We start from the raw sequence: 113,105 nt of genomic DNA, 5'->3' as shown, positions 1-113,105 counted from the left end.
GGGCCGCCCGTTCCGGTACTGCCGGGACAACGACGGCGCCTGCCAGCGGGCCTCCCGCAATAGCCGGATGCGTCACCGCAACGCCCCGGGCCTGCCCGGGCAGGTGGCCCGCACCTGGGAGGCGGTGGACCGGCTCGACCAGATCGTCGAGACGTTGACCGAGTCCCTGCACGCCGAGTTGTCCCCGTCCGGCGTGCAGCGCCAGGTGGCGCAGGTCCGCGCGGAGACCGCCGGCGAGGTGGCGGCGGCGCAGGCGGAGCGGGACGAGGCGGTGCGGGCCGCTGAGGACGCCGCCGCCCGTGCCGAACGGGACCGCCGGGCGGCCGAGTCCGCCGCCGCCGACCGGGAGACCGCCCGCATCGAGGCCACCGAGTCCGCCGCCCGGGCCACCGCCGCCGACCAGCGGGCCACCGCCGCCGAGACGGCGCGCGACGAGGCACGGCGCGCGGCGGTGGCCGCCGAGGCGCTGCGGGCGCAGGCCGAGGCGGACCGGGACGCCGCCCGCGCGCAGGCGGTCACCCTGCGGGCCGACCTGGACAGCGCTCACCGCCGGGTCACCGACCTCACCGCCGAGCGGGACACCGCCCGCGCCGACGCCGAGCGCGCCGCCCGCGCCCTCGGCGAGGCCAGCGCCGAGGCCGAGCGGCTGCGGACCGAGGCCGACCGGGCGCGGCTCGCCGCCGACCAGGCCCAGACCCACCTCGTCCAGGCCCGCGCCGACGCCGACCAGGCCCGGGCCGAGGCGGCACAGGCCCGCGCGAGCGCCGACCGGGACCGGGCCCAGGTGGCGGCGGCCCAGGCGGAGGTGGCGGCGGTGCAGGCCGAGATCGAGCGGACCCGCACCCAGGCCGCTGCCGACCGGGACCGGGCCCAGGCGGTGGCCCGGCAGTCCGCCGGGGACCTGGCCGCTGCGCTCGCCGACGTCAGCACGCTGCGCGCCGACCTGGCCGCCGCCCGCGCCGCCGCGAGCACCGCCGAGCGGGGGCTCGACGACGTGACGGTACGGCTGCGCGCCACCGAGGCCGACCGGGACGACGCCCGGCAGCGGGTGGCCCAGTTGGCCGCCCAGGTGGCGGACCTGGCCACCGCCCTGACCCGCCGCGCCACTCCCTGACCCCCCGCCCCGCCCCCGACCTCCCACCCCCTGTCTCCCCCTGACATCCTGCGCTCGCCGAACGACCTCGACGCCCGCACACCCTTGTTGATCAAGATGTTTCGGCGGAATCTGGCCACCATTCGCGCGCAAACTTCTTGATCAACGCACCGGTCCCGGGTCCGGGACCCGCGGGGGCCAGCGCGGGGTCGGTGGGGGCGGGGCTTCTGGGGGCGGGGCCTGTCGAGCTGAACCGTTCGTGCTGTCGCGGGCGTCGGTGGGGTGTCGAGGGCTGGGAAGGGGGCGGCGGGGTGGGTGGGGACTCGCCGATGATGGGCGCATGGGGAAGACCTACGAACGCATCGACGGTCGGCTGCGGGACTTCATCGAGGCACAGCCGATGTTCTTCACCGCGACCGCGCCGCTGGCCGGCGACGGCACGGTCAACCTGTCGCCGAAGGGCCTGCGGGGGTGCCTGGCGGTGCTCGACGAGCAGACGGTGGCCTACCTCGACTTCGCCGGCAGCAACGCCGAGACCATCGCCCACCTGCGGGAGAACGGCCGGATCACGCTGATGTGGTGCGCCTTCTCCGGTCCGCCGTCGATCGTGCGGGTGCACGGGCGGGGTGAGCCGGTGTTCCGCGACGATCCGCGTTTCCCGGAGTTGCTGGCCCGCTTCCCGGACATCGACAGCGCCGACCACGGACTGCGGGCGATCATCGTGGTGCACGCCCGGCTGATCCGCGACACCTGCGGCTACGCGGTGCCGCTGATGACCTACGACGCCGACCGGGACCTGCACGGCCGCCGGTTCGCCCGGGAGGACGACGCGTCGCTGGACGCCTACTTCGCCGGTAAGGACGACGTCGCCACCAGCATCGACGGTCTGCCCGGCCTGCCGCTTCCCCTGCCGCCGACGCCCCGGGCCGGTTGATCACGACGCGCCGCCGCCAGCCGGTCGCCCAGGCTGATCACGGCGCGACCGCCCGCCCAGGTACCCGCGAAGGCTAGGTTGATCACGGCGCGCCGCCGCCCACCCGGCCCGCCCGGGTGCGCGCGACGGCTACGATTCCCGCTGGCGGCGACGGTCCGCCGAGACGACCCGGCGGGCGGACCCGACCGGGTACGCGCTGCGGCCCGCTACCCTTGACCCCGTACCCGCCGTGCTGCGGGACGCCGAGACGCGGCCACGGGGAATGGCGCGGCGCCGGCGGACCGTTACACCGATAGGACCAGCACCACCACAGAGGGGAAGTCGATCATGGGCGAGCGCATGCTGCGCGGTAGCCGACTGGGCGCGGTCAGCTACGAATCCGATCGCAACACGGAGCTCGCGCCGCGGCAGACCCGCGAGTACCTGTGCGCCAAGGGTCACCAGTTCGAGGTGCCGTTCGCCGTCGACGCCGAGGTGCCCACCACCTGGGAGTGCAAGTTCGACGGCAGCGTGGCCCGGCTGGTCGACGGCAGCGAGCCGGAGCAGAAGAAGGCCAAGCCGCCGCGTACGCACTGGGACATGCTGCTGGAGCGGCGCTCCATCGCCGAGCTGGAGGACATCCTCGCCGAGCGGCTCCAGGAGGTCCGGACCCGCCGCGGTCGCGCCTGAACAGTCACACCGGCGCCCCGGGAGATCATCTCCCGGGGCGCCGTCGTGCGTGCGATGTGTCGCGCTCAGCGCGGCTCGACGATCTCACCTTCGATGGCGCGGCCGTCGTCGACCACCGGCGTCACCGGCTGCTGCTGCGGCGCGGTGTGCGGCGGCGTCTGCGGCGCGGGGGCGGGCTGCTCGCCGGCCGGCTGCTGCGGCGCACCCCGGTACACGTGCACCCGGCGCGGCCCGAACAGGTCACCGGCGGTCATCGACGACACCCGCCGCTCGGCGGAACGCTGGATGCCGCCACGGGCCAGCCGACGCACCGGCGGCACCAGCAGCACCAACCCCACCACGCCGCTGACCAGCCCCGGGGTGGCCAACAGCAGCGCGCCGAGCAGCCCGATCAGCCCGTCGGTGACCTGACCGCCGGGCGGCCGTCCGGACTGCGCCGCGTCCCGGAAGCCCCGCCAGGCCCGGATCCCCTCGCGACGTAGCAGGACCAGTCCCAGCAGCGAGGCCGCGAACACCAGCAGCGTCGCCGCGCCGAAGCCGATCGCCCGGCCCACCACCACGAACACGGCCAGTTCCACTGCCAGGGACAGCAGCAGGGCCAACGGTACGAACTTCACTGTCCGGCGCATCTCACCCCATCCGCCTCACGGCGCTCGTCATCGGACGGCGCGCCCGGCGGGGCGCAGCCGTCCCGTCCGTCAAGCATGACACGCTCCGGCTCATGGCCAGCGGGCCCGCCCCACCGTCGCCGCCTGCCAACCCTGCCGCACCGCGCTACGCCGGTCGCGTACCGCCCAGCCGGTGATGCGCCACAGCGCCTCGGCCACGATCAGCGGACTCATCTTGCTGTCGCCGCGTTCCCGCTCGGCGAACGTGATCGGCACCTCGACGATGCGTGCCCCGGCACGGTGCGCCAACCGGGACAACTCCACCTGGAACGAGTACCCCTGCGAACACACCGACTCCAGGTCCAGGGCGTCGAGCACACCCGCCCGGTACACCCGGTAGCCGCCGGTGGCGTCGGCCACCGGCATGCCCAGCGCCAGCCGCGCGTACAGGTTGCCGCACCGCGACAGCAGCAGCCGCCGCAGCGGCCAGTTCAGCACCCGGGCGCCCCGGGTCCACCGCGACCCGATCACCACGTCGGCGTGGCGGGCGGCGGCCAGCAGCGCCGGCAGGTCCTCCGGGGCGTGCGAGCCGTCGGCGTCCATCTCCACCACCGCGTCGTAGCCGCGCTGGCGCGCCCACGCGAAACCGGCCAGGTACGCCGCGCCGAGGCCCTGCTTGCCCTCCCGATGCAGCACGTGCACGTGCGCGTCGCCGCGGGCCAGACCGTCGGCGATGCGGCCGGTGCCGTCGGGGCTGTTGTCGTCGGCGACGAGGATCTCCACCTGCGGTGCGGCGCCACGGACCCGCCGCACGATCGCGCCGACGTTGTCAGCCTCGTTGTAGGTCGGGATCACCACCAGCACCCGACCCACGCCGGGCACCCCGGTCGCCGCCGGGCGGATGTCGGTCCTGCGCATCACCGCTGCCCCTCTCCGGGCAGCCGCCGGTCATCCGGCTCGGCCGCCCCACCGTCGCCGCACCAGGGCCGCCCCGACCAACGCGGCCACGGCCAGCCCGGCCAGCACCACCTCGGGCAGCACCCCGACCCGGGTGGCGAGGGTGCGCCCCTCGGTCAGCCGCAGCTCACGCACCACGACCGCCTGGGTGTTGAACCCGGTGGCGTCGCTTACCCGCCCGTCCGGGGAGACGAACCCGGACACTCCGACCGTGGAGGCCATCAACGCGGGCCGACCGTGCTCGATCGCCCGCAACCGGACCATCGCCAACTGCTGGCGGGCCTCGGCCTCGTCGAAGGTGGCGTTGTTGGTCTGCACGACCAGCAGTTGCGCCCCACCGATCACGGTGTCGCGGACCAGCCCGTCGTAGGCCACCTCGAAGCAGATCACGTCGCCGAGCACCGCCGCCGGGGTCCGCACCACCCCCGGTTCGGTGCCGGCCACGAAGTCGGCGCGGACCCGGTCGACCTGGTCGCTGACCATCCGGGCGATACGGCGCAGCGGCACGTACTCGGCGAACGGCACCGGATGCCGCTTGATGTAGAGCTGCTCCAGGTCGGGGCCGCTGCCCGGACGCCACAGCAGCCCCGCGTTGCGCACCTGCCCCTGCTCGGGGCCGGTCAGCACCGCACCGACCAGGATCGGTACGCCGATCGCGTCGGCGGCCTCGGAGATGCGGATGTTGGCCGACTGGTTGCGCAGCGGGTCGATGTCGCTGGAGTTCTCCGGCCACACCACCAGGTCCGGTCGGGCCCGGGTGCCGGCGGCCACCTCACCGGCGAGGGCGATGGTGGCGTTCACGTGGTTGTTCAGCACCGCCTGCCGTTGGGCGTTGAAGTCCAACCCGAGACGCGGCACGTTGCCCTGCACGATCGCCACCGTCACCGTGTCACCGGTGGCCACGGTGCTCACCGGCACCAGCAGCCCCCCACCGCACAGCAGCACCAACGCCGCCGCGCATCCGGCGGCCGGACGCCACCGACCGGTGCCGGTGGCGTCACGCCGGGCCCGCACCGTCCACCACACGCCGGCCACCAGCAGCCCACCGGCCGTGGCGACGGCGAACGTCACCAGCGGGGCACCGCCGACGGCGGCCAACCCCAGCAGCGGGGAGCCGTCCTGGCCGAACGCCAGCCGCCCCCACGGGAACCCCCCGAACGGGGTCCGGTCCCGCAGCGCCTCCTGCCCCACCCACAACACACCGGTCAGCGCCGGCCACACCCCCGGGTACCGGTCGGCCAGCGGCGACACCCACGCGGTGCCCAGGCCCAGCAGCGCCAGGTAGCCGGCCTGCAGCAGCGACAGCAGCACCCACGGCAGGTAGCCGGTGTGCAGGTTCGTCCAGGACAACAGCGGCGCGAACAGCGCCAACCCGGTGAGGAAACCCAGACCCGCGCCGGCCCGCAGTCGCCGCCGGTGCGTGGCGGCGGCCAGCAGCGCCACCCCGACCGGCGCCAGCGGCCACCACCCGTACGGCGGGAACGCCACCAGCAGCGCCAACCCGGCGGCCACCGCCATCACCACCGCCACCGGCAGAGGCAGCGGCCGGGGTGCGCCGTCGGGCCGGCGGACGTCGGCGGGCGCGTCGGCGCGGTCCGTGGTCGTCACGGGGGCGTCAGGCGGGGTCACGCGCCGAAGGCTACCCGCCCGGCAGCCCCCGACGCCGACGCGGTCACCGGCCTCGGGCGATCCTCCCGCCCGGCCACTGACCGCGTCGCGTGTCCGTTTCACGTCGGGTGCCTCAGCGGCGGCGGGCCACCAGCACCGCGTCGTGGATGACCACGTCCCGGCCGTCGTGCACCGCCGAACGGGGGCGGCTCTGCGTCACCAGCACCTCGAAGCGCTGCGGGTCCAGGTCCGCGGCGACCTGCTCGGCGGTGAACATCATCTCCGGGTAGCGGGCGCGGTGACCGCCGACGTGCGTGTCACCCGGATCGTGTCCGACGATCAGCAGCCGCCCGCCCGGGGCCACCGCCTCGGCCAGCCGCGCGAACATCTCCCGCCGCGCTTCCGGCGGAAGCTGCATGAACTGCGCCGACACCAGGTCGTACGCGCCCGGCGGCGGCGACCAGCGTTGCAGGTCCGCGTGCGTGAACTCGATGCGTGCGGCGATCTGCTCACCGGCGGCCCGGGCGTGCCCGGCGGCCCGCTCCAGGGCGGTGGCGGAGATGTCCACACCGGTGACCTGCCAGCCCTGCTCGGCCAGCCACACCGCGTCGGCGCCCTCGCCGCTGCCCACGTCCAACGCCCGGCCCGGCGTGGTGCCCGCCACCTCGGCGACGAGCTGCGGGTTGGGTCGGCCGCTCCACATCGACGTCCGGGACCGGTACCGCTCCTCCCAGGCCGCCTCGGTGAACATCTCCTCCCGCTGCCGGCGACGCGCGTCCACCGCGCGCCGGGTGTCCTCCTCGACCAGGTCGGCGTTGATCGCCGCCCCGGCCGTCAGGCCCGCCCCGGCGGCCCGGATCACCTGCGCGGACACGTCGGTGACGTTGCCGGCCACCCACACCCCCGGGACGACGGTGGCGCCGGTCGCGTCGGCCGCGATGCGGCGGCCGATCACGTGCCCGGACATCTCCACGTCCTCCGGGACCAGCCCGAGTGACTCCAGCAGCGCCGACCGCGCGGTCATCCCCGTCGCCACCACCAGCGCGTCCAGCGCCACGACCTCCCCGGAGGCCAGCCGTACGCCGGTGAGCCGGTCCTCGGCCACCGTCACGCCCGTCACCTCACCCGGCACCACACCGACGTCGCGGGCGGCCAACCGCTCGGCCTGCTCGGCGTCCGGCGCCGGCCCCTGGTGCGCCAGCAGCAGCACGTGCGGGCTCCACTGCCGCCACAGCAGCGCCTGGTGCACCGCCAGCGGCCCGGTCGCCAGCACGCCGATGCGCCGGTCCCGCACCTCCCACCCGTGGCAGTACGGGCAGTGCAGCACGTCCCGACCCCACCGCTGCGCCAACCCCGGCACCGGCGGCAACTCGTCGACCAGGCCGGTGGTGACCAGCAGCCGCCGCGCCCGGACCCGCCGGTCGCCGTCGACGGTTACCACGAAGTCGTCCCCGTCGCGGGTCACCGCCTCGACCCGCCCGTCCACGACGTGCCCGCCGTGCCCGGTGACCTCGGCACGGCCGGTCGCCGTCAACTCCGCCGGCGGCGTACCCTCCCGCCCCAGATAGTTGTGCACCCGCTCGGCGGGGGCGTTGCGGAGCGCTCCGGCGTCCACCACCAGCACCGAGCGGCGCGCCCGCGCCAGGGCCAGCGCCCCGGCCAGCCCGGCCGCGCCGCCACCGACCACCACCACGTCGTATCCGTCGTCCATGCGTACCCCCTCGTGACCTTCTCCGGCACCCACGCTGCACGCCACCCGCCGAAACGACAAGTATTGTTGCTGTTATGGCAAACGACGAGGCGACGGTGCTCGCGGAGGTCGGCCCCCGGCTCCGGGCCCTGCGCAAACGGCGCGGCACCACCCTGAGCGAACTCGCCGACACCACCGGCATCTCCGTCAGCACCCTGTCCCGACTCGAATCCGGCCACCGCCGCCCCACCCTGGAACTGCTCCTGCCGCTGGCCCGCGCCCACCAGGTGCCCCTGGACGAACTCGTCGGCGCACCCGCCGTCGGCGACCCCCGTGTCCGCCCCCAGCCGATCGTCCGCCACGGCATGACGTTCCTGCCGCTGACCCGCCGCCCCGGCGGCGTCCAGGCGTTCAAGCAGATCCTGCCGCCCCACACCCCCACCGACCCGCAACCGGCGTCCCACGAGGGCTACGAATGGCTGTACGTGCTCTCCGGCCGCATCCGGCTGCGCCTGGGCGAGCACGACCTGATCCTGCACCCCGGAGAGGTCGCCGAGTTCGACACCCGGGTGCCGCACTCCGTCGCCAACCCCGACCCGACCCCCGCCGAAGTCCTCAACCTCTACGGCCCACAGGGCGAACGGCTGCACGTGCGGGCCCGACCCGCCGCCGACTGAGCACACGAAATCGGGGCGCGGCATACGCCGCGCCCCGATGCTCCCAGGCCCTTCCCAGCCGGTGCGGCGGGAATGAGGCGCCCCGACCTTCGGACCGACCGGACGGTGACTGGCTGTCCCCGTCGGGCCGTTGTCTACTGGCCGTGCACCCCACCCTGCCCGTACACCGGTAACCGCGGCCGGTTCGCGCCGCCCCGCCGACCCCCGCCCGCTGGACCTGGCCGCCGCGACAACCGTCGCTCGGCCAGCGGACGAAGGGACGAAGCGAACAACAGCCGCTTCCCGTGGTAGGACTCAAAGACGGTACGTGGCTCACCCCCGGCCTTGTCAACCCACCCCCGACGAGTCGCCCCACCGGCACGGCGTGTCGCGCTCACCGTCACCGTCCGAAACCGACCCGACACCGGTCACGCCGAGGTCAACGGCCCCACCAGGGCCCGCGCCGCCGCCGGATGCTCCGCTGCCAACAACCCCGCCGCCGCCAACACGTAGTCGGAGTCCACCACCGCCCGCGCCGCCCTCGGCACCGCCCACCCACCCGCGTGATCACCCAACACCGCCTGCCACACCGGCGTCACCTCACCGTCGCGGGCATGCCGCAACACCCCACCCGAACCCACCAGCAACCGCACGTCCCGCAGATCCCGACCGGCCCGCTCACCGGTCCCCACACCCCGGGCGTGCCGCCGCACCGCCACCGTCGCCGCCAACGCCGCCAACCGGCCGTCCCACACCCGCCCCGCCGCGTCCACCGGCAGGAAACCCGGATCGGCCGCCCGCACCGCCGCCGCAGCCACCAACGCGTCCCGCTCACCGTCGGCCACCAGCCGCTCCTCCACGGCGGCCCGCACCACCCCCGGCGCGCTCCACCGCATCCCCAGATCCCCCTCCACCGTCCGCGCCCGCCACAACGCCCCGGCCACCTCCCGACCCGGGCCGTCGGCCCGCTCGTCCGGAGTCAACACCGAGTACACGTCCGTGGTGGCGCCCCCCACGTCCACCACCACCAGATCACCACCGGCCGCCTCCGCCAACACCTCCACCCCGGTCAGCACCGCATCCGGCGTCGCCGCCCGCACCAGCCGCGCGAACCGCGACCCCCGCGACAACCGCTTACCGCCGATCACGTGCCGCAGGAACACCTGCCGGATCGCCGACCGCGCCGACACCGGCGACAACACCCCGATCCGCGGCAACACGTTGTCGGCCACCGTCACCGGCACCCCCGCACCGGCCAACACCGCCGCCAACTCCTCACGCACGTCGACGTTGCCCGCCAACACCACCGGCACCCGCCACCGTGCCCGCGCCAACCGCGTCGCGTTGTGGGTCAGCGTCTCGGCGTCCCCACCGTCGGTGCCACCCACCAGCAACACCACGTCCGGCCGCGCCGCCCGCAACCCGGCCAGCTCCGCCCGCCCCAGCCGCCCGGCGGCCACATGCACCACGTCGGCCCCCGCCGACAACCCCACCCGCCGACCCGCCTGCGCGGTCACCAACGGCTCGTACCCCACCACCGCCAACCGCAGCCCACCACCCGCCGAAGAACACACGAACCACGGCACGTCCCGCGCACCCAGCCCGGCCGCCGCCACCGCCGCGTCCAGGCCGTGCAACACGTCCGTACCCACCGTCGTCGGCACCGACGCCGCCGCGACCAGCCCGCCGCCGGCCAGGTCGACCACCGCCACCTTCGTGAACGTCGACCCGACGTCGGCGCAGACCGCGACACTCATACCGACGCGGGCACGACCACCGTGCCGGTCGCCGACACCGCCACCACCGGCACCTCCAACACCTCCGCCGCCGACTCACCCCGATCCGGCCGCCCCCGACACACCACCCGCGCCTCGAAGTCCAGCGTGCGGCTGCGGGTACCCACCCGCGTCACCGTCGCCACCACCTCCAGCACGTCACCGGCCTTCATCGGCGCCCGGAACTGCACATCCGAGTACGACGCGAACAACCCCTCGTCGCCGTCCGTGCGGATACACACCTCCGTGGCCACGTCACCGAACAACCCCAACGCGTACGCCCCGTCGACCAGGTTCCCCGCGTAATGCGCGTGCGCGTACGGCACATACCGCCGATGCGTCACCGTCAACCCCACCCGAGGATCCGTCATGCCGCCCCCACCTTCCGACCCGTCACCAACGCGTGCACCAGAAACGACGCCACCTCACCCGGCGTGGTGCCCCGACCGAAGATCCGATCCACCCCCAACTCGGCGGCCTGCGACTCGTCGAACCGCGGCCCACCCACGATCAGCAACGGCCGCCGCCCCACCGGCATCGCCTCCCGGAACGCCGCCGACATCTCCCGCGTGTTGTGCAGATGCGCGTCCCGCTGCGTCACCACCTGCGACACCAACACCGCATCCGCCCGCGCCGCCCGCGCCGCCTCCACCAACTCCGGCACACTCACCTGCGCACCCAGGTTCGTCACCGACAACTCCCGGTAATACTCCAGGCCCTTCTCCCCCGCGATCCCCTTCACGTTCAGGATCGCGTCGATGCCCACCGTGTGCGCGTCCGTACCGATACACGCCCCCACCACCGACAACTTCCGCCGCAACCGCCGCTTCACCACCGCGTTGACCTCCTTGGCCGACAACAGCGGAAAATCCCGCTCCACCACCTGCACCGCCGACAGGTCCACCAGATGGTTCACCCGCCCATACACCACGAAGAACGTGAACCCGTCACCCATCTGCTTCGCGTGCACCAACAACGCCGGATCCATCCCCATCCGGTTCGCCAACTGGACCGCCGCACCCTCGGCCCGCTTGTCATGCGGCACCGGCAACGTGAACGACACCTGCACCATGCCGTCACCCGTGGTGTCCCCGTACGGCCGCACCACCGGACCCTGCGCCCCGCTCACGCCACCGCCTCCAGGATCTCCGTCGCCGGGTTGTAGTAGTCGGCCTCGTGCGCCGCCACCCCGTCCAACCCCTTACCCCGATCCGCCGGCCGCTTCATGATCCCGAACGTGCCCTCGGCGATCGCCGCCAACAACGACCGCTCACCGATGCGCTCCAACAACTCCACCGCCTCACCCAGCACGTGGTGCGCCCGCTGCTGGATGAACCCACCCGGCGCCGGCACGAAGTCCTCATGCAACCCACCGGCGGCACCCAACACGTACCGCACGTTCTGCAGAGCGATGTCCCGGTCCGACAACCACGGCGTCACCACCGCCTCCGTCATCATCCCCACCAGCAGGATCCCCTGCCCCGTCATGGCACCCACCAGATTGAAGAACCCGTCCAGCAGATTGCCCCGGAACACGTCACCGGTCATGTGCTTCGTCGGCGGCATCCACTTCAACGGCGCATCCGGGAACAACTCCCGCGCCAACAACGCGTGCGCCAACTCCAACCGGAACGACTCCGGCACCTCCGGATTGATCTCGAACGCGTGCCCCAACCCCAACTGCCAGTCCGCCAACCCCGCCTCGTGCGCGAAATACTCGTTCAACAACTGCGACACCGTCACCGTGTGCGCCTCGTCCACCGCATCCGCCGTGGTCAGGTAGTTGTCCTCACCGGTGTTGATGATGATCCCCGCCCGCGCGTGCACCTGCCGCGAGAACCGCTGGTCCACGAACGTCCGGATCGGATTGATGTCCCGGAACAGAATCCCGTACATCGAATCGTTGAGCATCATGTCCAGACGCTCCAGACCCGCAAGCGTCGCCATCTCCGGCATGCACAACCCCGACGCGTAATTCGTCAACCGCACATACCGGCCCAACTCCCGCGACGACTCGTCCAACGCCGCCCGCATCAACCGGAAGTTCTCCTGCGTCGCGTACGTCCCCGCGAACCCCTCCCGAGTCGCCCCCTCCGGCACGTAGTCCAACAACGACTGACCCGTCGACCGGATCACCGCGATCACATCCGCACCCGCCCGCGCCGCCGCCTGCGCCTGCGGAATGTCCTCGTAGATGTCACCCGTCGCCACGATCAGATACACCCACGGCCGCCGCACCGGATCCCCGAACCGCCGCACCAACCGATCCCGCTCCGCCCGCCGCCGATCAATACGCCGCACCCCCGCCGCCACCGCCCGCCGCGCCGACCGCCGCGCCACCGACGCCGACCTCCCCGACGGCACCACGAACCGCACCGCACCCGCCGCCGCCTGCTGCGCCAACAACGTCACATCCGAGACCTGCTCCCGCGCCAACGCCTCGAACACCGGCACCGCCACCCCGTGCCCCAACCCCACATCCGCCACCACCGCGTCCACCAACCGGTTCACCCACGGAATACCGTCCGGATCGGCACCCGCCACCCCGGCCAACCGCAACACCGCACGCTCCACCGACACCGTGGTGTGCCCCCGCGCCAACTCCACCACCGGCTGCCCGACCCGCCGCGCCAACTCCCGCGCCCGCGCCACCACCACCGGATCCAGATCCAGCTTCCCGCCCGAAAAACCACTCACCTGCGTCACGACGCCCCTTCCTCGTAAATCACCTCACCGCGCAACACCGTCGCCCGGCACACCGGCAACGGCGTCGGATCCTGCACCCCCCGCACCTGCGGATCCTCGGCCTCCAACACCGGCAACCCCCGCTGCACACCCGCCGGCGACGACCACACCGCGAACGTCGCCGGCGCCCCCAACGCCAACACCCCCTCACTGTCCCGATGCACCGCCCGCCAACCACCCCGCGTATGCGCCGCGAACGCCGCCCGCACACTCATCCGCTGCACCGGGTTGTGATGCGCCACCGCCGCCCGCACCGACCCCCACGGATCCAACGGCGTCACCGGCGAATCCGACCCGAACGCCAACGCCACCCCCACCCCGTGCATCGCCCCCATCGGATTCGACGCCAACGACCGCGCCAACCCCAACCGCGCCTCGTACATCCGACCCGCACCACCCCACAACCGGTCGAACGCCGGCTGCATCGACGCCACCACCCCGAACTCCACGAACCGTGCGATCAACCGCCGATCCACGATCTCCGCGTGCTCGATCCGATGCCGCGCCGCACGCACCCGCTCCGTCCCCAACTTCTCCGCCGCCCCCGCGAACCCCGCCAACACCGTCGAGATCGCCGCATCCCCGATCGCGTGGAACCCGCCCTGCATCCCGTGCGCCGCACAGTCCAACAAATGATCACGAACCTGCTCCGCCGTCAGATACCCGTGACCACACCCCTGCCCGTCCACGTACGCCGCCGACACGTGCGCCGTCCGCGACCCCAACGCCCCGTCCGCGAACAGATCCCCACCCGCGCCCACCGCACCCAACTCCCGCGCCCGCGCCGCACCACCCAACTCACCCCAGTACCCGTACACCTCCGGCACCCCCGCACCCGACAGCGACAACAGGCCCGTGAAATCCTCCTCGTCCGAGATCTCCGGCCCACCGCACTCGTGCACCGCCGCGATCCCCAACGACGCCGCATGCCGCAACGCCACCCGCTGCGCCGCCACCCGCTGCGCCCGCGACACCGACGCCCGCGCCACCGCCCGCACCACGTGATGCGCGTCCCGCCGCAACCACCCCGACGCGTCGAACCCCGGCGCCGCCACCGCCTCCGGACACGCCGCCAACAACGCCGACGACACCAGCGCCGAATGGATCGACGCCTGCGACAGGTACACCCGCCGCCCACCGGCCGCCCGATCCACCTCCGCCGCCCCCGGCGGCACCGGCACCGACCACGTCGACTCGTCCCACCCGTGCCCCAACACCACCGCGTCCGCCGGCAACTCCGCCACGAACGCCGCCACCGCCGCCAGCAACTCCTCCGCCGAGCGCACCCCGGACAGATCCAGCCCCGACAACGCCAACCCGGTGTCACTCACATGCACATGCGCGTCCACGAACGCCGGCGTCACCAACGCCCCGCCCAGATCCACCACCCGGTCCGCGGCCGGCGCGTCCGCCCCGGCCCCCAACCAGACGATCCGCCCGTCCCGCACCAACAGGGCCGTCGCGGACGGATCCGCCGGGCAGTGCAACACGCCGGCCCGATACAACGTCGAGGGGTTCTTCGTCATGGCCTCAGTCTGCCGCCAGCCGGGCCTCGAAGAGCCCACGCACCCCCGGCACGTCACGCAGCAGCCCCAACGCCAACTCCGCGTGCCCCGGCACGTACCCGTTACCCACCAGCATCGTCACGTCCGCCGCCAGACCCTCCGCGCCCAACGCCGCCGCCGCGAAACTCGTCGCCATCGAGAAGAACACCACCGTGCCGCCGTCCGCGGTCGCCAACACCGCACCGTGCTCACACCCCGGCACGTCCACGCAGACCACCGTCACGTCCGCCGGCACCCCCAACGCCGACGTCACCGCCACCGACAACCCCACCGGATCCCGCGCGTCGGCCACCACGACCTCGTCGGCCAGGCCCGCCGCGACCAACGCGTCGCGCTCCGCGGCCACCGGCACCACCCCGACCGTACGACCCGCGCCCGCCCGCCGCGCCGCCGCCAACGACAACGAACCGCTCTTGCCCGCACCACCGACCACCGCCACGGCGACCGGCCCGAAGCCCGACGGCCGCTCCGCCACGTACCGCCGCACCACCCGCTCGGTCAACGCCGGCGCCCCACACACGTCCAACACCGCCAACGACAACTGCGGATCAAGGTCCTGCGGCAGCACCGCCGCGATCGACCGGGCGAACAGGATCGCCCACCCCTCGCACGGCACCTGCTCGCTGAGCCCGTCCCACCGCGCCAACCCGTCGGTGATCACCAGCGGCGTCAGCGTCAACGACACCAGCGTCGCCACCCGCTCGCCGGCCTTGAACCCCAACGGCGACCGCCGACCCGCCTCCGCCACCGTGCCGATCAACATCCCGCCCGACCCGGTCACCGGGTTCTGCATCTTGCCCCGCGTCGCGATGATGTCCAGCACCTCGGCGCGTACCGCGTCCCCGTCACCACCGTGCTTGTCCCGCAGCTGGCGGAAACTCGCCGCGTCCAGGTTCAGCCGCTCGACCGAGATCCGCACCTCGTTCGGGCCGATCTCCGACCGCGCGTCCAACCGCCAGGCCGCCTGCGGCAGCACCCCCGCCGGTTCCACGACCCGGTGCAGACCTACTGGTGACGTCACGCCAACCTCCCTGTCCGACCGCCCGAAGCCCCGACATCAACTCGCATGACGGGAAAACTTCCGGCAGAATAATTCCTATACCGAATATTTTCCAGTAACCTTCGGTTCGCTGACGAACCCGGATCGACCGACACCCAGGCCGGACGACCACCGACACACCCGCAGGAGGGGCCGTGACCCAGACCCAACCGCCGGTGCACACCACCCCGGCAACACCCGAGCCGGCCCCCACCACCGCACTGACCGGCCAACCGTACGAATACCGCCGCCACCGCCTCGTCGAACCCGACTGGACCCGCTTCCCCGGCTGGCGTCACGTCACCCGCGACCAGTGGGAAAGCGCCCAGTGGCAGCGCGTCAACTGCATCAAGAACATCAAGCAACTCCGCACCCTGCTCGGCGACACCGTCGACGAGCACTTCTACGCCGACCTCGAAGCCGACCAACGCGCCCTGGCCACCATGTCCATGCTCGTACCACCCCAAATGATCAACACCATGGTGCCGGACGCCCCACCCACCACCGAGACGCTGCTGGCCGACCCGATCCGGCGATACATGATCCCCGTCGCCTCGGACCGCCGCACCGACTGGCCCTCCCACCCGTACGCCACCCGCGACTCACTGCACGAACACGACATGTGGGTCGCCGAGGGCCTCACCCACCGCTATCCCACCAAGGTCCTCGCCGAACTGCTCTCCACCTGCCCCCAGTACTGCGGGCACTGCACCCGGATGGACCTGGTCGGCAACTCCACCCCCGCCGTCGACAAGCTCAAACTCACCCTCAAGCCCGTCGACCGGTACGACGCCCACATCACCTACCTCAAGGCCCACCCGGGCGTACGCGACGTGGTGGTCTCGGGCGGCGACGTGGCCAACGTCCCGTGGCGCAACCTCGAGTCGTACCTGATGCGCCTGCTGGAGATCGAGACCATCCGCGACATCCGGCTCGCCACCAAGGCGCTCATGGGCCTGCCCCAGCACTGGTTGCAGCCCGACGTCGTCGAGGGGCTGGAGCGGGTCGCCCGCACCGCCGCCCGACGGGGCGTCAACCTGGCCATCCACACCCACGTCAACCACGCCCAGTCGCTCACCCCGCTGGTCGCCAAGGCCACCCAGACCGCCCTCGACGTCGGCGTACGCGACGTGCGCAACCAGGGCGTGCTGATGCGCGGCGTCAACGCCAGCACCACCGACCTGCTCGACCTCTGCTTCGCCCTCCAGGGCGAGGCGGGCATCCTGCCGTACTACTTCTACATGTGCGACATGATCCCCAACGCCGAGCACTGGCGGGTCCCGGTCTGGCACGCCCAGCAGCTCCAGCACGACATCATGGGCTACCTGCCCGGCTACGCCACTCCCCGGATCGTCTGCGACGTGCCCTTCGTCGGCAAGCGCTGGGTGCACATGGTCACCGAGTACGACCGCGAACGCGGCATCTCCTACTGGACGAAGAACTACCGCACCTCCATCGAGTCCGCCGACCTGGAGGCCCTCAACAAGCGGTACGCGTACTACGACCCGATCGACACCCTGCCGGAGGCCGGCCGGCAGTGGTGGCAGACCCACCGCGACGACTGACCGGACCCGGCGTCGCCCGGTCGGTACCTCCTCCACCGACTGACGCCACGCCGCGAAGCGGGCCACCGGAGCATTCCGGTGGCCCGCTTCTGCGTGCGGTCACTTGGTGAAGGCGTCCTTGGCGTTGCGGCCGGCGTCCTTCACGTTCTCACCGGCCTTACGGGCGCGGGCCTCGGACTGCTCGGTGGCGCCCTCGGCACGCATGCGCTCGTTGTCGGTCATGTCGCCGACGCGCTCCTTAGCGGCGCCGCTCAGTTCCTCGACCTTGTTCTTCGCCTTGTCGGTGAAGCTCATGTCGCCTCCCTGCCTGCCTCGGCGGTCCAGCGCAGCGAATCGCTCCGCTCCTGAGGTCGTGTCCCCTCCCCCGATGATCTGAAACTGTTCTCGGAGCGGTGGTGCTGCGCACATCCGCTAAGGCATCCTAGGAAGCTAGGTGTGGTTGTTTTCGCTGGTCGCGCCGGCCCCGGTGGCCTCCCTGCCTGCTGTGCGAGCCGCTGTCGAGCTGAACCGTCCATGCTGTCGCCGGACCTTCTCCGCTGGGACCTGCTGTCCTGGTGCCCGCACCGCTGCGCGGCCCGGGTCGAGGCCGACGAGCCGCCCATGCTCGCCGCGCCAGTCGACGACGCAGCACCGGCGCGGTAGCGCTGACCTACGCCAGCAGGGACGCCTCCGCTCCCCCAGCAGGCCCCGCACGAGCCGCCAAGACCACACAAGACGCAGGGCCTACACGGACCCGCCGGTAGCCCGATCCGTTCATGCCGTCAGCTCGACAGCGTCCGAACCTGACAGGTGTAGGGGCCCACCGCAGGCGCCGACACGCAGGCACGAGCGGCACCGTCCGGGGTGGAAAGCAGGCCGCTGGTCTCCCCCCGGCCTACTGGGCCGGCGCGAACGCCTTGAGGAAGGTGTCCACCGCCGCCCTCGACACGGCACGCAGCTCGGCGTGGGGAATCCGCCGGGTGCCGAGGCTCGCCCGTGCGTCCATCGAGCCGGTGAGCAGCGCGACGAACTGTTCGGCGGCCAGCACGGGATCCGGCGTGTGCAGGTGACCGGCGACGGAGAGCCGGGCGAGTCGGTCGGCCAGGGCTTCGGTGACCCGGCCCGCCGCCCGGGAGTGCACGATGTCGAGCAGGTCGGGGAACTGGTTGATCTCGGCGGCGAGCAGTCGGCGCAGGGCCCAGGATCGGTCGGCGCAGTAACACTGGAGCAGCCGGAAGCCCGCGTCCTCCAGAGTGTCGTGCAGGTCGTCGCCGCGTACGGTGAGCCGGTCGACGACGGCGAGGTTCTGGGTCAGCGCCTGGTCGGCGGAGGCGGCGATGGCCTCGCGCAGCAGCGTCTCCTTGTCACCGAAGTGGCTGTAGACCGTCGCCTTGGCCACGCCGGCCTCGGCCGCGATCACGTCCACCCCGGCCCTGGCGTAGCCCTCCCTGGCGAACACGACGAACGCCGCGTCCAGGATCGCCTGCCGCTTGTCGATGCGGCCACGCGCCGCGACGGCTCCACTCACGTCGAGAGCATACCCGCGCGGCTATCGAACTAGACTTGTAAGTCTGGTAGAACAGCCTCATGAGTATGAAGACGGGGGATGACCGGCTGGACGCCGCGCAGCGGCGCCTGGTCGCAGTGATCCTGCTCGGCGGAGCGCTGGGCATCCTCAACAGCACCATGGTGGCGGTCGGAATCGACCGGCTGGCCAGGGAGTTCGACACCTCGCTGGGCGTGATCGGGTGGGTGTCGACCGGGTTCCTGCTCGCCGTCACGGTGACCATCCCGGTGACCGCCTGGGCGGGTGACCGGTTCGGCGGGAGACGCATGTGGCTCGCCGGGCTCGGGCTGTTCGTGCTCGCGTCGCTCGCCTGCGGACTGGCCTGGAACGCGGGAAGCCTGATCGCCTTCCGGGTGCTACAGGGAGTCGGCGCGGGGATCCTCGACCCACTCGTGCTGACCCTGCTCGCCCGCACCGCCGGCCCGCGCCGCGCCGGACGGGTGATGGGCCTGATGGCCGCAGTGCTCTCGCTCGGCCCGGTGCTCGGCCCGGTGCTCGGCGGCATCGTGGTGCAGGGCCTCGGCTGGCAGTGGATGTTCCTGCTCAGCGTGCCCGTCGGCGTGCTCGCGTTCGCGCTCGCCCGCGCCGTGATGCCCACCGACCCACCGCAGGGCACGGCGACCCGACTCGACGTCGTCGGCGTGATGCTGCTCGGGCCGGGCTTCGCCGGTCTGCTCCTGACGCTCTCCCAGGCAGCCGACCGCGCCGACTTCGTCACCTGGTCGGCACTGGTGCCGCTGACCGCCGGTGTCCTGTTGGTGGGTGGCTACGTGGTCCATGCCCTGCGTCGCGATCACCCTCTCGTCGATCTGCGGTTGTTCACGAGAGGTGGGTTCGCGGTGAGCGTCGTGGTGATGGCGCTGAGCGGGGTCACGATGTACGCGTCGCTGGTCGTCCTCCCGCTCTACTTCCAGCAGGCGGGCGGGCACGGCGCGCTCGCGGCCGGGTTGCTGGTCGCCCCGCTCGGTATCGGCGGCGCACTCGCCGCGCCGCTGGCCGGACGGGTCAGCGACCGCATCGGTTCCCGCAACCTCGTGCTGGCCGGCGGGCTTCTTGCCGCCCTGGCGGCATTCGCGCTGACCAGGGTCGACATCCGTACGCACGGGGTCTGGGTCGTCCTCGCCGGGGTGGCCATCGGGGTCGGGCTGGGGTTCGTCGGCCCACCCGCCATGGGCGCGCTGTACCGTACGCTGCCGCCGCCACTCGTGCCGCAGGGAAGCTCGGTGCTGTACATGCTCAACCAGTTCGGTGGCTCGGTCGGCGTCGCGGTCGTGGCGTTCGTCCTGGACACCGCAAGCGATCCGCTCAGCGGTCTACACGGCGTGTACTGGTTCCTCGCCGCCGCGATCGTCCTCCTGCTGGCCGTCGGCGCACGGTTGCCCGGCCGGCCGACCATCGCATCCCCCGACGTCCCGGTAGCGGTGGGTGCCGGCTGAGAAACCCGGCGCCCCGGCCGGAACAGGCGGATCGCCGCGGGGGGGGGCCCCGGCCCCGGGGTCGGCGGCGGGGCGCCCCGCCCCCACCCCCACCCCCCCCCCCCCCCCCCCCCCCCCGCCCCCCCCCCCCCCCCCCCCCCCCCCCCCCCCCCCCCCCCCGGCACCGGTCAACCGGCATCACCCGCACTGTCGGGTGCCCGGCTCGCGCCTCAGGGCGACTCCTCGGCGGCGCCCAGCGACAGGATCTGCCAGTCCGCCAGGTCGGCGAGCATCTGGCGGTCGTGGGTGGCGACCACGACCGCCGCCGGGGTCTCCCGCAGCGCGGCGGTCAGCTCGTCCACCAGCAGCGCCGAGAGGTGGTTGGTGGGCTCGTCGAGGATCAACAGGTCGGGCAGCTCGGCCAGGCGCAGGGCCAGGTTCAACCGCCGCTGCTGCCCCTGCGACATCCGGCCCACCGGGGTACGCAGCGCCTCCCGGTCCAGCAGGTGCGTCGCGCCCAGCGGCAGGCGGTCGCCCTCGCGGAGCCGCCCTGCGGACTGGAGCCGACCCACGTGCTGGTCGTACAGGTCGCGGGCGAGCGCGGCCGGCGGCCAGGCCGGCACCTCCTGTCCCAGGTACGCCACCCGGGCCCGCCCCAGGTGCCGGACCTCGCCGGTGGACGGTTCCAGGTTCTGGGCCAGCACCTCGAGCAGGGTCGACTTGCCGGCCCCGTTCGGCCCGGTCACCAGCAGCCGCTCCCCACCGTCCAGGGTGAGCGTGACCGGCTGGTGCAGCCGCCCGGCCACCGTGACGTCGTCGCAGCGCAGCAACGGCACCCCGGGCCTGGTCCGCAGCTCGGGCCAGCGCAGACGCAGCGGCGGCTCGGGCACGGTGAGCCGATGGGCGTCGAGGTCCTCCTGACGGCGGCGCAACGCCTGCACCACGCCGGGAGCGCGGGACTGGCGCTGATGTTTGCCGTGGCCCTTCTCCGGCCGCCAACCGGTGCTGAGCCGCTGCCGCGCCTCGTTCACCGCGTCGGCCAGCCGCTGGTGTTCGGCCTGCTGGGCCTCGAAGTCGTGCAGCCAGCGTTCCCGCTCGCGCCGACGGCCCTCCTGCCAGCCGGCGTACCCACCGGCGAAGACCCGTGGGCGGCCGTCCTCGCTGGGGTCGAGGTCGAGGAACTCCTCGGCCACGTCACCGAGCAGGGCCCGGTCGTGGCTGACCAGCACCACGCCGCCCGCATGCTGACGCAGGCGCAGGGTGAGGAAGGCCAGGCTGTCGGCGTCGAGATGGTTGGTCGGCTCGTCCAGCATGAGCAGGTCGTGCCGCGCCCCCAGCAGGCAGGCCAGACGGACCCGGTAGCGCTGGCCGACCGACAGCGTCGACAGCGGGCGCTGCCGGTCCGGGCAGGCGTCCAGCCCGGCCAGCGCCACGTCCACGCGGCGTTCCGCGTCCCAGGCGTCCAGCCGGGTGGCGGCGTCCAGCGCGACGGCGTACGCGGTGTCCGCGCCGGGGCGGCCCTCGGTCAGCGCCACGGCCGCCTCGTCCAGCGCCCGCACCGCCTCCTGGGACTCCTGGATCGCCGCGGCGACCAGGGTGCCGACCGTCTCGCCGCTGCGCGCCTCCAGCGCCTGTCGGGCCACGCCGATCGTGCCCGTTCGTTCCACCGTGCCCTGGTCCGGGGTGAGTTCTCCGGTCAGTACCCGGAGCAGGGTCGTCTTGCCCCGGCCGTTCTCGCCGACCACGGCAAGCCGCGAACGAGCGGAGACGGTCACGCTGACGTCGGACAGCACCACCCGTCCGCCCAGCACCACGCGTACGCCCTCGGCCCGGACATGCGCCCGGTCACCGGCCGGCAGGCCGGGGGTCGCGTCCTGGGTGGGGTTCAGTTCAAGATTGTTCACTCTGCGCTCTTCGGCTCGTCGTGGAGCCGGGCAGCGCGATCAGGCCGCCCGGCGGGAACACCAGGACGGCGAAACAGAGCGGAGCTAGAAGAAGCCGGTCAACCCTGCCGCCGTCAGCGGCGGAACCAGGGCTTCATCGTGAAGGCGCGGCAATTCATGGCCCCATCCTAACCCATGCACCACATCCTGGTTGACTGAGCAGATGAGCGAGATCCTGCTCGTCCGGCACGGCGAGACCACCTGGAGCGCGAGTCGCCGGCACACCTCGTACACGGATCTGGAGCTGACGCCCGACGGGGAGCGACAGGCCCGCGCGCTCGGTCCGGCGCTCGCCGGCCGGCGGTTCGTGGCGGTGCTGAGCAGCCCGCGCCGCCGGGCGCTGCTCACCGCGCAACTGGCCGGGCTGACCGTCACCAGCACGGACGAGGACCTGGCCGAGTGGAACTACGGCGAGTACGAGGGACGGACCACCGCCGAAATCCACGACGAACGGTCCAGTTGGAACGTGTGGACCGACGGGTGCCCCGGCGGGGAGTCGCCGAGCGAGGTGGGCGAACGCCTGGACCGGCTGCTCGCCACGGTGCATCCGCTGCTGGAGAGGGGTTCCGTCGCGATCGTCGGGCACGCGCACTCGCTGCGCGTGCTGGGCGCCCGGTGGATCGGCCTGCCGCCGTCGGCCGGTGGGCTGCTCCGGCTGGACACCGCCACCGTGAGCGTGCTCGGTCACGAGCACGGCCGGCGGGTCATCCTCCGGTGGAACCAGCCGCCTCCCCCGCCGCCCGCGGCCGAGGGCGACTCGACGGCTCGCCACTGATCTTCGGCGGCCGCCCCTCGTACGGGGTGGAGAGCACCACCGTCGTGCGGGTGGTGACGTTCGCCGCGGTCCGGATCTCCTGGAGTACGCGTTCCAGGTCGACCGGACCGGCCACCCGCACCAGCAGCAGATAGAAGTCCTCCCCCGCCACCGAGTAGCACGAGTCGATCTCGGGCAGGTGAGCGAGCCGCACCGGGGCGTCGTCCGGCTGCGACGGGTCGAACGGCCGGATCGCCACGAACGCGGTCAACGGCAGGTCGAGCGCCTCGAACGAGACCCGCGCGGTGTAGCCCTTGACCACACCGCGCTGCTCCAGCCGGCGTACCCGCTGGTGCACCGCCGAGACGGACAGGCCCACCTTCTCCGCGAGATCCGTGTACGACTGCCGGCCGTCCGTGGTCAGCGCGGCGACGATGGCCCGGTCGATCTCCTCCACGGCGTGCAACCTACCCGGAAAGGCCCGTCGGCGCGACGACTGTTCCGCCGGGCGTCGCGCTCGGTCAGTCCTTGGCCAGGGCGCGAGAGATCACCAGGCGCTGGATCTGGTTGGTCCCTTCCACGATCTGGAGCACCTTGGCCTCCCGCATGTAGCGCTCCACCGGGTGGTCGGCCACGTACCCGGCGCCGCCGAGCACCTGCACCGCGTCGGTGGTCACCCGCATCGCCATGTCGGTGGCGAACAGCTTCGCCTTGGCCGCCTCGATCGAGTACGGCCGACCGGCGTCGCGCAGTCGGGCGGCGGCGAGCGTCAACGCCCGGGCGGCGGAGATCTGGGTGGCCAGGTCGGCGAGGGTGAAGCCGAGGCCCTGGAAGTCGATGACGGCGCGGCCGAACTGGCGGCGTTCGCGGGCGTAGCCGACCGCGTAGTCCAGCGCCGCCTGGGCCAACCCCACCGCGCAGGCGGCGATGCCGAGGCGGCCGGAGTCCAGGGCGGACATGGCGATGGTGAAGCCGGCACCCTCGCCGCCGATCAGCCGCTCCGCCGGCACCCGCGCGTCGTCGAGCACGAGCTGCGCCACCGGTGACGACCGCAGTCCCATGGTGCGTTCGGCGGCCTGCGGGTGGAGACCGGGGGTGGCCCGGTCGAGCAGCAGGCAGGAGATGCCCCGGGGACCGGGTACGCCGGTGCGGCAGAAGACGTTGTAGAAGTCGGCCACCTGGGCGTGGGTGATCCAGGCCTTGGTGCCGGTGACCACGTACGCGTCGCCGTCGCGGACCGCCTTGGTGGTCAGCGCGGCGGCGTCCGAGCCCCCCTGCGGTTCGGAGAGGCAGTACGCGCCGAGCAGTTCGCCGCCGATCATGTCGGGCAGCAGCTTGCGCTGGGCGTCGTCGCCGAACGTGGCGACCGGGTGGCAGGAGAGCGTGTGCACGCTGACCGCCTCGGCGACCGCCAGCCAGCGGCTCGCCAGGATCTCCAGCACCTGGAGGTAGACCTCGTACGGCTGGGCGGCGCCGCCGTACTCCTCCGGGTAGGGCAGACCGAGCAGACCGGCCCGGCCCAGGGTGCGCAGCAGCTCGCGGGGGAACTCGGCGCGCTGCTCGAACTCGACGGCCTTCGGGGCCAGCTCGCGGTCGGCGAGTTCGGTGGCCAGCTCCAGTAGGTCGTGGGCCTCTTCGGTGGGCAGGATCCGGTCGACAGTCATAGCGCGGTGAGCTCCGTGGGATGGTGGTGAGCCGTCGTACGCCGTGGAAGCTTCTGGCTCCCACCCGCTCAGCTTAACGTTCGTTCGGGTGCCGGGCACGGACGGCGCGGGTCGTGTCGACCACCGACCGGCCTCGCGGTCAGTCCATCAGCCAGAGGCAGAACGGGTGGCCGTCCGGGTCCAGGCAGACCCGGACGTCGTCCTGCGGCTGGAACTCGGCCAGCGTGGCACCGCAGGCCAGCGCGTGCTCCAGGGCGGCGGCCAGGTCCTCGACCCCGATCTCCAGGTGCATCATCATCTGCTGCCGGTCCGCCTCGGCCGGCCAGGTCGGCCGCACGTACGCCCGCTCGCGCTGGAAGGACAGGCCCACCCCGCCCTCGGGCCCGCGCAGGATGACGTCGTCGGCCTCCTCGACCTCCACCGTCCAACCGAGCAGTCGCGCGTAGAAGCGGGACAGCGCCGCCGGGTCGGGCGTGTCCAGGTTGACCGTGGTCAGCGCGAGCCGGGGCGTCGTGGTCATCGCGTCCTCCTGGGTTGCGCCGTCGACGTGCCACCCGCCGCGAACGTCGGTGGGATGTGCCAGGCTGTCGGGCGTGGCACAGCAGACTCCGATCATGCTCGTCGACGCGCCCAGTCTCTACTTCCGGGCCTACTTCGGCATTCCCGAGTCGGCCGCGCGGACCGCCGACGGCCAGCCGGTCAACGCCGTACGCGGTTTCCTCGACATGCTCGCCCAACTGGTCCGTACCCGGCGTCCGGGCCGGATGGTGTGCGCGATGGACCACGACTGGCGGCCGGACTGGCGGGTCGCGCTGCTGCCGTCGTACAAGGCGCACCGGGTGGCCCCCGATGGCGGCGAGGTCGTGCCGGACACCCTCAGCCCGCAGGTGCCGATGATCCTGGACGTGCTCGACGCCCTCGGCATCACCGTGGTCGGCGCGACCGGATACGAGGCCGACGACGTGCTGGGCACCCTCTCGGTCACCCAACCCGGGCCGGTCGAGGTGGTCTCCGGTGACCGCGACCTGTTCCAGCTCGTCGACGACGCCCGTGGGGTGCGGCTGCTCTACGTCGGGCGGGGCGTGGCCAAGCTGGACGACTGCGACGACACGGCGGTCCGGTCCCGCTACGGGGTGGCCGCCGACCGGTACGCCGACTTCGCCGCGCTGCGTGGCGACCCCAGCGACGGGCTGCCGGGGGTGGCCGGCGTCGGCGAGAAGACCGCCGCCCGACTGATCGAGCGGTACGGCGACATCGCCGGCATCCTGGCCGCGTTGGACGATCCGGCCTCCGGTTTCGCGCCCGGCCTGCGCACCAAGCTCGACGCCGCCCGCGACTACCTGGCGGTGGCGCCGAAGGTGGTCCGGGTCGCCCTGGACGTGCCACTGCCGCCGCTACCCACCGAGCTGCCGGCCGACCCGGCCGACCCGGAACGCCTGGTCGAGCTGGCCGAGCGGTGGAACCTGGCCGGCTCCACCCGCCGCCTGGTCGACGCCCTCGCCAACCGCACCACGACGGGTTAGCGCTCGGCCGACGTCCTGAGCACCAACAGGTCCATGCGGGCACCCCACGGAGTCGCCGTATCGCCCACCTGCACCCAGCCTGCTCGCGCGTAGATGGTGCGGGCAGCCGAACGCGGATTCGACGCGAGCGTCGCCACCGGCTCCGGCCGGGCAGCGAGTAGTCGCCGCATCAACTCGGCACCCACGCCCCGACCGCGCTGCTCCGGGCGCACGATCCACTCCATCACCGCGAACTTGTCCACCTCGCGCACGTCGGCGGGCGGGTCCTGGCCAGCGCGACTCCACCAGCGCCCGGAGCCCATCGTCCAACCGTAGGCGGCACCCACCAACACACCCTGGTCGTGGGCCGTGATCAGGGTAAAGCCGGGCCGACGGGCCTCCTCGGGGAGACCCTTGCGGAATCCGGCCACTTCCTCCGGACCCTCCTCGTACGGCGGCTCGGCATAGACGATGCCGTACAGGTCGGCGAGGGCGTTCACGTGTTCAGGCGTTATCGAGGTGTGGCGGCTGTAGGTCACGGCCACGGTCCGCAGCCCCTATGCGCCGACGATGGCAGTCAGGTCCCCGTACGCGGGCCGCCGACGCTCACTCCCCGGAACGGCGTCCACCACTTGACGGGCCACCGTCAGTAGCAGCTCGTTGCGGTGCTCGCCTGGCAACGCGTCGAGCAGGTCTGCGGCGAGTCGCAGCCCGTCAGGGATGTCGCCTTCGCGGATCAGGCAGACCGCCTGGTGCAACTGCACCTGAGCGCGGAGCCGTGCCTGGGACTGCGGGTACAGGGCGAGCGCCAGGGACTGCGCCCGTTTCGCGTCGGCGAACCGCCCAGCGTGCGTGAACACCCACGACGCCGTGTAATGCAGCCGATGTTCCGGCCAGCCCCAGACCGATTCCACATCGGTGATCACCGACGTGGGTAGCTGAGATGCGAGGTCCGAAAGCCGTTCGACTGTGGCGACTGCCTCCGTATGTCGGCCAGCCAGGGAAAGCGCCTGTGCCCGTCCGGCCAGTAGGCCGCACGTAGCCGCCGACGCCCGCTGATGCACCAACGGCAGGGCTTGGTCGGACATTTGCACGACCGTGTTGGGGTCCCGGCCGTCGTAGCAGCCATTGACGACATCCCACGCCCACCCCGCCACGACCGAGTCCGGGTCGCCGGAGTTGGCCGCGAGTTCGCGCGCCGACCGCCACCATCGGGCGGCTGCCCAGCCTTGCCCTGCGGCGACCATTCCGAATGCGACCATCAGCGAGAGCTTCGACGCGGCCCGCAACAACCCTGCCCGCTGGGGCCCGTCAGCCGCCGCGAGTTGATGTTGCAGGACAGTCATGTCGACGGTGAGCTGGCGGTCCAGTTGGTCTGCGGGCAGCCGGTAGTAGTCGTAGCCGTAGTCTTCGGCGATCCTGTCCCATTCATCGGCGTGTCCGGCGGCGACATTGAAGCCGTGACGGAGGGCTTCCAGGCCGACGAGCGGTGCCACGGCCGGTGCTGCGGCGAGGGCACCCATCGCGCCGAGAACCTTCCGTCTCCGCATATCGGTCTCACCTGCCTGCCGCTGCCACGCCTGCACGAGCGCACCGCCCGCGCCCAACGCATCGTCGCACGCTTCCGCGAGTGGCCGGGTCGGTGGCCTTACGCCCCGCTCCACCTGAGACAGGTAGGAGAAGTCGAGACGAACAGCCGAACCCAAGGCGCGCAGCGACAACCCGGCGGCGAGCCGGTGCTGTTTCAGTGTCTCCCCAAAACGTCCCATCGGCATCCCCGCGATGTGGGCAATTGTGTGGGCCCACTGCTCACACCTACCCCACACGCAGAGTAGCGACAAGGCTGCTTTTAGGTCCCCCGACGGGCCGGGCGGACCGGCTGGGATAACGCGCCGACGGTCACTGACATCGATGTCGAGGCCGTCGGCCTGCGGTAGTCCCTCGGGCTGCGGGATCGCGACGTCTGCACGGAGGTCTCCAGTCTGGCGGCGATGCGATCCCGCAGCCCTTCCGATTCAGGCAACAAGGGAGTACGAATGCGAGTCGATTCAGCCATCGCCCCTGGCACGTCAGTGCACTGGGTGCCGTACGACAATGGGTAGCGAGTCGTTGCCGATCGGCCGGCGGGTGGCGTACTGGCGGGGGCGGCGGCGGATGTCTCAGCAGGTGCTCGCCGATCGGTTGGGCAAGTCGAAGAGTTGGGTCGACAAGGTCGAACGTGGCGTCCGATCACTGGACAAGGTATCCACGATCGCCGAGGTCGCCGCAGTGCTCCGGATCGACCAGGCCACCCTGCTCGGTCGGGACCGTCAGCGCTCCGCTGTCGACGTCCGAGCAGAGGGTGTGGAGCGGATCCGGGCGGCACTGTCGACGTACGACATGGCCCTCGGTCGCCGGGCGGCGGCCCGGGAAGCCCCCTCGGCAGCTCACCTGGCCCGCAGCATCGGACATGCGTGGACCACATACCAGCACGCGCGGTACCCGCAGTTGATCAGTGGGCTGCCGGAGCTGGTGGTCGGAGCGCAGTGCTGCTACACCCTCGATCCGGGAGCGGGGCGGGTAGCACTGGTGGAGGTGTACCGCATAACGGCCGCACTACTCGTCAAGCTCGGCGAGGGCGAGCTGGGCTGGCTGGCCGTCGACCGGGCGATGACCATCGCCACAGACGATGCGGAGTTGGTCGCCGCTGCGGCGGTTCAGCTAGGGCAGGTGCTCCGTGCCACCGGCCGGGCGGGCTCGGCGGTGTCGGCCATGCGGACAGCCGCGTACCGCATCGTCCGGGCCGACCTCGACGGCGACCAGCCGGCGCACCTGTCCCTGTGCGGCACGCTGCTGGTGCAGGCCGCCCTCGCAGCGGCTCGGCAGGGAGACGAGCGCGCCACGGTGAGTCTGCTCGACGAGGCCGCCGACCTGGCTGCCCGGGTGGGCGACGGCCACGACCACCACCACACCGCTTTCGGACCTACCGCAGTCGCCATGGCGCGGGCGGTGGCGGCGCTGGAGTGGGGCGACCCGGGCGAGGCCGCCACCTTGCACCAGGAGGTCGTGCGCCGTGATGGCTGGCGGTGGCTGCCCGCAGAGCACCGTGCCGCGTATCTGCTCGACGCCGCCCGCGCCCATCTTCACGACGACGACCCGACCCCCGCCGCCCGGATCCTCCTCGATGCCGATCAGACCGCACCGGCCGAGGTGCGGCACCGGCCCGCCGCCCGAGACCTGCTGACCCAGATGATCCGACACCCGGACGCTCCGATGCCGATCATTCAGCTCGCCACCACCCTCGGGGTGGGTTGAGCATGACCGCGCCGTTCCTGTCCCTGGCCCAGATCCTCAACCGACTCGCCATCACGGCCCGGCGGACCCTCCGCGACCACCATCCCACGCCCAGCGGCACCTGCCCGATCTGCCGCGTGCCGCCGGACTGCCCGGCAGCCACCGCTGCCCGCGACATCCTCGACACCATCAGGCAGATGCGCTGGCGTGATCGGGGCGATCCGGGTCGTCAGGCCACCTCCCGCAGGTAGCCGTCGATCGAGGCGGCCAGGACGTCCGCACCGGGACGTGCCCACACCTGCGCGTTGAAGACCTCCACCTCGATCGGGCCGGTGTAGCCGGCCGCGTCCACCGCCTCGCGCATCCGGCGCAGCTCGATGCAGCCGTCGCCGGGCAGCGCCCGCCCCAGCAGTACGCCCTCGGGCAGCGGGGTGATCCAGTCGCAGACCTGGAACGAGGCGATCCACTCCCCCGCGCGGGCGATCTGGTCGTGGACCGTGTCGTCCCACCACACGTGGTACGCGTCGACCACCACGCCGACCACGCTCGGGTCGAACCGTTCGGCGATGTCGAGGGCCTGGCCGAGGGTGGCGATGACGCAGCGGTCGGCGCTGAACATCGGGTGCAACGGCTCGATGGCGAGCGTCACCCCGGCGGAGTCGGCGTACGGCGCCAGTTTGGCGACGGCGTCGGCCACCCGGGCCCGCGCCCCGTCGATGTCCTTGCTGCCCGCCGGCAGGCCGCCGGAGACCAGCACCAACACCGGCGCACCGAGGGTGGTGGCCTCGTCGACGGCGCGCCGGTTCTCGTCCCACCAGTCGTCGGCGGTGAAGAACCCGCCCCGACACAGCGTGGTCACCGCCAGCCCGGCGTCGCGGACCAGCTTCGCGGCACGGTCCACGCCGTACTCGGCGACCGGCTCCCGCCACAGCCCGATGCCGGGCACTCCGGCGTCGACGCACCCGGCCACCACGTCCGGCAGGGCCCAGTGCGTGGCGGTGGCCTGGTTGAACGAGAAGCGGGCCAGCTCCGGGCGACCGGCGGTCACTGGGCCACCCCCGCGACCTGGAAGAAGGCCCGGGCGCGGGCGGCGGCCAGCTCGGCGTCGGGCAGCAGACCGGCGGCGTCGGCCAGGGTGAGCAGGGCGGCCAGGTGCGCCGGCGACCGCCCGGACTGGAGGCCGCCGACCATGGTGAAGTGGTCCTGGTGACCGGCCAACCAGGCGAGGAAGACGATGCCGGTCTTGTAATACCAGGTCGGGGCCGCGAACAGGTGCCGGGCCAGCGGCACGGTGGGCGCGAAGATCTCGTCGTACGCGGTCAGGTCGCCCCGGTCGAGGGCGGCGAACGCGGCCGACGCGGCCGGGGCGATGGCCGCGAAGACACCCAGCAGCGCGTCGGAGTAGCCGTCCGCGTCGCCCCGGATCAGCTCCGGGTAGTGGAAGTCGTCGCCGGTGTAGAGGCGTACGCCGGCCGGGAGTCGGCGGCGCAGCGCCACCTCGCGTCCGGCGTCGAGCAGCGACACCTTGATCCCGTCGACCCGGGCGGCGTGCGTCTTGAGCAGCTCCACCACGGTGTCGGCGGCCAGGTCCAGGTCGGTCGAGCCCCAGTAGCCGGTCAACGCCGGGTCGAACATCGGGCCGAGCCAGTGCAGCACCACCGGCCGGTCGGCGGCGGACAGCAGGTCGTCGTACACCCGCAGGTAGTCCTCGGGGCCACGGGCGGCGGCGGCCAGGTGGCGGCTGCACATCAGCACCGGCACCGCCCCGGCGGCCTGCACGTCGTCGAGCTGCTCGCGGTAGGCGGCGGTGACCTCGGCGAGGGTGACCGGGCCGGCCGGCAACTGGTCGGTGGCGGCACCGGCCACGATCCGACCGCCGGCCGCCCGGGCCTCCGCCGCGCTGCGCCGGATCAGTTCCCGGGTAGCCGGGTAGTCCAGGCCCATGCCGCGTTGCGCGGTGTCCATCGCCTCGGCCACCCCCAGGCCATACGACCAGAGGTGGCGACGGAAGGCGAGGGTGCTCTCCCAGTCGACGACGGCGGGCGTACCCGGCGTGTTGTGGGCCTGCGGATCGGCCACCACGTGCGCGGCGGCGTACGCGATCCGGCTGCGCGGCGGGCCGTCGGGGCGGGGGTGTCCGGTCCCGCCGGCCAGCCGCAGTCGCCGGCCACCGGGCAGGTTGACCTCGGCGGCGCTCACAGCGACAGCTCCGGAATCTCGACGCGACGCCCCTCGCGGGCCGACACCAGGCCCAGCTCGGCCAGTTGCACGCCGCGCGCCCCGGCCAGGAAGTCCCACGGGAAGGGCTCGTCGACCGCGATGTGTCGCAGGAACGCCTCCCACTGCACCTTGAAGCCGTTGTCGAACTCCTCGTTGTCCGGCACCTCCGTCCACTGCGACCGGAAGTCCTCGGTGGCGGGCAGGTCCGGGTTCCACACCGGCTTCGGGGTGACCGCGCGGTGCTGCACCCGGCATCGACGCAGCCCGGCCACGGCGCTGCCGTGCGTGCCGTCGACCTGAAACTCGACCAGTTCGTCGCGGTGCACCCGGACGCACCAGGAGGAGTTGAGCTGGGCGATCACGCCGCCGGCCAGCTCGAACACGGCGTACGCGGCGTCGTCGGCGGTGGCCGCGTACGGGCGGCCCCGCTCGTCGACGCGCTGCGGAATGTGCGTGGCGACGGTGGCCGAGACGCTGCGGACCTCGCCGAACAGTTCCGCCAGCACGTAGTGCCAGTGCGGGAACATGTCGACCACGATGCCGCCGCCGTCGGAGGCCCGGTAGTTCCACGAGGGACGCTGGGCGGGCTGCCAGTCGCCCTCGAAGACCCAGTAGCCGAAGTCGCCGCGCACCGACAGCACCTGGCCGAAGAAGCCGCCGTCGAGGAGCCGCTTGAGCTTGCGCAGCCCGGGCAGGAAGAGTTTGTCCTGCACCACACCGGTGCGGATGCCGGCGGCGTTGGCGGCCCGGGCCAGGTCCAGGGCGGCGGCGGTGTCCTCGGCCAGGGGCTTCTCGGTGTAGATGTGCTTGCCGGCCTCGATGGCCTGCCGGATCGCCTTCTCCCGCTGCTGGGTGACCTGCGCGTCGAAGTAGATCTCGACGTCGTCGCGGGCCAGCGCCGAGGTCAGGTCGGTGGTCCAGTCGGTCAGGCCGTGCCGGTCGGCGATCTCCCGCAGCTTGGCCTCGCTGCGACCGACCAGCACGAGGTGCGGCCAGAGGGTGGTGCCGTCGGGCAGCCGCACGCCGCCGGCGTCGCGGATGGCCAGCAGGGAACGCACCAGATGCTGCCGGTATCCCATCCGGCCGGTGACGCCGTTCACGATGATGCCGATCGACCTGCGGGTCATGGGGGTCCTTCCGTCGTACACGCTCAGGTAAGCGCTTTCCCCACGTAGCCTAGGCCGGACGGTCGCGCCGCGGCAAGCGCTCTCCCGGCAGCGATATTTCCGGCCCCCATCACCCACCGACCGGTGCCGACCACCGTCCCGACACCGTGCGAAGCACGCTGAGCTGGGCCGCGACCAGCGGTGTGAGCTGCCGGAACCGGCGTCCGAGCGGAAGACCCCGACTGCGGTACGGTGACGCTGGCCGCAGGCGCGCGGCGTGAGCGCAAGGGGGCGGTACGTGGCGACTCTGTCCGATGTGGCCCGGCGGGCCGGCGTCTCTCCCGCCACCGCCTCTCGGGTGATCAACGGCAGCAGCAAGCCGGTCACCGACGAGTTGCGGGAGCGGGTGCTCCAGGCCGTCGCCGAGTTGCAGTACGTGCCGAACGCACACGCCCAACTGCTCGCCCGCTCGCACCGGGGCGCGGTCGGCGTGATCGTGCACGACGTCTCCGACCCGTACTTCTCCGAGATCACCCGGGGCCTGCAACGGGTCGCCACCGACCAGGGTCGACTACTGATGATCTGCAACAGCTACCGCGACCCGGAGCGCGAACTGGAGTACGTCGAGCTGCTGCGCGGGCACCAGGTGGCCGCCATCATCCTGGCCGGCTCCGGCTACCACGACGCGGAGTTCACCCGCCTGCTCAACGGCAAGCTGGCCGCGTACGAGGCGACGGGCGGGCGGGTCGCGGTGATCGGCCGGCACGAACACTCCGGCGACGCGGTGATGCCCGACAACCGCAGCGGCGCCCGACTGCTCGGGCAGGAGCTGTGCCGGCTGGGCCACGAACGGATCGGCGTGGTGGCTGGCCCTCAGGTGTTGACCACCACCACCGACCGGTTGACCGGGCTGCGCGAGGAGCTGACCGCACACGGCCGGGACCTGCCGGAACACCGCATCCGGTACGCCGAGTTCGACCGCGACAGCGGTGCCGCCGCCACCGCCGCCCTGCTCGACGCGGAACCGGAGCTGACCGCCATCGCGGCGCTCAACGACTCGATGGCGATCGGCGCGCTGGCGCTGCTGCGCTCGCGCGGGCTGGCGGTGCCCGACCGCGTCACCGTCGTCGGCTTCGACGACATGCCGATGGCCCGGGACGTCACCCCGACGCTGACCACGATCCGGCTGCCGCTGGTGGAGATGGGCGCGCGGGCGATGGCGATGGCGCTGGACCCGGGCGCGGACCGCCCCCGGGTGGAGTCGCTCGCCGCCGAGCTGGTCCGCCGGGACAGTTCCGCCCCGCCACCGGACTGACCGCCGGGCCGCCGCGATCCGGTTGCGCGGCTGAGATAGACGTAGTGTCATGCGTAGATTACTGATCTCCGCCGCGCTCGCCGTGGCGATGGTGGCCGGCGCCACCGGGCCGGCGGTGGCTGCTTCTCCGGGCAGCCCCGCGCCCCGGCCGGCCGCCACCGGCTGGTCGATGGCCGGCGGCGAGCTGACCTGGCGTTCGAGCACCCGGGTGCCGGTCGGTGGCGCCGCGGTCGAGTTCTGGTCCGGCGACCGGCGGCTCGGCTCCGCCCGCCCGCACCCGGACGGACGTACGTTCAGCCTGCCGCTGACCGGGTCGATCGAACCCGACCAGCTCAGCGTGCGGGCCGGCAGCCGACGGCTCGACGGGGAGGCTCCACCGGCCGCCCGCCGGTCGGGGCCGGTCGCCGCCGTACCCGCTCCGCAGCCCGCCGCCGCCGTCGATCCCGGCGTCCCCGGACCCCACGCACAGATCACCGGCGAGTACGACCTGCCCGCCGTCACGCTGCCGGACTTCCCGGAGAAGGTGGAGATGCGCGCGGTGGTGGTCGCGCCGCAGGGGGCCTCCGGTGCCCGACCGCTCGCGGTGTTCCTGCACGGCCGCCACACGAACTGCTACCAGAGCGGTGCCGACGATCTGTTCCTCCAGTGGCCCTGCCCGGACGGCACCGAACCGATCCCCAGCCACCGGGGCTACCTCCAGGCGCAGCGGCTGCTCGCCTCGCAGGGCTACCTGACGGTCTCCCTCTCGGCCAACGGGATCAACGGCCAGGACTGGGCCCTTGAGGACGGCGGCGCCCAGGCCCGCTCCTCCCTGATCCGGCTGCACCTGGCGAAGTGGGCCGACTGGGCCGGTGCCGGCCGCGCCACCGCGCCGGACATCGTGCGCGCGGCACCCCGCGCCGACCTGTCCCGGGTGCTCCTGGTGGGTCACTCCCGGGGCGGCGAGGGAGTCAACCGCGCCGCGATGGACTCACTCACCCCGCCGCCGGCCGCCGTCGACGGCTACTCGGGCCGGGTCCGCTGGACCGTACGCGGTCTGCTGCTGATCGGTCCGACCATGGCCGGGCACAACCCGGTGCCGGACGTCCCGTCGGCGACGATCCTGCCCGGCTGCGACGGTGACGTTCTCGACCTTGAGGGCCAGATGTTCGTGGACGGCACACGCGGCGTCAGCTCCGGCCGCGCCCTGCACAGCGCGCTCTACGTCATCGGCGCCAACCACAACTACTTCAACACGGAATGGACGCCCGGACAGGCGGTGGCCCCGTCGTGGGACGACTTCTTCACCGACGACGGCGGACCGGACCCCGTCTGTGACCCCGGCACCCCGACCCGGCTCACCGCCGCGCAGCAGCAGACCGTTGGCGCCACGTACGTCGCCGCCGCCGCACGGCTCTTCGTCGCGGGCGACGACCGGGTCCGACCGCTGCTCGACGGCAGTGGCCGACGCGCCCCCTCGGCCGACCCGGCCCGGGTGCTCAGTCACGCGCTCGGCGGCAACCGCACGCCGGTCCTGACGCCGGACCCGTCGACCACGCTCTCCGGCGGGGCCCGCCTCTGCGACCAGGTCACCGACGATCCGCAGCGGTCCTGCCTCGATCTGGACGACCGCAACGCCCAGTTCGCGCACTTCGTGCCGTTCCGCTGGACCGTGCCCGACGCCGACCGATACGCGGCCGAGCTGACCTGGTCCCGCGCCGGCACCCCGATCCGGTTGGCACCGGCACGGCCGGTCTCCGTCGCCGGTGCCCGGGACCTGGCGCTCCGCGTCATCGTTCCGCCGAACACCACCGACAACCGGTGGGACGTCTCGGTCGTCGGCACCGACGGACGGCGCACCCGGCTCGGTGAGGTCCGGCTCGACGGCCTGCCCGGGACCGGGTACACGACCTCGTACTGGGCGCAGGAGGTGCGGGTACCGCTGAAGGGCGCCCCCACCCGGCTCGCCGCGATCGAGATCACCCCGCGCAGCGCGACCGGCAGCGCCTGGCTGCTCGACGCGTGGGGATGGGCGCCGGGCACGCCCGACCCACGCCCGGCCCGCCTGCCCCGCCTCGACGTCGGCACCCTCCAGGTGTCCGAGGGCGACTCCGGCACCCGGACGCACGAGATCCCGGTGTCGTTGACCGGACGCGGCAGCGGCGCGGTCCGGCTGTACCTGCTCGACCCGGTGACCCTCGAGACGCGCATCTGGACGGCCACCGTGCGGCCGGGCCAGCGCCGCATCCCGGTGCCGGTCGAGGTGCTCGGTGACACACTGTGGAACTACACCGAGCAGTACACGTTGTCCGTCAAGACGGACCGGGGCGTGGTGGTCGGCGACTACGTCGGTGGACTCGACGTCCGCAACGACGACCCGGTGCCGGTGCTCACCGTCGAGTCCCGCGAGGTGCGCGTCGCCGAGGGCGAACTGTTGAGCTGGCACTTCTCGGCCTCCGAGCCGACCGAGCAGGGGCTGTTCCTGTCGACCTGGCCGCAGGCGCCCAGCGCCGGACCGGAGTTGTCCACCCTGGACGTCGACCCGGACTGGTTCACCGACAACGCGTTCGAGCCGGTGCAGCCGGAACGGTCGCTGTCGCAGACCTGGCTGACGCCGTACCTGGTGATTCCGGCCGAGACCGGCGTCGGTCAGGTCATCGTGCCGACGATCGCCGACTCGGTGACCGAGCCGGACGAGTGGATCGAGCTGTCCTTCGCCGAGCCCGAGGACGGGCCGATCGTGGACGTGGTGCTGACCGGAGTGGTGACCGGCGGCTGACCGGTGGGCGGCACCGGACGCATACCCTGGTCCGGTGCCGCCGCTCAGCCCCACCCAGCAGGTCCTCACCGCCGACGACGTGGCCGACTACGTCCGGGCCTCGTTCGGCCCCGACCGGAAGGTCCGCGACTGTGCGCCGCTGACCGGCGGCGGCTTCGCCACCGTGTGGCGGGTCCACCTCGACGACGACCGCCAGGCCGTGCTCAAGGTGGGCCCGCCGCCCACCGCGCGGCTGCTGCGGTACGAGACCGGACTGCTCGCCGCCGAGGCCCGCTACTTCCGGCTGGTCGCCACCGGCGCACCGACGGTGCCGGTGCCGACCGTGCTGCACCACGGGGTGCACCCGCGCCTCGGCGAGTGGCTGGTCACCAGCCGGCTGCCCGGACGCGCCCTGCCCGACCTGGACGTCGACGACGCACCGGCCCGCGCCGACCTGGGCGCGGCGACGGCGGCCGTGCACCGGATCACCGGCGACCGGTTCGGCTACGACGCGGGCCGCAGCGGCGGATCGACGTGGCGGACGGCGTTCACGGCGATCATCGATGACCTGCTCGCCGACGCCGCCGACTGGGACATCGCGCTGCCCGCCCCGCCGGAGCGGTTCCGTGCGCTGGTGGCCCGGCACGCTGACCTGCTCGACGAGGTACGCCGCCCGGCGCTGCTGCACTTCGACTGCTGGGACGGCAACGTGCTGGCCGCGCCGGACGACACCGGCGCGTACCGGATGTGCGGGCTGGTGGACGGCGAACGGTTCCTCTACGGCGACCCGCTGCTGGACCTGGTCTCGCCGCTGCTGTTCCGGCGGGCCGAGGACGAGCCGACACATCCGTTCCTGCGCGGCTACGCCGACGCCACCGGCACGCCACTGGTCTTCGACGACGGGGTACGCCGCCGGCTGGCGTTGTACCGGATGCACCTGCACCTGCTGATGACGGTGGAGATGCCGAGCCGGGGCATCACGCCCGACAACGACCCGGGGCGGCACACGCTGCTGGCCGGCCTGGTGGCGCGTGACCTGGCCGACCTGTCGGACGACTAACCTGCGGTGGCCTCGACGGCGAAGGCCAGCACGACCAGGGTGCCGTTGCTGACCCCGTGGGCCAGGATCGGCACCCAGAGGTTGCGGTACCGGTGCAGGAGCCAGGCGAAGATGAGCCCGGCGACGAGCGCGCTGATGGTGTTGAAGACCCGGGGCAGGTGCGCCACGGCGAAGAAGGCCGCGGAGAGGACGACGGCGGCGACGGCGGGCATCCGGGCCGCCAGTCCGCGGAAGAAGACGCCCCGGTAGAGGACCTCCTCGTAGACGGGTGAGGCGACGGCGCCGAAGGCGAACGCGAAGGTGAACTGCGCCAGGAGGCTCCCGGCGGGGTAGCCGCCCTCTCCACCGCCGCCCTCGGTGAGCGCGGTGGGCAGCACCAGCAGCAGACCGAGGGTCAGCGCGGCCTTGGCCAGGCCCCATCCGGCGGCGGCGCCGAGCTGGCCCCGGTCGGGGCGCACCAGCAGCAGCGGTCGGCGGATCGCGCCGAAGCGGTGCCAGGTGACCAGCAGGCCGACGGCCAACTGGGTGCCGTTGATCAGGACCCAGGCGATGCTCGTGGCCGCCATCTCGGACATGCCCAGCCGGGCCGGTCCCTGTGCCAGGAAGTCCGCCACGGCCGAGTTGGCCAGACCGATGCCGACGAGGAACACCAGGGCCATGTCGAGGTAGGTGAATCGAGGGGCGTGCGTGATCGGGGTGGTACGGCCCGGTGCGGAACTGCTCATGAGCGCTAGATTAGGTCGCTGACCTATATCGGTCAAATGACCGATCATCTATGATCAAGGGCGTGCCGAAGCTTGTGGATCACGAGGAGCGGCGGCGGCATCTCGGTGCCGCCGCCTGCACGGTGCTCGCCCGCTCGGGCTCGGTCGGGATGACCGTCCGGGCGGTCGCCACCGAGGCCGGCATGGCGCTGGCGACCGCCCAGCATTACCTGCCGACCAGGGAACGCATGGTGCAGGCGGCCATCGCGCACCTCGCCGAGCGGGTGACCCGGCGGGCGCAGACGATCCCGGCGGACGCTATCACCGTGGACGTCCTCCGGCAGGCGGCGTGCGAGATCGTCCCGCTGGACGACGAGCGGACCTTCGAGGCCCGGGTCTGGCTCGTCCTGACCGCCGAGGCGCTGGTCGACGCGCAGATAGCGGAGATCCTCGCCACGAGCGAGGCAGCCCTGCGGGCCAACCTCGAACGGCTGTTCACCCGTGGCCGGGCCGACGGCGACCTCGGCGCCCACGTCGACCCGCACGCCGAGGCCGCCGCGCTGACCACCCTGACCGACGGCCTCACGGTCCGGATCCTGACCACCGGCCTGAGCACCGCCGACGCCCACACGGAGATCGACACGCACCTCGCCCGACTCGCGCCGGCAGACGATTGACGGCGGCACCCGGTCCCGCCGTGCCCACGCTCGACGGCGAGACGCCCGGCCTCGCCACCACACCGCGAACGCCACCCGCCCGGCCGCCGTCAGGCAGGGCGGGTCGGCGACTCACCGGGCGGCGGGCGCGAAGGGGGCCAGCGGGTTGGGCAGGGCGCCGACGAGTTGCAGGGCGGCCGACGGGTCGGAGAGGTCGACCATCTGCTGGTTGTCGCGCAGTTGCAGCCGGTTGAGGCAGGACAGCGCGAACTCCGGGGCGAACAGGTCGTAGCGGGCCAGCCGGTCGGCCAGGTGCGGGACCTGGTCGGCGTACGCGGTGGCGCAGTCGGCGACCGCCCGCCAGAACGTCTCCTCGTCCACCACGCCCTGCGCGACGAGCGTGGCGCTGAGGAAGCGGAAGAAGCAGTCGAAGACGTCGGTGAAGATGGAGAGCAGCTTCATGTCCTCCGGGATGTCGGCCCGGATGCGCTCCACGGTCGCCGGCAGCTCCGCGTCGGCGCTCATCACCACGATCTCCTCGGCGATGTCCTTGAAGATCACCCGTTCGACCGCGCCGTCGCGCAGCACCATGATGACGTTCTCGCCGTGCGGCATGAAGGCCAGGTCGTAGGCGTAGAAGGCGTGCAGCAGCGGGGTCAGGTAGGCGTTCAGGTAGCGGCGCAGCCACTCGGTCGGCGCCAGCTTCGAGGAGGCGACGAGTTCGGCGGCGAACGAGCGGCCGTCGGCGTCCACGTGCAGCAGCGACGCCATGGTGGCCAGCCGTTCGCCGGGGGCGAGGCCGGGCACCGGACTCTCCCGCCAGAGTGCGGCCAGCATCTTGCGGTACGGCGAGTAGCGGTCGGTGGCCGCCTCGTACTGCCGGTGCCGGTAGCCGACGGCGGCCCGCTCCCGCAGGATGGTCAGGCCGGTGGCGCCGAACACCGCGTCCCCGGCGACCAGCTCCGCGAGCCAGTCGTTGATCGCCGGGGTGGCCTCCATGTACGCGGCCGACAGTCCCCGCATGAAGCCCATGTTCAGCACCGACAGCGCGGTCTTCACGTAGTGCTGCTGCGGCGCGCTGACGTTGAAGAAGGTCCGGATGGACTGCTGGGCGAGGTATTCGTCCGGCCCCTCGCCGAGGTGCACCAGGCGGCGGCGGGCCACCTCACCGGCGAAGGTCACCGACGTCTTGTTCCACCACTGCCACGGGTGCACCGGCATGAGCAGGTAGTCGTCCAGGTCCAGACCGAGTTCACGCATCGTGTCGGCGAACCGGGCCAGGGTCGCCTCGCCCAGCTCCGCCCGCAGGAAGCTCGCGTACTCCAGGTCGGCGGCGCTGGTGAAGCGGGCGTGGTCGCGGTGCGCGGCCACCCAGACGAGCCGGACCGGCCGGGCGGCCTCCGGGGCGTACCGGTGGTACTCGTCGACGCCGAAGCCGAGCCGGCCGTTGTTGGCCACGAAGCACGGGTGGCCCTCGGTCATCGACGTCTCGATCACCTGGAAGTCGGCTTCGACCAGCTCGGCGGCGCTCGGCAGCGCGCGGTCCAGCTTGTACGCGGCACCGGCCAACGTGGAGGTGATCTCCTCCAGATAGACGGGCAGGATCCGGTCGGCGAGCCCCAGCGCGTCACGCAGTTCCAGGCAGAGGTCGACGGCGTCCAACGGCAGCGACTCGTCGCCCCGGTGCCGGGTGATGCTCTCCGGGTCGATGTCCCAGTGCTCCAACGCCAGCACCCGCGCCGCGAAGCGGTACCGCACCGCGCCGGAGTCGCCGGTCACCGCGTACCACCGGCGGCCGTGCGCGTCGGCGGGCCCGGCGGTCGGGTCGACCGGCTCGGGGGTCAGCAGCCGCTCGTGGGTGAACTCCGCGAGGGCCTTGCGCACCAGCAGCCGGTTGACCCGCTCCCAGGTCTGCGGACGCAGGTGCGCGACCGGTGCGGACGAGGCGGGCGTGGTCACGATGATGCTCCTTCGCTACGGGTCGCGGCGACGAACCGCTCCCGGGTGCAGATGCTCAACAGCGCCGTCTTCTCCGGCTTGGCGATCGGGCCGACCACCTCGAACCCGACCGCCGCGTTGAGCGCGTGCACGGCGGTGTTGCGCACGTCCGGCTCGACCACGACCCGACGGGTGGCGGGGTCGGTGAAGAGCCAGGCCATCACGGTGGTGATCACGGCGGTGGTGAAGCCGTGCGCGGGGGTGTCGGTGGGCGCGCAGAGGAAGTGCATGCCGACGTCACCGGTCTGCGCGTCGTAAAGGCCGACCAGCTCCACCCGGGCCGGGTCGTACCGTTCGGCGAGGAACGCCGGCTCGCCGCGCCACAGCCCGAGGTACGCGTCGTGGTGCGGGTGGGCGGCGATAGCGCCGTACTCGGTCGCGACCCGCTCCACATCGGCGTCCTGCATCATCCAGAACGCCGCCTTCGGGTGGGTGACCCAGCGGTGCAGCAGCGGCGCGTCGGCGGCCACGTCGAGCGTGCGCAGGGCGAACTCGCCCAGCCCCGGATCGTGGCGGGTGAAGACGATCTCGGTCACGCGGGCACCCCGAACTCCTGGAACGTGATCGACTTCTCGATCGGGTACGGCTCCCGGCCGAGCAGCTCCCGGATGATCCAGGCGTTGCGGTACGGGCCCATCCCCAGGTCGGGCGAGGTGATGCTGTGCGTGTGCGTACCACCGTTCTGGAGGAAGACGCCGCGCCCGGTCTGGTCGATGCTGTAGTTGCGGGCGACGTCGAGCCGCCCGTGCCCGTCGAAGCGCAGCCGGTCCCGGATCGGGTCCAGGTACGCCGGCACCCGGTAGTGGTAGCCGGTGGCCAGCACCAGCCCCTCGCTCTCCAGCGTGAAGTCGCGCTCCTGCTCGACGTGGCGCAACGCGAGCGTGTGCACCCCGGCGGCCTCGTCGTAGCTCACCCCGGTCAGCTCGGTGTTGGTCAGCAGGTGGGTGTCCACCGGGCCGTGCACGGTGGTGGCGTAGAGCAGGTCGAAGATGCCGTCGATCAGGTCGGCGGAGATCCCCTTGAACAGGCCCTTCTGCTCGGACTCCAACCGGTAGCGGGTCGCCTCGGGCAGCGCGTGGAAGTAGTCCACGTAGTCCGGTGAGGTCATCTCCAGGGTGAGCTTGGTGTACTCCAGCGGGAAGAACCGGGGCGAGCGGGTCACCCAGTTCAGCCGGTAGCCGTACGTGTGGATGTCGCCGAGCAGGTCGTGGTAGATCTCGGCGGCGCTCTGCCCACTGCCGACCACGGTGATGCTCCGCTTGGCCCGCAACGCGTCCCGGTTGGACAGGTAGCGCGAGTTGTGCACCGCGTCGGAGGTCAGCCCGGCACACGCGGGCGGCAGGTGCGGCGGGGTGCCGGTGCCGAGCACCACGTGCCGGGCCCGATACGAGACGGTGTCGCCGTCGACGGTGGCGGTCACCACGTACCGGTCGTCGGCCGGGTCGTACTCGACGGCGGTCACCTGGTGGCCGAAGCGCAGGTTGGACAGCTTCCCGGCGGCCCACCGGCAGTACGCGTCGTACTCCACCCGCAGCGGATAGAAGTTCTCCCGGATATAGAACGGGTAGAGCCGGCCGATCTCCTTGAGATAGCTGAGGAAGGAGTACGGCGAGGTGGGGTCGGCCAGGGTCACCAGGTCGGCCATGAACGGGGTCTGTAGGCGGGAGGACTCCAGGAGCATCCCGGGGTGCCAGGACACGTCGTCGCGGGCCTCCAGGAACAGCCCGTCGATCTCGGCGATCGGCGCGGTCAGGCAGGCAAGGCCCAGGTTGTACGGGCCGAGACCGATCCCGATGAAGTCGTAGCTGGACATCCGGCCCTCCAGGCTCGGGTTCTCCGGCGGCATGTCAGCCGACCGGGCAGGTCAGGTCAACGGCGGGCGTGCCGGCGTGGGCGTGCACGTACCGGCCGGCGTGCTCGGCGATCAGGTCCAGCACGTACCCGACATCCTCGCGCGTGGTGTGCGGATTGAGAACGGTGAACTTGAGGTACTGCCGACCGTCCACCTTGGTCCCCGCGACGACGGCCAGGCCGGAGGCGGCCAGCGCCTCCCGGGCCCGCAGGTTGGCCGCGTCGGCCAGGTCCCGCCCCGGCCCGGTGGGCAGCCAGCGGAACACCACGGTGCTCAGCGGTGAGCGGGTCAGCACCTCGAAGCGGGGATCGGCGGCGACCAGATCGAAGGCGTCGTCGGCCCGGTCACAGACCTCGTCGAACAGCTCGCCGACCGCATCCGGGCCCATCACCCGCAGGGTCAACCAGAGCTTGAGGGCGTCGAAGCGCCGGGTGGTCTGCATGCTCTTGTCGACCTGGTTGGGGATGCGCTGGGCGACCATCCGGGCCGGGTTGAGGTAGTCGGCGTGCCAGGTCACGTGCCGCAGCGTCCGCCCGTCACGGACCAGCACCGCGCTGGAGCTGACCGGCTGGAAGAAGGACTTGTGGTAGTCGACGGTCACCGAGTCGGCCCGCTCGATGCCGTCGAGCAGGTGCCGGCGGGTCGGCGAGACCAACAGCCCGCAGCCGTACGCGGCGTCGACGTGCAGCCACACCCCGGCGGTGGCGCACACCTCGGCGATCTCGTCGAGCGGGTCGATGGTGCCGAAGTCGGTGGTGCCGGCGGTGGCCACGACCGCCATCACCGGCAGGCCGTCACGGCGGCAGCGGGCGATCTCGTGGCGGACCGCGCCGGACCGCATCCGCCGGTCCGGGCCGGTCTCCACCAGCACGATCGCGTCGGGGGCCAGACCGAGCAGCTTGGCCGCCTTCTGCACGCTGAAGTGACCGGCCGCAGACGCGATGATCCGCAGTCGGGGCAGCAGGATGCGTCGGTCGGCCGGGGTGGCTCCGGCCAGGGCCTCCTCCCGGGCCAGCAGCAGGGCGTGCAGGTTGGACTGGGTGCCGCCGCTGGTGAACACCCCGTCGGCGGTCGGGCCGAACCCGATCCGGCCGGCCGTCCAGTCGATCAGCCGCCGTTCGATGAGGGTGCCGCCGGCGCTCTGGTCCCAGGTGTCCATCGAGGAGTTCACCGCGCTGAGCACCGCCTCGCCGAGCAGCGCCGGGAGGACCACCGGGCAGTTCAGGTGGGCCAGGTAGCGGGGGTGGTGGAAGTAGACCGCGTCGCGCAGGTAGACCTCCTCCAGCTCGTCCAGGGCGGCGGTGGCGTCACCCAGCGGACGGTCCAGGTCGACCGCGTCGACCAGCGGCGCCAACTCGTCCGGGCGTACGCCGGTGCAGGGTCCGGTCGCCTCGGCCACCCGCCGGGCCACCCGCTCGGTGCCGGCCGCCACGACGCGCCGGTACTCCTCGACTGTGCCGGCGTGGAACAGGTGGGCCCGGGCTGTTGTGGGCCCGTTCGGCGGCCGGGTCGGCGTTGCCTCGGCGGTGTGCACCGGCAGGGTCATGGACGTCCTCCACGCTCGGCGGATCGGGTTTCGGGCAGCCGGAACCCGCCGCTCGTACGTCGAGCGGCGGGCGCTGCGGTCTCGGAGGGTGGTGGCAGGGGCGACCGGCGGGATGAGGCGCGGGTCACCCGGAGGCGTCAGGCGAGCAGTCGCGCACCCGGGGGCGGGGTGGCCGTCGGCACGAGGCCGCGAATGGCAGGTGCGGAGCGAGGTCGACCGATGTGACCGTCACGCGGAAGACCGAAAGTGATTGGCGACTCATCTCCATCACGGCCGGCGGCCCCGTCGACTGCGTCAGCAGTGCCGGCGGCGAGTGAGCCCCTGGACGGGGAAAAGCGGACGGAGACGGGATGAGGCATCGCGTCGTCTTTCGATCAGGGTCGAGAGGACCTTGGACAACCGCGGTTAGGTTAACCTAACCTAACCGACTGTCAAGTCCCGCTCGGCGTTTCGCACCACACAGGAGCTCACACTGTCCGCCATCGAGCCGCCACCCGATTCCCCCACCGCCGGTCCCCGCCACTCCCCTGCGCACCGGTACGGTTACGCCGTGGACGAGCGGCGGACGACCGGACCCTCCGCGCACAGTGGACGCCGCTACCGGGACCGCTACGGCATCCCGCACCTGCGCGCCGACGACCCCGGCTCGCTGGCCTACGCGCAGGGTCGGGTCACCGCCCTGGACCGGGCCTGGCAGATCGAGGTGGAACGCCACCGCTCCCAGGGCACCAGCGCCGCCTTCCTCGGCCCGGACGCGCTCGCCTGGGACCGGTTCGCGCGGCAGGTCCGGCTCTCCGACACCGCGCGCCGCTGCCACGCGGCACTCGACCCGGCCACCGCCGAGTGGGTCGGCCGGTACGTCGACGGCGTCAACAGCGGCCTCGCCGAGGGCGCGGCACGGGCCCCCGAGTTCGCCGCCACCGGCCTGGCCCCCGGCACCTGGCAGCCGTGGACACCGCTGGCCGTCTGGCTCGGCCACCACGTGCTCTTCGCCGGGCTGCCCACCAAGCTGTGGCGCGAACACGTGGCGCGGCGGCTCGGTGCGTCGGCGGCCCGCCTCTTCGCCGTCGACGGGCAGGTGACCTCCGGCAGCAACGGCTGGCTGGTCACCGGGGACCGCACCGCCACCGGCGCGCCCCTGATCGCCGGTGACCCGCACCGGTTCATCGAGGCGCCCGGCATCTACCAGCAGATCCGCCTGGCCTGCCCGGAGTACGACGTGCTCGGGTTCGCCGTACCCGGCGTGCCGGGCCTGCCGCACTTCGGGCACGCCGGTGCGGTGGCCTGGGCCATCACCAACGCGATGTCCGACTACCAGGACCTGTACGCCGAGCGGCTGCGCCGCCGAGGGGACGCGGTCGAGGCGTACGGGCCGGACGGGTGGCGGCCGGCGTTCCGGCAGGTCGAGACCATCGAGGTGGCCGGCGCCGACCCGGTCGAGGTCGAGGTGATCGAGACCGAGCGGGGGCCGGTGGTCTCCGGCGGACCCGACGACGATCCCGAGCTGACCGTCAGCCTGCGTCACCCGCCCCGGGTCACCGGTGACCTCGGCTTCGCCGTGCTGCCCGCGCTGCTGCGCGCGCGTACCGTCGGCGACCTGGACGCCGCCCTGGACGGCTGGGTCGAGCCGGTCAACGTAGTGCTCGCCGCCGACACCGACGGTGGGCTGCTGCACCGGGTCGCCGGGCGGGTGCCGCGACGGCACCCGGACAACGGGCTGCGGGTGGTGCCCGGCTGGTCGGCCGAGCACACCTGGCAGGGCTGGCACGACACCCCGGAGTCCCCGGTCGACGGGGTCGCGGTGATGGCCAACGAGCGGGGCATCTCCGCCGGTCTCGGTGTGGAGTTCGCCCCGCCGTACCGGGCCGACCGGATCCGTACGCTGCTCACCGCCGACACCGGCTGGCGCGCGGCGCAGATGGCCGCCGTACACACCGACACCCACCTGGCCGGCGCCGAGCCGCTGCTCGCGGTGCTGGCCGGCCTGGACGGACTCAGCGCCGACGCCGACGCCCTGCGGACCCGGCTGCTGGCCTGGGACCGCCGGATGGCCGCCGACAGCGTCGACGCGGCGACCTTCGCCGACCTGCGCTCGGCGGTGGCCCGGCGGCTCGCCGCCCATCCGGCGCTGGCCGCGCTGACGGAGCCGCCGGCCTACCCGGAGGTCTTCCACCCCTGGCTGGCGTTGGTGCCGCGGGTCGGGTACGCGGTCGTCCCGCTGCTGCACGCCGACCTGCCCGGCGTGGACCGCGACGCGCTGGTGCGGGCGGCGGCCGAGGAGGTCGCCGCCACCGGCGACACCCGCCGGTGGGGTGAGCGGCACCGGCTGCTGGCGTGGCAGGCCCTGCCCGACCCGGCCGTTCGGCCCGGTCCGGAACTGCACGGCGACAGCGACTGCGTGCTGGCCACCTCCAGCGTCCCCGGCGTCACCGACCTGTGCCTGCGCGGACCGGCCGCCCGGTACGTGTGGGACCTGGCCCGCCGCGAGGACAGCCGCTGGGTGGTGCCGCTCGGCGCCACCGGCACCGGAGAGCACCGCGACGACCAGCTCGCCCACTGGTTGCGTGGCGAACTGGTCGAGGTGACCTGCGACTGGGACCGCCTCACCGAGGAGCACGATGACTGACCCACACCACCACCAGCGACACGTCCCCGGTTTCGGCACCGTCACCTTCCGGCCGGTCGACCCGGAGGCCGACGCGGACGTCATCCACGGCTGGGTCAGCCAGGACCGGGCCCGCTTCTGGGGCATGCGCGACGCCGACCGGGACCGGGTCGTGGAGGTCTACCGGTACGTCGACTCGCTGCCCAGCCACCACGCGTACCTCACCCTGCGCGACGGGCAGCCGGTGGCGCTGTTCCAGGGCTACCAGCCCGAGCACGACCCGGTCGGCGAGTGCTACCCGGTACGCCCCGGCGACTACGGCGGCCACCTGCTGATCGGCACCCCGGTACGCCCCGAGCCCGGCTTCACCGGCACGCTGCTCGCCGAGTTCGTCGCGTTCGTCTTCACCGACCCCGCCCAACAGCGGCTGATCATGGAGCCGGACGCCCGCAACGACAAGGCGATCGCCCGACTCCGGCGGGCCGGTTTCGTCGAGGGTCCACTGATCGACCTGCCACACAAGCAGGCCCGCCTGATGTTCCTGGACCGCCCCGATGACCAGCCCGGCCCGGACGGGCGTCGCATCTGACCATCAGCTCACCACCGCCCCGTCCGTGTGGTCGCGCACTCGATCCAGGATCGAGTGGTCAGCCCGCAGCCTCGATGCCACTCGATCCTGGATCGAGCGTGATCTTGAGCGCATCGGAGCACGCTCGGACGGCGAACGGGAGCGACCCGTCTACGCCATCAGCTCGACAGGCGCCGAGAACCTCACTGCTGGGGCGGATGGCGGGCCGGGACACCGTCGGGCGGGCGGCGCGGCACCGAGAGCTGCGTCCGGGCTCAGGCCGGCTGGCAGCGCTCTGACAGGGCGTAGCGGGTCAGCACCACGTCCCCGATCTGGCGCGCCTCCATCACCTGGGCCCGCCGGCCAGGGTGCCAGGGGAACCGGCCCTCGCCGACGAACCGGGGTGCCCGCCGGTCCCCCACGAAGAACGGCGCCACCACCAGGTGCAGCTCGTCGGCGAGCCCGGCGGCGAGGAACTGGCCGTGCACCACCGCGCCGCCCTCCACCAGCAGCCGGCGGACTCCCCGGTCGGCGAGATCGGCCAGCGCCCGGGACAGGTCGATCGGGTCACCGGCGTCGACCACCGTGGCCAGGTCACCGAGGCGGTGCCGGGTCTTCTCCAACGCCTCGCTGGCGCAGTAGACGATCCGGTCGGTGTCGCCGACGGTGAAGAACCGGGCAGTCGGGTCCAGGTCGCCGCAGCCGGTCAGGGTCACCCGGGTCGGGGACTCGGGCAGGCCCCGGGCCACCCGGTCGGCCCGGCGCCGGTCGCAGCGGACCAGCAACCGGGGGTCGTCCCGGCGGACCGTACCGGCGCCGACCAGGATCGCGTCGCAGTCGGCGCGGACCGCGTCGACCCGATCGAGGTCCGCGTCGTTGGAGAGCAGCAGCCGCTCCTCGGTGGCGTCGTCGATGTAGCCGTCGATCGAGGTCGCGCAGCTCAGCAGCACGTACGGGCGCTGCGCCGTCGCCGGGCCGGTCACCGGACGAAGGGGAGATCGGCGGTGCGGGCGGCGCGGCTGGCCTTGGCCGCGAGGTAGTCGGCGTTGGCCGGGGAGAGGAAGACACCAGTGGGCACCTGCTCGGTGACCGTCACCCCGAGGCGACCCAGTTGCTCGGTCTTCTCCGGGTTGTTGCTGAGCACCGCGATCGGCCCGACGCCGAGCGCGACGAGCATCTGCGCGGCCACCGTGTAGTCGCGCTCGTCCTCCTCGTGCCCCAGGGCCACGTTGGCCTCGAAGGTGTCCAGCCCGGCGTCCTGCAACGCGTACGCGTCGAGTTTGGCGTACAGGCCGATGCCTCGGCCCTCCTGCCGCAGATAGAGCAGGTACCCGCCGACCTCGGCGATCCGCTGCACCGCCTCCCGCAACTGCGGGCCGCAGTCGCAGCGCTGGCTGCCGAAGACGTCGCCGGTGAGGCACTCGCTGTGCGGGCGGACCAGCGGCACGGCCCCACCCTGTTCGGCGTCGCCGAGGGCGAACGCGAGGTGTTCCCGGCCGTCGACCAGGCCGTCGAAGGTGAACAACCGGGCGGTGGTGGCGTAGCCGTCGGGGAACCGCAGCGGCACGGTGACCTGCGTCCGGATGGTGGCGAGAGGCAGTGAGTCGGACATGGGTCTCCTCGTCATACGGTGGCGGGTACACGAACACGTCGAGCCAGCAGCACGGCCGCTCCGGGCAGGCTCGCGACGAGCACGAGAGCGCCGTACACGGTCGCCGCGGCCACCCCCTCGGCGGCGGTCAGGCCGGCGGCGGCGAACGCCCACGCGGCCACCCCCTCGCGCGGGCCGAAACCGGCGACGTTCGCCGGCACGGCCATCGCGAGCAGGGCAAGCAGGGTCAGCGGCAGCAGCAGGGCCAGCGGCGCCGTGGAGCCCGCCGTCCGCGCCGCGAGCAGGAACGTCGCCAGGTGTCCGCCGATCGCGAGCGCGGAGGCGATCAGCACACCCAGCCAGGTGCGTCGGCCCAGCAGGCCGTTGCGCACGTCGGAGACGGCCGTACCGATCGCGCGGGTGACCCGGGTGGCGCCCGACTGCGGCAGCACCCGGGCCGTCAGCACCACGCCGACCAGCACCGCGACCGCCACCGCGGTCGCCACCGGCAGGTACGGACGCACCGGCGAGGGGAACACGAACAGCAGCACCACCGCGACCGCCACCAGCACGACCTGGCCGGCGACGCGCTCCCAGACCACCGCCCGGATGCCGCGTCCCACGTCACCGACGTCGCGGCCGTGGCGTACCGCCCGGTGCACGTCGCCGAGGATCCCGCCGGGCAGGGTGGCGTTCAGGAAGATCGCCCGGTAGCAGTGCGCGACCGCCTCCCGCAGAGGCAGCCCGACGCCGAGACCACCGGCGACCAGGCTCCACCGCCAGGCGACACAGATCGTGGTGAACAGGCCGATGGCGAGTGCGGCAGCCAGCGCGGGAGCGTCGATCAGCCGAAGCCCGGCCAGGAACGGTCCCGTTCCCAGCCACAGCAGCAGGCCGACGATCACGGCGAGCCCCAGCGCCAGTCGTGCCCAAGCCCAGAACGACCGACCCGCCGGGGCGGCCGTGGACACGGCGCCACCAGCTAACTCCCCCACGCGTGCCTCCCCGGCATGGCGATCTTCCCTGACTGTACGCACGTAGCCGGCCGGCCACCGGTTCAATGGCACAGCGCCAACAGGTCGACGTGATCGACCTGTACCCCGAGACGACCGGTTCTAGCCTCTTCGTGCCGACGACGCTCGTACTCGGCGGTGCGGTCGACCAACTCGGGACGCTGCTCGCGGGCGGCCTCCAGCCAGCCGGCGAACCACTGCCCGGCGAGGTCGGCCTGCTCCGGCCCGAGCCGCCACGGGCTGGGCTGCACCCGCACCGGCACCCCGTGCCGGGCGAAGGCGGCGGTGCAGGCCTCGACCGCGTCCGGGCCGAGCAGATGCCGGCCCGCCACGGCCCGCCGCTGGTGGGCGTTGAACGCCTCCGCGACCTCGTCGTCCAGCGGATCGGACGGGGTCAGGCGCACCCCGCCGCTCACCGAGATCAGGAACAGCGTCCGGGTGCCGGCCTCGACACAGGCCGCCACGATGCGGTCGACCTCCTCGGCGGTCAGCATGTCGAGCAGCGCCGACGCGGTGACCAGGGCGGTGTCGGCCAGGTCGTCGGCGGTCAGCCGGGTCAGGTCCCCCGCCTCGGCGCGTACCGTGACCGCGCTGCCGTCGGCCGCCGTGGTGGGCATGTCCGCGCAGGCCCGGGCGAGCAGGTCCAGGTCCTGGTCGTGCAGCACCCACTGCTGGGGGCCGGGCAGCAGCGGGGCCAGCCAGCGGCCCAGCGAGCCGGTGCCGGCGCCGAGGTCGCGCACGAGGTACGGGCCGTCGTCGGTCAGGGTGGCCCGGACCGCGTCGACCAACTCCGTCGACCGGGCCGCCACGTCGGCGGGTTCGCGCAGCGAGAGCCACTGCGCGAAGCCCGGCGGAAGCGAATAGGGCTGACGCTCGTTCATGACGCCAATGCCTCCTTGAGGGCGGTGGTGATCCGGGTGGTGGTGGCCGTCCAGTCGTCGAGCGTGTCCCGACGCCGCAGGGCGGCCTCGCGCAGGCGTGCCCGCAGGGCTGCGTCGTCCAGCCAGTGCCGCAGCGCCTCGGCCAGCGCCTGCGGGTCCTCCGGCGGCACCAGCAGCCCCGGCCGTACGCCGTCAGGGGCGTGACCGAGGGCGTCGGGTAGCCCGCCGACGGCCGAGGCCAGCACCGGCACGCCCCGGGCCAGCGCCTCGGTCACCACCATCCCGTACGTCTCGCCCCGGGACGGGTGCACCAGCAGATCAGCGGCGGCGTACGCGGCGGCGAGCCGGTCGCCGGTCAGCGGGCCGGTCAGGCGTACCCGGTCGACGAGGCGGTGCTCGGCGAGCCGGGCCCGCAGCCGGTCGACGAAGGGTGGGTCCCGGTGCAGCGGTCCGGCGCAGGTCAGCGTCCAACTCCGGTCGGCGACCGCCGCGAGCGCCTCGACCAGCACGTCGTGGCCCTTGTGCGTGGCGACGGCCGCGACACAGAGCAGCGCCGAGCCCTCCGGCGAGCCGGGCGCGGGCGGAGCCGGGTCGACCCCGGGCACGGCCACGTGCACCCGGTCGGCGGGCAACGCGTACCGGTCCAGCAGCCGGTCGCGGGTCCAGGCGCTGGTGGCGACGACGGTGGTGGCCGCCGCGAGCGCCCGGGCCTCGGCGTCGTCGTCGCGGGGCAGGTGCACCAGCGGGACCAGTCGCAGCCGCCGGGCGTGCGCCGCGAGCGCGTCCGGGACCACCGAGGCGACGAGTCCGTCGATCAGCACCGGCGCGCCGTCGGGCAGCCCGGCCAGCACCTCGGCCAGCGCGGCGTGCTCGGTCGGCGACGGCTGCGGCCATCCCCCGGGCAGGGCGTGTTCGCGGACCGGCCAGCCGGCGGCGGCCAGACCGGCGCAGACGCGCCGGTCGTAGCCGTTGCCGCCGCTGGGTGAGGCCGGGTCGTCGATGTCGCCGGGCAGGATCACGTGCAGGACCGGCACGTGGGAGTCGCCGGGCAGGATCACGTGCAGGACCGGCACGTGGGAGTCGCCGGGCAGGATCACGTGCAGGACCGGCACGTGATCCTGGTCGCCCGACGGAGGCGTATGCGGTACGAGCACGTCAGGCGGCGCCGCCGCCCGGCAACGACCGCTCGTAGGCGGCCCACGCCACGTGCGACTCGTGCAGGGTGACGGTGATCCCGGTCAGCCCGTGCGCGCCCGCGCCGAGCGCGCCGGAGGCCACCCCGTCGGCGAGCCGGTCGGCGATGGTCTTGGCCAGCACCTCGGTGGTGGTGTTCGTGCCGGCGAAGGCCGGCTCGTCGTCGAGGTTGCGGTAGTTCAGCTCGCCGAGTACGGCCTTGAGCTGCTCGGTGGCGAGTCCGATGTCGACCACGATGCCGTCGGCGTCGAGGTCGGGGCGGCGGAAGGTGGCGTCGACCACGAACGTCGCGCCGTGCAGCCGTTGGGCGGGGCCGAAGACCTCGCCCCGGAAACTGTGGGCGACCATGATGTGGTCACGGACGGTCACGCTGAACACGGTTCACTCCCCGTCGTAGGTGATGAGATGACAGAGCGCGGGCAGGCTGCCCTCGCTCAGGCGGTGCAGGACGTCGGGCAGTTCCGGGAACGGCGACCGACCGGTGATCAACGCGTCGAACGCCGGGTCGGCGAGCAGGTCGAGCGCGAGGGCCATCCGGTCGGCGTAGCTGCGGCTGCTGCGCCGGGCGGGGGCGACCATGCCGACCTGGCTGCTGCGGACGGTGAGTCGTCCCGAGTGGAACGCACCACCGAGCGAGAGCTGCACCTCGCGGTCGCCGTACCAGCTCAGTTCGAGCACCGTGCCCTCGGGCGCGAGCAGGTCCAGGCCGCGTTGCAGCCCGGCGGCGGTGGCGCTGGCGTGCACCACGAGGTCACGTCCCCCGGTGGCGGTCTCCGGCGTGGCGAAGTCCACACCCAGCGCGGCGGCCACGTCGGCGCGGCTCGGGTCGGTGTCGACGAGTTCCACCCGTACCCCGGGGAAACGGGCCAGCAGGGCGGTCACCGCGCAGCCGACCATCCCACCGCCGATCACGGTGACCCGGTCGCCGACCAGCGGCGGCGCGTCCCAGAGCGCGTTGACTGCGGTCTCCACGGTGCCGGCCAGCACCGCACGGGCCGCCGGCACGTCCGGCGGTACGACGGTGACCGCCCTGGCCGGCACGACGTACGCGCTCTGGTGCGGGTGCAGGCAGAACACCGTCCGTCCGCGCAGATTCTCCGGCCCCTGCTCGACGGTGCCGACGCTCAGGTAGCCGTACTTGACCGGGGCCGGGAAGTCGCCTTCCTGGAACGGGGCGCGCATGGTGTCGTACTGGCTCTCGGGTACCGCGCCGGTGAACACGAGCGTCTCGGTACCCCGGCTGACGCCCGAGAAAAGTGCCCGGACCAGCACCTCTTCCGGGCCGGGTGCCGGGAGCCCCACCGAGCGGATCTCACCCTGGCCTGGCAGGGTGAGCCAGAAGGCGCGAGCCGTTCGGGTCACCGAGTTCTCCTTTGCCTGGGTCCGGACCGAACCGATCCGTCATGTTTTCCGTACATCTCTGACAGGGGTCGTCGATCATAAACACGGAGGCACGGTGTCCACAGTTCGAACCGGTCCGCAAATCGGGCTGATCGTTCAGATCGTCCTGCTGGCGGGGCTCGCCGCGACCGTCGGTCTGGGGGTCGCCGGCTGGGTGGCCGGGCTCGCGTACGGCACGGTGACCTGCGCGGTTCTCGTCCATGGCCTGCGCCGATCCGGCTCGGACCGGCTCGGACCGGCCGACTGGGTGACCATGGGCCGGGGGCTGCTGGTCGGCGGGGTGACCGCGCTGATCGCCGACGCGCTGATCGCCGGCCGTCCGGCACCGGTGGTGGTGCTGGTCACGATGACCGTGGTGGCGCTGGCCCTGGACGCCGTCGACGGCAAGGTGGCCCGCCGCACCGGCACGGCCAGCGCGCTCGGCGCCCGCTTCGACATGGAGGTCGACTCGTTCCTGGTGCTGATGCTGAGCTTCTACGTCGTCCCGTCGGTCGGGGTGTGGGTGCTCGCCATCGGCCTGATGAGGTACGCCTTCCTGGTTGCGAGCTGGGCACTGCCCTGGATGGACCGGCAACTGCCGCCGCGGTACTGGCGTAAGGTGGTCGCCGCGGTCCAAGGGATCATGCTCGCCGTCGCCGCGTCCCAGGTGCTGCCCGGGCCGTTGACCACCCTCGTGCTGGTCGCGGCGCTCGGCATGCTGGTCGAGTCGTTCGGGCGGGACGTCGGGTGGCTGTGGCGGCAACGCGCGCCTCGGGTCGTACCCGCGGTGGTGGTCCTGCCGGCACCGGTCGTCGCCCGCCGGGTCGACCGGATCGAGGACCGCGACATGCCGCCCGCGCCTGTCCTGTCGCTGCGCTGACCCGGGAGAAGCAGTTGTCGATCTCCGACCCGGCCCCCACGCCGGGCACCGACCGCACCCGCACCACCGAGCCCACCGAGCGACCGGACGACACGACAGCGACCCCACCCGCGCCGGAGGTCGCCGGGACGGCCGGCGACTCCGCGGCGGTGAGCGGGTCCGGGACGGCAGCCGTCGTGCCCGAGAAGGCGGACGCCCCCGAGGCCGACGCCGGGGCGGAGACGGTCGACGGCCCGGCAGCGGCGCCCAGCCGGCGGCGGGCGGTGCTGGCCCGGGTGGTGACCGTGCTGGCCGCCGCGCTGGTGCTGGCCACGCTGACGCTGCCGAACCGGCCGTGGCAATTGGAGCCGGGCACGTTCCTGCGGATCCCGCTGGAGGCGCTGCTGCTGGCCGCGCTGCTGCTGGCGCTGCCCGGCCGACCCCGCCGGGTGGTGGCCGCCGTCTCCGGTGTGCTGCTCGGCCTCGTCGCCATGGTGAAGGTCGGTGACATCGGCTTCTACTCGTCGCTGGGGCGCCCCTTCGACCTGGTGCTGGACTGGTCCCTGCTCGGCCCGGCGTTCGCGTTCGTGGCCGAGTCGATCGGTCGGCCGGGTGCCATCGCGATCGCCGCCGGGGTCGGGCTGCTGCTGCTGGGCATCCCCGTGCTCACCGCGCTGTCCTCGGTCCGGCTGGCGGGGGTGCTGGCCCGTCACCGCACCGGCAGCACCCGGGCCGTCGTGTCGCTGGTCGTGGTCTGGGTGGTGCTCGCCGCCTTCGGGGCTCGGATCGTGCCGGGCGTGTACGTCGCCGATTCCAACGCGACCACCCTGGTCCAGGAGCACGCCGTCGAGGTGTACGCGCGGCTGCACGACCGGGCCGCGTTCACCGAAGAGATCAACGTGGACCCGTTCCGCGACCTGCCCGGCGACCAGCTGCTGACCGGGTTGCGCGGCAAGGACGTGCTGATCACCTTCGTGGAGAGCTACGGCCGGGACGCGGTCGCCGACCCCGACTTCGCCTCGATCCAACGGGTGCTCGACGAGGGGGCCGGGCGGCTGTCGGCGGCCGGCTACACGTCCCGCAGCGGCTTCCTCACCTCGCCGACCATCGGCGGGGCGAGCTGGCTGGCGCACGCCACCCTGCTCTCCGGACTCTGGATCGACAACAACCAGCGGCACCGCAACCTGCTCGCCACCGACCGGTTCACCCTGGGTGACGCGTTCCAGCGCGCGCAGTGGCGTACGGTCGGCGTGATGCCGGCGGTCAACCAGGCCTGGCCGGAGGGCGCGTTCTACGGGTACGAGAAGTTCTACGGCGGGCCCGACCTCGACTACCAGGGCCCGAAGTTCGCCTTCGCCCCGATGCCCGACCAGTTCGCCATCCACCAGTTCCACCAGCGGGAGATGACCACCCCCCGGGACCGTCCGGTGATGGCCGAGCTGGCGTTGGTCTCCAGCCACTCCCCCTGGACCAAGGTGCCGTCGGTGGTGGACTGGGACGACATCGACGACGGCGAGGTGTTCCAGCGGGGCATCATCGGCACCCCGGCCGCGCAGGCCCGCACCGGTTACCGGCACTCGATCAACTACACGCTGCGTACCCTGATCTCCTACCTGGAGCGGTACGGCAATGACGACACGGTGATGGTCATCGTCGGCGACCACCAGCCGGCGCCGGTGGTGACCGGGGAGAACCCCAGCCCGGACGTGCCGATCCACATCGTGGCCAAGGACCCGGCGGTGTTCGCGCAGATCGAGGACTGGAAGTGGCAGGAGGGCATGACCCCGGACGCCGACGCCCCGGTCTGGCGGATGGACACCTTCCGCGACCGGTTCCTGACCGCCTTCGGACCGGGCAACTCCCGCCCCCAGGCGCAGGGCCGCTGACCTGACCGGGTTCCCGCACCGGCCTTCGAGCGGCCGGTGCGGGAACGCGGATCAGCCGGGTTTGCGGGCGACCAGGACGTCGCGGACGATCGCCTGGTCGACCCGGTGGGACAGCGCCCGCCAGGGGCCCTCGTCGAGCACGTCGAGACCGGCTGCGGCCAGCCGCTCGGCGGCGGCCTCCCGCCGGGCCACGTTGGTGTTCCAGGAGATGCCGAGAGCGCCGCCGGGGCGCAGCAGCCGCGCCCAGCCGGGCACGGCGGCGGTGAGCAGCGCGAGCGGGTCGCGGGCCAGCCCGGTCTCGGCGGTACGGCTGCCATGCTGCACCCCGTACGGGGCGTCGGCCACCACCACGTCGACGCTCTCCGGGCGGAAGAACTCCCCGACCCGGGTGGTGTCGGCGCTGACCACGTCCACGGTCTGCACGTCGCCGGCCTTCTGCGCCTCCTTCGAGGCGGCCACCTCCACCCGCAGCCGTTTGCCGACCACCTTGCGTTCCCGGCGGACCGGCCCGGACTCCAGCACCCGGTGCTTGACCCGCTTGCGCTTGAGCCAGGTGCTGAGGAACGTCTGGTACGCCTCGAAGTCCTTGCTGTCGCGGTCCAGGCCGGCGGCGTCGAAGCCGTACATCATCGCCTGGTTGACCGTGGTGCCCCGGCCGCAGAGCGGGTCGAGCACCCGGAACCGCCGGGTGAGCAGGTCGTCGGCCCAGGTCGAGGCGAGCAGGGTGACGTTGAGCAGCAGCTTGGTGAACTGCTCGTTGGTCTTGCCCGGGTACTTCAGGATGGTGACCAGGTCGTCGTCGAAACGGTCCAGAGGCGTCAACGGCACCGGCCGCAGCAGGTCACCGACGAACCCGAACAACGCGTACGCGCTGGACAGGTTGGCCAGCAACGCGGCGTCCCGCTCGCTCAGCCCGCCCGCGACCTCGAAGGTGACGTACGGGACGCCGCCCACGGCGACCGTCTCCACCGCCCCGATCCGTCCACCGAGCACGCTGCCGCCGAAGATCTCCAGCTCGGCCCGCGTCAGCTCCACCGCCGCCCCCGAGTACACCCGGTTGCTCGACGGCAGGATCAACACCCCATAACGCTCCACAACCAGGCACTATCCCACGCCCGGCGCCCAGCCGACGCCACCCCCGGTCCCCCTACGCGATCATGGAGTTGTGGTACCACGGACGCCGCACCTCGCGGCCTTCCGGGCACCACAACTCCATGATCGCGGAACTCGTCAGACGGGCAGGCCGCCGACCTGGGTGTTGATCCAGGAGCGGATGGAGGGCAGGTCACCGTAGATGGAGGGGGCGGTGGCGCAGGTGGAGCTGCTGTTGCCGGCCCGACTGGTCGCGCCGATCACCTGCCACACGCCGTTGACCCGACGCACCTGCGGGCCGCCCGAGTCGCCGTAGCAGGCCCCGGCGTTGCCGTTGGTGTTGTTGGTGCAGATCTCGTACGGGCCGTTGATGCCGCTGCACCGGCTGTCGGCCACGATCGAGGTGTCCAGCTCGTTCGCCGTCACCGGCGCGGAGCCGCAGCCACGGGGTGCGCAGGTCTGGCCCCAGCCGATGATGCGGGTGGCGGTGCCGACCGCGCCGGAGGTGGACGGGATCACCGCCGGTGCGTAGCTGACCGAGCTGGCGAGCTGGAACAGCTTCACGTCGATGGTGGGGTGGTTGACGGCCCGGCTCACGCCGACCACGACGCCGCCGCTGCTGCGGTTGACGCTGCCCACCCGCACCGACGACGGGGTCGGGCAGTGCTTGGCGGTGACCACCCAGTTCGCCTTGATCAGCGTGCCGGTGCAGCCGGAGGTGTAGACCAGCCACGGGTAGTTCTCGGTGGCCGGCCGACCGCCGACCACGAACGTGCCGAAGTCCCCGTCCTCGGTCCAGGTGTACGACTGCGCCACGCCGGCCGTGCTGAGGCTGCCCGCGAAGAGCTGGTTGACCCGGCTGGCCTCGGCCGCGCTGGGGTTGGCGTTGGTGCAGGAGACCGGTGCGCTGCTGCCGGACATCAGGTCCGAACAGAGCCCGGTACGCCGGTCGGGCAGCCCGAGGATGTGGCCGAACTCGTGGGTGGCGATGCGGGTGCGGTTATAGCCCTGGTCGACGGCCTGCCACCCCATCCAGATCCGGCCGGAGCCCAGCCCGGTGACCTGTGCCCGGGGCCAGCCGGTGTCGACCAGGATGGTGACGTTGGCCGGCGTACCGGGGACCAGCCGGACGTTGCTGACCCGGCTGTTCCAGATCTGCGCAGCCTGGTCGAAGTTGGTCCGGAACTCGCCGGCCCGGCTGGCGTCGTAGTACACGGTCCGGGCCGCGGCGGCGCCGGTGGCGGTGACCACCTGCACGCCGGTCGCCGCCAGCACCGCCGCGAGCGCGGCGGTGGCCGCGCGCAGCAGTTGTCGTCGGATCATCAGGTACTCCCCTGCGGACTGCGCGGCGCGCCGATACGCCGCGATCGATGTGCGTGAATATTAATGGCCACCTCCCATCCGATGTCATCGCGAAAGCGTCATACCGCCCGGCAGCTGTTACCCGGGTGTTACGTAACAGTGAAAGCGCGGTGGCAGACCGTCACGACCGTGGACGCACGAGGTCAGGCCCGCGCCCCGACCGGCGCCGGGTGGACGGATGGGAGACGACGATGAGGATCAGAAGGACCCTGACCGCACTGGTCGTGGCGGTCGCCGCGCTGCTCGCCACCACCGCGACCGGTACGCCCGGCACGGCGGCGACCGGTGCGCCGTACTGCGGGATCACCTGGGGCAGCGGGGACCGGACCGCCGGCACGCTGAGCAGCGCCCCGCTGGTGGAGGTACGCACCGGCCGGCACGAGTGCCACGACCGGGTGGTGTTCGAGTTCGACGGCACGGTCAACGGCTACTCGGTCGGGTACGGCGAGACGTACACCGAGGGTGAGGGGCTGGCGCTGTCGCCGTACACGGCGGGTGGCGCCCTTCTGCGGGTGTCGCTGCGGGCGCCCGCGTACGACGAGGCGCACCTGGCCACGGTGCCGTACCGGGTCGGCGACCACGTCGCCACCGTGCTGCGCTACACCACGCTGCGGGATGTGGTCTTCGGCGGCAGCTTCGAGGGCTACACCACCTTCGCCGTCGGCGTACGCGCCCGACTGCCGTTCCGCGTCACCGTCCTCGCCGGCCCCGGCACGCACACCCGCATCGTGCTCGACGTCGCCCATCAGTGGCAGGAGTGACCCTCCGTGCCGGGCTGGATGTAAGGAGGGGTCCCCTACTATGCACCAGGCGATAGCAGGGGACCCCTCCTTACATCAGCGACGGGGCGGGATTACGCTGGGTGCATCATGGACGGCCACGTGCTGGTGGTCGAGGACGATGCCTCCATCCGGGAGGTCGCCGCCCTCGGACTACGCCGCGCCGGGTTCCGGGTGGAGACCGCCGTCGACGGGCGGCAGGGGCTGGCGGCCTGGCGGGCCGGGCCGGTGGACCTGATCGTGCTGGACGTGATGCTGCCGGGGTTGGACGGCCTCGAGGTGTGCCGTGAGGTCCGGCGGTCCAGTGCGGTGCCGATCCTCATGTTGACCGCCCGTACGGACACCATCGACGTGGTGGTCGGCCTGGAGTGCGGCGCCGACGACTACCTGCGCAAGCCCTTCGACCTGCCGGAACTGGTGGCCCGGGTGCGGTCGGTGCTGCGTCGCGCGGTCGCCCCGCCCGAGCCGGGGCCGCTGCGGGTGGGCGGTCTGGAGATCGATCCGGGCGCGTTCGTGGCCCGCCGGGACGGCGTCGACCTGCCGTTGACCATCACCGAGTTCCGTCTGCTGCTGGAGCTGGCCCGCCGCCCCGGGCAGGTCTTCACCCGTGAGCTGCTGCTCGACCGGGTCTGGGACCACCGCTACCTCGGCGACAGTCGTCTGGTCGACGTGGCCGTGCAGCGGCTCCGCGCCAAGATCGAACCCGATCCGGCCCACCCCCGGCTGATCCGGACCGTACGCGGCGCCGGCTATAAGTTCACCGCCGGCTGACCGGGCCACCGCGATGGGCACCGACAGCGTGCGCCCGGGCCGGCTCAGACGCCGGTTGACCATCGCGTTCGTGCTGGTCGCCGGGGTCTCCGCCGGAGTGCTCGCCGGTGGGTCGTACCTGCTGCTGCGGCAGGCCCGCTACGACGCCTCGCTGCACGCCGCCGCAGCCGACGCCCGCTACCGTCTGGTGCTCGCCGGTCAGTTCCTGCCGTTGACCGAGCCCCGCCGGGCCGAGTTGCTCACCAGCTTCGAGAGCAGCGGACGGCACGTGGTGCTCGTCGACGGCGACACCTGGCCGTCGCACCCGGCGTACGCGCCGCCGCTGGGCACGCGGCTGCGGGCCAGCGTGGCCGCCGGGCAGCTCGGCTACGAACGCCCCGCCGGACGCGACGAGCTGCTGGTGGTGGGTGGTCGGATCCCCGGTTCCACCGCCGAGCTGTACGTCGTCACCGGGGAGGCCGGTCTCGCCGCCGACCTGGACCAACTCCGCACCGCCCTGACGGCGGGCTGGGTGTCGGTGGTGCTGCTCGCCGCCGCCGTCGGTCACACGCTGGCGCGGCGCACCCTGGAGCCGGTGGGCCGCGCCGGCCGGGCCGCCCGGGCGATCACCGAGGGACTGCTGGCCACCCGGCTGCCGGTGCGGGGGCGCGACGAGTTCAGTGCCTGGGCGGTGGCGTTCAACGAGATGGCCGAGGCGCTGGAGGCGAGGATCGCCGACCTGCACCGGGCCCGGGAACGGGAGCGGCGGTTCACTGCCGACGTGGCGCACGAGCTGCGTACCCCGGTGACCGCCCTGGTGGCCGCGGCCTCGCTGCTGCGCGACCACCTCGACCACCTGCCCGGCGACGCCCGGCGCGCCGGTGAGCTGCTGGTCGGTGACGTGGTGCGGCTACGCCGGCTGGTCGAGGACCTGATGGAGATCTCCCGGCTGGACGCCGGCCAGGAGGTCGTCACCGTCACCGACGTCGACGCGTCGGCCCTGTTGCACGCGATCGTCAGGGATCGGGGCTGGCGGGGCCGGGTCGAGGTCGACGCGGATCCGGTCCGGGTCCACACCGACCCGCGCCGCCTGGAACGGGTGCTGGGCAACCTGGTCGCCAACGCGGTGCAGCACGGCGGCGGAGCGATCCGGGCCCGGGTGGTACGCGCCGGTGACCGGGTGCTGTTCGACGTCGACGACGAGGGGCCGGGCATCCCGGCCGTGCACCTGCCCCGACTGTTCGACCGGTTCCACAAGGTCGATCCGGCCCGCTCCGGCGGCGGCAGCGGACTCGGTCTGGCCATCGCCCGGGAGAACGCCCGGCTGCTCGGCGGCCGACTCACCGTGCACAGCGCCCCGGACAGCGGCACCCGCTTCCGCCTCGACCTGCCCGATCACGGCGAGGTGGCCGGGGAGTCGTCCGAGGGCGGTGCCGGGTGAGCCCGCGTCGGGACCGCGTGGCCGCAGCGACCGCCGCCCTGCTGCTCCTGACCGCCGAGTGCGCCGCCGGGTGCGCGCCGTCGCGATCCGGCTCGCTCGGCCCGGCCCCCACCGTCGCCTCGGCGGCGACCACCGGCGCGGCGAGCACCGGGCCGGCCACCACGGCCCCACCGGCGGAGACCACGCCGCCGACCGCCACCGGCCCCGGATCCGCGCCGCCGCGCGCCGGACCGTCGCCGACCGCCCGGCCCGCGACGCTCACCCTCCAGCTGTGGTACGTCCGGGACGGGCGACTCGCCCCGACCCGGCGTACCCTGCCCACCACCCCGGCCACCTCCCGCCTGGCACTGGCCGAACTGGCCGCCGGACCTACCCGGACGGAGGCCGACGCAGGTCTGGTCACGTTGCTTCCCGACGGGGCACAGGTGAGCCGGATCGCCGCCGGGACGGCCACGGTACGCCTGCCCGACGCGCCCGATCCGGCCACCGCACGGCTACGCGAGGCGCAGGTGGTCTACACGCTCACCCAGTTCGTCACCGTCCTGCGCGTCGACTTCGGCACCGCCGCACCGGCCGGCCGCGCCGAGTACGCCGACCTGCTGCCCCCGGTGGTGATCGCCGAACCGGTCATCGGCGCGCGGGTGAGCAGCCCGATCACCGTCTCCGGCAGCGCCGACGTGTTCGAGGCGACGGTCAACGTCCGGCTGCTCGACGCCGCCGGTCGCCCACTCGCCACCGGCTTCACCACCGCCACCTGCGGCACCGGCTGCCGGGGCGGCTACCGGCTCACCCTGTCCTACTTCTCGGCGCGGGAGCAGCCCGGCACCGTCGAGGCGTACGAGGTGTCCGCCGCCGACGGCTCACGGACGAAGCTGGTCGCCGTACCGGTGACGGTGGCCGCGACCCGGTGACCGTCAGTCGAGGAGCCCTTCGTGCAGGGCGCGCAGCACCGCGTTCGTCCGGTCCCTCGCACCGAGCTTGGTGAGGATGGTGGACACATGGTTCTTGACGGTCCCCTCCGCCAGGAACAGCACCTCGGCGATCTCCCGGTTGCTGTAGCCCTGCGCGACGAGCCGCAGCACCTCCTGCTCGCGTTCGGTGAGGCCGGGCACGGGTCCCGCGTGCGGCCCGGCCGGTGACGGCCCCGAACGGATCGCCCGCAGCATCCGGTCGGTGATCGACGGGGCGATCAGCGTCCCGCCGTCGGCGAGCGTGCGGATGGCCCGGGTGAGCTGGTCCAGCGTCACGTCCTTGAGCAGGTAGCCACGGGCGCCCGCGCGCAGCGCCGCCAACACCAGCTCGTCGTCGTCGAACGTGGTCAGCACCAGCACCGGGATCTCGACCTCGGCGGCGCGGAGTCGTTCCAGCGTCCAGATGCCGTCGAAGCGGGGCATCCGCAGGTCGAGCAGGATCACGTCCGGCGTGGTCTCGGCGACGACCGCCAGGGCCGCCCGCCCGTCGTCGGCCTCGCCGACCACGTCGATGTCGGCGACCTCCAGCAGCCCCCGGATGCCCTGCCGGATGAGCGTCTGGTCGTCGACCACCACCACCCGGGTCATGCCGCCGGCACCCGCGCGGTCACCCGGAACCCGGTCCGCCCGTCGACCGCGAGGTCGCCGCCGAGCGCCTGGAAGCGTTCGCGCAGCCCCCGCAGCCCGTTGCCGAGCACCAGGTCCGGTGCACCGCACCCGTCGTCGCGGGCCTCCAGCACGGTGCCCCGGGCGTCCGCGCTCACCGAGATCCACAACTCCCGCGCCCCGGCGTGCCGGATGGTGTTCGTGACGATCTCCTGGGTGGCCCGGACGAATGCCGCGCTCTTCTCCTCGTCCACCCGTACGGTCGGCGAGACGTCCACCGACACGTCGAGCCCCGGCAGGTCTCGGGCCATCCGCCGCAACGCCTGCTCCAGGTCGGGCGGCTCGGTGCGCAGCCGGCCGACGGTGGCGCGGACGTCGCCGAGCAGCTCGCGGGCGACCCGGTTGGCCCGTTCCACGTGGGTACGCGACGCCTCGCCGTCGAGGTGCCGGGCCGTCTCCAACTCCAGCGTCAGGACGGTCAACTGGTGACCGATCTGGTCGTGCAGCTCGCGGGAGATCCGCAGGCGTTCAGCCGTCCGGGCGGACTCGGAGAGCAGCACGCTCGCGGCCTGCAACTCCACGTGCGCCTCGGCCAGTTCGCGGCGCATCCGCTGCTCCCGGAGCAGGGTGCTGGAACTGAGCATGCTGGCCAACTGGATGAGCAGGTAGAAGCCGATCACCACGACCGCCTCCGGCGACCGGAACGCGACCGGCGGCAGGCTCACGGCGATCACCACGGTGTTGAGGGCGACGAGGACCAGCCCCACCCGCATCGGCGCGAGATACACACTGATCGCTGCGGTGAGCACCAGCAGCACCGGCAGCAGCCCGGTGTTGGGCAGTGCGAGGAGCACCGCCCAGGAGGCCAGCACGGCCACCGCGAACGACCCGGTCCGCAGCGGGCCGGCCTGCTCGACGGCGACCGAGGTGAGCAGCGCGACGAGGTAGAGGACGAACAGCGCGATCCACAGGACCAGGGGGATCTCGGTGCCGACGGCCCCGAACAGCACGGGCGCGGCGACGGCGATCGCGACCACGAGCATCGCGATGCCGGACCACTCCTCCGTCCCGACGCGTCGCACGCTCCCACTCTAGGTCGGCCCGCGTCGGGCGTACCCGTGCCGAAAGTCATGCCCCCGGGAGGTGACTTCTGGGACAGGCGGCCAGGTCGGGGCGTCCATAGCGTCGAGGCATGACCAACGCCGAACCGGCGATCCTCGCCGAGAACCTCGCCAAGAGTTACGGATCGACCCGAGCGGTGGTCGATGTGGGTCTCCGGGTCGACGTCGGGGAGGCGGTCGGCGTCCTCGGCACCAACGGAGCCGGGAAGACGACGGCGGTCGAGATGATCGCCGGGCTACGCGTACCCGAACGGGGGCGGGTACGCGTACTCGGACTCGATCCCCGGGCCGACCGGCGGCGCGTACGGCAGGTGCTCGGTGTGCAGCTCCAGCACGCCTACCTGCACGGCGCGCTGCGGGTCACCGAACTGGTCGACCTGTACCGCAGCTTCTATCCCGACCCTCGCCCGACCGACGAGTTGCTGGACATGGTCGACCTGACCAAGCACCGGAAGGCGACGTTCGAGAAGCTCTCCGGCGGCCAGCAGCAGCGGCTCTCGATCGCCCTCGCGCTGGCCGGCCGCCCGCGCGTGGTGATCCTCGACGAGCTGACCACCGGCCTGGACCCGAAGGCCCGCCGCCGCATGTGGGCGACGATCGAGCAGCTCCGCGCCGAGGGGGTGAGTCTGCTGTTGGTCAGCCACGCCATGGAGGAGGTGGAGCGCCTCTGCGACCGGGTCGCCGTCCTCGACGCCGGCCGCGTCATCGCCACCGACACTCCCGCCGGGCTGGTCGCACAGACCGGCGCCGCCAACCTGGACGACGCGTTCGTCGCGCTCACCGGCAAGGAACTCGACCTGGAGGAGGCCGCATGACCACCGTCGTCGCCCATCGACCGGGGATGCGCTCGCTGCTGACGTTGATCCGCTGCGAGGCGAAGATGGTCGTGCGGGACACCCCCGGGCTGGTCGTCCCGCTGTGCCTGCCTCTGCTGATCATGCTGACCAGCGCCGGCTCGGCGAACGAACAGGAGGTCTCGGGCGGGCTGACCGCGCTGGACCTGTTCGTCCTCCCGCTCGTGCTCACCATGGTCATCGCGCTGATCGGCATCATCAACATGCCGAGCTTCCTGGCCTACTACCGGCGTTCCGGCATTCTGCGCCGCCTCGGCGTGACCCCCGCCTCGCCGGCCATGGTGCTGGCCGCGCAGGTGATCGTCAGCCTGCTCCAGGCGGTCGTCGGCATCGCCGCCGCCGTCGCGCTCGCCTTTCTCGTGTTCGGCGCGAACGCCCCGGTCAACCTCGGCGCGGCGCTCGGCGTCACGGCGCTGGCGATGGCCGCCATGTACAGCGCCGGCATGATCGTCGCGGCGATCGCGCCCACCCCGAACTCCGCCGTCGCCATCGGCCTGGTCGCGTTCTTCCTCCTCGGCGCCATGGGCGGGATGTTCGGCGGACCCGACGCGCTGCCGGGGCCGCTCGCCGACATCGGTCGCCTGCTGCCGTTCGGCGCCTCGGTGGAAGCCCTCGGTGCCGCCTGGGAGGGCACGCCGATCGGGGTCGGGCAACTGGTCGGCCTGGGCGTGACGGTGGTGCTCGGCGCGACCGTGGCGGGCCTGCTGTTCCGCTGGGAGTGACCCGAGCAGCCGCATGGCCTCGGCCGTCCCGGAGCAGCCGCCGCGACGGAGTGCCCCGGGACGGCCGGTGCCGCGGGCGGTGCGGTCAGCGCCGTTTGCGGCGGTGCGGTCAGCGCCGTTTGCGGCGATTCCTGGTCCGGGACCGCCGCTGGTCACGAACGGTGCCCGGCGGCACGGAGACGGTCCCGGTCGCGTCGGCCTCCCGGGCCTGCCGTGGGACCGGCGGCAGGACGAGCGTCCCGGCCTCCGGCGCAACCTCGGCGCGCGCGGCGGTCGGCGGACCGACCGGGACCGGTTCCGGCAGCCGCCGCTCCAGGTCCGTGATGATCGCCTGTACGCGGGCCAACTGCTCCCGCACCGACGGCTCGTCCTCGGCGTGCCCGCCGGTGGGCCGACCGGCCCGCTGGGCGGCGACCTGCTCGTCCTGGTGCGCCTCCTGCAGCGCGGTCAGCACCAGGCCGACCAGCAGATTCGTCAGCAGATAGCAGGCGGCCACCATGTAGGAGACGTAGTAGAGCACTGCCCACTCGGTGACGTCGCGGCCCGCCTGGAGCGTGTCGGTGATGCCGTCCAGCGACAGCAGCAGGAACAACGTGAGCATGGCCTGCCCTGCCGTGCCGTACTCCTCCGGGTAGGCGGTGCCGAACAGCATCCAGCCGAGCATCGCGTACCCGTACAGCAGCAGTGCGGTGACCAGCAGGAAACTCGCCAGGCCGGGCAGGCTGCGCCGGATGCCCACCAGGATCACCCGCAGGCTCGGGAAGAGCCGGAACGCGCGCACGATCCGGGCCAGCCGCAGCAGCCGGAGCAGGGTCACGTTCTCCCGCACCCCGGGCAGCAGTGGCGCGGCCACGATCAGCAGGTCGAACACGTTCCACCGGTCCCGGAAGAAACCGGTCGGGGCGGTGGCGTGCGCGCCGAAGCGCATCAGCAGTTCCAGCACGAACAACGCGATGCAGACGTACTCGACGGCACGCAGCGCCGCGCCCACGGAGGCCACCACGTTCCCGTACGTCTCCAGGCCCAACGCCACCGCGTTGACGATGACCACGGCGAAGCTGGCCAGGTTGAACCAGGGCGCGCCGACGACGGCCCCGCAGCGTACGGCGAGCCGCTGCAACGGACCACGGACAGTACGCGTCATGCTACTCCTCGACCGGCTCACGACCGGACGGCAGCCTATGACATCCCGGGACAGGCCGGGCACCCGGACCGCCCACATAGGACGGATGCCTGGTCACCCCGGCGCGCCGCCGGTGACGACCCCGCGGGCGGCCCGTACGGTTCCGGCCGACACACGGCGGTGCTCGGCCTCGCGGCCGCACTCCCGGCCACACGGCGGGCACGCCCACGCGGCGGTGCTCGCCCACGCGGCGGTGCTCGGCCTCGCGGGCGCGGCCATACGGCGGGCGCGGCCATACGGCGGGCGCGGCCATACGGCGGGCGCGGCCATACGGCGGGCGGTCTGGACAGTCGCCCTTACGATCTTCGTCGTGTCTACCTCTGCCGCCACCGAGTTCGCGGGCGCCTGGACCGTCGGCCGGTCGGTCCGCCGCACCGCACTACTGGTCCTGTTCGGTCTCCTCGCCGTCGTGCTGAACACCGGCATCGGGTACGCCACCGCGAGCACCCGGGCGATCCCGATCGTCACCGGGATACTTCTCTGTCTGGCCTTCGCGACCGGCGTACATCTCCTGCACCGGGCGACCTGGCTGGCTCTGCTCTCCCTGCTGCCGGCGCTGTTCGTCCTCGTCGGCTCGGTGCAGCTCGCCCCCGACCTGGCCCTCGAGCAGCGCGGCCTCCGCCAGCAGGTGACAATCGTGAACGCCGAGGTCAACGGCAAGCGGCACACCTTCACCCTGCACGGCACGACCGGCCCGCTCGACGAACCGCTCGTCTACCAGGGCAGCGCCCCCGGCTACCGGGTCGGCGACACGCTCACCGTGCTGACCGACCCGGACGGACGGATCGCCCTGCGGGACGCCGACCGGGTCGACTCCGCCGGCAAGGTGACCGGCCTCCTCCTCGGCACCCTCGGCTGGACCGCGATCGCCCTGCTCGCCGGTGTACGCGGACACGTCCGCCGACGTACCGGCCGCCATGCCGGCCTGATCCTCTAGTCCCCGACCGTCCTCGGCGTCGCTGGGCGACGCGGCCACGGTGTCGACCGCCACCACGTCGACCTGGTCCCGCCGGGGAACAGCCGGGTATGCGGCGCGACGTCTCCGCCCGGGATCGCCGAACGCCGCACGGCTGGACCGATCGCGCACTCGATCGGCGCGGACGTGCCGCAAACCCGGACGTGCCGCAAGCGCGGACGTCCAATCGGGTGTGAGGTGGGGGGGGGGGGGGGGGGGGGGGGGGGGGGGGGGGGCGCGCCGCCCCCCCCCGCGGGGGGGGGGGGGGGGGGGGGCCCCCCCGGTCTCCGGTGGCGCGGAGGCGGTCGCGGCGGGGCTGGGGGGGGGGGGGGGGTGTGTGGCGCCCCCCCCCCCCCCCCCCCCCCCCCCCCCACCTCACGAGTGACGCAGCCGCACCACGCCCGAACCGGCGAGTACGACGCCGGGCAGCAGCACCCCAACGCCGCCACGCAGGACCGTCGCGCAATTCCCACTCCTACGACGCGGGCGGTGACCGCAGTGGAGCGTGCAGTCTCCCTGCGGCCCGAGCACGCTCGGCCCGGCGAGCAGACGGGCAGGCAGGCGGCAGGCGAGCAGGCGGGCGAGCAGGCCAACCCTTCCGGGGTGCCGCTCGGAGCGCTTGACCGCGCACCACGGCCCCGAGCCGACGGGACGGCCGCCGCCGGACAGCACCCGGACAGTCGGCGAGGATTCCTCGCGTCTCCGTTGACTCGTGCCGTCGACCGTGAGATACATGGCCACACGTCGATGGAGATGCCGGCAGCCCGGAGCCGTCGTCCGGAGAGGCGAGACATGACACCGCACGCACACCCGCCCCTGCGGCGGCGTCGCACGCTGACGCGGGTGCTGGCCGGACTGGCCGCGCTCGCGGTCCTCGTGCCCGCCGCGCCCGCGTACGCCAACTCGCTGCCCAACCTGCCACACAACGCGGGCGGGTACGAGTCCTCCTTCTCCCCCGCCTACGACTACGACACCGACGGCTGTTACGCGGTCTCGGCGATCAGCCCGGACGGGCGGATCAACGGTGGGTTGCGGACCACCGGGGCGATCAACGGCAGCTGCCGGGACCGGTCCGACCTGGACATGTCGCAGACGTACGCGCGGTCGACGTGCAACAACGGCTGGTGCGCGATCGTCTACGCCAGCTACTTCGAGAAGGACCAGGCGGTGCACGGCAGTGGTCTCGGCGGTCACCGGCACGACTGGGAGCACGTGATCTCCTGGGTCGACCAGGCGACCGACCGGGTCGAGTACGTGACCACCACGCAGCACAGCAGTCGGCGCACCTACCCGCGCGCCCAGGTGCGCTTCGACGGCACGCATCCGAAGGTGGTCTATCACAAGGACGGCGCGTCGACGCACTTCTTCCGGCTCGCCAACGCCAACGACGAGCCGCCGGAGAACCACTACGGCACCTGGCACTACCCGCCGGTGGTGGACTGGAACGGCTGGCCCAGTCTGGACCTGCGGAACAGTCTGATGGCAGCCGACTTCGGCGCGGCCAGCATCAAGATCAAGGACGGTGCGTTCGAGTACCTGCTCGGCGTCGCCAAGCCGGCCGGCATCCCGTTCGACCCGTACGCCTGACCCGGCTCACCGGTCGCCCAGCGACACCACCAGTCGCGGACGTCGCGAATCTGGATTATCGACGGTACGGGTCGACCTCGGCCGGCGTCCGCCCCCCGCGGACGCCGGCCGGCGTCTTCATCCCTTGACGCAGACCACCTGCTTGAGGTGGGCGACCACCTCGACCAGGTCCTTCTGCTGTGCCATCACCTCGGTGATGTCCTTGTACGCGCCGGGGATCTCGTCGACCACCCCGGCGTCCTTACGGCACTCCACCCCCGCCGTCTGTGCCGCCAGGTCGGCCGTGCTGAACGTCCGCTTCGCCTGTGCCCGGGACATCCGCCGTCCCGCGCCGTGCGAGGCGGAGCAGTATCCCCAGTCGTTCCCTCCGCCCCGCACGATGTACGAACCGGTGCCCATCGAGCCGGGGATGATGCCCAGCTCGCCCAGTCCCGCCCGGATCGCGCCCTTCCGCGTCACCAACACGTCCACCCCCTCGTAGTGCTCCTCGGCCACGTAGTTGTGGTGGCAGCTGATCGGCTCGTCGTAGCCGACCTGCGGGAACCGGTCCCACATCAGGTTCATCAGCACGGCGAGCATCACGGCCCGGTTGCGCCGTGCGTACTCCTGCGCCCACCACAGGTCCCGGCGGTAGGCGTCCATCTCCGGCGTGCCGGAGAGGAACACCGCCAGGTCCCGGTCGGGCAGGTCGGCGTTGTGCGGCAGCCGGCGGGCCACCGCGATGTGCCGTTCGGCCAGTTCCTTGCCGATGTTGCGGGAGCCGGAGTGCAGCATCAGCCAGACCCGACCTGGCTCCGTCCCGCCCTGCTCCAGGCAGACCTCGATGAAGTGGTTGCCGCCGCCGAGCGTGCCCAACTGCCGCCGAGCCCGTGACTCCAACTGCTGCACCCGCCGGTCCAGGTCGGCGAAGCCCCGCCAGAAGTCGTCCCAGCCGCGCTGTTCCAGGCCCCGGACCCGACGCGGATCCACCGGCTCGTCGTGCTTGGCGAAGCCGACCGGTACGGCGTCCTCGATGGCCCGGCGCAGCCCGGCCAGATCGTCGGGCAGGTCCGCGGCGGTCAGCGAAGTGCGGACCGCCGACATGCCGCAGCCGATGTCGACGCCGACCGCGGCCGGCGACACGGCCTGCCGCATGGCGATGACCGACCCGACCGTGGCGCCCTTGCCGAAGTGCACGTCCGGCATCACCGCGACGCCCTGCACCCACGGCAGCGCCCCGATGTTGCGGAGCTGACGCGCGGCCTGCGGCTCGATGGCGTACGGGTCGGTCCAGACCCGTACCGGCGCCCGCGTTCCCGCGAGCAGACTGAATCCCATGGCGTACCCCCGAAGTGTGTGTGGGCCTCCTCGTCCGGGCACGGGCCTGCCTGCGCCGACGGCGGGCAGGGGTGCGCGACCGGTGCCGTCCGGCACCGGTGCGACGAGCGGAAAGTAGGTGGACAGGACGAGGCCGCCCGGACCCGCGACGGGTGGACGGCCTCGACGAACGAGCGGGCGCGCTAGCGGCGGCACGCCGATCGGCGAGGCGGACGGAGGCGGGCGCCGTTCAGCGCCGCCGATTTCCCGGGCCGGCGGGATTCACTCCGGGTCGGCCAACCGTCCTGCGGTCTGACGTGCGTCGACACGGCGTACTCCTCTCGGCTCCGGTCCGATGTGACCTGATGCCGAGAAGAGTAGAGACGCCCGCCGGTGGGCCGCAAACGATATTGAGCGACGCTCAGACGCGCGCGCCCTCGCCCTGATCGTCGCCGACCCGGTCCAGGTGGGCGGCGAGTTCGTCGGTGATCAGCAGGTCGGCACGGATCTCGTCGTGCGGGTACGCGGCCCGGCCGACCATGTGCGCCGCCACCGGCGCGGTCGCCAGTTGGAAGACGCCGACCAGCACCAGGGTGGTGATGTCCACCCCGGTACGCAGCCGCAGTGCGCAGCCGACGAGCACCAGCAGCAGCCCGAGGACCTGCGGCTTGGCGGCGGCGTGCATCCGGGTGAGCAGGTCCGGGAAGCGCACCAGCGCCACCCCGGCGGCGAGGCTGAGCAGCGCGCCGCTGATCAGGCAGACGGCGGCGAGGATGTCGAAGAAGGCGTCCAGGCTCATTTGGTGTTTCTCCGCGCGGCGAATCGGGCGACGCTGACCGACCCGACGAAGCCGAGCACGGCGAGGACCACCAGCACCGGCAGTGCGGTGGCGTCCCGGCTGTAGGCGGCCTCGGCCGCGATCGCGGTGACGATGATGGCCAGCAGGACGTCGGTGGCCACGGCCCGGTCGAGGATCGACGGGCCCCGGATGATGCGGATCAGGGTGAGTCCGCCCGCCACCGCGAGCAGCACGGTGACGGTCACGGCGACGACGGTCATGTCGCGGCCCCTTCCAGGTCGGCCGGTGGGGTCGGATCGGGGTTCTCGCGGACGCGGCGCAACTCGTCGGCGGAGCCGATGGCCTCGATGATGCGGGCTTCGAGCGCCAGCACCTCGCGCCGGAACTGTTCCACCTCGTCGATGCTGTTCACGTTGATGACGTGGACGAACAGCGTGCCGGTGTTCCGGTCGGCCTCCAGGATCAGGCTCCCCGGCACCAGCGACAGCGCCTCGGCGGTGAGGGTGAGGTTGAGGTCCGTGTTCACCCGGAGCTGCACCGCGATGATGGCGCTACGCGGGACGTGCCCGGGGCGGAACGCCAGCCAGGCGATCTGGACGGAGGCGACCAGCAGGTCGTAGAGGAAACGTGCCCAGAACCGCAGCATCCCCAGCGGGTGGAGCCGACCGGCGAAGGTCACCGGCGGCAGCGGGAAGACCGCGATGAGGATCAGGGCCACCACCAGCCCGCTGATGATGTTGGCCCAGGAGAAGGTGCCCCAGAGGAGCACCCAGACGACGACCAGCACGGTCACCGCGACGATGCGGTTACGGCGTCGCGCCGCCCGGGACAGTGGTGGGTTCGGCGAGTCGGTCGGCGGGGCAGGGGTCATCTGGTCGGGGCTCACGGCGTACCCCCTGGGAAGACGGCCTCGACGTAGGGTGTCCGCCGCAGCAGGTCGTCGGCGGCGTCGGTGCTGAGGTCGAAGAGCGGACCGGCCACCACGGTCAACGCCAACCCGAGCGCCACCAGGGCGACGGTCGGCGCGATCATCAGACCGGGCAGCACGGCGCCGCTCTGGCCGGTGGTGTTCACCTGCGGCTGGACCGCTCCCTCGGTGCGGGAGGCCCGGTCGGCGTCACCGGAGTCCGGCATGTCCGGGTGCGGTGCCCGCCAGAACGCGAGGTTCCAGACCCGGGCCACCGCGTAGAGGGTGAGCAGGCTGGTCACCAGGCCGCCGGCGACCAGGATCCAGGCCAGCACACCGCCGTCGGCGATACCCGCCTGCACCAGGCCGACCTTGCCGAGGAACCCGGAGAACGGTGGGATGCCGGCGAGATTCAACGCGGGCACGAAGAAGAGGATGGCCAACACCGGCGACAGTCGTGCCAGGCCGCCGAGGCGGTCCATGGCGGTGCTGCCGCCGCGGCGTTCGACAAGGCCGGCGGCGAGGAACAGGGTCGTCTGGATGGTGATGTGGTGCACCACGTAGAAGATCGCCGCGGAGAGGCCGAGCGACGAGGTGAGCCCCACGCCGAACAGCATGTACCCGATGTGGCTGATCAGGGTGAACGACAACAACCGCTTGATGTCGGACTGCGCCACCGCACCGAGGATGCCGACCAGCATGGTCAACACCGCTACCACCAGGAGCAGGGTGGCCGTACGGCCACCGGGGAACAGCAGCGTCTCGGTCCGGATGATCGCGTACACACCGACCTTGGTCAGCAGGCCGGCGAAGACCGCGGTGACCGGGGCCGGGGCGGTCGGATAACTGTCCGGCAACCAGGCCGACAGCGGGAACACCGCGGCCTTGATGCCGAAGGCGAGCAGCAACATGCCCTGCAACAGCAGGCGCATGTCGTCGGGCAGCGCGTCCAGCCGGTCCACGAGCTGGGCCAGGTTGAGCGTACCGGTCGAGGAGTACACCAGGCCGATGGCGACCAGGAAGATCACCGAGGAGAGCAGGCTGACCACGACGTACGTGGTGCCGGCCCGGATCCGGGTCTCGGTGCTGCCCAGGGTCAGCAGCACGTAGCTGGCGACCAGCAGGATCTCGAAGCCGACGTAGAGGTTGAACAGGTCGCCGGAGAGGAACGCGTTGCACACACCGGCGGTCAGCACCAGATAGGTCGGGTGGTAGACCGACAGCGGCGTCTCCTCGTTACCGTCGGCCATACCCTGCCCGATGCTGTAGACCAGCACGCAGAGGGTGACCGAGGCGGAGACCACCAGCATCAGCGCGGCGAGTTGGTCGGCGACCAGCACGATGCCCATCGGGGCGACCCAGCCGCCGACCTCCACCACGAGCGGACCGTCGATGCTGGAGCGGACCAGCAGCATCGCGGCGACCGCGACGGTGGCGGTGAGCACGGTGAGGCTGACCCACCGCTGGGCACGCGGACGGCCTAGCAGCAGCAGCGTGATTGCCGCGCCGAGCAGCGGCATCACCACCGGCAGCGGAACGAGGTAGGTCATCCGGCCCTCCCCGCGTCGACCGAGGCGGTCCGGGACCGCTCCGTCTCGGTGTTCGCGTCATCGTCGTCATCGCCGTCGACGTCGTCGTCCGGGACCTCGTCGCGTTCCGCGAGATCCATGATCCGGCGGTCCTCGACGTCGTCCTGCACCTCGTCGTGCCCGTTGAGGTGCCAACTCCGGTAGGCCAGGGCGAGCAGGAAGGCGGTCATGCCCAGGGTGATGACGATGGCGGTGAGGATCATCGCCTGCGGCAACGGATCGCTCATCTCCTCCTGCGGGCCGTCCCCGACGATCGGCGGCGTGCCGGCGCGCCCGCCGGTGAGCAGCAGCATGTTGGCGCCGTTGCCGAGCAGGATGACGCCCATCAGCACCCGGGTCAGGCTGCGCTCCAGCAGCAACGTCACGCCCGCGGCGACGAGAACGCCCACCACGATGACGTAGGTGAGGTTGGGTGTCACACCAGCTCCTTCTCGCGGATCTCGGCGTCCTCGGTCTCGTGTTGGCGGTCCATCTCGGCACCCAGGCTGCGCAGGATGTCCAGCACCAGCCCGACGACGATCAGGAAGACACCGACGTCGAAGAAGGCCGAGGTGACGAAGTGGATGTGCCCCAGCACCGGCAGGTGGAAGTCGAGCAGTGCGGTCTGCAGGAACTCCCCGCCGAGCAGCATCGCGGCCACACCCGTGCCGACCGCGACGAAGAGTCCGGCGCCGAGGACCGCACCGGCGTCGACCGGTGCCGCGCCGTTGAGCTCGGTACGCCCACCGGCCAGGTAGCGCACGGCCAGGGCGAGGCCGGCGACCAGACCGGCGGCGAAACCGCCGCCGGGGGCGTTGTGGCCGCTGAACAGCAGGTAGATGGAGAACAGCACCATGGCGTGGAACAGCAGTCGGGTGACCACCTGGAGGATGACCGACTGGGAACGCGCGGTGGCACCCGTGGTCAGCCAGCGGGGCCGGGTCGACTCGGTCGGGTCCCCACCGGGGATCTGACCACGCCGGTCCAGGTCACGGGCGTGACGGAAGATCAGGCTGGCGACACCGGTGGCGGCCACCACCAGCACCGCGATCTCGCCCATGGTGTCCCAGGCCCGGATGTCGACCAGGGTCACGTTGACCACGTTCTTGCCGCCGCCGTAGGAGACCGCCTCGTCGGGGAAGTCCACCGAGATGGGGACGGCCTGACGGGCGCCGGTCGCGACGTACGCCATGCCGGCGGTGACGGCGCCGACGGCGATGCCGAGCGCGACACGTCCCCGGCGGCTGGCCCGGATCGGCCGTTCCGAGAACTTCACCGGCAGGCGGCGCAGCACCAGCACGAACATCACGATCGTGACGGTCTCCACCAGGAACTGGGTCAACGCCAGGTCGGGGGCGCCGTGCAGGACGAACAACAACGCGATGCCGTAGCCGGCGACGCCGACCAGGATCATCGCGGTGAGTCGGCGCAGCGCGCGGGCGGCCATCACGGCGGCGATCACGACGACCGCGGCGGCAACCCCCTGCAACGGCGTGTCCCACAGGTGGAAGCGCTGCGGCCAGGGGCTGCCGGCGATCAGGGTGCCGCCGGGCAGGATGACCAGCACCACCAGGATGACGCCGAGGTAGAACGGCAGCGAACCACGCTGGGTGGCACCGGTCAGCTCGACCGCCAGGCGGTCGATGCCGCTGATGGCCTTCTTGTAGACGCCGGCGCCGTCGAACGGCAGGCGCAGCGTCGCGCGTACCCGTTCCCGCCGCATCAGGTGGAACAGGCCGGCGCCGGCGGCGATGGCCAGCATCGACAGGCCCAGTGCCGGGGTCAGACCGTGCCAGAGCGCCAGGTGGTAGCCGGGCTCGGCGGAGCGGTAGAGGTCGGCGTACGGGGCGAGCAGGCGGTCCACCGCCGGGGCGAACAGGCCGGCGGTGACACCGGCGACCGCCAGCACGGCGGCCGGGGCGAGCAGGGACCAGGACACCGGCGTGGACTCGGTGTCCGGGGTGTCGGGCTTGTCGGCGAAGGCACCCCACATGAACCGCAGGGTGTACGCCACGGTCAGCACCGAACCGAGGATCACCCCGGCGAGGACGACCAGGTTCGCGGTGCCGCCGTGCAGCAGTGCCTCGACCGCCGCCTCCTTGGCCACGAACCCGGCCATCGGGGGCAGGCCGGCCATCGACGCGGCCGCGAGACCGGCGACCACCGCCAGGGCGGGTGCGCGGCGTCGGAGCCCGCTGAGTTCGCGCAGGTCACGGGTGCCGGTGATGGTGTCGACGACGCCGACGGTGAGGAACAGGGTCGCTTTGAACAGGGCGTGGGCCAGCACCATCGCCACGCCGGCCAGCGCGGTGTCCCGGGTGCCGCCACCGAGGATCACCATCAGCAGGCCGAGCTGGCTGACCGTGCCGTAGGCAAGCAGCAGCTTGAGGTCGACCTGGCGCAACGCGGCCCAGCCGCCGAAGAACATCGTGAGCAGACCGGCGACCAGGAGCACCGGGCGCCACGGTCCGGCCTCGGCGACCGCCGGGCCCATCAGGGCGACCAGGAACACACCGGCCTTGACCATCGCCGCGGCGTGCAGGTAGGCGCTGACCGGCGTCGGTGCCGCCATCGCGCCGGGCAGCCAGAAGCTGAACGGGAAGATCGCCGACTTGCTCAGTGCGCCCAGCAGGACCAGCACCACCGCCACCGCGAGGTAGCCGCCGCCGGGCAGGTTTTCAGCGATCTCGGACCACCGATAGGTGCCGGCGTGCTGACCGAGCATGACGAAACCGGCGAGCATCGCCAGGCCGCCCAGCGTCGTGACCAGCAGGGCCTGCATGGCCGCTCGTCGACTGGCCCGCTTGGCGGGGTCGTAGCCGATCAGCAGGTAGGAGAAGACCGTGGTCAGCTCCCAGAACACGTAGAGCAGCAGCAGGTCGTCGGAGACGACCAGGCCGAGCATCGCGCCGGCGAAGGCGACGAACACGGCGGCGAAGCGTCCCAGGCTCGGGTCGTCGGAGCGGAAGTAGCGGGCGCTGTACGCCAGCACCAACGCGCCCACCCCACCGACCAGGATGACCATCAGCCAGGACAGCGTGCCCATCCGTAGCGCGAGTTCCAGCCCCAACTGCGGTACCCAGGAGACGGTCTCCACCACCGGCTCACCGGAGCGGACCCCGCTCGTGTGAGTCAACGCCCACACCAGCGTCGCGCCAGGCACCAGTGCCACCAGGTAAAGGGCGTGCCGTCCCCAGGTCCGCACCAGCGCCGGGGCGATCACGGCTGTCAGCGCATGGACCGCCACCAGTACCAGCACACACCCTCCCCAGAGATCATTCGTCGGTGTGACGACCCTATCCGGTAAGGACCGCAATCCGCATCTGCCGTGATCCGGATCAAAGGTGTGTCACCCTGACAGACCGCCCTGGCCCGTGTGCGAGTTCACGTGCGGTTCACAACCGGACCCACGCCCGAAACCCGCCGCCCACCAGGAGATCCGCTCTCACCTTAACGGACGTTCAGTCTCGTCCCGCACGTCGGAGTCGTCCGTCGTCGCGGTCGATACGAAGTTCTCGTTCCAACTCGACGATGAGCGTGCGCAGGTCGTCCAGCCGTTGGCTGATCGCGATCCGGTCCAGCTCGTCGGGCACCCCGTCACCGTCCTGGTCGTAGCCGGGCGCGAGCCCCTCGGTCATCTCCAACCGCCGGGCCTCCTCCATCGAGTTGACGAAGACCGCGATCAGGATGTTGAGCAGCAGGTTGACGGTGATCACCACGAAGCTCACGTAGTAGAGCACGGTCCACGGCGAGAACTCCATGCCCTGCTCGATCAGGTCCGGCAGGGTCTCCAGCGAGAGCAACACGAACAGGGTCAACAACGACCGCCCGATGTCCCCGTATTCCTCCGGGTAGACATCCTTGAAGATCAACCAACCGGCCATGCCGTAGACGTAGAGCGTCACCATCGCCAGCGCGAGGAACCCGCCGATACCGGGCAGACTGCGCCACAACGCCGCGACGATCATGCGCAGACCGGGCGAGAACCGCACCAGCCGTACCATCCGCAACACCCGGACGACCCGCAGCAGCGCCGAGTCGCCGTGCAGCCCCGGGACGAAGATCGCCGCGATCACCAGGAAGTCGAAGACGTTCCAGCCGTGCCGGAAGAAGTCCTGTGGACGGCGACCGTAGGCCAGCAGCCGGATGGCGATCTCGACCACGAAGACCGTCCGGAAGAACCACTCGACGCCGTGCAGCGCGGTGCCCGCCGTGCCGAGGTCGGGGTACGTCTCCAGGCCGAGCACCACCCCGTTGGCGAGGATCACCGCGACGATGGTGACCTCGAACGACCGCGAGGCGGCGATCTCGGCGCAGGCACGGGCGAGCCGGGACTCGGGCGGCGAGTCCGCCGGTCCACCTCGCTGGACCGGCACACGCGTGACAGTCACCTCGCAACCGACCTCGACGGGAGGTCTGGGACCGGCGAGGCCGGCCACCGTGCGTCACGGCGACATCGACGTACGGCAGTCATGGCCCACAGCGTACGGGACGCCGAGGGGCGGACGATCCCACCTTTGCGGAGCGCGATGTCGCACCGGCGTGCCCCGCCGGTGCGACATCCCCCGTCCACTCCGGACCGACAGCGGTGCCGCCGGACTACGCCACCGGAACCCGGTCCAGGAACCCCAGCACCTGGGTCAGTCGTCCGTCGTCGTCGAGGGTCGCCACGTCGAAACCGGCGATCGGCGCCTCGACACCCTCGGGGCCGAGTTCCCAGGCGAAGCGCACCTGCTGGTGGTGGCCGTCGACCGGACCGACCACGCGGAACGTCATCCCCGGAAAGCGGTCCTGCACCGCGGCGATCGTCGCGTCGACGGCGTCTCGCCCCTCCGCGACCACCAGCGGATCGACGTAACGCCCCTCGACGGCGAACAGGTCGTCGATCTCCCGGCGTCGCCGCGCCGGGTCGGTCTCGTTCCAGATCGCCAGGTACCGCTCGACCAACTCGTCGAACTCGACAGCCATCGACGTCTCCTCCTCGCCTCGTCACGGCCCGACCATCGGTGCCGGGACCGATGCTTGCGCGCCGCCGCGCACGGCGTCGATTACCTCGTGGGTAATGGTTCGTGCACCCGACGGTCACTAGGGTCGGCGAGGTGACCACTGTGACCATGCCGAGTCGTCCGGTCGGCACCCTGCTGCGCGACTGGCGGCGGGTGCGCGGGATGAGCCAGCTCGACCTGTCGATCGAGGCGGGCGTGTCGACCCGGCACCTGAGCTTCGTGGAGACCGGCCGGTCACAGCCGAGCCGGGAACTGCTCCTGCGGCTCGGCGATCACCTCGACCTGCCGCTGGCCGCCCGCAACGTGATGCTGCTGGCCGGCGGGTACGCGCCCGCCTTCCCCGCGCACGAGCTGGCCGACCCGGAACTGGCGCCGGTCCGCGCCGCCGTACGACGGATCCTCGACGGGCACCACCCGTACCCGGCCGTGCTCGTCGACCGGCACTGGCAGCTCCTCGAGGCCAATCCCACGATCGCCCTGTTCACCGCCGACGCCCACCCCGACCTGCTCACCCCGCCGGTCAACGTGCTGCGGCTCAGCCTGCACCCCGATGGCATGGCACCGCGCATCCGCAACCTGACGCAGTGGCGCGCCCACCTGCTCAAGCGGCTGCGCCACCAGGCCCAGACGACAAGCGACCCGGTGCTGTCCGCGCTGCACGACGAGCTTCGCGGCTATCCCGGCGGTGACGGTCCCGCCGATTCGGCCGGCGACCTCGCCGCGCGGGTCGCCGTCCCGCTGCGGTTCCGGCACGGCGACGGTGAGCTGTCCTTCTTCAGCACCACCACGCTCTTCGGCACGCCGCTGGACGTGACGGTCTCCGGGCTGGCCGTGGAGGCGTTCTTCCCCGCCGACCCGGCGACCGCCGAGACGCTGCGCGACCTCACCCCGGTCAGCCCGCCGAGGAGCGGGTGACCGGCAGGTCGAAGTAGGTGTCCGGCCAGGGCTCGTCGCGGTAGCGGAAGTGCCACCACTCACGGTCGTAGCCGACGAAGCCGCCGTCGGTCATCAGGTCCCGCAACAACTGCCGGTTCGCCCGCGCGGTGACGCCGACCGCTGTCGAGTCGGTGTGCGAGAGCGGGTCGAAGCAGTCGAACCCGGTCCCCATGTCCACGCCGGTGTCCGGGAAGCGCCGGCCGTACGGGTCGGTGCAGGCACCCGAGGGCTGACCCGGCACATGTCGGGGCTGCGCGGGCGGCGGCTGAGCGACCAGCGTCAGGTCGACCGTGCTGCCCCGGCTGTGCGACGTGGGCGCACCGAGGTAGCCCCGGTCGAACAGCGCGGACTTGGCCACCCGGGGATAGAACTCCGCCTTGGTCTCCTGCCGCCCCGGGTCGGCGCCCCAGGCGACGAAGTCGTCCACCGCACGCTGCGGGCGGTAGCAGTCGTACACCTTGAGGAGGTGACCGGTGGCCAGCGCGGCGTCCTGCACCCGGCGCAGCGCCTGCGCGGCCGGTGCCGTGAGCAGGCAGAGCGGCTCCTGGTAGCCGTCGACGGGGCGGCCGACGAAGTTGTGCGCGGTGGCGTACCGGATGTCGGTGAGGATCCGCCCGTCCATGTCGGAGAGCACCACCAGACCCGGCCGCGCCGGTGCCGACATCGGCGGCGGCGACGGTTCGGGCGGCGGCGTGTCCCGCCCGCACCCGGAAACCCCGGCGACCAGGACCGCCGCCCCCAGGCCGACCGCCCACCGACCGCGCCCGGTCAGGCGGGCCGACACCGTCCCCGGCACGACCGCTCGGGACGGCTCAGCGGGCCGGGCGGCCACGGTGGGCTGCCCGGCGGCGGTGCCGGGCGACCAGCGCGCCGGCCAGCAGCGTCACGCCGACGGCGAGTACGGCCAGCGAGGTCCACCGCAGCGGGGCGCCGAGGGTACGCGGTGCGGGCTCACCAGCGGCCCCGCCGGGCAGCGCCTGCGGCGGCACCGAGGCCGACGGTACGGCGGACGTGGCGGTGCCCGGACTCACCAGCACCCCGACCGAGGCGTCCCGGGGCAACGCGAAACCCCAGTCGAGCAGCGCGGCACCCTGTTCCCAGCCCCGCTTGTCGACGACGTCCGCGCCGAGCAGGGTGACCACCAGCCGACGCCCGTTCCGCTCGGCCGCGCCCACGTAGGTGTGCCGAGCCAGGTCGGTGTAGCCGGTCTTGCCGCCCAGCGCACCCGGATAGTGGTAGAGCAGCTGGTTGTCGTTGTCGATGGTGAAGCCCTTCGCGCCCTGCCTCGGCTGGGGCGGGACGGTCGCCTCCCGCGTGGTCGCGTACCGGCGGAAGTGCTCGTCGGCGAAGCAGGCGCGGGCGATCAACGCCAGGTCGTACGCGCTGGTGAACTGCCCCGGACCGTCCAGGCCGGACGGGGTCGCCGCGTGTGTCTGGTACGCGCCGAGCGCCCGGGCCTGCTCGTTCATCGCGCGGAGCCCACCCGCCACACCGTCCGGCCCGCCACCGACCCGGGCCAGGGCGTTCGCCACCTCGTTGCCGGAGCGCAGCAGCAGCCCGAGCCAGAGCGTCTCCACCCGGTACCGGCCACCCTCCACCAGCCCCACGGCCGAGCTGCCGGGTTCGATGTCGAGGTCACCGGCGGTGACGGTGACCATGTCGTACGGGTCGAGTCGGGGCAGCATGGTCGCGGCGAGCAGCAGCTTCTGCACGCTGGCCGGGGTGGCGTACTCGTGCGGGCCGCAGCCGCCCAGCACCGCGCCGGTGTCCAGATCGGCCACCATCCACGAGGTGGCGGCCACCTTCGGCGGTCGGGGCACCGCCGAGGGGACGACCAGCCCCTGGGTGGCCAGCCGCGCGCCGCCCACCGCCCGCTGCACCGGGTCCGGTGACGGCGTGACCGGTTTCGACGGCCCGGGCGCCGGCGGTGCCGGGCGTGGGCACGGAACCGGCGCCGCCACGGCGGCGGTGGCCGGCAGCGGTGTGGTCATGAGCGCCGTCGCCACCGCGACGACCAGGGCTCGGACTCTCACATTCAGCGACACTATCGGGTGATTACCGACTGGTCCGGCAAATCGACCATCGAGCACGTCACCGGCGCGCCCGGCGGGCACCCGTTCAGTCGCGGGAGCGGGCCGAGGCGCGGACCCGGCGGGCGGCGACCACCGCCAGCGCGATCGCGGCCACGCCGACCGCCAGCGCCACGACCGTGCCCGCGCCCGGACCGTCGTCGACGGCGGCCGAGGTGGTGCTCACCGGGGGCGTTTCGGCCGGCGCGGGCACGGCCGGCGACGACGGTGCCGGCGTACGGGCGGCGTCCCACTCCCCCGGCTCCACCAGCCGGCCCACGCCCGCCTCCCGGGGCAGCCGGAAGCCCCAGTCGAGCAGGGCGGCACCCTGCTCCCAGCCGCGCTGCGGTCGGGGCTCGGCACCGAGCAGCGTGACCACCAGGCGGCGACCGTCCCGCTCGGCGGCCCCGACATAGGTGTGCCGGGCGTAGTCGGTGAAGCCGGTCTTGCCACCCAGCGCACCCGGGTAGCGGTAGACGAGCTGGTTCTCGTTCTGGATCTGGAATCCCTTGGCGTCCAAGCCCCGCTGGGCCGGGATCCGGGTGCGTTCGGTGAGCGCGTACCGGCGGAACGTCGGGTCGGCGAAGCAGGCGCGGGCGATCAACGCCAGGTCGTACGCGCTGGTGAACTGCCCCGGACCGTCCAATCCGGAGGGCGTGACCGCGTGGGTCTGCAACGCGCCGAGGTGGCGGGCGTACTCGTTCATCGCCCGTACCCCGCCCGCCGCGCCGTCCGGACCACCGCCGAGTCGGGCCAGCGCGTTGGCCGCCTCGTTGCCGGACTGCAACAGCAGGCCCAACCAGAGCGTCTCCACCCGGTACCGGCCGCCGGGCAGCAGCCCGACCGCCGAGGAGCCGGGCGCGATGTCCAGGTCCTCCGGGGTCACCCTGATCACCTGCTGCGGATCGAGTCGGGGCAGCATGGTCGCGGCCAGCAGCAGCTTCTGCACGCTCGCCGGGGTGGCGTACTCGTGCGGGCCGCAGCCACCCAGCACCGCACCGGTGTCCAGATCGGCCACCAGCCAGGAGGTCGCGGTGACCTTCGGCGGGGCCGGTGCGCCCGGCGGCACGACGAGTCCCGAGGTCGCCAGCAGTTCCCCGCCGACCACCTGATGCTCCGGATCCGACGGTGGCGGGGTCGGCCGTGGCGAGCGGGTCACCTTCGGCGCGACCGCCTTCGGGCAGGGCAGCGCGGCCGGTGCGGCGGCCGGGGTCGGCGGGGTCGACGCCGACGCGACCACGACACGGTCGGTGATCGTAGCCGCACCCGGAGTCGCGGGAAGCGCCACGATCGCGAGCACGACGACGGCGACGGAGAAGGCCCGGACTCTCATGAAGACGCAGACTAACGGCACGATCGGCGGCAGCACGTGCTCGGTCGGACCGCCGACTCGACTCGACCGCGCTGATCTTCCACACGCACCCGTTGAACCGATGCCGCGCGCCCCCCGTATCCACAGCCGAACACAGCACAACGTTCGGACCTGCGACGGGAGCGCTCCCGAAGCTCGCCCGACGGTCACCCCGGAACAGGCTCCGGCACGCGGACGGCCGCCGCTGTCGAGCCACCCGGGCTTCCCACGGCGCTTCAGCCGGCGGCCGCCGACGCGGTCGGCCCGCCCGGCGGTCATTCATGAGGAGAGAGCATGGTCAGGCGTACCCAGAACCAGCGGAAGCAGGCCGCCCTGAAAGTCGGCGGGGTCGGCATCCTCGCGGTCGCGCTGCTCGGCGCGGGCTTGACGCTGGCCTCCGCCGACGACGGCGCCGGTGCGGCGCAGACGGCGAACTGCCCGACGGTCCGCGACAAGCTCTCCGGCGTACCGGCCGCCGCCGTCGCCGGGGTGGAACAGGAACTGGCCAACCTCGACAAGCAGATCGAAGAGGCCAACGCCCGCCTCGCCGCACAGGCCGCCAACCCCCAGGGCGGCGCCAACTTCGTCCAGCTCGCCATCCTCGGCCCGCTGGCCAGCAAGCGCACCGCCGCCCTCGACCGCATCGGCATCAACATCAACCGGGCCGGCGGACAGCGCCCCGACCTGGCGAGCCTCGCGAACTGCGGCCTGAACGCCGCGGGCACCCGCAGCGCGCTCAACGGCGGCGCGGGCAACGGCGACATCACGGCCGGGAACGCGAACAACGGCGGCAACACCGGCAACGCCGGAGCCGGTGCGGCGCAGACGGCGAACTGCCCGACGGTCCGCGACAAGCTCTCCGGCGTACCGGCCGCCGCCGTCGCCGGGGTCGAGCAGGAACTGGCCAACCTCGACAAGCAGATCGAAGAGGCCAACGCCCGCCTCGCCGCACAGGCCGCCAACCCCCAGGGCGGCGCCAACTTCATCCAGAACGCCATCCTCGGCCCGCTGGCCAGCAAGCGCACCGCCGCCCTCGACCGCATCGGCATCAACATCAACCGGGCCGGCGGACAGCGCCCGAACCTCGCCAGCCTCGCCACCTGCGGTCTGAACGCCGCGGGCGCCCCCAGCGCCGTCAACGGCAACGGGGGCAACGGCAACACCGGGAACAACGGCAACAACGGGAACGCAGGCAACGGCAACGCGGGCAACGCCGGGAACAACGGCAACAACGGCAACGCCGGGGCCGGCGTGGCGCAGCGGGTGAACTGCCCGAGCGTCGCCGACCGACTGCCGGCCGTACCCGCTCAGGCCGCTGCCGAGGTGCAGCGTGAGCTGGCCAACCTGGACAACCAGATCGCGGACGCCAACGCCCGTCTCGCCCAGCTCGCGGTACGCCCGGAGGGTGGACCGAACTTCGTGCAGAACACCGTCGTCGGCCCGCTGAAGGACCGGCGTGTCGCCGCCCTGAACCGGATCGCCACCGCGATCGGCCGGGTCGACGGCAACCGGCCCGCCGAGTTGGTCAACCTGGCCCCCTGCTCGGTGAGCTGACCTGACGGCACACCACCGACGGTGGGCGACGGCTCCGGCCATCGCCCACCGTCTCTATTTTGCGGAATCTCTCACAACTGGTTGACCCCTCAGTCACCTAGCGACTACAAACCGTTACAACACGGGGCCGGATTCGCCGGCTGCGGTCGGAGGGGTGACCGTGGGACTGATCTCGTACGACGACGCCGAGGCGGCCGCCTTCGCCGCCACCCGCGAGCTGGCGCCCGCCGGCCTGACCCACTGGCGGCACGCCGTCCGGGAGCACCTGCGACCACGCCCCGGGTCGACACTGCTGGACCTCGGCGCCGGTACGGGAGCGTGGGCCACCACCTTCACCGGCTGGTACGGCGTACGCGTGCTGGCGGTGGAACCGGCCCCGGCGATGCGCGACCGGTGCCCGCACCGGCCGATGCTGGCCGGCGAGGCGACCGCGCTCCCGCTGGCCGCGTCCAGCGTGGATGGTGCCTGGCTGTCGACGATGCTGCACCACGTACCCGATCTCGACACGGTGGCCCGACAGTTGCGCCGGGTGCTGCGCCCGGGCGCACCCGTGCTGATCCGCTCCCCCTTCCCGGGACGCCACCAACTCGTCGCCCTCTTCGAGTGGTTCCCGGAGGCGATCCGGGTGCTCGACCGGTTCCCCAGCCTGTCCCGGGTGCGCTCCGCGTTCGCCGCGGCGGGCTTCCCGGTGAGCAGCGTCGAGCCGGTAGCCCAGACCGTGGCCACCTCGCTGGCCGAGTACGCCGACCGGATCGACCGCCGCGCGCACACTCCCCTGCACCTGATCAGCGAGGCGGAGTTCCGGGCGGGCATGGCGCGGCTACGCCAGGCGGTCCAGGGCAGCGCCCCGGCACCGGTGGTCGACCACCTCGACCTGCTGGTGCTGCGCTGATCCGGCCCGAGCGCGGATCAGGCCAGGCGGAGATGCCGCAGATAGTCGTGCAGCGCGGCGGAGCCGGCCAGCCGGCGCAGGCTGCGTCGGTGCAGGTCCTGCTCCCGCCGGGCGAGTTCCGCGCGGACCCGCTGCGGGCTGCCGGTGCTCCTCAGCTCGTCCAGCACCGCCGTGATGATCTCGAACGGGTAGGCGCCCCGGCGCAGCAACGCCACCACCTGGGCCGCGCGCAGCTCGGCCTCGTCGTAGCGCCGGTAGCCGGTGCCCGACTCCCGGACCGGCCGCAGCAGACCGCGCGCCTCCCAGGACCGTAGCTGCGAGGTCCGGACCCCGACCAGGTCGGCGACCGCGCCGACCCGGGCGGCCCGGCGGGGCACCGGGACCGCTGCGCCGGAGTTGGTCACCACCGTCTCGAAGGCGCCGAGCACCCGCCGGATCTCGGCCCGTTCCCGATCCAGGTCGGCATGCCCCGCGTCCAGCGCGGCCAGCGCCGCCGCCAGGTCACCCGCGTGCACCGCCGCCATGATCTGGCGGGTACGCACCCAGCCGTGACCGTCGGCCACCGTCCGCGCCACGGTCAGGGCCCGCTGGTGTGCCGGGGTGAAGATCCGGTAGCCGCTCGGCGTGCGCTCCACCGACGGCAGCACCCCGAGATCGACGTAGTTGCGCACCTGCTGCACGGAGATGCCGGCCGTCGCGGCGAGGTCCACCGCGCGCAGCCGCCCGGTCGTCCGTCGTCCCGCCACCGGTTCACTTTAGCGCCTCATGTTCGTTTGAGACTTCGCGCCATCTTTCGCCCCTCGATCTCGCTCACCGTCGACGGCAGTCTCCACGGGAAGGTCAATGAGACACTTGAACCTGGCCAGGCCATCCCCAGCTCCTCCTTTCCGGGGCGGGAGTCCGTCCACGATCTCGCGAAGGGTTCGCATGCAGCAGTCAGCACGGTCCGCCGCCGACAGTCACGACGTGATCGAGGTACGCGGAGCCCGGGAGAACAACCTCGACTCCGTCTCGGTCGACATCCCGAAGCGTCGACTGACCGTCTTCACCGGCGTCTCCGGATCCGGTAAGTCGTCGCTGGTCTTCGGCACCATCGCCGCCGAGTCGCAACGGATGATCAACGAGACCTACAGCGCGTTCCTCCAGTCGTTCATGCCCAACCTCTCCCGGCCGGACGTGGACTCGCTGCGCAACCTCACCCCGGCGATCGTGGTGGACCAGGAGCGGATGGGCGCCAACTCCCGCTCGACCGTCGGCACCGCCACCGACGCGTACGCGATGCTGCGCATCGTGTTCAGCCGGCTCGGCACCCCGCACGTCGGCGGCGCCGGGGCGTTCAGCTTCAACCTGACCGAGGGCATGTGCCCCGCCTGCGAGGGCCTGGGCCGCGTCTCCGACCTCGACGTCAACGAGCTCGTGGACGTGGAGAAATCCCTCAACGACGGCGCCATCACCGTGCCGAACTTCGCGGTCGACACCTGGTACTGGCAGACCATCGTCGGCTCCGGCCTGTTCGACCCGGACGTCAAGCTCCAGGACTTCACCCCGCAACAGTGGGAGGACCTGCTACGCAAACCGGCCACGAAGATCAAGGTGGGCGGCACTAACCTCACGTACGAGGGTCTGATCGTCAAGGTGCGCCGGCTCTACCTGGCCAAGGACCGCGAGTCGATGCAGCCGCACATCCGCGCCTTCGTCGACCGGGCGGTCACCTTCACCACCTGTCCCGACTGCGACGGCACCCGGCTCAACGCCGCCGCGCTCTCCTCCCGCATCGCCGGGCGCAACATCGCCGAGTGCGCCGCCGTGCAGATCAGCGACCTCGCCGCGTTCGTCCGGGGCATCGAGGACTCCTCGGTCGCCCCGTTGACCGGGAACCTGCGGGAACTGCTGGACTCGCTGGTCGAGATCGGTCTGGGCTATCTCAGCCTCGACCGTGAGTCGGCCACCCTCTCCGGCGGTGAGGCGCAACGGGTCAAGATGGTCCGGCACCTCGGGTCCAGCCTCTCCGACATCACGTACGTCTTCGACGAACCCACCGTCGGCCTGCACCCGCACGACATCGCCCGGATGAACGACCTGCTGCTGCGACTGCGGGACAAGGGCAACACGGTCCTCGTCGTCGAGCACAAGCCGGAGACCATCGCGATCGCCGACCACGTGATCGACCTCGGTCCGGGAGCGGGCACCGCCGGTGGCCGGATCTGCTACACCGGCGACGTCGCCGGACTGCGGCGCTCCGACACCCGCACCGGCCGACACCTCGACCACCGGGTACGCCTGCGCGAGCAGGTCCGTACCCCCACCGGGCAGCTCGCCATCCGCCACGCCGACCTGCACAACCTGCGCGACGTCAGCGTGGACGTCCCGCTCGGTGTGCTGACCGTCGTGACCGGGGTGGCCGGCTCGGGCAAGAGTTCCCTCGTGCACGGCTCGCTGCACCGCCGGGACGGGGTGGTCGTGGTCGACCAGACGCCGATCCGGGGTTCACGGCGCAGCAACCCGGCCACGTACACCGGCCTGCTCGACCCGGTACGCACCGCCTTCGCCAAGGCCAACGGGGTGAAGGCGGCACTGTTCAGCGCCAACTCCGAGGGTGCCTGCCCGACCTGCAAGGGCATCGGGCTGGTCTACACCGACCTGGCGATGATGGCCGGCGTCGCCTCGGTCTGCGAACGCTGCGAGGGCCGCCGCTTCACCGACGAGGTGCTGACCTACCGGCTGCGCGGTCGCACCATCAGCGAGGTGCTCGGCATGTCGGTCAGCGTGGCGCAGGACTTCTTCCCCGGCGGCGCCGCCCGGGTGGTTCTGGACCGGCTCGCCGACGTGGGGCTGAGCTACCTCACCCTGGGCCAGCCGCTGAACACCCTCTCCGGCGGTGAACGGCAACGACTCAAGTTGGCCATCCACATGGCCGAGAAGGCCGGCACGTACGTGCTGGACGAGCCGACGACCGGCCTGCACCTGGCCGACGTGGACCAGTTGCTGGCCCTGCTCGACCGGCTCGTCGACGCCGGCAACACGGTGATCGTCATCGAGCACCACCAGGCGGTGATGGCGCACGCGGACTGGCTGATCGACCTGGGGCCGGGTGCCGGTCACGACGGCGGGCGGATCGTCTTCACCGGCACCCCCGCCGACCTGGTCGCGCACGGCGACACCCTCACCGCCCGGCACCTGCGCGAGTACGTCGCCCACTGACGGCCACGTCCCTGCCCGGCACGGTCGTACCCGGGCAGGGACGTGCCGGGCAGGCGCCTCGTCGTCAGGCGGCGGAGGGGCCTGCCCGGCGCCTCGTCGTCGGGCGGGTGCCTCAGGTCAGGCGACGCAGCCAGCGACGTTGCCAGGGGGTCTCGACCGCGCGGGGCCGGTAGGCGGCCCGTACCCAGTCCACCGCCTGCTCGGCGGGCAACCCGTCGAGGATCGCCAGCGCCGCCAACGCGGTGCCGGTCCGACCCGTGCCACCCCGGCAGGCCACCTCCACACGCTCGCCCGCGTACCCCCGGCGCAGCGCCTCCCGCAGGGCGTCCAGGGCATCGGCCCGGTCCACCGGCACCCAGAAGTCGGGCCAGCGCACCCGCCGGTACGCCCACTCAGGCGTCGGCCCGGGCGCCAGCAGCAGACTGAAGTCGGCCGGGGTCGCCGGATCCGCGATGCGCCGCCCCCGCACACGTACGCCGCCGGGCAGCGCGACCACCCCGGTCTGCCCGGCCCAGCCCTGCGGCTCGCCGCTCACCAGCGGTGTCCCGACTGGTCAGGGCGTCCCTGGTCCGCCACCGGCCGCTCGTCGGCCCAGGCGCGCTGGTCGGTCCCGGGCCGATCGTTGCCCCAGCCGCCGTGCTGATCCGCCACGGGCTGATTCTCGGCCCACCCGCCGTGCTGGCCCGCCACCGGCCGCTCGTCGGCCCAGGCCCGCTGGTCGGCCACCGGACGCCCGTCGGCCCAGGCCGGCTGGTCGGCCACGGGCCGGTCGCTTCCCCAGCCACCGTGCTGGCCTGCCACGGGCTGGTTCTCCGCCCAACCACCGTGCTGGCCCGCCACGGGCTGATTCTCCGCCCAACTACCGTGCTGGCCCGCCACAGGCTGATTCTCCGCCCAACCACCGTGCTGGCCCGCCACAGGCTGATTCTCCGCCCAACCACCGTGCTGGCCCGCCACAGGCTGATTCTCCGCCCAGGCCCGGTGGTCCGTCGCCGGAGGGTCGTCGGCCCGGGTGCGCTGCTCCGTCACCGGCCGGTCGTCGGCCCAGGCGCTGCGGTAGATGGTGCCCCGCCCCTGCGGGTCGGGGGTCCCGGTCGTCGCCGACTCGGCCACGGCGGAGGCGGTGTCGTTGGCACGCAGCCCGCCGGCCCGGCGGGAGCGCCGCAACCGGGTGACCACGAACCACACCAGCCCGGCGAGGCAGGCCACGATGACCACCTTCTGCAGGATGCCGGCGTACCCCTCGACCAGGTGCCAGTTGTCGCCGAGCAGGTATCCGGCCATCACGAACGTGGTGTTCCAGATCAGGCTGCCCAGCGTGGTGTAGAGCGTGAAGGTCAGCAGCGGCATCCGTTCCACGCCGGCCGGGATGGAGATCATGCTGCGGAAGATCGGAATCATCCGGCCGAAGAAGACGGCCTTGACGCCGTGCCGGAGGAACCACTCCTCGGTCCGGTCGACGTCGCTGAGCTTGACCAACGGCAGCTTGGCCGCGATCGCCCGGGTCCGTTCCCGGCCCAGCGCCGCACCGATCCAATAGAGCGCCAGGGCACCAACCACCGACCCGAGGGTGGTCCAGAAGATCGCCCCGACCAGGCTCATCCGCCCCTGTGCGGCGACGAAACCGGCGAGCGGCAGGATCACCTCGCTGGGGATGGGCGGGAAGAGGTTCTCCAACGCCACGGCCAGCCCCGCCCCGGGGGCACCGAGCCGCTCCATCAGGTCGGTCACCAGGCCGACCAGGCCGTCCTCGGGTGGTGTGGACTGGCCGACGACGTCGGCGACAGACGGAGCCTGCGGGGCACGAATCATGGCCCACACGCTACGAACTCAAGCTGAGAATCGCACAATCACCCGTCGATTCGGCAAGGAGCGGCTCCTAGGCTACTCGGCATGAGTGGCACACCAGCGCGCAGCCCGCTGCGGATCGCCGTCACCCAGCCGTCCTGCGTGGCCTATGAGGTCGAGGCGAACGTGTCGGCACACGCTGCGCTGGTCCGGGCCGCGGCCTCCCGGGTGGTGGTCTTTCCCGAGCTCTCGCTGACTGGGTACGAACTGGACGCGCCGACGCTCGACCCGACCGACCCACGGCTGACACCGCTCGTCGAGGCGTGCGCGCAGACGGGGACGCTGGCGCTGGCCGGTGCGCCGGTGGCCGGTGACCACATCGCCACCCTCGCGGTGGACCACACCGGCGCGCGCGTGGCGTACCGGAAGATGTCGCTCGGCCCGGTGGAGGCCCGGCGGTTCAGGCCCGGCCCGGAACCGGTCGTGCTGACCGTCGACGGCTGGCGGCTGGGCCTGGCGATCTGCAAGGACACCGGCGTGCCGGAGCACGCGGCCCGGACCTGCGCGCTCGGCGTCGACGTCTACGTCGCGTCGATCCTCGACCACGCGGCCGACGCGGCGGTCCCCGACGAGCGGGCGCTGCGGATCTCCACCACGCACCGGGTGGTGGTGGCGGCGGCGAGCTTCGCCGGCTCGACCGGCGGCGGCTACACCGAGGCCGCCGGACGGTCGGCGATCTGGGCACCCGACGGCGCGGTGCTGGCCCGTGCGGGCACGGCACCGGGCGAGTTCGTCCGGGCCACGCTCACCTGAGACCGGTCAGTCGTCGTCCTCGTCGTCGAGTGAGTCCTCGACCTGGTCGAGCAGGCGCTCCAGGCGGTCGGCGAAGTCGGCCGGGACCCGGCCGCGATCCACCTCGTTGTCGAGGCGGTCGCGCAGTTTCTCGATCCGCTTCTCGCGGTCCTTGGGCTTGCCGGTGGCGAGTTCGGCCAGGTCCTTGCGCAGCCGGTCGGCGACCTTACGGTCGATGTCGCCGGTGAACTGGCCCTCGGTCAGCAGGGCGATGAGTTCGCCGGCGGTCTGTCGCAGGTTCACCGGCTCGGGACGGCCGGTCGACGGCGTGGGGCTGGGGCGTGGGGCGGCCGACGTGGCCGGGGCCGAGGAGGTCGGCGGCGGGGCCGCCGGTGCGGTGCTGGGCGTGGCCGCCGGCACCCCCTCGTCGCCACCGCTGACGGCGACCGCCGTGCCGACGCCGACCACAAGGAGCAGCCCGGTCGCGACCAGTGCCCCGACCGGTCGGCGGGGACGCCGGGGGCGGTCGGGGGCGCTCCGGGCCGGACCGTCGGGCGTGGACCGGGCACCGGAGGGTGGTCGGGCTCTCGCCGACCAGGTGCCGGTCCGGTCGACGAGCGTCACCGGGTGCGCGGCGGCCGCCGCACGGGTCCCGGTGGGCGGGTCCGCCGCGTCGGGGCCTGCGGCGGTGGTGACGATCGGCAGCACGGTGGTGGCCGACGACGCCCCTCCGCTCGCGCCGGCGGCGAACCGCGCCGCCAGTTGACCCGCGGTGGGGCGGCGTGCCGGATCGGGATCGAGGCAGGCCAGCATCAGGTCGGCCATGTCCGCCGGCAGCCCGGGTACGCGCGGCGGCGGCACCGGACGTCGGTTGGCGTGCACCACCAGGGCGTCCTCCCAGCTGTGCACGGGCAGCGGGGGCTCACCGGTGACGGTGCGGTAGAGCAGCGCGCCGAGGGCGTACACGTCGCTGGCCGGGTCCGGGGCGCCGGCGCCGAACCGTTCGGGCGCGGTGTACGCGGGCGTACCCATCATCGGCTCGCCGGTCGGGCCGGGCCCGGCGTGCGGTGGCCCGGCCGGCGCGGCGATGCCGAAGTCGAGCACCTTGGCGCCGGTCTCGGTGAGCATCACGTTGCCCGGCTTGATGTCGCGGTGCACCACGCCGATGCGGTGCGCGGCGGCCAGTGCGGCGGCCACCTGGGCGGCCGTGCGCAGGGCCGCGGGCCAGGGCAGCGGGCCGTCGGCCAGCCGGTCGGCGAGGTTCTGCCCGTCGACGAGTTCCATCACCAGGAACGGCACCACGGTGCCGCCGTCGAGGGCGGCCTCGCCGTAGTCGTAGACCTGGGTGACGTGCGGATGGGCCAGGCGCGCTGCGGCGCGGGCCTCGCGGCGGAGGGTGGCCCGCAGGTCCGGGTCGACGGCGAACGAGCCGGCGAGGACCTTCACCGCGACGGGTCGGCCGAGGATCTCGTCGTCGGCCTGCCATACCTCGGACATCCCGCCGAGGCCGATCCGGTCGCGCAGCACGTAGCGGTCGTGCAACCGCAGGCTGGGGGTGAAGGCTGACATGGGTCTCCAGTCTGCCTGCTACACCGCCCCGCACACCAGCCGAGCGGCCCGATCGGCGACCGGTCCGGGCAGACCCGGACCGGTCGCTCTCATCGGACGCAGTTGGTCGGACTGGGCAGCGGGGCCGGCTGGATCCGGTCGGCGAGTCGGCGCAGTGCTCCGGCGGTGCGGCGACGGCCGACGGCGAAGCGCGCGGCGCGGGGCGGATCGGGACGGATCGGCGCGTCCGGTCGGGCGGAGTTGACGTGGCGGGTGACCGCGTCGACGGCGAACACGAAGCCGGTGGGCTGTTCCATCGGTCAACTCCTCGGGACAGGTCCGGACGTGGTCCGGACGACGAGCGTGGTGGGCAGCAGGATCTGGCCCGCTCGGGTGTCCTCGGGCGGGTCGAGGAGCAGTTCGGCGGCGGTGCGCCCCTTCTGCTCGGCGGGCTGGCGCACCGTGGTCAGACCGGCGGTGGCGGCCTCGGCGATGTCGTCGAAGCCGGTGACTGAGACCTGTGGTCCCCATTCGCCCTGCTCGCGCAGGGCGTCGAGCGCGCCGAGGGCGAGCACGTCGGAGGCGGCCAGCACCGCCGTCGGCGGCTCGGGCATCCGGGCCAGCGCGCGGGTGGCGGCGGCCCCGGCATCCCGGGTGTTGTCTGCGGCGGTGAGCACCGTCAGCCCGCTCCAGGCCACGCCGGCCGTCGCGAAGGCGTCGGCGAAGCCGGCAAGCCGCTCGCGGGTGGTGGGATGCGGCACGTCGGTCGCGTCGGCCACACGCAGCAGCCCGGTCTCGGCGCGCGGCAGGACGTCGTGGCCGAGCAACGCGACCCGGCGGTGACCGAGGTCGACCAGGTGCGCGGCCACCGAGTGCGCGGCGGCCCGCTCGTCGATGCCGACCCACCGGTCGTCCGCGCGGGGCCGCGACGAGGTGGTGACGAAGGGCAGCCCACGGCGCCGGATGGCGTCGAGGATGCCCTCCTCGCCACCGGTGCAGTAGACACAGAACCCGTCGGCGGCGGCGTTCTCCACCGCCCGCCGGGCACCGGCCGCGTCCGGCGGCAGCGGCACCAGCAGCAGGCTGCTGTCGTGGCGTTCGGCCGCCTCGGCGACGCCGGTGACGAACCGGACCGCGAAGGGGTCGGTGAACGCGTACGACAGCCGCGAGGTGAACAGCACGCCGATGGCGCCGACGAAGCCCCGGCGCAACGATCGGGCGGTCGGGTCGGGCCCCGGGTAGCCCATCTGCCGGGCGGCTTCCAGGATGCGTTCGCGCAGCTTGCTGGAGAGCTGGTCGGGGCGGCTGTAGGCGTTGGAGACGGTGCTGCGCGAGACGCCGACCGCCTCGGCGACGGCCCGCAGGGTCGGTTTCATGCGGCGCCGCCCTTCTGGATCGATTCAGTAAACTGGATCGATCCAGAGACTAGCCAGCAGTTCGCCGAGTGTCAATGCCGCACTGTCGTCAGCGGTTCGGGTGGATCACCTGGGGTCGAGGTCGGCGATCATCTGTTCGAGGATCTCCGCCGTACGCTCCGGCGGCTCGGCCTCGACACAGAGCCGCTCCATCGCCACCGCGTAGAAGTCGAGGTCCTCGCGCTTGTCCAGATAGATCGCGCTGGTCAACTGCTCGATGTAGACGATGTCCGGCAGGTCCTGGTCGCCGAAGCGCAGGATGGTGAAGGCGCCACCGGCGGCGGCGTGCCCACCGGCGGCGAACGGGATGACCTGCACCCGGACGTTCGGCGTCTGGGTGGCCTTGAGCAGGGCCTCCAACTGGCCCCGCATCACCTGCGGGCCACCGATCGGGCGGCGCAGCGCCGCCTCGTCGACCACCGCCCAGAGCCGGGGCGGCTTGGTCCGATGCAGCACCTCCTGCCGGCGCATCCGCAGGTCCACCCGGCGGTCGATCTCCGCAGGCGAGGCCTGGCCGTGCCCGAGCAGCACCACGGCGCGGGCGTACTCGCGGGTCTGCAACAGGCCCGGCACGAACTGCACCTCGTAGCTGCGGATCAGCGCCGCCGCGGCCTCCAGGCCGAGGTACGACTGGAACCACGACGGGAGTACGTCGCCGTACCGGTGCCACCAGCCCGGGTTGTTCGCGTCCCGGGCCAGCTTGAGCAGCGCGCCGCGCTCCTGGTCGGCGGTGACGCCGTAGAGCGTGAGCAGGTCGGCGACATCGCGTTCCTTGAACCCGACCCGACCCAGTTCCATCCGGCTGATCTTCGACTCGGAGGAACGGATCTCCCAGCCGGCGTTCTCCCGGGTGACCCCGCGCGACTCACGCAACCGTCGCAGTTGGGCACCCAGCAGCATCCGCAGCACGGTGGGGCCCGCCGCCGGACCCTCCTCCGCGGAAACCATGGTCACCTGCCGTCCTCCGCACGCCGTCGTCGATCGAACCGACGGACCGGTCCGACCGACGTGTAAGCATGCCATGAACCATCAGTGAGGTGAACCTCCGTCCCGCGCGCGGCGATTCCCAGCGATGGGATGGACGGTCAGTCGATCAGATGGTCGAAGTCCCCGTCCCGAGCGCCGAGGACGAACGCGGCGATCTCGTCCACGGTGTAGATCAACGCCGGCCCCTCCGGGTGGCGGGAGTTGCGCATGGCGATCCCCGCCCCTTCGGGCAGTTCCGCCAGTTCGACGCAGTTCCCACTGGGATTGCTGCGCTGACTCTTCTGCCAGACGAGGGGAGGCAACTGGGCGACGGGAACGCCGTTCGGCGGCTGCTGCATGGTGGCGTCGGTTCTCTCCGGTAGGCGCCGGTGCCGTGGGAGGAGCGGTAGCGGCAAAAGGGATGGAGTCCACTCATCTGCACGTGCATCTGCTATTGCATCTGCAATGGACAGCGAGCATGATAGCGCAAGTGAGCGGTGCCCATCCGCTCACTTTCTGTCACGCGATCCCGGCCGCCACCAGGGGAAACGAGGTGTCTGGCACACACCCGTCGGCCGGGCGCGGGACGTGCTCGCGGCGAAGGGAGAGGTGCGTGCCGGATCCGCTCACTGTCGCGTCCGGTATCTGCGCCGTCGGTGCCCTGCTCTCCTCCTGGCAGCTCGGGCGTCGCGCCGTACGCGCCGAGACGGAGATCGGCCGTCTCCAGGCCGAGCTGACCGCCGAGCGGCACGCCGCCAGCCACGACCCGCTGACCGGCCTGCCCAACCGGCGTGCCTTCTATCGTCTCGCCGCGACCCTGCTCACCGACTGCGCAGGCCGCCCACTGGTCGCCGTGGTGCTCGACCTGGACGACTTCAAGCAGATCAACGACCGGTACGGGCACGCCGCCGGTGACCAGGTGCTGATCAGCGTCGCCGAGCGGCTGGCCACCTTCGCCGGGGACAACCTGGTCGCCCGACTCGGCGGAGACGAGTTCGCCGGGCTGCTGGCCAGCCCCACGGTGGACCGCCGGTGGATCGACCACGCCACCCGGCGACTCTGCGACATGCTCGCCGCGCCGATCCCGCTGGACACCGTCACCCTCCGGGTGACCGCCTCGGTCGGCCTCGCACCGGTGACCGGCACCCAACTCACCGAGGCCCTGGGCCGGGCCGACGCCGCGATGTACGAGGCCAAGGGCATCGGCGCCGGCCGGGCCCGCCGGGAACTGCGCGACAGCCCCCACCTCGCCGAGTGCTGACCCGGCTCTTCCGTGCGTGGCCGGCCCGAAGTGGGGTACCCACTCCGGATCAGGCGGAACGACGACCGGAGGGACGATCGTGGCGAACATCCGGGCCCTGGTGCTCAACTGCACCCTCAAGCGCTCACCGGCGCCCTCCAGCTCCGAGACGCTCGGACGCGAGGTCCTCGATGCCCTCGCCGAGCAGGGTGTCGAGGGTGACCTGGTCCGCGTCGTCGACCACGACGTCCGGTTCGGCGTCTCCACCGACGAGGGCGACGGCGACGGCTGGCCGGACATCCGGGCGAAGCTGCTCGCCGCGCGGATCCTGGTGATCGCCACGCCGATCTGGCTGGGTCAGCCGTCCAGCGTCTGCAAGATGGTGCTGGAACGGCTGGACGCCGAACTCTCCGAGACCGACGAGGAGGGCAGGCTGCTCACCTACGGCAAGGTCGGCGCTGTCGCCGTGGTCGGCAACGAGGACGGCGCGCACCACACCATCGGCCAGGTCCAGCAGGCCCTCAACGAGGTGGGTTTCACCTGCCCGGCAGCCGGCGCGACCTATTGGGTCGGTGAGGCCCTGCACAAGACCGACTACCGTGACGCGGGCCCGAAACCCGACACCACCGGCCGGACGACCTCGGCGCTGGCACTCAACAGCGCCCACCTCGCGCGGCTGCTCGCCGAGCAGCCGTACCCGCCGCCGGACACCCGGCACGCGGCCGCCGGTCCCCGCCCCGAATCGGGCTGAGCGCCGGCGGGAACGTCACTGCCAGCCGTACCCGGCGCGCAACGCCTGGCCGACCCGGTCGAATCGGGCCCGGTCCAACACCGCGCCCTCCCGGCGGATGCCGTCCTCCCGCATGGTCAGCACCCGGTCCAGCCGCACCCAACTGGGCCGCTTCTCCCGGTCCCACTCGCCGGGCCCGAGCGCCAGCCAGTGCCGCTCGCCGTCCCGGTCGCTCCGGCTGGACAGCATCAACGCGAACAGCGTCCGGCTGTGCCGTCCGACCACCAGCACCGGGCGATCCTTGCCCTGACGGGGGTCGTCCTCGTAGGACACCCAGGTCCAGACGATCTCCCCCGGGTCCGCCTGGCCGTCCGGTTCGGGCGCGTACGACAGCACACGGCGTTGCAACGCAGTGACCTGGCGCGGTCGCGCGGTCTTCGCCGGGGTCGGCCCACTACGCCGGGGACCCGGGATCACCGCGCCGACGCGGGCCGCCATACTCCTCAACAGACCTGCCACGGCGGCAGCCTACCCGCTGCCGCCGACCGCCCCACCGGCAGGGAGCGCCGCCCCGACCCCGCGCCGGTCTGTCCGGCTGGCACCACACGCCGAATTACCGCCGGCACTCCCCCACTGCGGCGACCGGCCGTGTCACGGCAGGTACGTGCCCGCGCCGAGTCGCCGCACGCGCTCCCCCGTCCCGGCCGTCGCCCGCGTCACGGCAGGTGGCCGCCGGGCCCGTCGACCGGCCCGGCCGACGGGGTCCGCAGCCGTGCCACCAGGTGCCGGAACTCGTCCACGGTGACGGTCTCGCGCAGCGTGGCGAAGACCGCCTCCGCCCCGACGGAGGCCGTCTTCCCGTCCACCCCGGCCCGCTGGGCCACCCGGCGCAGGAACTCCACCGGCCGGGTCGACCCGGATCCGGCGGGCAGCTCGGTCAGCTCGTCCGGCAGGTACCCGGTCGGGTCGGCGGTCGCCGCCGCACCCGCCATCCGCTCGACGACGGTGTCCAGCACCGCGCGGGCCACGGCCGCGGCCTGGTCGGACGGCAGACCCGACCGGCGCGACACCGCGGCGACGAAGAGGGGAAACCGCACGGCGCCGATTACCCCGGCCACCCCCACACAAACCGCCCCTGGGTGTAAGGAAGGGTCCCCTGCTAACGCCTGGTGTATAGCAGGGGACCCTTCCTTACACCCAGCCCGCGCCCGACGGCGCTCAGCCCGACGGCGCTCGGGCCTCGCGCCAGCGCGCCGCCCGCCGCGCGTCCACGCTGTAGCAGAGTTCCCGGGGCGCCTCCGGCCGCCCGTCCAGCCGGGCGAACGGAAGTCCCCGGCCCGCGTAGTCGTAGTGCGCCTTCAACAGTCGGGTCAGACCCGCCATCGCCCCGACGATCTTCTTACGCGGTCGCCCGGTGGCCTGGGCCAGATCTCGCACGGTGAACAGCCGGTCGGGGTCGGCGGCGAGCGCGTCGAGCACCGCGGCCACGGTCCGGTGGGTGGCGCTGCGTCCCCGGCTGAGTCGGCGCAGGTCCTCGACCGTCCAGTCGGCGGTGGGTGGGCCGGGCGGAGGCTCGACCCGGGCGCGGGGCGGTCCCGCCCGCTGACCGGCGTCGAGCTCGGCCAACAGGCGCGCGACCTGCGACACGTACGCCAGCGGCACCGCCACCAGGACCATTCCGTCCGGTGCCGCCCCCGACGGCGGGGTCGGCGCCCACCCGGCCCGGGGCGGGTACGGCGGCGGCGCCGGGGCGGTCACGAGGTCCCAGGGGCGGCCGGGGCCGCGGCGGGCACGAACCGGTAGCCCAGGCCGCGTACGGTCACGATCACCGGTGGTTGGTCCCCGTCCAGGGCGAGACGCCGACGCAGGCGCTTGATGTGCACGGTCAGCGTGTTGGAGCTGTCGTCCGGGACCCCGCCCCACACGGCGGTGAGCAACTGTTCGCGGGTGACCGTGCGCTCGGCGTGGCTCATGAAGAAGTAGAGCAGCTTGAACTCCTTCAACGGCAGGGCGACCGACCGGCCGTCCAGGCTCACCTCGAACGTGGCCGGATCCACCCGCAGCCCACCGAGTTCGATCGGCGGGTCGAGCGCGCCGGAGGTGTCCGGGCGGATGGCCCGCAGGATCGGCAGCACCTCCTCGGCCCGGTACGGACGACGGACACCGGCGGTGGCACCCGCCTTGAGCGCGGCAACGGCCACGCTTCCGTCGTCGTCACCCACCCCGACCACGGTCGGGATACCGGCCCGACCGGCCAGCAGCCGCACCAGCTCGGCGCTGCTCATGGTGCCCAGCCCGGCGGCGACCACGGCGGCGTCCGGTTGCAGGGCACCGGTGGCCAGCAGCGCCTCCGCGGCGTGCGGGAAGTGGTGCCCGCGTACCCGATGGTCGGCCAACTGCGCGACCAACGCGGCACCGACGCTCTCGTCGTCGTCCACCACGAGCAGCACGAATCGCCCGTCGGCTCGGTGGTCACCCCTGGTGGCCTCGACGAGAATGTTCATCGCACACCGGCTCCGGTTCAGTTTCGGGCCCCGCGCGACGTCGACACGCCGCGCAGGACGGTCCGCCGCACGGCAGGACGGCGTGCGGCCCGCCGTTGCACCGTCACTCCGGCTCAGCCGAAGCGGCCGGTGATGTAGTCCTCCGTACGCTTGTCGGCGGGGTTGGTGAACAGCTTGCCGGTCTGGCTGAACTCGACCAGCCGGCCGTGCCGCACCTGCTTGTCGTCCACCTCGGCGGTGAAGAACGCGGTGTAGTGGCTGACCCGGGCGGCCTGCTGCATGTTGTGCGTGACGATGACGATGGTGTAGTCGCTCGCCAGCTCGAACATCAGGTCCTCGATCTTGGCGGTGGCGATCGGGTCGAGCGCCGAGCACGGCTCGTCCATGAGGATCACCTCGGGCTTGACCGCGATGGTCCGGGCGATGCACAGCCGCTGCTGCTGACCGCCGGAGAGCGCCAGGGCGCTCTTGCGCAGCTTGTCCTTGACCTCGTCCCAGAGCGCGGCCCGGGTCAGCGCCTCCTCGACGTGGTCGTCGAGCCGGCCCTTGATGCCGTTGATCCGCAGTCCGTACGCGACGTTGTCGAAGATGGACTTGGGGAACGGGTTGGGCTTCTGGAAGACCATGCCGATCCGGCGGCGGACCTGGATCGGGTCGACCTCCTTGGCGTACAGGTTCTGGCCGTGGAAGAGCACCTCGCCGCCGACGCGGGCGCCGGGGATCGGGTCGTTCATCCGGTTGAGCGCCCGCAGCACCGTCGACTTGCCGCAACCCGACGGCCCGATCATCGCGGTGACCTGGTTCTGCTGGATCGGCATCGAGGTGCCCCGGACGGCCTCGTAGCTGCCGTAGAAGACGCTGACGTCGTTGAGCTGCATCACCGGTGCGGTCGACGACACGGTACCCGCGGCGGTGGTGCCGGGGGCGTGCACCGCGACGGACGGCCGGGTGGTGAGTTCGGTGTCGTTACTGGCCATGTCAGCGCTCCTTGATGGCGAACCGGCTTGCGATGAGTCGGGCGATGATCGTGAAGCCGAGCACGATCACGATGAGCGTCAGGGCGGCACCCCAGGCCCGGGACTGGGCCGCCTCGAAGGGTTGGCTGGCGTTGCGGAAGATCTGCGCGGGCAGCGCGGTGTTGGTGCCGTCGAAGAGGTTCCAGTTCGGCGCGAAGACGATGCCGGTGACGATGACGATCGGGGCGGTCTCACCGGCCGCCCGGGCCACCGCCAGCAGCGAACCGCTGGTGATGCCGGAGATCGCCGCCGGCAGCACGACGGTGAGCGTGGTACGCCACTTGCGCGCGCCCAGCGCCATGCTCGCCTGTCGCAGTTCCTCGGGCACCAGTCGGAGCATCTCCTCGCTGCTGCGGATCACCACCGGCAGCATCAGGCAGGCCAGCGCCAGCGAGCCGGCGAAGCCGGTCTGCTTGCCGATCACCAGTACCCAGGCGATGTAGATGAACACGCCCATCACGATCGACGGCACGCCGGTCATGACGTCGGCCATCAACCGGATGATCCGGGCCAACGGCTTCTGCTTGCCGTACTCGTTGAGGTAGATCGCGCCGAAGACGCCGAGCGGGATGGCCATCAGGGCGGCCATCCCGGTGATGGTCAGCGTGCCGACGATCGCTGCCGACATGCCGCCGCCGTCGCGGCGGTAGGAGTTCGGGATGTCCTCGGTCAGGAAGGACAGGCTCATCACGCCGGAGCCCTTGACGATGACCTCGTAGGTCACCAGGGCCAGGGGGACGACCGCGAGCAGCACGGCGGTCCAGATGGCCACCGTGGCGAGGTGGTTGCGGAACCGCCGACGGCCGGACAGGGCCGACCGGGTGAGGTCGGGCCCGCCGGCTGCGGCCCGGGGGGCCGGAGGTGCGGTGACGGTCATTACCTGCTTCCCTTCATCCGCGCCTCGGCCCGGCGGACGACCACCTGGGCGAGCACGTTGATCAGTACCGTCATCGCGAACAACACCACACCGAGGCCGATCAGGGCGGCGGTGAAGGTGCCGGTGGACTCGCCGAACTGCTGCACGATGACTGCGGCCATGGTGTTGCCGGAGGCGAACAGGTTGGCGGTGATCTGGGTCGAACCGCCGATGACGAGGGCCACCGCGATGGTCTCCCCCATCGCCCGGCCCAGGCCGAGCATCACCGCGCCGACGATGCCGCCGAAGCTGTGTGGGAAGACCGCGCCCCGGATCATCTCCCAGCGGGTCGCGCCGAGCGCCAGGGCGGCGTCCTTGTCGGCGCGCGGGACGGTGCCGAACACCTCGCGGGTGATCGAGGTGATGATCGGCGTCACCATGATCGCCAGGATGATGCCGGCGGTCATGAAGTTGCGACCGGTGCTGACCGGACCGAAGAGGCTGCCGAGCACCGGGACGCCGCCGACGACGTTGTGGATCCCCTGGTAGACCGGGACCAGTGCCGGCGCGACGACCAGGATGCCCCACAGGCCGAAGACCACCGACGGGACGGCGGCCAGCAGGTCGATCACGGTCACCGCCGGGGCACGCAGCCGCCGGGGCGCCAACTCGGTGAGGAACAACGCGATGCCGATCGAGACCGGCACCGCGAACAGCAGCGCGATCAGCGACGAGACGGCGGTGCCGAACGCGAACGACAAGGCGCCGAAGATCGCGTCACCGGTCGCCGGATTCGGGTCCCAGACCCGCTCGGTGATGAAGCGCAGCCCCATCGCGTCGAACGCCGGCCACGCCTCGGTCACGGTGGTGATGAGGATCAGCCCGAGGACGGCCAGTACGAGCAGGCCGGTGCCGAGCGTCCACCAGGAGAAGACCCGGTCGCCGAGGGCGCTGGAGCCGCGTTGGGCCAGCGTCGGCCGGGGGTCGGGGGACTTGGTTGTCAAGGTCATCTTCACTCCAGCTCAGGTACCCCTGGCGGGGACGGGATCGTGTCGATCCCGTCCCCGGATGGAACGCCCAGCGATCTTGATTTGCTCAGCCCTGGATCTTCTCGACCTGGGCCAGCGCCTTCTCCTTGAGCGAAGCCGGCAGCGGCGCGAAGTCGATCTCCGGAGCCAACTCCTGGCCCTCGTTGAGCAGGTAGGTGAGGAAGCCCTTGACCAGCTCGGCCTTGGCGGCGTCGCCGTACGAGGTCTTGACGATGATGAAGGTCGGCGCGGTGATCGGGTACGAGCTGGCACCGGCGGCGTCGAGCGGGTTGTAGCTGAGGTCCGCCTCGATCGCGGCGCCCTCCAGGCCGGCGGTGGTGCCCTCGATCGACGGCTCGACGAACTGGCCGTCCTTGTTCTTGATGGCGGCGAAGGTGAGCTGGGTGGCCTTCGCGTCGCTCAGGTCGACGTAGCCCACGGCGCCGTTGGTCTGCTTGACGATCTGCGCGACACCGGTGTTCTTCTCACCGCCCTGGGTACTAGCCGGCCAGGCCACCGTGTCACCGCTGCCGAGCTTCCAGGTGGAGCCGGCGGCGGCCGCCAGGTACTTGGTGAAGTTGTTGGTGGTGCCGGAGCCGTCCGAGCGGTGCGCGACGACGATCGGCGTGCTGGGCAGTTCGACACCCGGGTTGTCGGCCTTGATCGCGGCGTCGTCCCAGGTCTTGATGTCGGTCTGGAAGATCTTGGCGAGCGTCTCCGGGCTGAGCTGGAGCTTGTCCACGCCCTGGAGGTTGTAGGAGATCGTGATCGGCGCGGCGACCGTCGGCACGTAGAGGAACGAGTCGGCGGCCACGCCGTCGGTGTCCTTCACCAGGCTGTCGGTGCCGGCGAAGTCGACCAGACCCTCACCGAACTGCTTCTTGCCGGTGCCGGAGCCGGTCGCGTTGTAGGTGACCGTGACGTTGGAGGCAACGCCCTTGAACTCTTCGATGACCTCTTGGTAATACGCGTCCGGGAAGCTCGCGCCGGAGGCGTTCAACGCGCCGGACAGGTTCGCGTAGGCGCTGTCGCCGCCGCTACCGCCCGGCTCCGTGCTGTTGTCATTGCTACCACAGCCGGTAAGCGCGAGCGCGGCAAGCGCGACGCCGGCGAGGACGCGCCGCGAAAGCACGTTGCGGTTCACCAGGTAAGCCTCTCTATCGGGGTGCATCAGCCCGTCCGGGCCGTACGCGAGTCAAGGTAGGAGGCCCAGGTAGCCGGACTCCCGGACCCAGGTGAACGAAAAGTGAACTTGGCGGCTCGACCGGTGGCCGGACCGGAGTCGGGATGTGACGTTCCGGGGGCCGCGTGCCGGATGCCCGGAATGGGACCCCCGACCAGAGCGGGATAAGACCCCGGTCAGAGCCGGATCGTGCCCGTCGTCAGGTAGACCACCTGCCGCGCCACGTTGACCGCCTGGTCGGCGTACCGCTCGTAGTAGCGGCCGACCAGCGCCAGGTCGATGGCGGACTCCACCCCGTACGGCCAGCCCGCCACGAGCTGCGACAGCAACCGCTCCTGGGCGGCGTCGACCTCGTCGTCGTCGAGCCCGAGCTGCATCGCGGCCAACCGGTCGCGGGTGGCGAGTACGACGGCGGTCTTGTCGGCGATCCGGGCCGCCGCGTCGGCCATCTCGGTCATCACCGGGACCGCCGGTTCCGGGACCACGCCCACCGGATACCGCATCAGGACCACCTTGGCGACGTGCACCGCGAGGTCGCCCATCCGCTCCAGGGCACCGGCGATCCGCAGGGCGCACACCACCAGCCGCAGGTCGGACGCGACCGGCTGGTGTCGGACCAGCACCTGCGGGATCATCGCCTCGACCTCGGCGCGCCGCTGGTCGAGCACCGCGTCGGCGGCGATCACCGTGTCGGCGGCGCCCCGGTCGACGTCGAGCAGGGCGGTGCTGGCACCCCGGATCGCCGCGCTGGCGTCCCGACTCATCGCGGCCAGCACGCCGGTGAGTCGGTCGAGCTGCTCGTCGTAGCTGTCCCGGCTCATCGCGCCCCTCCGTCCGTCCAGGCCGTCCCACCGCCGGTGGCTCGTCACCGCCGCGCCGGGGGCCGGGCCCGGCCCGCAAAGCTACCTGCCGCCCGCATCCCCGGCGGCGGTCAGTCGGCCAGCACGTCCAGCAGCAACGCCGCCGTCCATCCGAAACCCGCCGAGCCGAGACCGGCACCGGTCTCCGGGTGAAAGTACTCGTGACACCCGGCGGTCTCGACCAGCTCGATCATCGACGCCCGCAGGCCGGCCGCGAGCCGGTCCTGCCCGTGCGCCAGCAGACCCTGCCGCACCAGCCAGTTCACGTTCATCCAGCTCGGACCACGCCAGTAGCGCAGCGGTTCGAAGTCGGTCGCGGTGCGGTCGTGGCTGGGCAGCGGTCGATCCATCCGGGCGGCCAGACCGAAGCGCGCCGAGGTGGCCTCGGCCAGCACCGCCTCGACCTGCCGCGCCGGCAGGTCGGGCAGGATCAGCGGGGCCAGCCCGAGCACCGTGCGGGCCGGGGTCAACCGGCCGGTGCGCAGGTCACGGGGGTGGAACGTGCCGGTGGCCGGGTCGTACAGCCGGTCCACCACGGCCGCGGTGATCCGCGCCGCGTTCTCCCGGTGCGGCCCCGGGTCGGCGTCGACCTCCCCGGCGATCCGGGCCAACGCGTGCTCGGCCACGCCCATCGCGGCGTTGAACAGCGGACACTCCACCAGGAACGGATGCCGGTCGGCCAGCCCCTCGTCCCGGTAACCCGCCGCCCGATAGGCGGTGACGACGGCGACGTACCGCGCGTAGTCCAGGTCGGTGGGCCGGTGCGCGGCGGCGGCGTGCACGATGTCGCGTCGCCGGTACGCCCGCAGCACCGACTCCTCGGCGGGCACCGCGGCCAGCGGGTCGTCCCAGGCCGGGCTGTTGTCCAGGCCGGACTCCCACGGGTGCACGACGGTGGCCAGCCCGGCACCACCGACGTCCCGACGGGTGGCGAGATAGCGCTGCTGCGCCACCAGCCGGGGATAGAGCCGACGCAACGCGTCCCGGGCCTGCGGTGCGGGCGTCCGTTGGTAGGCGTGCCAGGCGGCCAGCGCGTGCACCGGCGGCTGGACCAGACCCGAGGTGGCCACCGCAGGCGCGCCCTCGACCTCGGTCGAGGCCCAGAACACCGGCCCCGGGAAGTACGCGGTGGCCGGCACCGTCGGATTGAACACGATGTGCGGCACCCGGCCGTCGCGCCACTGGGCGTCGAACAGGCTGGACAACTCCGACCAGGCCCGCTCGGGACGGACGTGGGCCCAGCCGATCGCGATGAACGCCGAGTCCCAACTCCACTGGTGCGGATAGAGGGTGCGCGACGGGACGGTGTGGTCGTGCTCCCAGTTCCCGTCCAGAGTGGCCCGCGCCGCCTGCCACAGCCAGGCGTACCGCCCGTCGGCCGGGCGGGCCGCCGCCGGGCTCGGCTCGGCCGACGGAACTGTCCGGTTAACCATGTGTCACATCCAGGTAGCGCTACGTCCTCGCTAGGCTAGACGATCGTGGCATCAGTCACCGCGCACGGGGGCCCGCGATCGACTCGACGCTGCGGCAGCGCTGCATCCCGTTCCCCCGGATCGCGGGGCGGGCGTTCACGAACCACGAGTTCGTGACCGTCGCCCGGCTGCCCCGAGGCCGCCGGATACCGTGGGACGCATGGGCAACCCGACCCGGTGGAGCACCGACACCGACCCCGAGCACTCCCAGTGGTACGTCGACCGGTTCCGCCGCATGGCGGCCGACGGGGTCGACCTAGCCGGGGAGGCGCGGTTGCTGGACACGCTGGTGCCGCCGGGCTCCCGGATCCTCGACGCCGGCTGCGGCACCGGTCGGGTCGGCGCCGAGCTGGCCGCCCGGGGCCACACCGTGGTCGGTGTGGACGCCGATCCGGTCCTGGTCGACGCGGCCCGCGCCGACCACCCAGGGCCGCGTTGGCTGGTCGCCGACCTGACCGAGCTGGACCTGGCGGCGGCCGGTGAACCCGAGCCCTTCGACGCGGCCGTGCTGGCCGGCAACGTGATGGCCTTCGTGGCGGCCGGCACCGAGGGCGCGGTACTCCGGCGCGTCGCCGCGCACCTGCGCCCGGACGGGGTGGCGGCGGTGGGCTTCGGCACCGATCGGGGCTATCCGCTGACCGACTTCGACGCCGACGTGGTCGCCGCCGGACTGCGCCTCGAGCACCGCTTCGCCACCTGGGACCTGCGCCCGTGGCACGACGACGCCGACTTCGCCGTCACCATCCTGCGCCGCCCCGCTGCGCGCCCTTCGGTGTAAGGAAGGGACCCTTTCTAACGCCTCGTGTATAGGAAGGGACCCCTCCTTACATCAGGGGGTGGCGGCCTGGCGGGCCGCCTCGGGGTCCAGGGGCGCTCCGGCGGGGATCAGGTCGACCACGCCTGCGGGTAGCCGGACCGGGCGCACCTCGCCGTAGCCGAGCATGGCCGCCACGGCGGCATCGGCCAGGACGTACCGCCGACCGAGGTCGGTGACCAGCGAGATCGCCCCGCCGGTGGCGCCGGGCGCGGCGACCGATTCGACCACGGCCCCGCGCCCCGGCTCCACCAGCACCTGGTCGGCCACCTGACCGGTAGGTCGGTGCGACGCGACGGCCGGCTCCGGCAGGTCCACGCCGAGGTGCAGCTCGACCGGGCCGGTGTCGTCGCCGACCCGCGCACAGAGCGTCGGCGCGTCCCCGGTGGCCAGCCGGGGCGGTTCCTCCGGCGGTGCGCCGGGGCCGGTCGGGGCGAGGTCGTCGAGTTGCGGCAGAGCGGCGAAACGGCCGAGGCTGACCTGGTCCGGTTCACGCTGGCCGGTGCGGGCCAGCAGCAGCGCGGCCTGCAACTCGGTGATGCCGGCCAGACCGTCGCGGAGCACCACCGCGTACTGTCGTCTCCCGCCGGGGTTGCGCACCACCATCACGTCACCGATCCGCGCACCGGCGACCCGAGCGGACCGGTCGCCGAGGCCGGGTATCTCCAACGGCTTCAGATCCACGCCGGCCGGGACGGCGTTGAGCAGGGCCGCGGCGACCGGCACGGCCCGCGCCCGGGTGACCGCCAGCGCGGCCAGCACCCGGTCGGTGTCCCGGACCAGGTGCCGCCGCTGCTGCCAGAGCAGATGCAACGCGCCGTCGGGGGCGCGCAGCAGCAGGGCGTACGCGCCGAGCGGCCGACCGCCGTCGGCCCCGGCACCGATCACCAGCACCGAGCGGGGCCGCTCCGGTGCGGCCGGGGTCGCCACCGACGAGCAGACCGTCCACGGCGCGGTGGTGAGCCGCCCGGTGTCCGGCAGCGAGTCGGGCGCGTCGCCGATGCCCAGCGGTACGCCACGCGGCACCCCGTCGAGCGAGCGACGTGACACCAGCACGGTTCTCGGTCGGTCCGCACCGACGATGAGCAGGGCCGAGGCGTAGTTGTGGACCGGGTGCAGCCGCTGGTCGCGGTAGACGAACCGGGCACCGGACTCCTTCTCGACGATGACGGCGGCGGTGTCCCGCCACGTCGCGCCGCCGCCGGTGAACAGGCCGTAAAGGGCGAACGCGCCCAGCCCGACGACCGCCACCAGGACGCTGGCCAGGGCGGCGCCGGCGAGCCGCCGCATCGGTGACTGCACCGGGTCGGTCTCGCGCATCACCAGCGCCGCCACCACCCGCTGGAGGGTGAACTGGTACGAGTGGAGCTGGTCCTGCCGCGACGGCATGCGATCTCCTCCGCGCGAGACGGTCGGCGCACAGGATATGCGCCGCGTCGATGTCGCGTGGACCGTGCGTCACCGCCCGCCGGCTTGCGCGTAGCATCCGGCCGGTGAGCGTACGTTTCGAGGAACTGGCCTGGCGTCCGACCCCGATCGGCGAGATCAGCCTGCGTCGACGCCGCGACCCCCGTCTCGACCTCGACGTGTACGAGGTCAAGCTCGACGACGAGTACCTGATGTCGAGCCTGTTCACCGCCGGTGAGGTCGCGCTGGCCGAGCTGGGGTTGGCGCCGCTGTCGGGGACCGGCCTGGACGTGGCCGTCGGCGGTCTGGGGCTCGGCTACACGGCACGGACCGTGCTGGCCGACGATCGGGTGGGCGCGCTGCTGGTGGTGGAGGCGGTCGAGGACGTCATCGACTGGCACCGGCGCGAGTTGTTGCCGTTCGCCGCCGGGCTGGCCACCGATCCGCGTACCCGGCTGGCCCGGGCCGACTTCTTCGCCCGCGTGGCCGGCGGCGACGGCCTCGACCCCGACGCGCCCGGGCATCGTTTCGACGCCGTCCTGCTGGACGTGGACCACTCCCCCGCGCACGTGCTGCACCCGAGTCACGCCGACTTCTACACCCCGGCGGGGCTGCGCCGCCTGGCGCGGCTACTGCGTCCGGGCGGGGTGTTCGCGCTCTGGTCGGACGACCCGCCCGAGGCGGGCTTCGAGGGGGTCCTCACCGAGGTCTTCCCGACCCACCGCAGCCACGTGGTGCGCTTCCCGAACCCGCTGACCGGTGGCGAATCGGCCAACACGGTCTATGTGGCGCAGACCTCGACCGGGCCCGACCTGGTCGCACAGGCATGAGGCCGGGCCGGACGGGGTAGCTGACCAGGCAGGCCGCCCGGATCGTCCGGGCGACCTGCTCAGGAGGTTCAGATGCGTGCCCTGCTTTGGGTGGTCGCCGTGGTGGCCGGTGTGCTCGTCCTGCTCGGGCTGCTCCTCGAAGCGGTCCGTTGGCTGCTCATCATCGGTGTCATCGCGCTCGCCGCGGTGATCGTGCTGGCTTTCGTCAAGGGCCGGCGGTCGGCCCAGAACTATCCGAGCCGCCGCTGACCGGCGGCTCGGATATCGGCGGCGTCAGACGCCGGCGGCGGCCAGCGCGGGCGTCGCCGGGCGGTCGTCCGAGATCTCGGTGCGGCGGCGTCGGTTCGGCAGGGCGAGGCGGAAGACCTTGCCCCACGCGGAGAGCACCTGTCGCGGCAGGGAGCCGGTGACGTACTTCAGGCCGTACTTGTCGAACAGCGCCCGCACCTCGGGGGCGATCTCCTGGTAACGATTGCTGGGCAGGTCGGGGAAGAGGTGGTGCTCGATCTGGAACGACAGGTTGCCGGTCATGATGTGCATCAGCTTGCTACCGCTGATGTTGCCGGAGCCGAGCATCTGCCGCAGGTACCACTCGCCCCGCGTCTCCCCCTCGATCGAGGTCTTCTCGAAGGTCTCCACGCCCTGCGGGAAGTGCCCGCACATGATCACCGAGTGGCTCCACAGGTTGCGGACCAGGTTGGCGGTGAAGGTCGCGGCCATGGTGTGGAAGAACGACGGGCCGGACAGCAGCGGGTGGATCACGTAGTCCTTGAGCGCCTGGCGGCGGATCTTGCGGCCGACCGCGCGGAGCCGGGCCCGGAACTCCGGGCTCTTGTGCTTGCCGTCCTTGAGGTTGTTGGCCAGGTCGAGGTCGTACGCGGCGACGCCGTACTCGAAGAAGCAGGCGTTGACGAAGTTGTAGACCGGCTGACCCAGGTAGGCCGGGTGCCAGGGCTGGTCCTCGTCCACCCGCATGATGCCGTAGCCGAGGTCGTTGTCCTTGCCGACCACGTTGGTGTAGCGGTGGTGCAACTCGTTGTGCGACTCCTTCCACTGCGAGGCCGGGGTGGCGTGGTCCCACTCCCAGCTCGTCGAGTGGATCTTCGGGTCGCGCATCCAGTCCCACTGGCCGTGCAGGACGTTGTGCCCGATCTCCATGTTCTCCAGGATCTTGGCCACCGAAAGACCGGCGGTGCCGATGATCCAGGCCGGCGGGAACAGCGAGAACAGCAGCACCACCCGGCTGCCGACCTCCAACTTGCGCTGCGTCGAGATGACCTTGCGGATGTACGCGGCGTCCCGCTCACCCCGGGAGTTGATCACCCGCTCCCGCAGGGCGTCGAGCTCCCGGCCGAGGTTCTCGATGTCCTCGGCGGTGAGGTGCGCGATCGGGTTGTTGGCCTTCTTCTGGATCACGGTCACGGCGGCGGTTCTCCGATTCAGATCTCGAGTTCGCAGGGCCCGGCCGCGGCCGACACGCAGGTCTGCACACGTACGCCGTCGCCCGGCAGGGCGGTGGTGAGCTGTCCGTTGCGCAGGTCGCGGACAGCGCCCTGGCGAAGTGGCAGCACGCAGCCGAAGCAGATGCCCATCCGGCAGCCGGAGGGCATCAGCACGCCGGCGTTCTCACCGGCGTCGAGCAGCGGGGTGGTGCCGTCGGCCGCCACCGTCACCGAGGAGTTGGTGAAGGTGACCGTGCCGCCGTCACCGGCAGTGATGATGGTGGGCCGGAAGCGTTCGGTGTGCAGGCGCCCGGCCTGCCCACGGACGTCCCAGTGCGCCTCGGCCGCGTCGAGCAGACCGAGCGGGCCGCACGCCCAGGTGCGACGCTCCAGGTGGTCGGGGACGAGGGTGTCGAGTTCGGCGACGTCCAGCAGTCCCTGGACGGAGGTGTGGCGCTCCACCAGCCGGAGGGCGCCGCGCGCGGCGAGGGCGCGCAGCTCCGGGCCGAAGACCACGTCGTCGGCGGTCGGCGCGGAGTGGACCAGCACCACGTCGCTGCCGTCCAGCGCGCCGGAGCGCAACATCCCGGCGACCGGGGTGATGCCGCTGCCGGCGGTGAGGAACAGCACCCGCTCCGGTGCCGGCGAGGGCAGCACGAAGTCGCCGCGTGCCTGGTCGAGCTGCACCAGCGTGCCGGGGCGTACCCGCCGCACCAGGTGGTTGCTGACCACGCCGTCAGGGATCGCCTTGACGGTCACCGAGATCGGGTCGGTACGGCGTCCCGGGGCCGAGGTCACCGAGTAGGCCCGCCACTGGCGTACGCCGTCGACGTCGACACCGAGGCGTACGTACTGGCCCGGGACGTGGCCACGCCAACTGCGTCCCGGCTGGATCAGCAGGGTCGCCGCGTCCGCCGTCTCGGGGCGTACCTCGACGATCCGTCCGCGCAGGTCGGCGCCGGACCGCAGCGGGGCGACCAGGTCGAGGTAGTCCGCGGGGAGTACCGGTGTGGTCACCGCCTCGGCGAGTCGCCACAGACGGCGTCGAAGGGATACCTTGGCGCCCGGTCGCGGAACGGTGGCGGTCATAGGACGATGGTCGCGGTGTGCTGGGCATAAAATCTTGGCCGGCGAAGGTAAAGTGACCCATCCGTTTTGTGCGGGGAGAACAACGTGGCGGAAAACTCCGGCACCAGCCATCGGGCGGCTCGCATCGAGTTGGACCAGCGGGTGGCCCGTGAGCTGCGCGAGCGTCTGCCGCTGGTCGCCGAACGAACCGTCACCGCGATCACGGCGGAGGTGCCCAGTTACTCGGGCACCCTGACCGGACAGATGCGGGACAAGATCGAGAACGCGGTGCAGATCGCGTTGGGCACGTTCCTGCAACTACTCGAACGCTCCCACGGCGGCGACCCCAGCACACCGCTGGTCCCGGCGCTGGAGGCCGCGTACGCGTTGGGCAGCGGCGAGGCCCGGTCGGGTCGCAGCGTGGACGCGCTGCTGGCCGCGTACCGGATCGGCGCCCGGGTCTCCTGGCGGGAACTGGCCGCGACCACCGTGGCGATCGGGTCGCCCGCCGCCGCGGTCGCCGAGTTCGCCGAGCTGATGTTCGCCTACATCGACGAGCTCTCCGCCGCCAGCGTGGCCGGGCACGCCGACGAACTGGCCAGCGTCGGGCGGGCCCGCCGACGGAACCTGGAACGACTCACCCAGCAGTTACTCCTCGGCGAGCCGGAGGACGTGCTGGTGCGCAGCGCGGAGCGGGCCGACTGGCCGCTGCCGCAGACGCTGACCGTCGCGCTGCTGCCGCAGACGAAACTGCGTGGCGCGCTGGCCCTGCTCGACGAGCACACGCTGGAGAGCACCGAGGAACTGCCCGCCGGGGAGTCGGGCGCGGAGACCGCCGTGTTGCTCGTACCGGACATGCACGGCGACCGGCGACGGCAGCTCGCCCGGGTGTTGCAGGGCCGACGCGCCGTGCTCGGGCCGGCCCGCCCCTGGGCTCGGGCCGGCTCCTCCTACCACCGGGTGCTGCGGGTC

The 113,105-nt window shown here is 72.5% G+C and carries 108 protein-coding genes and 1 pseudogene (2 of these 109 running past the window's edge); 38 read left to right on the top strand and 71 right to left on the bottom strand.

From position 1 onward, the window contains the following. From ACIBO1_RS14620 to ACIBO1_RS14610, 3 genes are all read left to right on the top strand, one after another. On the top strand, window positions 1-1,114 hold the 3' portion of the coding sequence (locus tag ACIBO1_RS14620; RefSeq protein WP_396745885.1) for a hypothetical protein. Its footprint begins 80 nt before the window's first position; the window shows 1,114 of its 1,194 coding nt (coding positions 81-1,194); its start codon lies off the left edge, out of view; it ends in the stop codon at window positions 1,112-1,114. A gap of 319 nt (window positions 1,115-1,433) precedes the next feature. After that, window positions 1,434-2,027 (top strand): pyridoxamine 5'-phosphate oxidase family protein, encoded by a 594-nt coding sequence (locus tag ACIBO1_RS14615; RefSeq protein ID WP_396745883.1) that lies wholly within the window; start codon window positions 1,434-1,436, stop codon window positions 2,025-2,027. A gap of 327 nt (window positions 2,028-2,354) precedes the next feature. After that, window positions 2,355-2,696 carry an RNA polymerase-binding protein RbpA gene (locus ACIBO1_RS14610; protein WP_046564157.1) on the top strand — a complete coding sequence of 114 codons (342 nt, stop codon included), beginning with the start codon at window positions 2,355-2,357 and terminating at the stop codon, window positions 2,694-2,696. 65 nt (window positions 2,697-2,761) lie between these two features. Here the strand turns inward: ACIBO1_RS14610 and ACIBO1_RS14605 are convergent, their stop codons facing one another. The 4 genes from ACIBO1_RS14605 to ACIBO1_RS14590 form a co-directional block, all read right to left on the bottom strand. Further along, window positions 2,762-3,325, bottom strand: coding sequence for an FxsA family protein (locus ACIBO1_RS14605; RefSeq protein WP_396745880.1), 564 nt, complete (start codon window positions 3,323-3,325; stop codon window positions 2,762-2,764). 90 nt (window positions 3,326-3,415) lie between these two features. Beyond that, window positions 3,416-4,222: a polyprenol monophosphomannose synthase gene (locus tag ACIBO1_RS14600; protein ID WP_396746139.1), complete on the bottom strand. Its 807-nt coding sequence runs from the start codon at window positions 4,220-4,222 to the stop codon at window positions 3,416-3,418. A 30-nt stretch (window positions 4,223-4,252) separates the two neighbouring features. After that, entirely contained in the window at window positions 4,253-5,869 is a 1,617-nt protein-coding gene (gene lnt / locus ACIBO1_RS14595; protein WP_396746136.1) for an apolipoprotein N-acyltransferase, read from the bottom strand. A gap of 133 nt (window positions 5,870-6,002) precedes the next feature. Next, window positions 6,003-7,580 carry an FAD-dependent oxidoreductase gene (locus ACIBO1_RS14590; RefSeq protein ID WP_396745877.1) on the bottom strand — a complete coding sequence of 526 codons (1,578 nt, stop codon included), beginning with the start codon at window positions 7,578-7,580 and terminating at the stop codon, window positions 6,003-6,005. Window positions 7,581-7,654: 74 nt separating this feature from the next. Between ACIBO1_RS14590 and ACIBO1_RS14585 the strand changes: the two genes are divergently transcribed. Next, window positions 7,655-8,236 (top strand): helix-turn-helix domain-containing protein, encoded by a 582-nt coding sequence (locus tag ACIBO1_RS14585; RefSeq protein ID WP_396745874.1) that lies wholly within the window; start codon window positions 7,655-7,657, stop codon window positions 8,234-8,236. Between the two features lie 407 nt (window positions 8,237-8,643). On the opposite strand, the gene ACIBO1_RS14580 is transcribed toward ACIBO1_RS14585, so the two are convergent. From ACIBO1_RS14580 to ACIBO1_RS14555, 6 genes are read right to left on the bottom strand one after another with little or no spacing between them, the layout of a single operon-like run. Further along, window positions 8,644-9,972 carry a glutamate mutase L gene (locus ACIBO1_RS14580; RefSeq protein ID WP_396745871.1) on the bottom strand — a complete coding sequence of 443 codons (1,329 nt, stop codon included), beginning with the start codon at window positions 9,970-9,972 and terminating at the stop codon, window positions 8,644-8,646. Continuing rightward, entirely contained in the window at window positions 9,969-10,361 is a 393-nt protein-coding gene (locus ACIBO1_RS14575; protein ID WP_396745868.1) for a hotdog domain-containing protein, read from the bottom strand. Before ACIBO1_RS14575 ends, ACIBO1_RS14580 begins: the two co-directional genes overlap by 4 nt. Beyond that, the gene (locus ACIBO1_RS14570) at window positions 10,358-11,119 is read right to left on the bottom strand and encodes an OAM dimerization domain-containing protein (RefSeq protein ID WP_396745865.1); all 762 of its coding nucleotides are present in this window, start codon (window positions 11,117-11,119) and stop codon (window positions 10,358-10,360) included. Before ACIBO1_RS14570 ends, ACIBO1_RS14575 begins: the two co-directional genes overlap by 4 nt. Next, window positions 11,116-12,687: a lysine 5,6-aminomutase subunit alpha gene (locus ACIBO1_RS14565; RefSeq protein ID WP_396746133.1), complete on the bottom strand. Its 1,572-nt coding sequence runs from the start codon at window positions 12,685-12,687 to the stop codon at window positions 11,116-11,118. The genes ACIBO1_RS14570 and ACIBO1_RS14565 overlap by 4 nt, the downstream gene beginning before the upstream one ends. A gap of 5 nt (window positions 12,688-12,692) precedes the next feature. Then, window positions 12,693-14,261 carry an amidohydrolase gene (locus ACIBO1_RS14560; RefSeq protein WP_396745862.1) on the bottom strand — a complete coding sequence of 523 codons (1,569 nt, stop codon included), beginning with the start codon at window positions 14,259-14,261 and terminating at the stop codon, window positions 12,693-12,695. A gap of 4 nt (window positions 14,262-14,265) precedes the next feature. Beyond that, on the bottom strand, window positions 14,266-15,321 hold the full coding sequence (locus ACIBO1_RS14555) for a zinc-binding alcohol dehydrogenase (RefSeq protein ID WP_396745859.1): 1,056 nt from the start codon (window positions 15,319-15,321) through the stop codon (window positions 14,266-14,268). A 173-nt stretch (window positions 15,322-15,494) separates the two neighbouring features. Here ACIBO1_RS14555 and ACIBO1_RS14550 point away from each other — a divergent pair, with 173 nt between their 5' ends. Further along, the gene (locus ACIBO1_RS14550; protein WP_396745856.1) at window positions 15,495-16,904 is read left to right on the top strand and encodes a KamA family radical SAM protein; all 1,410 of its coding nucleotides are present in this window, start codon (window positions 15,495-15,497) and stop codon (window positions 16,902-16,904) included. Between the two features lie 99 nt (window positions 16,905-17,003). Here the strand turns inward: ACIBO1_RS14550 and ACIBO1_RS14545 are convergent, their stop codons facing one another. Then, entirely contained in the window at window positions 17,004-17,198 is a 195-nt protein-coding gene (locus ACIBO1_RS14545; RefSeq protein ID WP_117227666.1) for a CsbD family protein, read from the bottom strand. A gap of 219 nt (window positions 17,199-17,417) precedes the next feature. On the opposite strand from ACIBO1_RS14545, the gene ACIBO1_RS14540 reads away from it, so the two are divergent. Continuing rightward, window positions 17,418-17,546, top strand: coding sequence for a hypothetical protein (locus ACIBO1_RS14540; protein ID WP_396745852.1), 129 nt, complete (start codon window positions 17,418-17,420; stop codon window positions 17,544-17,546). Between the two features lie 232 nt (window positions 17,547-17,778). On the opposite strand, the gene ACIBO1_RS14535 is transcribed toward ACIBO1_RS14540, so the two are convergent. After that, entirely contained in the window at window positions 17,779-18,411 is a 633-nt protein-coding gene (locus ACIBO1_RS14535; RefSeq protein ID WP_396745849.1) for a TetR/AcrR family transcriptional regulator, read from the bottom strand. A 59-nt stretch (window positions 18,412-18,470) separates the two neighbouring features. Between ACIBO1_RS14535 and ACIBO1_RS14530 the strand changes: the two genes are divergently transcribed. Then, a complete protein-coding gene (locus ACIBO1_RS14530) occupies window positions 18,471-19,886 on the top strand; it encodes a DHA2 family efflux MFS transporter permease subunit (RefSeq protein ID WP_396745847.1) in 1,416 nt (471 codons plus the stop codon). Between the two features lie 209 nt (window positions 19,887-20,095). Here ACIBO1_RS14530 and ACIBO1_RS14525 read toward each other — a convergent pair whose 3' ends face one another. After that, a complete protein-coding gene (locus ACIBO1_RS14525) occupies window positions 20,096-21,769 on the bottom strand; it encodes an ABC-F family ATP-binding cassette domain-containing protein (protein ID WP_396745845.1) in 1,674 nt (557 codons plus the stop codon). Between the two features lie 202 nt (window positions 21,770-21,971). Here ACIBO1_RS14525 and ACIBO1_RS14520 point away from each other — a divergent pair, with 202 nt between their 5' ends. Continuing rightward, the gene (locus tag ACIBO1_RS14520) at window positions 21,972-22,583 is read left to right on the top strand and encodes a histidine phosphatase family protein (protein WP_396746130.1); all 612 of its coding nucleotides are present in this window, start codon (window positions 21,972-21,974) and stop codon (window positions 22,581-22,583) included. On the opposite strand, the gene ACIBO1_RS14515 is transcribed toward ACIBO1_RS14520, so the two are convergent. From ACIBO1_RS14515 to ACIBO1_RS14505, 3 genes are all read right to left on the bottom strand, one after another. Next, on the bottom strand, window positions 22,513-23,019 hold the full coding sequence (locus ACIBO1_RS14515) for an AsnC family transcriptional regulator (RefSeq protein WP_350694246.1): 507 nt from the start codon (window positions 23,017-23,019) through the stop codon (window positions 22,513-22,515). The genes ACIBO1_RS14520 and ACIBO1_RS14515 overlap by 71 nt on opposite strands. Before the next feature lie 64 nt (window positions 23,020-23,083). Then, window positions 23,084-24,226 (bottom strand): acyl-CoA dehydrogenase family protein, encoded by a 1,143-nt coding sequence (locus tag ACIBO1_RS14510; protein ID WP_396745840.1) that lies wholly within the window; start codon window positions 24,224-24,226, stop codon window positions 23,084-23,086. Between the two features lie 139 nt (window positions 24,227-24,365). Next, window positions 24,366-24,746, bottom strand: a complete 381-nt coding sequence (locus ACIBO1_RS14505; protein ID WP_396745837.1) for a VOC family protein — start codon at window positions 24,744-24,746, stop codon at window positions 24,366-24,368. 94 nt (window positions 24,747-24,840) lie between these two features. Here ACIBO1_RS14505 and ACIBO1_RS14500 point away from each other — a divergent pair, with 94 nt between their 5' ends. Further along, on the top strand, window positions 24,841-25,749 hold the full coding sequence (locus tag ACIBO1_RS14500) for a 5'-3' exonuclease H3TH domain-containing protein (RefSeq protein ID WP_396746127.1): 909 nt from the start codon (window positions 24,841-24,843) through the stop codon (window positions 25,747-25,749). Here the strand turns inward: ACIBO1_RS14500 and ACIBO1_RS14495 are convergent. Both ACIBO1_RS14495 and ACIBO1_RS14490 read right to left on the bottom strand, forming a co-directional pair. Further along, complete coding sequence (locus ACIBO1_RS14495) at window positions 25,746-26,228, bottom strand: GNAT family N-acetyltransferase (protein ID WP_396745834.1); 483 nt, start codon at window positions 26,226-26,228, stop codon at window positions 25,746-25,748. The genes ACIBO1_RS14500 and ACIBO1_RS14495 overlap by 4 nt on opposite strands. A 57-nt stretch (window positions 26,229-26,285) precedes the next feature. Further along, window positions 26,286-27,503 (bottom strand): helix-turn-helix domain-containing protein, encoded by a 1,218-nt coding sequence (locus ACIBO1_RS14490; RefSeq protein ID WP_396745831.1) that lies wholly within the window; start codon window positions 27,501-27,503, stop codon window positions 26,286-26,288. A gap of 319 nt (window positions 27,504-27,822) precedes the next feature. On the opposite strand from ACIBO1_RS14490, the gene ACIBO1_RS14485 reads away from it, so the two are divergent. Then, window positions 27,823-29,022, top strand: a complete 1,200-nt coding sequence (locus tag ACIBO1_RS14485; protein ID WP_396745828.1) for a helix-turn-helix domain-containing protein — start codon at window positions 27,823-27,825, stop codon at window positions 29,020-29,022. A gap of 2 nt (window positions 29,023-29,024) precedes the next feature. Next, on the top strand, window positions 29,025-29,252 hold the full coding sequence (locus tag ACIBO1_RS14480; RefSeq protein WP_396745825.1) for a hypothetical protein: 228 nt from the start codon (window positions 29,025-29,027) through the stop codon (window positions 29,250-29,252). Here ACIBO1_RS14480 and ACIBO1_RS14475 read toward each other — a convergent pair. From ACIBO1_RS14475 to ACIBO1_RS14465, 3 genes are read right to left on the bottom strand one after another with little or no spacing between them, the layout of a single operon-like run. Next, a complete protein-coding gene (locus ACIBO1_RS14475) occupies window positions 29,231-30,049 on the bottom strand; it encodes a sugar phosphate isomerase/epimerase family protein (protein WP_396745822.1) in 819 nt (272 codons plus the stop codon). The genes ACIBO1_RS14480 and ACIBO1_RS14475 overlap by 22 nt on opposite strands. Then, window positions 30,046-31,200 (bottom strand): DUF993 family protein, encoded by a 1,155-nt coding sequence (locus tag ACIBO1_RS14470; protein ID WP_396745819.1) that lies wholly within the window; start codon window positions 31,198-31,200, stop codon window positions 30,046-30,048. Before ACIBO1_RS14470 ends, ACIBO1_RS14475 begins: the two co-directional genes overlap by 4 nt. Then, window positions 31,197-32,348: a Gfo/Idh/MocA family protein gene (locus tag ACIBO1_RS14465; protein ID WP_396745816.1), complete on the bottom strand. Its 1,152-nt coding sequence runs from the start codon at window positions 32,346-32,348 to the stop codon at window positions 31,197-31,199. The genes ACIBO1_RS14470 and ACIBO1_RS14465 overlap by 4 nt, the downstream gene beginning before the upstream one ends. Before the next feature lie 277 nt (window positions 32,349-32,625). Here ACIBO1_RS14465 and ACIBO1_RS14460 point away from each other — a divergent pair, with 277 nt between their 5' ends. The 3 genes from ACIBO1_RS14460 to ACIBO1_RS14450 are packed head-to-tail and all read left to right on the top strand — an operon-like array spanning window position 32,626 to window position 37,439. Continuing rightward, window positions 32,626-33,642 carry a LacI family DNA-binding transcriptional regulator gene (locus tag ACIBO1_RS14460; RefSeq protein WP_396745813.1) on the top strand — a complete coding sequence of 339 codons (1,017 nt, stop codon included), beginning with the start codon at window positions 32,626-32,628 and terminating at the stop codon, window positions 33,640-33,642. Window positions 33,643-33,691: 49 nt separating this feature from the next. Continuing rightward, complete coding sequence (locus ACIBO1_RS14455; protein ID WP_396745810.1) at window positions 33,692-36,400, top strand: hypothetical protein; 2,709 nt, start codon at window positions 33,692-33,694, stop codon at window positions 36,398-36,400. 34 nt (window positions 36,401-36,434) lie between these two features. After that, on the top strand, window positions 36,435-37,439 hold the full coding sequence (locus ACIBO1_RS14450; protein WP_396745807.1) for a phosphotransferase: 1,005 nt from the start codon (window positions 36,435-36,437) through the stop codon (window positions 37,437-37,439). Here ACIBO1_RS14450 and ACIBO1_RS14445 read toward each other — a convergent pair. After that, a complete protein-coding gene (locus tag ACIBO1_RS14445; protein WP_396745804.1) occupies window positions 37,436-38,164 on the bottom strand; it encodes a lysostaphin resistance A-like protein in 729 nt (242 codons plus the stop codon). The genes ACIBO1_RS14450 and ACIBO1_RS14445 overlap by 4 nt on opposite strands. Window positions 38,165-38,226: 62 nt before the next feature. On the opposite strand from ACIBO1_RS14445, the gene ACIBO1_RS14440 reads away from it, so the two are divergent. Further along, window positions 38,227-38,820: a TetR/AcrR family transcriptional regulator gene (locus ACIBO1_RS14440; RefSeq protein WP_396745802.1), complete on the top strand. Its 594-nt coding sequence runs from the start codon at window positions 38,227-38,229 to the stop codon at window positions 38,818-38,820. Between the two features lie 111 nt (window positions 38,821-38,931). Here ACIBO1_RS14440 and ACIBO1_RS14435 read toward each other — a convergent pair whose 3' ends face one another. Genes ACIBO1_RS14435 through ACIBO1_RS14420 form a run of 4 tightly spaced genes read right to left on the bottom strand, consistent with a single transcriptional unit; the run spans window position 38,932 to window position 44,195 of the window. Beyond that, window positions 38,932-40,758 (bottom strand): IucA/IucC family protein, encoded by a 1,827-nt coding sequence (locus ACIBO1_RS14435; protein WP_396745799.1) that lies wholly within the window; start codon window positions 40,756-40,758, stop codon window positions 38,932-38,934. Next, window positions 40,755-41,324, bottom strand: coding sequence for a GNAT family N-acetyltransferase (locus ACIBO1_RS14430; RefSeq protein ID WP_396746124.1), 570 nt, complete (start codon window positions 41,322-41,324; stop codon window positions 40,755-40,757). The genes ACIBO1_RS14435 and ACIBO1_RS14430 overlap by 4 nt, the downstream gene beginning before the upstream one ends. Window positions 41,325-41,329: 5 nt before the next feature. After that, the gene (locus tag ACIBO1_RS14425) at window positions 41,330-42,610 is read right to left on the bottom strand and encodes a lysine N(6)-hydroxylase/L-ornithine N(5)-oxygenase family protein (protein ID WP_396745796.1); all 1,281 of its coding nucleotides are present in this window, start codon (window positions 42,608-42,610) and stop codon (window positions 41,330-41,332) included. Window positions 42,611-42,644: 34 nt separating this feature from the next. Then, a complete protein-coding gene (locus ACIBO1_RS14420) occupies window positions 42,645-44,195 on the bottom strand; it encodes a pyridoxal phosphate-dependent decarboxylase family protein (RefSeq protein WP_396745793.1) in 1,551 nt (516 codons plus the stop codon). 550 nt (window positions 44,196-44,745) lie between these two features. Between ACIBO1_RS14420 and ACIBO1_RS14415 the strand changes: the two genes are divergently transcribed. After that, window positions 44,746-46,821 carry a penicillin acylase family protein gene (locus tag ACIBO1_RS14415; RefSeq protein ID WP_396745790.1) on the top strand — a complete coding sequence of 692 codons (2,076 nt, stop codon included), beginning with the start codon at window positions 44,746-44,748 and terminating at the stop codon, window positions 46,819-46,821. Further along, window positions 46,814-47,389 (top strand): GNAT family N-acetyltransferase, encoded by a 576-nt coding sequence (locus ACIBO1_RS14410; protein WP_396745787.1) that lies wholly within the window; start codon window positions 46,814-46,816, stop codon window positions 47,387-47,389. The genes ACIBO1_RS14415 and ACIBO1_RS14410 overlap by 8 nt, the downstream gene beginning before the upstream one ends. A 254-nt stretch (window positions 47,390-47,643) precedes the next feature. On the opposite strand, the gene ACIBO1_RS14405 is transcribed toward ACIBO1_RS14410, so the two are convergent. The 7 genes from ACIBO1_RS14405 to ACIBO1_RS14375 all read right to left on the bottom strand — a co-directional run bounded on the left by ACIBO1_RS14405 (window position 47,644) and on the right by ACIBO1_RS14375 (window position 53,409). Beyond that, on the bottom strand, window positions 47,644-48,351 hold the full coding sequence (locus ACIBO1_RS14405; protein ID WP_396745785.1) for a RibD family protein: 708 nt from the start codon (window positions 48,349-48,351) through the stop codon (window positions 47,644-47,646). Continuing rightward, complete coding sequence (gene ribA, locus ACIBO1_RS14400) at window positions 48,348-48,980, bottom strand: GTP cyclohydrolase II (RefSeq protein ID WP_350694214.1); 633 nt, start codon at window positions 48,978-48,980, stop codon at window positions 48,348-48,350. The genes ACIBO1_RS14405 and ribA overlap by 4 nt, the downstream gene beginning before the upstream one ends. Window positions 48,981-48,991: 11 nt before the next feature. Further along, window positions 48,992-49,954: a lysylphosphatidylglycerol synthase domain-containing protein gene (locus ACIBO1_RS14395; RefSeq protein WP_396745782.1), complete on the bottom strand. Its 963-nt coding sequence runs from the start codon at window positions 49,952-49,954 to the stop codon at window positions 48,992-48,994. A 62-nt stretch (window positions 49,955-50,016) separates the two neighbouring features. Next, window positions 50,017-50,853, bottom strand: coding sequence for an SAM-dependent methyltransferase (locus ACIBO1_RS14390; protein WP_396745779.1), 837 nt, complete (start codon window positions 50,851-50,853; stop codon window positions 50,017-50,019). Continuing rightward, window positions 50,850-51,887 carry a glycosyltransferase family 4 protein gene (locus ACIBO1_RS14385; RefSeq protein ID WP_396746121.1) on the bottom strand — a complete coding sequence of 346 codons (1,038 nt, stop codon included), beginning with the start codon at window positions 51,885-51,887 and terminating at the stop codon, window positions 50,850-50,852. The genes ACIBO1_RS14390 and ACIBO1_RS14385 overlap by 4 nt, the downstream gene beginning before the upstream one ends. 121 nt (window positions 51,888-52,008) lie before the next feature. Then, complete coding sequence (locus ACIBO1_RS14380; protein WP_396745776.1) at window positions 52,009-52,425, bottom strand: 6-pyruvoyl trahydropterin synthase family protein; 417 nt, start codon at window positions 52,423-52,425, stop codon at window positions 52,009-52,011. A gap of 3 nt (window positions 52,426-52,428) precedes the next feature. Continuing rightward, window positions 52,429-53,409 (bottom strand): zinc-binding alcohol dehydrogenase, encoded by a 981-nt coding sequence (locus tag ACIBO1_RS14375; protein ID WP_396745773.1) that lies wholly within the window; start codon window positions 53,407-53,409, stop codon window positions 52,429-52,431. Window positions 53,410-53,503: 94 nt separating this feature from the next. On the opposite strand from ACIBO1_RS14375, the gene ACIBO1_RS14370 reads away from it, so the two are divergent. Next, window positions 53,504-54,307 carry a CDP-alcohol phosphatidyltransferase family protein gene (locus ACIBO1_RS14370; RefSeq protein WP_396745770.1) on the top strand — a complete coding sequence of 268 codons (804 nt, stop codon included), beginning with the start codon at window positions 53,504-53,506 and terminating at the stop codon, window positions 54,305-54,307. Between the two features lie 14 nt (window positions 54,308-54,321). Continuing rightward, window positions 54,322-56,172, top strand: a complete 1,851-nt coding sequence (locus ACIBO1_RS14365; RefSeq protein WP_396745767.1) for a sulfatase-like hydrolase/transferase — start codon at window positions 54,322-54,324, stop codon at window positions 56,170-56,172. A 51-nt stretch (window positions 56,173-56,223) separates the two neighbouring features. On the opposite strand, the gene ACIBO1_RS14360 is transcribed toward ACIBO1_RS14365, so the two are convergent. Together ACIBO1_RS14360 and ACIBO1_RS14355 are read right to left on the bottom strand one after the other, a co-directional pair. Further along, window positions 56,224-57,252 carry a TRM11 family SAM-dependent methyltransferase gene (locus ACIBO1_RS14360; RefSeq protein WP_396745764.1) on the bottom strand — a complete coding sequence of 343 codons (1,029 nt, stop codon included), beginning with the start codon at window positions 57,250-57,252 and terminating at the stop codon, window positions 56,224-56,226. A 150-nt stretch (window positions 57,253-57,402) separates the two neighbouring features. After that, window positions 57,403-58,587, bottom strand: a complete 1,185-nt coding sequence (locus ACIBO1_RS14355; protein WP_396745760.1) for a snapalysin family zinc-dependent metalloprotease — start codon at window positions 58,585-58,587, stop codon at window positions 57,403-57,405. A 230-nt stretch (window positions 58,588-58,817) separates the two neighbouring features. On the opposite strand from ACIBO1_RS14355, the gene ACIBO1_RS14350 reads away from it, so the two are divergent. The 4 genes from ACIBO1_RS14350 to ACIBO1_RS14335 all read left to right on the top strand — a co-directional run bounded on the left by ACIBO1_RS14350 (window position 58,818) and on the right by ACIBO1_RS14335 (window position 62,507). Further along, window positions 58,818-59,387: a hypothetical protein gene (locus ACIBO1_RS14350; RefSeq protein ID WP_396745757.1), complete on the top strand. Its 570-nt coding sequence runs from the start codon at window positions 58,818-58,820 to the stop codon at window positions 59,385-59,387. Between the two features lie 108 nt (window positions 59,388-59,495). Then, on the top strand, window positions 59,496-60,176 hold the full coding sequence (locus tag ACIBO1_RS14345) for a response regulator (RefSeq protein ID WP_396745754.1): 681 nt from the start codon (window positions 59,496-59,498) through the stop codon (window positions 60,174-60,176). 13 nt (window positions 60,177-60,189) lie between these two features. After that, window positions 60,190-61,596, top strand: coding sequence for an ATP-binding protein (locus ACIBO1_RS14340; protein ID WP_396745751.1), 1,407 nt, complete (start codon window positions 60,190-60,192; stop codon window positions 61,594-61,596). Further along, window positions 61,593-62,507, top strand: coding sequence for a Gmad2 immunoglobulin-like domain-containing protein (locus ACIBO1_RS14335; protein ID WP_396745748.1), 915 nt, complete (start codon window positions 61,593-61,595; stop codon window positions 62,505-62,507). The genes ACIBO1_RS14340 and ACIBO1_RS14335 overlap by 4 nt, the downstream gene beginning before the upstream one ends. A 3-nt stretch (window positions 62,508-62,510) precedes the next feature. Here ACIBO1_RS14335 and ACIBO1_RS14330 read toward each other — a convergent pair whose 3' ends face one another. Both ACIBO1_RS14330 and ACIBO1_RS14325 read right to left on the bottom strand, forming a co-directional pair. Continuing rightward, window positions 62,511-63,155, bottom strand: a complete 645-nt coding sequence (locus tag ACIBO1_RS14330; protein WP_396745744.1) for a response regulator — start codon at window positions 63,153-63,155, stop codon at window positions 62,511-62,513. Further along, a complete protein-coding gene (locus ACIBO1_RS14325) occupies window positions 63,152-64,255 on the bottom strand; it encodes a sensor histidine kinase (RefSeq protein ID WP_396745741.1) in 1,104 nt (367 codons plus the stop codon). The genes ACIBO1_RS14330 and ACIBO1_RS14325 overlap by 4 nt, the downstream gene beginning before the upstream one ends. Before the next feature lie 110 nt (window positions 64,256-64,365). Here ACIBO1_RS14325 and ACIBO1_RS14320 point away from each other — a divergent pair, with 110 nt between their 5' ends. Then, window positions 64,366-65,109: an ABC transporter ATP-binding protein gene (locus tag ACIBO1_RS14320; protein WP_396745738.1), complete on the top strand. Its 744-nt coding sequence runs from the start codon at window positions 64,366-64,368 to the stop codon at window positions 65,107-65,109. Continuing rightward, window positions 65,106-65,870 carry an ABC transporter permease gene (locus ACIBO1_RS14315; RefSeq protein WP_396745735.1) on the top strand — a complete coding sequence of 255 codons (765 nt, stop codon included), beginning with the start codon at window positions 65,106-65,108 and terminating at the stop codon, window positions 65,868-65,870. Before ACIBO1_RS14320 ends, ACIBO1_RS14315 begins: the two co-directional genes overlap by 4 nt. A gap of 109 nt (window positions 65,871-65,979) precedes the next feature. Here ACIBO1_RS14315 and ACIBO1_RS14310 read toward each other — a convergent pair whose 3' ends face one another. Further along, window positions 65,980-67,014 (bottom strand): ion transporter, encoded by a 1,035-nt coding sequence (locus tag ACIBO1_RS14310; RefSeq protein WP_396745732.1) that lies wholly within the window; start codon window positions 67,012-67,014, stop codon window positions 65,980-65,982. A 349-nt stretch (window positions 67,015-67,363) separates the two neighbouring features. On the opposite strand from ACIBO1_RS14310, the gene ACIBO1_RS14305 reads away from it, so the two are divergent. Together ACIBO1_RS14305 and ACIBO1_RS14300 are read left to right on the top strand one after the other, a co-directional pair. Continuing rightward, complete coding sequence (locus ACIBO1_RS14305) at window positions 67,364-67,990, top strand: hypothetical protein (protein ID WP_396745729.1); 627 nt, start codon at window positions 67,364-67,366, stop codon at window positions 67,988-67,990. Window positions 67,991-68,800: 810 nt separating this feature from the next. Beyond that, a complete protein-coding gene (locus ACIBO1_RS14300) occupies window positions 68,801-69,595 on the top strand; it encodes an NPP1 family protein (protein ID WP_396745726.1) in 795 nt (264 codons plus the stop codon). A gap of 117 nt (window positions 69,596-69,712) precedes the next feature. Here the strand turns inward: ACIBO1_RS14300 and ACIBO1_RS14295 are convergent, their stop codons facing one another. The 9 genes from ACIBO1_RS14295 to ACIBO1_RS14255 form a co-directional block, all read right to left on the bottom strand. After that, window positions 69,713-70,912 carry an RtcB family protein gene (locus ACIBO1_RS14295; protein WP_396745723.1) on the bottom strand — a complete coding sequence of 400 codons (1,200 nt, stop codon included), beginning with the start codon at window positions 70,910-70,912 and terminating at the stop codon, window positions 69,713-69,715. Window positions 70,913-71,312: 400 nt separating this feature from the next. After that, window positions 71,313-71,690, bottom strand: coding sequence for a monovalent cation/H(+) antiporter subunit G (gene mnhG, locus ACIBO1_RS14290; RefSeq protein WP_396745720.1), 378 nt, complete (start codon window positions 71,688-71,690; stop codon window positions 71,313-71,315). Continuing rightward, window positions 71,687-71,950: a monovalent cation/H+ antiporter complex subunit F gene (locus ACIBO1_RS14285; protein ID WP_350694164.1), complete on the bottom strand. Its 264-nt coding sequence runs from the start codon at window positions 71,948-71,950 to the stop codon at window positions 71,687-71,689. Before ACIBO1_RS14285 ends, mnhG begins: the two co-directional genes overlap by 4 nt. Continuing rightward, window positions 71,947-72,576, bottom strand: coding sequence for a Na+/H+ antiporter subunit E (locus ACIBO1_RS14280; protein WP_396745716.1), 630 nt, complete (start codon window positions 72,574-72,576; stop codon window positions 71,947-71,949). The genes ACIBO1_RS14285 and ACIBO1_RS14280 overlap by 4 nt, the downstream gene beginning before the upstream one ends. Then, complete coding sequence (locus tag ACIBO1_RS14275) at window positions 72,573-74,147, bottom strand: Na+/H+ antiporter subunit D (RefSeq protein WP_396745713.1); 1,575 nt, start codon at window positions 74,145-74,147, stop codon at window positions 72,573-72,575. Before ACIBO1_RS14275 ends, ACIBO1_RS14280 begins: the two co-directional genes overlap by 4 nt. Continuing rightward, window positions 74,144-74,605 (bottom strand): Na(+)/H(+) antiporter subunit C, encoded by a 462-nt coding sequence (locus ACIBO1_RS14270; protein ID WP_396745709.1) that lies wholly within the window; start codon window positions 74,603-74,605, stop codon window positions 74,144-74,146. Before ACIBO1_RS14270 ends, ACIBO1_RS14275 begins: the two co-directional genes overlap by 4 nt. After that, the gene (locus ACIBO1_RS14265) at window positions 74,602-77,424 is read right to left on the bottom strand and encodes a Na+/H+ antiporter subunit A (RefSeq protein WP_396745706.1); all 2,823 of its coding nucleotides are present in this window, start codon (window positions 77,422-77,424) and stop codon (window positions 74,602-74,604) included. Before ACIBO1_RS14265 ends, ACIBO1_RS14270 begins: the two co-directional genes overlap by 4 nt. Window positions 77,425-77,626: 202 nt before the next feature. Beyond that, complete coding sequence (locus ACIBO1_RS14260) at window positions 77,627-78,556, bottom strand: ion transporter (RefSeq protein ID WP_396745703.1); 930 nt, start codon at window positions 78,554-78,556, stop codon at window positions 77,627-77,629. Between the two features lie 208 nt (window positions 78,557-78,764). Beyond that, on the bottom strand, window positions 78,765-79,133 hold the full coding sequence (locus tag ACIBO1_RS14255; RefSeq protein WP_396745700.1) for a nuclear transport factor 2 family protein: 369 nt from the start codon (window positions 79,131-79,133) through the stop codon (window positions 78,765-78,767). Window positions 79,134-79,264: 131 nt separating this feature from the next. Here ACIBO1_RS14255 and ACIBO1_RS14250 point away from each other — a divergent pair, with 131 nt between their 5' ends. Further along, window positions 79,265-80,086, top strand: coding sequence for a helix-turn-helix domain-containing protein (locus ACIBO1_RS14250; protein WP_396745697.1), 822 nt, complete (start codon window positions 79,265-79,267; stop codon window positions 80,084-80,086). On the opposite strand, the gene ACIBO1_RS14245 is transcribed toward ACIBO1_RS14250, so the two are convergent. The 3 genes from ACIBO1_RS14245 to ACIBO1_RS14235 form a co-directional block, all read right to left on the bottom strand. Then, window positions 80,064-80,903, bottom strand: a complete 840-nt coding sequence (locus tag ACIBO1_RS14245; RefSeq protein ID WP_396745694.1) for a M15 family metallopeptidase — start codon at window positions 80,901-80,903, stop codon at window positions 80,064-80,066. The two genes, ACIBO1_RS14250 and ACIBO1_RS14245, sit on opposite strands and share 23 nt — an antisense overlap. A 16-nt stretch (window positions 80,904-80,919) precedes the next feature. Continuing rightward, window positions 80,920-82,140, bottom strand: a complete 1,221-nt coding sequence (locus ACIBO1_RS14240; RefSeq protein ID WP_396745691.1) for a D-alanyl-D-alanine carboxypeptidase family protein — start codon at window positions 82,138-82,140, stop codon at window positions 80,920-80,922. 85 nt (window positions 82,141-82,225) lie between these two features. Further along, the gene (locus ACIBO1_RS14235) at window positions 82,226-83,509 is read right to left on the bottom strand and encodes a D-alanyl-D-alanine carboxypeptidase family protein (RefSeq protein WP_396745688.1); all 1,284 of its coding nucleotides are present in this window, start codon (window positions 83,507-83,509) and stop codon (window positions 82,226-82,228) included. Window positions 83,510-83,821: 312 nt separating this feature from the next. On the opposite strand from ACIBO1_RS14235, the gene ACIBO1_RS14230 reads away from it, so the two are divergent. Both ACIBO1_RS14230 and ACIBO1_RS14225 read left to right on the top strand, forming a co-directional pair. Further along, entirely contained in the window at window positions 83,822-85,081 is a 1,260-nt protein-coding gene (locus tag ACIBO1_RS14230) for a hypothetical protein (RefSeq protein WP_396745685.1), read from the top strand. 160 nt (window positions 85,082-85,241) lie between these two features. Then, on the top strand, window positions 85,242-85,973 hold the full coding sequence (locus ACIBO1_RS14225; RefSeq protein WP_396745682.1) for a class I SAM-dependent methyltransferase: 732 nt from the start codon (window positions 85,242-85,244) through the stop codon (window positions 85,971-85,973). A gap of 17 nt (window positions 85,974-85,990) precedes the next feature. Here ACIBO1_RS14225 and ACIBO1_RS14220 read toward each other — a convergent pair whose 3' ends face one another. Further along, window positions 85,991-86,719: a MerR family DNA-binding transcriptional regulator gene (locus ACIBO1_RS14220; RefSeq protein WP_396745679.1), complete on the bottom strand. Its 729-nt coding sequence runs from the start codon at window positions 86,717-86,719 to the stop codon at window positions 85,991-85,993. A gap of 181 nt (window positions 86,720-86,900) precedes the next feature. Between ACIBO1_RS14220 and ACIBO1_RS14215 the strand changes: the two genes are divergently transcribed. Then, on the top strand, window positions 86,901-89,174 hold the full coding sequence (locus ACIBO1_RS14215) for an ATP-binding cassette domain-containing protein (protein ID WP_396745676.1): 2,274 nt from the start codon (window positions 86,901-86,903) through the stop codon (window positions 89,172-89,174). A gap of 112 nt (window positions 89,175-89,286) precedes the next feature. On the opposite strand, the gene ACIBO1_RS14210 is transcribed toward ACIBO1_RS14215, so the two are convergent. Beyond that, entirely contained in the window at window positions 89,287-89,709 is a 423-nt protein-coding gene (locus tag ACIBO1_RS14210) for a protein-tyrosine phosphatase family protein (protein ID WP_396745673.1), read from the bottom strand. 491 nt (window positions 89,710-90,200) lie between these two features. Beyond that, window positions 90,201-90,986 (bottom strand): annotated as a pseudogene (locus ACIBO1_RS14205) (DedA family protein); the annotation flags it as partial. An 81-nt stretch (window positions 90,987-91,067) separates the two neighbouring features. On the opposite strand from ACIBO1_RS14205, the gene ACIBO1_RS14200 reads away from it, so the two are divergent. Continuing rightward, window positions 91,068-91,775: a carbon-nitrogen hydrolase family protein gene (locus ACIBO1_RS14200; protein WP_396745670.1), complete on the top strand. Its 708-nt coding sequence runs from the start codon at window positions 91,068-91,070 to the stop codon at window positions 91,773-91,775. Between the two features lie 6 nt (window positions 91,776-91,781). On the opposite strand, the gene ACIBO1_RS14195 is transcribed toward ACIBO1_RS14200, so the two are convergent. The 5 genes from ACIBO1_RS14195 to ACIBO1_RS14175 all read right to left on the bottom strand — a co-directional run bounded on the left by ACIBO1_RS14195 (window position 91,782) and on the right by ACIBO1_RS14175 (window position 96,042). Next, complete coding sequence (locus ACIBO1_RS14195; RefSeq protein WP_396745667.1) at window positions 91,782-93,323, bottom strand: serine/threonine-protein kinase; 1,542 nt, start codon at window positions 93,321-93,323, stop codon at window positions 91,782-91,784. 89 nt (window positions 93,324-93,412) lie between these two features. Then, window positions 93,413-93,619 (bottom strand): hypothetical protein, encoded by a 207-nt coding sequence (locus ACIBO1_RS14190; RefSeq protein WP_396745665.1) that lies wholly within the window; start codon window positions 93,617-93,619, stop codon window positions 93,413-93,415. A gap of 3 nt (window positions 93,620-93,622) precedes the next feature. Beyond that, complete coding sequence (locus ACIBO1_RS14185) at window positions 93,623-94,678, bottom strand: LacI family DNA-binding transcriptional regulator (protein WP_396745662.1); 1,056 nt, start codon at window positions 94,676-94,678, stop codon at window positions 93,623-93,625. A gap of 105 nt (window positions 94,679-94,783) precedes the next feature. Continuing rightward, window positions 94,784-95,665 (bottom strand): helix-turn-helix domain-containing protein, encoded by an 882-nt coding sequence (locus ACIBO1_RS14180; RefSeq protein WP_396746118.1) that lies wholly within the window; start codon window positions 95,663-95,665, stop codon window positions 94,784-94,786. A 137-nt stretch (window positions 95,666-95,802) separates the two neighbouring features. After that, on the bottom strand, window positions 95,803-96,042 hold the full coding sequence (locus ACIBO1_RS14175) for a DUF397 domain-containing protein (RefSeq protein WP_131055942.1): 240 nt from the start codon (window positions 96,040-96,042) through the stop codon (window positions 95,803-95,805). Window positions 96,043-96,296: 254 nt separating this feature from the next. Between ACIBO1_RS14175 and ACIBO1_RS14170 the strand changes: the two genes are divergently transcribed. Further along, window positions 96,297-96,944 (top strand): GGDEF domain-containing protein, encoded by a 648-nt coding sequence (locus ACIBO1_RS14170; protein ID WP_396745659.1) that lies wholly within the window; start codon window positions 96,297-96,299, stop codon window positions 96,942-96,944. A gap of 79 nt (window positions 96,945-97,023) precedes the next feature. After that, on the top strand, window positions 97,024-97,674 hold the full coding sequence (locus ACIBO1_RS14165; protein WP_396745656.1) for a flavodoxin family protein: 651 nt from the start codon (window positions 97,024-97,026) through the stop codon (window positions 97,672-97,674). A 15-nt stretch (window positions 97,675-97,689) separates the two neighbouring features. Here the strand turns inward: ACIBO1_RS14165 and ACIBO1_RS14160 are convergent, their stop codons facing one another. The 10 genes from ACIBO1_RS14160 to ACIBO1_RS14115 all read right to left on the bottom strand — a co-directional run bounded on the left by ACIBO1_RS14160 (window position 97,690) and on the right by ACIBO1_RS14115 (window position 106,533). Next, the gene (locus ACIBO1_RS14160) at window positions 97,690-98,172 is read right to left on the bottom strand and encodes a type II toxin-antitoxin system PemK/MazF family toxin (protein ID WP_131055938.1); all 483 of its coding nucleotides are present in this window, start codon (window positions 98,170-98,172) and stop codon (window positions 97,690-97,692) included. Between the two features lie 197 nt (window positions 98,173-98,369). Then, window positions 98,370-98,750, bottom strand: a complete 381-nt coding sequence (locus tag ACIBO1_RS14155; protein WP_396745652.1) for a DUF2267 domain-containing protein — start codon at window positions 98,748-98,750, stop codon at window positions 98,370-98,372. Window positions 98,751-98,871: 121 nt separating this feature from the next. Then, window positions 98,872-99,411, bottom strand: a complete 540-nt coding sequence (locus ACIBO1_RS14150; RefSeq protein ID WP_396745649.1) for a hypothetical protein — start codon at window positions 99,409-99,411, stop codon at window positions 98,872-98,874. Then, complete coding sequence (locus tag ACIBO1_RS14145; RefSeq protein ID WP_396745646.1) at window positions 99,408-100,157, bottom strand: winged-helix domain-containing protein; 750 nt, start codon at window positions 100,155-100,157, stop codon at window positions 99,408-99,410. The genes ACIBO1_RS14150 and ACIBO1_RS14145 overlap by 4 nt, the downstream gene beginning before the upstream one ends. 113 nt (window positions 100,158-100,270) lie before the next feature. Beyond that, complete coding sequence (gene pstB, locus ACIBO1_RS14140; RefSeq protein WP_396745643.1) at window positions 100,271-101,134, bottom strand: phosphate ABC transporter ATP-binding protein PstB; 864 nt, start codon at window positions 101,132-101,134, stop codon at window positions 100,271-100,273. A 1-nt stretch (window position 101,135) separates the two neighbouring features. Beyond that, window positions 101,136-102,050: a phosphate ABC transporter permease PstA gene (pstA, locus tag ACIBO1_RS14135; RefSeq protein ID WP_396745640.1), complete on the bottom strand. Its 915-nt coding sequence runs from the start codon at window positions 102,048-102,050 to the stop codon at window positions 101,136-101,138. Beyond that, the gene (gene pstC, locus ACIBO1_RS14130) at window positions 102,050-103,039 is read right to left on the bottom strand and encodes a phosphate ABC transporter permease subunit PstC (RefSeq protein ID WP_396745637.1); all 990 of its coding nucleotides are present in this window, start codon (window positions 103,037-103,039) and stop codon (window positions 102,050-102,052) included. The genes pstA and pstC overlap by 1 nt, the downstream gene beginning before the upstream one ends. Before the next feature lie 85 nt (window positions 103,040-103,124). Beyond that, window positions 103,125-104,201 carry a phosphate ABC transporter substrate-binding protein PstS gene (gene pstS, locus ACIBO1_RS14125; protein WP_396745634.1) on the bottom strand — a complete coding sequence of 359 codons (1,077 nt, stop codon included), beginning with the start codon at window positions 104,199-104,201 and terminating at the stop codon, window positions 103,125-103,127. 215 nt (window positions 104,202-104,416) lie between these two features. After that, window positions 104,417-105,061 (bottom strand): phosphate signaling complex protein PhoU, encoded by a 645-nt coding sequence (gene phoU / locus ACIBO1_RS14120; protein WP_396745631.1) that lies wholly within the window; start codon window positions 105,059-105,061, stop codon window positions 104,417-104,419. A 110-nt stretch (window positions 105,062-105,171) separates the two neighbouring features. Next, window positions 105,172-106,533, bottom strand: a complete 1,362-nt coding sequence (locus tag ACIBO1_RS14115) for an MGH1-like glycoside hydrolase domain-containing protein (RefSeq protein WP_396745629.1) — start codon at window positions 106,531-106,533, stop codon at window positions 105,172-105,174. Between the two features lie 199 nt (window positions 106,534-106,732). Here ACIBO1_RS14115 and ACIBO1_RS14110 point away from each other — a divergent pair, with 199 nt between their 5' ends. Beyond that, on the top strand, window positions 106,733-107,350 hold the full coding sequence (locus tag ACIBO1_RS14110) for a class I SAM-dependent methyltransferase (RefSeq protein ID WP_396745626.1): 618 nt from the start codon (window positions 106,733-106,735) through the stop codon (window positions 107,348-107,350). 51 nt (window positions 107,351-107,401) lie between these two features. On the opposite strand, the gene eccB is transcribed toward ACIBO1_RS14110, so the two are convergent. Beyond that, window positions 107,402-108,775 (bottom strand): type VII secretion protein EccB, encoded by a 1,374-nt coding sequence (eccB, locus tag ACIBO1_RS14105; protein ID WP_396745623.1) that lies wholly within the window; start codon window positions 108,773-108,775, stop codon window positions 107,402-107,404. Between the two features lie 104 nt (window positions 108,776-108,879). On the opposite strand from eccB, the gene ACIBO1_RS14100 reads away from it, so the two are divergent. After that, on the top strand, window positions 108,880-109,623 hold the full coding sequence (locus tag ACIBO1_RS14100) for a spermidine synthase (protein ID WP_396745620.1): 744 nt from the start codon (window positions 108,880-108,882) through the stop codon (window positions 109,621-109,623). Window positions 109,624-109,695: 72 nt separating this feature from the next. Continuing rightward, window positions 109,696-109,872 (top strand): hypothetical protein, encoded by a 177-nt coding sequence (locus ACIBO1_RS14095; RefSeq protein WP_396695706.1) that lies wholly within the window; start codon window positions 109,696-109,698, stop codon window positions 109,870-109,872. Window positions 109,873-109,896: 24 nt separating this feature from the next. On the opposite strand, the gene ACIBO1_RS14090 is transcribed toward ACIBO1_RS14095, so the two are convergent. Together ACIBO1_RS14090 and ACIBO1_RS14085 are read right to left on the bottom strand one after the other, a co-directional pair. After that, a complete protein-coding gene (locus tag ACIBO1_RS14090) occupies window positions 109,897-111,045 on the bottom strand; it encodes a fatty acid desaturase family protein (RefSeq protein ID WP_396745617.1) in 1,149 nt (382 codons plus the stop codon). A 17-nt stretch (window positions 111,046-111,062) separates the two neighbouring features. Continuing rightward, window positions 111,063-112,154 carry a ferredoxin reductase gene (locus ACIBO1_RS14085; protein ID WP_396745614.1) on the bottom strand — a complete coding sequence of 364 codons (1,092 nt, stop codon included), beginning with the start codon at window positions 112,152-112,154 and terminating at the stop codon, window positions 111,063-111,065. Between the two features lie 84 nt (window positions 112,155-112,238). Between ACIBO1_RS14085 and ACIBO1_RS14080 the strand changes: the two genes are divergently transcribed. Continuing rightward, window positions 112,239-113,105 carry the 5' portion of a PucR family transcriptional regulator gene (locus ACIBO1_RS14080; RefSeq protein ID WP_396745611.1) on the top strand. The gene runs 369 nt beyond the window's last position, so the window shows 867 of its 1,236 coding nt (coding positions 1-867); the start codon lies at window positions 112,239-112,241; its stop codon lies off the right edge, out of view.

The organism is Micromonospora sp. NPDC049903, from assembly GCF_044460945.1.
Classification (GTDB): domain Bacteria; phylum Actinomycetota; class Actinomycetes; order Mycobacteriales; family Micromonosporaceae; genus Micromonospora.
Note: the sequence above shows the minus strand (reverse complement) of the source record. Positions and strands in the feature narration are given on the sequence as shown.

Bases quoted from the DNA above. Each gene is read 5' to 3' on its own strand.
- ACIBO1_RS14615 (WP_396745883.1), top strand. From the start codon at position 1,434: ATGGGGAAGACCTACGAACGCATCGACGGTCGGCTGCGGGACTTCATC.
- ACIBO1_RS14610 (WP_046564157.1), top strand. From the start codon at position 2,355: ATGGGCGAGCGCATGCTGCGCGGTAGCCGACTGGGCGCGGTCAGCTAC.
- ACIBO1_RS14605 (WP_396745880.1), bottom strand. From the start codon at position 3,325: ATGCGCCGGACAGTGAAGTTCGTACCGTTGGCCCTGCTGCTGTCCCTG.
- ACIBO1_RS14600 (WP_396746139.1), bottom strand. From the start codon at position 4,222: ATGCGCAGGACCGACATCCGCCCGGCGGCGACCGGGGTGCCCGGCGTG.
- ACIBO1_RS14590 (WP_396745877.1), bottom strand. From the start codon at position 7,580: ATGGACGACGGATACGACGTGGTGGTGGTCGGTGGCGGCGCGGCCGGG.
- ACIBO1_RS14585 (WP_396745874.1), top strand. From the start codon at position 7,655: ATGGCAAACGACGAGGCGACGGTGCTCGCGGAGGTCGGCCCCCGGCTC.
- ACIBO1_RS14580 (WP_396745871.1), bottom strand. From the start codon at position 9,972: ATGAGTGTCGCGGTCTGCGCCGACGTCGGGTCGACGTTCACGAAGGTG.
- ACIBO1_RS14575 (WP_396745868.1), bottom strand. From the start codon at position 10,361: ATGACGGATCCTCGGGTGGGGTTGACGGTGACGCATCGGCGGTATGTG.
- ACIBO1_RS14560 (WP_396745862.1), bottom strand. From the start codon at position 14,261: ATGACGAAGAACCCCTCGACGTTGTATCGGGCCGGCGTGTTGCACTGC.
- ACIBO1_RS14545 (WP_117227666.1), bottom strand. From the start codon at position 17,198: ATGAGCTTCACCGACAAGGCGAAGAACAAGGTCGAGGAACTGAGCGGC.
- ACIBO1_RS14540 (WP_396745852.1), top strand. From the start codon at position 17,418: ATGCTGTCGCCGGACCTTCTCCGCTGGGACCTGCTGTCCTGGTGCCCG.
- ACIBO1_RS14530 (WP_396745847.1), top strand. From the start codon at position 18,471: ATGAGTATGAAGACGGGGGATGACCGGCTGGACGCCGCGCAGCGGCGC.
- ACIBO1_RS14520 (WP_396746130.1), top strand. From the start codon at position 21,972: ATGAGCGAGATCCTGCTCGTCCGGCACGGCGAGACCACCTGGAGCGCG.
- ACIBO1_RS14510 (WP_396745840.1), bottom strand. From the start codon at position 24,226: ATGACTGTCGACCGGATCCTGCCCACCGAAGAGGCCCACGACCTACTG.
- ACIBO1_RS14505 (WP_396745837.1), bottom strand. From the start codon at position 24,746: ATGACCACGACGCCCCGGCTCGCGCTGACCACGGTCAACCTGGACACG.
- ACIBO1_RS14500 (WP_396746127.1), top strand. From the start codon at position 24,841: ATGCTCGTCGACGCGCCCAGTCTCTACTTCCGGGCCTACTTCGGCATT.
- ACIBO1_RS14490 (WP_396745831.1), bottom strand. From the start codon at position 27,503: ATGCCGATGGGACGTTTTGGGGAGACACTGAAACAGCACCGGCTCGCC.
- ACIBO1_RS14485 (WP_396745828.1), top strand. From the start codon at position 27,823: ATGGGTAGCGAGTCGTTGCCGATCGGCCGGCGGGTGGCGTACTGGCGG.
- ACIBO1_RS14480 (WP_396745825.1), top strand. From the start codon at position 29,025: ATGACCGCGCCGTTCCTGTCCCTGGCCCAGATCCTCAACCGACTCGCC.
- ACIBO1_RS14465 (WP_396745816.1), bottom strand. From the start codon at position 32,348: ATGACCCGCAGGTCGATCGGCATCATCGTGAACGGCGTCACCGGCCGG.
- ACIBO1_RS14455 (WP_396745810.1), top strand. From the start codon at position 33,692: ATGCGTAGATTACTGATCTCCGCCGCGCTCGCCGTGGCGATGGTGGCC.
- ACIBO1_RS14445 (WP_396745804.1), bottom strand. From the start codon at position 38,164: ATGAGCAGTTCCGCACCGGGCCGTACCACCCCGATCACGCACGCCCCT.
- ACIBO1_RS14425 (WP_396745796.1), bottom strand. From the start codon at position 42,610: ATGTCCAGCTACGACTTCATCGGGATCGGTCTCGGCCCGTACAACCTG.
- ACIBO1_RS14420 (WP_396745793.1), bottom strand. From the start codon at position 44,195: ATGACCCTGCCGGTGCACACCGCCGAGGCAACGCCGACCCGGCCGCCG.
- ACIBO1_RS14410 (WP_396745787.1), top strand. From the start codon at position 46,814: ATGACTGACCCACACCACCACCAGCGACACGTCCCCGGTTTCGGCACC.
- ribA (WP_350694214.1), bottom strand. From the start codon at position 48,980: ATGTCCGACTCACTGCCTCTCGCCACCATCCGGACGCAGGTCACCGTG.
- ACIBO1_RS14390 (WP_396745779.1), bottom strand. From the start codon at position 50,853: ATGAACGAGCGTCAGCCCTATTCGCTTCCGCCGGGCTTCGCGCAGTGG.
- ACIBO1_RS14355 (WP_396745760.1), bottom strand. From the start codon at position 58,587: ATGATCCGACGACAACTGCTGCGCGCGGCCACCGCCGCGCTCGCGGCG.
- ACIBO1_RS14350 (WP_396745757.1), top strand. From the start codon at position 58,818: ATGAGGATCAGAAGGACCCTGACCGCACTGGTCGTGGCGGTCGCCGCG.
- ACIBO1_RS14345 (WP_396745754.1), top strand. From the start codon at position 59,496: ATGGACGGCCACGTGCTGGTGGTCGAGGACGATGCCTCCATCCGGGAG.
- ACIBO1_RS14340 (WP_396745751.1), top strand. From the start codon at position 60,190: ATGGGCACCGACAGCGTGCGCCCGGGCCGGCTCAGACGCCGGTTGACC.
- ACIBO1_RS14330 (WP_396745744.1), bottom strand. From the start codon at position 63,155: ATGACCCGGGTGGTGGTGGTCGACGACCAGACGCTCATCCGGCAGGGC.
- ACIBO1_RS14320 (WP_396745738.1), top strand. From the start codon at position 64,366: ATGACCAACGCCGAACCGGCGATCCTCGCCGAGAACCTCGCCAAGAGT.
- ACIBO1_RS14315 (WP_396745735.1), top strand. From the start codon at position 65,106: ATGACCACCGTCGTCGCCCATCGACCGGGGATGCGCTCGCTGCTGACG.
- ACIBO1_RS14310 (WP_396745732.1), bottom strand. From the start codon at position 67,014: ATGACGCGTACTGTCCGTGGTCCGTTGCAGCGGCTCGCCGTACGCTGC.
- ACIBO1_RS14300 (WP_396745726.1), top strand. From the start codon at position 68,801: ATGACACCGCACGCACACCCGCCCCTGCGGCGGCGTCGCACGCTGACG.
- ACIBO1_RS14295 (WP_396745723.1), bottom strand. From the start codon at position 70,912: ATGGGATTCAGTCTGCTCGCGGGAACGCGGGCGCCGGTACGGGTCTGG.
- mnhG (WP_396745720.1), bottom strand. From the start codon at position 71,690: ATGAGCCTGGACGCCTTCTTCGACATCCTCGCCGCCGTCTGCCTGATC.
- ACIBO1_RS14285 (WP_350694164.1), bottom strand. From the start codon at position 71,950: ATGACCGTCGTCGCCGTGACCGTCACCGTGCTGCTCGCGGTGGCGGGC.
- ACIBO1_RS14275 (WP_396745713.1), bottom strand. From the start codon at position 74,147: ATGACCTACCTCGTTCCGCTGCCGGTGGTGATGCCGCTGCTCGGCGCG.
- ACIBO1_RS14255 (WP_396745700.1), bottom strand. From the start codon at position 79,133: ATGGCTGTCGAGTTCGACGAGTTGGTCGAGCGGTACCTGGCGATCTGG.
- ACIBO1_RS14235 (WP_396745688.1), bottom strand. From the start codon at position 83,509: ATGAGAGTCCGGGCCTTCTCCGTCGCCGTCGTCGTGCTCGCGATCGTG.
- ACIBO1_RS14230 (WP_396745685.1), top strand. From the start codon at position 83,822: ATGGTCAGGCGTACCCAGAACCAGCGGAAGCAGGCCGCCCTGAAAGTC.
- ACIBO1_RS14215 (WP_396745676.1), top strand. From the start codon at position 86,901: ATGCAGCAGTCAGCACGGTCCGCCGCCGACAGTCACGACGTGATCGAG.
- ACIBO1_RS14200 (WP_396745670.1), top strand. From the start codon at position 91,068: ATGAGTGGCACACCAGCGCGCAGCCCGCTGCGGATCGCCGTCACCCAG.
- ACIBO1_RS14195 (WP_396745667.1), bottom strand. From the start codon at position 93,323: ATGTCAGCCTTCACCCCCAGCCTGCGGTTGCACGACCGCTACGTGCTG.
- ACIBO1_RS14190 (WP_396745665.1), bottom strand. From the start codon at position 93,619: ATGGAACAGCCCACCGGCTTCGTGTTCGCCGTCGACGCGGTCACCCGC.
- ACIBO1_RS14185 (WP_396745662.1), bottom strand. From the start codon at position 94,678: ATGAAACCGACCCTGCGGGCCGTCGCCGAGGCGGTCGGCGTCTCGCGC.
- ACIBO1_RS14180 (WP_396746118.1), bottom strand. From the start codon at position 95,665: ATGGTTTCCGCGGAGGAGGGTCCGGCGGCGGGCCCCACCGTGCTGCGG.
- ACIBO1_RS14175 (WP_131055942.1), bottom strand. From the start codon at position 96,042: ATGCAGCAGCCGCCGAACGGCGTTCCCGTCGCCCAGTTGCCTCCCCTC.
- ACIBO1_RS14145 (WP_396745646.1), bottom strand. From the start codon at position 100,157: ATGAACATTCTCGTCGAGGCCACCAGGGGTGACCACCGAGCCGACGGG.
- pstB (WP_396745643.1), bottom strand. From the start codon at position 101,134: ATGGCCAGTAACGACACCGAACTCACCACCCGGCCGTCCGTCGCGGTG.
- pstA (WP_396745640.1), bottom strand. From the start codon at position 102,050: ATGACCGTCACCGCACCTCCGGCCCCCCGGGCCGCAGCCGGCGGGCCC.
- pstC (WP_396745637.1), bottom strand. From the start codon at position 103,039: ATGACCTTGACAACCAAGTCCCCCGACCCCCGGCCGACGCTGGCCCAA.
- phoU (WP_396745631.1), bottom strand. From the start codon at position 105,061: ATGAGCCGGGACAGCTACGACGAGCAGCTCGACCGACTCACCGGCGTG.
- ACIBO1_RS14115 (WP_396745629.1), bottom strand. From the start codon at position 106,533: ATGGTTAACCGGACAGTTCCGTCGGCCGAGCCGAGCCCGGCGGCGGCC.
- ACIBO1_RS14110 (WP_396745626.1), top strand. From the start codon at position 106,733: ATGGGCAACCCGACCCGGTGGAGCACCGACACCGACCCCGAGCACTCC.
- eccB (WP_396745623.1), bottom strand. From the start codon at position 108,775: ATGCCGTCGCGGCAGGACCAGCTCCACTCGTACCAGTTCACCCTCCAG.
- ACIBO1_RS14095 (WP_396695706.1), top strand. From the start codon at position 109,696: ATGCGTGCCCTGCTTTGGGTGGTCGCCGTGGTGGCCGGTGTGCTCGTC.
- ACIBO1_RS14085 (WP_396745614.1), bottom strand. From the start codon at position 112,154: ATGACCGCCACCGTTCCGCGACCGGGCGCCAAGGTATCCCTTCGACGC.